We start from the raw sequence: 114444 nt of genomic DNA on the forward strand, positions 1-114444 counted from the left end.
GAGTGCGCCGCCGTCGCCGCGGCCGCCGGCTATCCGTTGCCGGAGCAGGCCCACGCCGGCTTGCGCGCGCTCGCGACCGCCCCCGGGTCGCCCGCCGCCACGTCGATGTACCGCGACCTGAGCAGCGGCTACCCCACCGAGGGTGAGCACCTGCTCGGCGACCTGCTGGACCGGGGCCGCCAGCTCGACGTGCCGACCCCGCTGCTGGAGCTCGCGACGATCAGCCTGCGGGTGTACGAGAACAAGCTCGCCGCGCGATGACTGCCACCGCCCGTCACGGCCTGGCCGCTGCGCCGCCGGAACTGCGGCTGACACAGGAGCTCCTGAACACGACGGCGACGAGCAAACAGTCGCCGGACCAGGATTTCCTGTCCGGCCTGGACAAGGCGCAGGAGTGGCTGGACGAGATCCTGCCGTCCGCGCCCAGGCTCGACGCGGCGGATGTCCTGGCGCTCAGGGAGCTGCGGTCTTCCTTGCAGCGCCTGGTGAAGGGCGAACAAGCGACTCTGGTCGGCTCCGTGGAGATCAGGGTCGACGCCGAGGAGGCGATGGCGACGCCGACCGGCCGTGGGGCGGCCTGGCTGAAGGGGGCGGTTGCGGCGGAGTGTCTGGTCGCCCGCGCGAGGGGCACGTGGTCGCGGCTGAAGCTGTGCCGGAACGAGCGGTGCCCGGTCGCCTTCTACGACTGTTCCCGTAACGGCAGCCGGGTCTGGCATGACGTCTCGACCTGCGGAAACGCCGCCAACGTGCGGGCATTCCGGTCACGGCATCAGACTTTCGGCTGAGGCGGGCCGCGGCGGCCGCGGGCAGGATCATCACCATGAGTCACGGCTGGACGGGCCGACGGGGCCCGCTGGTGGCCGAGTGCGTCGCGCTCGGCCTGCTGTTGGCCGTGGACATCGCGTGGGCGGTGCACGCCGGAGTGCCGACCGGTTTGGTGAGCACGACGGCGTTCGACCTCGTGCCGGGCCAGTCGACGGCGGTGGCCGTGTTGGCGTTGCTGCGCAGGCGTTTCCCGAACCGCGTTTTGCTGCTCGGCTGCGTGGTGGCGGCGCTTTCCCTGGTCGGCACAGGGGCGTTGGTGATCTCGGCGGCGCTGGGCCAGCCACTGCCGGTGCAACTCGGCCTCACGGAGCTGTTGGCGCTGGCGCTGCTCGTCGGCTCGGCCAGCCGGCGGCTGGCGCCGGTGCCGGCCGGGACAGTCGTCGTCGCGGGCGCGGTGGCGATGATCGCGCAGGCGCTGTTCCGTTACGGCCTCGGCGGGCTGCCGGCGGTGCCGGCGGCCGTGGTGTGGGGTGGCGCGGTCGCCATCGGGCTGCTGCTGCGGGACGCGGATTCCCGGCGCCGCAGCGCCTTGACCGAGGTCCGCACCGGCGAACGTCTGCTGCTCGCCCGTGAGCTGCACGATCTGGTGGCGCATCACATCACCGGCGTCGTCGTGCTGGCGCAGGCCGGCCGCCGGGTCGCGCCCGAGCGTGCGGAGGTGTTCGGCGAGATCGAGCAGGCCGGCGCCGACGCGCTGGCCGCGATGCGTCGGCTGGTCGGCATGCTCCGCACGGACGGCGAGCTCGGCGCCGCACCGAGCGGCCTGCTCGACGCCGTGAAGCAAGCGGTGCCGCCGGATGCGACGTTGACCGTCCAAGATGGACTGGACGTGCTCGCCGTGACACCGGAGGCCGCGACCACCGTGCACCGGGTGATCATGGAGTCGGTGACGAACGCGCGCCGGCACGCACCGCAGGCCCGGGAGATCGATGTGGACGTTCGGGTGGACGGCGACTGGCTGGTGGTCGAGGTCGTCAACGACGGCGTGCGGTCCGCGCCGGCGGGCGACCGCGGCTACGGCCTGGTCGGCATGGCGGAGCGAGTGGACGCGCTGGGCGGTAGTGTGCTGGCCGGCGCGGCGCCGGGACAGCGCTGGCGGGTGTCCGCGCGACTGCCACTGGGGAGGACCGTGTGAGCCTGCGGGTCCTGGTCGCCGACGACCAGGCCATGGTGCGGACCGGTTTCCGGCTGATCCTCAACGGGGAGCCGGACATCAAGGTCGTCGGCGAGGCCGCGGACGGCCGGCAGGCCGTGACGCTGGCCCGCCACCTGCGCCCGGACGTCACCCTGATGGACATCAAGATGCCCATGGTCGACGGCATCCAGGCCACCCGGCTGCTGGCCGGCCCGGACGTGCCGAACCCGCTGCGGGTCGTCGTCGTCACCACCTTCGACCTGGACGAGAACGTGCACGCCGCGCTGCGGGCCGGGGCCTGCGGCTTCCTGCTCAAGGACGCCGGGCCCGCGCTGCTGATCGAGGCCGTGCGCGCGGCCGCCAACGGCGAGTCGCTGGTGTCTCCGGCCGTCACCACCCGTCTGCTGGCCCACTTCGCCGGCCCGCGGTCCGAGCGCAAGCCGCTGGAACCGTTGACGGAGCGGGAGTTCGACGTCGTCCGGCTGGTCGCCCGCGGCCGCACCAACGCCGAGATCGCGGAGGAACTGGTGATCTCCCTGTCCACGGTGAAGACGCATCTGGGCGCGGTGCAACGGAAGTTGGCGGCACGCAACCGCACCGAGGTGGCGATCTGGGCGTGGGAAACGGGAGCGGTGCGTTAGGGCGAGACGCCCCGAGTGGGGGATGTCGGATTCCCGGGTGGCCGCCCTGCCGGAGGACGGGCCTCGACCCCAGGGTTGAGACCGACCTCCACCCGGCTTCCATCCGGGAGCCGACGCAACGCCATCCCGGTCGGCGCGACGCTGGACGGCGTCGAAACCGACTTGGGGAGGAAGACGATGTCCACGCCGCAACCCGTCCAGCTGCGCAGGTTCCTGCCGAGCATCGCGCTCAACGCCGTGGTGCCGTTGGTGGTCTACACGCTGGTGCGGCCCTACTTCGCCGACGACGTCACCGCACTGATCATCGCCGGCGCCATCCCGTTGCTGGTGACCATGGTCGGCTTCGTCGTGCGCCGCAAGCTGGACGTCGTCGGCGTCATCTCGGTCGTCGGCTTCGTGGTCGCCGTCGCCGCCCAGCTGTTCACCGGCGGCGGTGACGGCCTGATCGTCAAGGTGCAGGGCGTGATCGTCACCGGCCCGATCGGCGTGCTCTTCCTGTTGTCGGTCCTGATCGGCCGCCCGCTGGTCGGCGTGATCTTCCAGTTCCTGGCCCGCCGCAACCCCGCCCTGCGGGTCCCCACCAAGGGCCGCGCCACCGCGCTCACCCTCGTCTTCGGCGGGATGTTCACGCTGCACGCCGTCGTCGCCGTCGCGCTTGCCCTGACCCTGCCGACCCCGGTGTTCCTGGCCGTCTCCAACCCGATCGGCCTGGGCATCATCGCCGCCGGCCTCGCCACGGTCTTCCTGCTCCGCCGGAAGTGGCACGCGCAGGCGGCCTGACCGTCAGCCCAGCAGTCGCAACCCGCCGACCAGCTTGTCCACGACGTTGCGCGGGCCGACCAGGCTGATCGCGTAGTAGCTCAACTCCTCGGACTTGGCCAGGGTGTCCAGGTAGTCCTGGTACACCCGGCTGGTCTGGGCCGGTTCCGGCATGTCGACGACGTGCACGCCGACCTTGCCGATCGCCTTGGCCCGCACCGATGCGACCTTCTCGCGGTCGGCGGCCAGGATCGAGCAGCCGGTCCACGGCAGGCCGGGGTGGAACTGGCCGACGGCGTCCGCGCCGCCCGGGCCGAGCAGGGTGGGGATGGAGTTGCCGACGGCGGCGGCGAGACAGCCGACGGCGTTGGCGATCAGGCCGGGGTTGAGGTCGCGGTCCACGACCATCACCCACTTGAGCCGGGCCTCCCGGGTGGAGCGGTCGATGCGGATCTCGTCGGGGGCGAACGCGGGCAGCATGCCGGAAGCTCCTCATGGTGTGCGGTAGATGGCCGAGATGCTAGGCGGAGTCACCAGCAGATACCATGAGTGCCGAATTTCGTTCGGCAAAGGGGCTGATTTGGGGATGTTGGACGAACTTGATGAGGCGCTCCTGCTGGCCTTGCAGCACGATGCACGGCAGACCAACCGCGACCTGGCCGCCGCCACCGGGGTGTCGCCGTCGACGTCGTTGGAGCGAGTGCGGGGTCTGCGGGAACGAGGCGTGATCAAGGGCTACCTGGTCGACGTCGACCTGCCCTCGATCGGCCGCGGCGTGCAGGCGCTGATCGCGGTCCGGATCCGGCCGCCGTCGCGCCGGCACATCGAGGCGTTCCGGCAGTGGGTGTCCCGCCTGCCGGAGACGATCGGGGTCTTCGTCGTCTCCGGCAGCGAGGACTTCCTGATCCACGTGGCGGTGCCGGACAACAACAGCCTCTACAGCTTCGTCATCGACCGGCTGACCGAGCGCCCCGAGGTCGCGGACGTGCGCACCAGCGTGGTGTACGAGCACATCCGCAACCCGAGGATCACCCCGGCTGGTGCGAACCCGTCATCAGCGCCCCCAGGTCCTCGGGCCTGATGAACGACGGCGGGGGCGGCGGGCCCCAGTTGAACAGGCCCCGCGCGCCCTCCAGCACCTCCGGCCGCCACAGCGCGTCCTCGACGATGCAGTCCATGTCGGAGTAGTACTCCGAGAAGTTGCCGGCGGGATCCTTGAGGTACCAGAAGAAGTTCGAGCCGGCGTGGTGCCGGCCGAGCCCCCACACGTGCCGCTCGGGGTGCTCCTCCAGCATCGCGGTGGCGCCGCGGCCGACCTCGTCGATGTCGTCGACCTGCCACGAGCTGTGGTGCATGTACGTGACGGGCGCGTTCATCACCAGCACGTTGTGGTGGTCGGTGGAGCAGCGCAGGAACGCGCCCTCGTCCTTGACCTCGTCGCTGAGCCTGAAGCCGAGGCCGTCGGCGAAGAACCGGCGTGTGGTCGGGTAGTCGGTCGAGCCGATCACCACGTGCCCGAGCTTGCGCGGCCGGACCTTGTTCTGCCGCAACACACCCGGCGTGCGCTGACCCACGCGGACGATGTGGCCGGGGGCGTTCGGCGGCGGCGGGATCGTGGGCTCCTGCGCGATCCGCGCGGCGATCCGGACCACGGTGCGGACGCCGGTCGCGGGTTCGACGGCGGTGACGCTGTCGGCGGTTGCCTGCGTGGCGATGTCCATACCGGACAGTCGGGACGACACGGCGCCGAGGTCGTCGGCGTCGTCGGCCCGGACGGCAACCTCGAGCAGCCGCCTGGTCGGCGCTTCCAACACCCGAAGCTGTCGTCCACCGTCCGCAGTGGACAGCCAGCCGTCGTCGGACGGCGTGAGGCCGAATTCCGTGTAGTAGGCGATGGTCGCCGCGACGTCCGGTACGCCGATGGTGATGGCGGCCAGCCCGTGCAGCGCCATCACGCACCACCGGTGAGCGTGTGCCGCATGGTGCCGATGCCCTCGATGTACGTGACGAGTTCCTGACCGGGCTTGAGGAATCGCTGCGGATTGCGGCCCATGCCGACGCCGGAGGGCGTGCCGGTGAAGATGATGTCGCCCGGCAGCAGCGGCGTGATCGCGGACAGCCGGGACACCAGCTCGGCCACCGGGAACACCATGTCGCTGGTGCGGCCCTTCTGCAGCTGCTCGCCGTCGGCGAGGCAGCCCAGCTCCAGGTCGTCCCGGTCGGGCACCTCGTCCGGCGTGACGACGACCGGGCCCAGCGGGCCGAAGCCGGGGTAGGACTTGGCCATGCTGAACTGCGGCGCCGGGCCGGAGCGCTGCAGGATGCGCTCGGACAGGTCCTGGCCGACGGTGAGGCCGGCGACGTGGTCCCAGGCGTCCTCGACGGTGACGTGGTCGGCGCGCCTGCCGATGACCGCCACCAGTTCGACCTCCCAGTCCACGTCGCCGGGCGGCAGCGCGATCTTCCCGGTCGGGCCGGTCAGGCAGGTGACGAACTTGGTGAACACGGTGGGCTGGCCGGGCACGGCGAAGTCGGACTCCTTGGCGTGCTCGACGTAGTTCAGCCCGATGGCGAAGATCTGGCGGGGCCGGGGGACCGGGTTGCCGTAGTCCGCGGGTGACACGGGGGCCGCCTTGCTGTCGTCCAGCGCCGCCGCGAACGCCTTCACCTCGTCCCACTGCTCGTAGGCGAGCTGGATGTCCGGCGAGAACCGACCGTCGCTGGCGTCGGCCAGGTCCACGGCGCGGTCGGGCGCGGTCACGACGGCCGCGCGGCCCTTGATCTCGGCCAGCTTCATGGTGGTGCCTCCCTTGGTCGTGCCACGATTGAAGCAACTTTCGAAAGTTGAGTCAACGTTCGCACTGAGCTAGGGTTTGTGCATGGCGACCACCGGCACCGGGGCGACCCGCACCGACGGCGTGCACGCGCGGCTGCGCGAGGACATCCTCGGCGGCGTGCTGCCGCCCGGGCAGCGGCTGAAGTTCCCCGAGCTCTGCCGGCGCTACGACACGTCGGTCGGCGCCGCCCGCGAGGCGCTGACCCGGCTCGCCTCCGCCGGACTCGTGCGCAGCCAGGCCCACCAGGGCTATGTGGTGACGCCGCTGTCCGTCGAGGATCTTGCCGAGCTGACCGTCGCCCGGGTCGAGGTCGAGTGCCTCGTGCTGCGGATGTCCATCACCGAGGGCGACGTGCGCTGGGAGGCCGACGCCATCGCCGCGCACCACCTGCTGGAGCGGGCGCCGTACCTGGACCCCGACAACCCGGCCCGGTCCACCGCCGAATGGGCCGCCGCGCACGCCGCGTTCCACGAGGCTTTGCTGGCCGGCTGCGGCAACCGCCGGCTTCGCGAGGTGGCCACCGGTCTTCGTGACGAGGCCGAGCTCTACCGACAGTGGTCAATCACGCCGGCGCAGGCCAAGGGGCGGGACGTTGCCGCCGAACACCGCGCCATCCTCGACGCCGCCATCGGCCGGGACGCGGACCTGGCGGTTCGGCTGCTCGGGGAGCACATCTCGCTGACGTCCAAGCTGCTCATCGACTCGGCCGAGGACTGAGCGGCACCGTCGCGTGGGATTGAGCGGCGCCGCCAGGTCGACCGTGACATCGCCCACAGCAAGGCCATGGCGGCCCAACGGGCCGGGAACCTGATCGGTTCCCCGGCGGTCGGTCCGCGGCGTCGTATGTGCGAACGGTGGGCCGGTGGGCACAGCGGATGATCCGGTATTGGGCCCCTACCCACAATGTATGACGGCGTGACAAACCGCACGCATGTGCGAATCCGGGGAAATGTCCTGGTGGGGCCGGTGTATGGGAACGGTTTACCGACTATGTCGCGTTTACATTAATACATGACGTGATGCTGTATACAATTCCGGTCGGCGGACCGCTTTCGCCGCGCATCAATTCGTGCATCGAACGGAAGGCCGATCGGGCACGCGGACTTGACCGGTTCGACGGGTGCGTGCGCAGAATTGGCGTGAATGCGGCACACGTCGCGATGGGGGGTTGGCTGTGGGCGTATTCGATCCGCCGTTCCGTGTCGGCGGTTCACGCGTGGCGGCGATGTGAACGAGTTGGCCCGGAAGCGGTGGGACGAAGTGGACGAGACCGAGGTGCTGATAGCCGGGGCCGGCCCGGTCGGCCTCGCCCTGGCGCTCGACCTCGAGCGGCGTGGGGTGCGCTGTCTCGTGCTCGAACGAGGCGACGGCCAGGTCCTGACCCCGGAGGTCAACCCGATCGGACCGCGCTCGATGGAGCTGTTCCGGCGCTGGGGGGTGGCCGAGAAGATCCGGTGCGCGGAGTTCCCCGGCGCGCGGCCGCCGGACATCGCCTGGGTCACGCAGGTCGGCGGGCACGAGATCCACCGCTTCGAGCGGTTCACGCACGACACGCACACGCCGGAGCCGGAGCAGATCTGCCCGGCGGACTGGCTGCTGCCGGTGCTGCTGACGGCCGTCGGCACGCACCCGGGCGGCGCGATCCTGTTCCGGCACCGGCTCGACGGCTTCACCCAGGACGGCGCCGGCGTCACGGCCCGCGTCAGCAGGCTGGAGACCGGTGACACGATCACCATCCGGGCCGGGTACCTGGTGAGCACGGACGGGCCGTGCTCACTGGTCCGCAGCGCCTGCGGCATCCAGTCCACGCCACGGTTCGAGCCACAACTGCTGCGCAGCATCGTGTTCCGCGCGCCCCGGCTGGCCGAGGGACTGGCCGCCCGCGGGCACCGGCCGGCGCTGACGTACTTCCTGCTGCAACCCGGCGGCTCGCGCTTCCCGTTGCAGGCCATGGACGGCGACGGCACGTTCAAGCTGATCGTCGGCAGCGAGGTCGGCGCGATCGACGCCGTGGCCCTGGTACGGGACGCGATCGCGTTCGACACGCCGACCGAGGTGCTGTCGGACGAGCTGAGCCACGTCCCGCACATGGTGGCCGACCGCTATCGCTGCGGGCGCGTGTTCCTGATGGGCGACTCGGCGCACACGCTGTCACCGCCCGGCGGCTTCGGCCGCAACATCGGCATCGCGGACGCGGCCGACCTGGGCTGGAAGCTCGCCGCCGAGCACGACGGCTGGGCCGGCGCTGGGCTGCTCGACAGCTACGACGCCGAGCGCCGGCCGGTCGCCCTGGAAGGACTGGAGGCGGCGGGAATCGCCTTGCGCTCCAGGGGGACCGACGACCTGTCGAGCCGGTTGCGGGACGACACCCCGGACGGCGTGCTCGCCCGCACCGAGCTCGGGCTGCAGCTGGCGGAGAGCGTCGCGCACTGGGACGTCGACGCCCCCGAAGTCCATTTCGGACACGGCTACCGGTCGCCGTTGATCGTCGGCGACGAGGTGAAGATGACCGCGCCTTGGCGGCCGAGCAGCGATCCCGGCTTTCGCGCCGCGCACGCTTGGCTGCGGCCGGGCGTGTCCACTTTGGACGTCTTCGGGGACGGCTTCGTGTTGCTGTGCTTCGCGCCGCACGAGCGGATCGCCGAGGTGGAGCGGGCGTTCGCGCAGCGCGGCGTGCCGCTGCAGGTCGTGTTGTCCTCGGACGCGCGGGTCGCCGAGCTGTACCGGTGCCCGTACGTGCTGGTCCGCCCGGACGACCACGTCGCCTGGCGCGGGCAGCAGCCGCCCGCGGATCCGTTGCTGCTGGCGGACATGGTTCGCGGCGCTTGTTGAGGGGGTCGGGTCGCCGCCGCCACGACGACCCGACCGGTCTCTGAGGTGTGCCGGCGCGGGCCCCACTGCCCGTGCCGGGTTCTGAGCAGGCGTTTTCGGCCGTCGACCCCCGCGAGCCAGGGAGCGGGACCGACGGGTCGGCAGGGCTCCGGAACCGGTTCCGGAGGTTGTGTGGTGCAGTTAACAACGCGGGCGTCCGGGCGTCAAGAGCAGGGCGTTGACAACGTTCGTAGCCTGAGGTGAGAGCGATCCCACGGCCGGGCCCACCTCCCGGCCGGCGAACCGCGAGCCGCCGGTCCCTGCCCACCGCGCGAAGGGTTCGCCGCACCCATGACACCTGCCCGCTGGCCTGCGTGGCTGTTCGCCGCGCTCGCGGCCGTCATCGTGACCGCCCTGCTGACCGTGCCCGGCGTGGGACACGCCGCGCCCGCCCTGCTCTCCCAGGGGCACAACGCCACCTCGTCGTCCACCGAGAACGCCGCCTTCCCCGCCTCGGCCGCGGTCGACGGCGACGCCGGCACCAGATGGTCGAGCCTCGCCGCCGACCCGCAGTGGCTGGAGGTCGACCTCGGCGGCACACACGCGCTGTCCCAGGTCGTGCTGAACTGGGAAGCCGCCTATGCCAAGGCGTTCCAGATCCAGGTCTCGTCGGACAACGCCAACTGGACCAACCTGACGCCCGTGACCGCGGGCGTTGCCGGCACGCAGACGCTGTCGGTGTCCGGATCCGGCCGGTATGTGCGGATGTACGGCACGCAGCGCGCCACCCAGTGGGGCTACTCGCTGTGGGAGCTCCAGGTCTTCGGCGATGACGCCTCGGCCGCGTGCAACACCACGGTGAACTCGGCCCTGAACCAGCCGGTGCTGGCATCGTCCACACAGGACGCCGGTGCGTTCCCGGCTTCCGCTGCGGTGGACGGGAATCCCGGTACCCGGTGGTCGAGTCTCGCCGCCGACCCACAGTGGATTCGCGTCGACCTGGGCAGCGTGCGCCAGGTCTGCGGTGCCGAACTGGACTGGGAGGCGGCGTACGCGTCGTCGTTCCAACTGCAGATCTCCAGTGACGGCAACAACTGGACCAACCTGACGCAGCCGATGGCCGGCGTCGCCGGCAACCAGACGTTGACCGTCAACGGTTCCGGCCGGTACGTGCGGATGAACGGCACCCAGCGGGCAACCCAGTGGGGCTACTCGTTGTGGGAGTTCGTCATCCACACGGTCGGCGCGCCGCCGACCACCACGACGACAACGCAGCCGCCGCAGGGCGACTGTCCGTGGGTGAAGTCGACCGCGCCGATCGCCGACCGGGTGAACCAGCTGATGGCGGCGATGACCAACGCGCAGAAGGTCGTCGTGCTGCACGGCAACGGCGCCACCGGGCCGTACATCGGGAACACCGACCCGATTCCGGCGCTGTGCGTGCCGGCGATGGGGCTGCAGGACGGGCCGGCCGGCGTCGGCGACAGCCTCGACGGCGTGACCGAGCTGCCGGACCCGACGGCGCTGGCGGCGACGTGGGACGTCAACGCGGCCAAGCAGTACGGGACCGTGATGGGGCAGGAGTTCGCCGGCAAGGGCGCGAACGTCGTGCTCGGCCCGACGATCAACATCGTCCGGGATCCGCGCTGGGGCCGGGACTTCGAGACCTACAGCGAGGACCCGTACCACGCCGGGCAGACGGCCGTCGGCACCGTGCAGGGCATCCAGAGCCAGGGCGTGATGGCGCAGATCAAGCACGCCGCCGCGTACAACGTCGAGGGTGGGGCGTCCCGGGGAACGCCGTCGGACAACGTGATCATCGACGACCGGACCCTGCACGAGATCTACCTGCCGGCGTTCCAGACCGCCCTCACGCAGGGTCAGGCCGCGTCGGTGATGTGCGCGTACAACCAGATCAACGGCACGCCGGCCTGCCAGGACTCGGCCGTCATGAACACCGCGCTCAAGCAGGACACCGGCTGGGGCGGTTTCATCGGCTCCGACTGGGGTTCGGCCACCGGCGGCGCGCCGCAGCTGGCCAACGGCGGGCTGGACATGGAGATGCCCGGCGGCGCGTTCTTCGGGCAGGCGCTGCTCGACGCCGTGAACCAGGGCAAGGTCGGCCAGTCCACTCTGGACGACATGACCCGGCGGGTGCTGACCCAGATGTTCCGGTTCGGGTTGTTCGACCACGGCGCCACCGGCAACACCGGTGCGGTCGTCACCAGCGCCGCGCACACCCAGGTGGCGCAGGACGTCGCCGCGCAGGGATCGGTGCTGTTGAAGAACAACGGCGTGCTGCCGCTGAACGCGTCGTCGCTGAAGTCGATCGCGCTGCTCGGCGGGGACGCCATCGACCCGCAGAACATCGGCGGCGGCAGCGCCAAGGTCAACCCGTCGCCGGCCGCGGTCAACCCGATCAACGGCATCACCAGGCGGGCCGGCAGCGGCGTCAGCGTGCAGTGGGTCGCCGGCGCCGGGGAACACGTTCAGACGCCGGACATTCCCGCCGCCGTCGCGCTGGCGCAGAAGTCGGACGTGGCCGTCGTGTTCGCGTCGTACGGCGAGAGCGAGACCGACGACCTGGCCTCGATCGACCTCCAGTTCTCGCAGAACGACCTGATCAGCGCCGTCGCCGCCGCCAACCCACGGACGATCGTCGTGCTGAACACCGGTTCCGCCGTCACCATGCCGTGGCTGAACAACGTGGCCGGCGTGATCGAGGGCTGGTATCCGGGGCAGGAGAACGGCAACGCCGTCGCCGCTCTGCTGTTCGGCGACGTCAACCCGTCCGGGAAGCTCCCGGTGACGTTCCCCAAGAGCATCGCCGACATGCCCACCGCCAACGTGCAGCAGTTCCCCGGGGCCAACGACCGGATCGAGTACTCCGAGGGCATGAACGTCGGCTACCGGTGGTACGACTCGCGCAACATCACCCCGCTCTTCCCGTTCGGGTTCGGCCTGTCGTACACCACCTTCGGCTTCTCGAACCTGTCCGTTTCCGCGCAGGCCAACGGTTCCGCGACCGTGCGGGCCACCGTCACCAACACCGGCAGCCGGGCCGGCGCCGAGGTGCCCCAGCTCTACATCGGACAGCCGGCGGGCAACGGCGAGCCGCCGCACCAGCTGAAGGGATACCAGAAGATCACCCTGACGCCCGGCCAGAGCCAGACCGTGACGTTCACCCTGACGCCACGGGACCTCGCCCACTGGAACGGCTCCGCGTGGACGACCAACCCCGGTTCCTACGGCGTTTTCGTCGGCGATTCGTCGCGGAACCTGCCCCTCACCGGAACCATCGCCGTGACCACCGGCAGCTGATCCCCGGAGCGGGGCCCGACACCCCCTGCCGTCGAGCCCCGCTCCGACCCCCGCGAGTCACGCTCTCAGGCACACCGAATGTAAGAACGGAGCAGAACTGAGCCGCGGGGCTCAGTTCTGCCGGAAACCTACATTCGGGGTGCCCCAGAGCGTGACTCGCCGGGGGTCAGGCGGAGTCGCGGATTACCAGGGATGTCGGGACTACGTGGGGTTCGGCGGGGAGGGGTGTGTTGTCGAGGAGGTTGTCCAGCAGCATGGTGGCGGCGGCCTCGCCCATCTCCCGGGACGGCTGGCGCACGGTGGTCAGGGCCGGCACGGCGTGGGTGGCCAGGGCGATGTCGTCGAAGCCGATGACGGCGACGTCCTCGGGCACGGAACGGCCGGCCTCGCGGAGGCCGTCCAGGGCGCCGACGGCCATCATGTCGTTCTGTGCGAAAACGGCGTCGAACTCGACGCCGGAGCGGAGCACCTCGCGGATGGCGGCCAGCCCGCTCTCCGGCGTGAAGTCGCCCTCCACGAGGGTCTTCTCGGCCATGACGTCACGGAAGCCCTGCACCCGCTCGACGGTGCAGCCGAACTCGGCCGGCCCGGTGATCATGACGACCCGGTCGCGGCCGATGGAGGCGAGGTGCTGGGCGGCGGAGGCGGCGCCGGCGCGGTTGCTGGTGGCGACGGAGGGGAAGCCGGGGTGGTGGCCACGGTCGTCGATCATGACGACGGGCAGCCCGGACTCGTGCAGCGACTGGATGTAGCTGAGGGTGTCGGGCGGCTCCACGAGCAGCAGCCCGTCGAACGCCTTCGCCGACACGTGCCGGGCGAACTGGGTCATGGAGTCGGCGCCCCGGTTGACGGTGTTCAGCAGCAGGCCGTAGCCCTTGGCCTCCAGCACGTCGGCGACACCCTGCAGCACGTCGCCCATCCACGGCCAGGTCAGCCCCGGCACCAGCATGCCGACGGTGTTGGTACGCCCCTTGGCCAGGCCGACCGCGCCGGCGCTGGGGATGTAGCCGGTGGCGGCGATCACCTCGCGGACCCGGATCGCGGTCGCGGCGTCCACGTCCGACTTGTTGTTCAGCACCCGCGACACGGTCGTCTTGCTCACCCGTGCCCGCCGGGCGACCTCGGCGATCGTGACCCGCATGGGCTCACGTTACCCGGATCCTCGCGCGGGCACCCGCGCGAGGGCGATACCTGTCGTCCTATGTCGACGCGCGGTGGTTGACAGGGCCCGGCGGGCACTTAGTATGGGCACTGAACTAACTAAGGAGGAGACGTTGTGACCGCGCAGCCCACGAAGGCGGACAGGTTCAGCTTCGGCTTGTGGACGGTGGGGTGGCCGGCCAACGACCCGTTCGGCGACCCGACGCGGCCGGCGCTCGACCCGGTCGAGACGGTGCACCGGCTGGCCGAGCTCGGCGCCTGGGGCGTCTCCTTCCACGACGACGACCTGATCCCGTTCGGCTCCGACGACGCCGTGCGCGAGGAGCGGATCACCCGCTTCCGCAAGGCGTTGGACGAGACCGGTCTCGTGGTGCCGATGGCGACCACGAACCTGTTCAAGCACCCCGTCTTCAAGGACGGCGGTTTCACCAGCAACGACCGCTCGGTGCGGCGCTTCGCGCTGCGCAAGGTGTTGCGCAACATCGACCTCGCGGCCGAGCTGGGCGCCAGCACCTACGTGCTGTGGGGCGGCCGTGAGGGGTCGGAGACCGACGCCGCCAAGGACGTGCGGGCGGCGCTGGACCGGTACCGCGAGGCGATGAACGTGCTGACCCAGTACGTCGTCGATCAGGGGTACGGCATCCGCTTCGCCCTGGAGCCGAAGCCGAACGAGCCGCGCGGCGACATCCTGCTGCCGACCATCGGCCACGCCCTCGGCTTCATCTCGACGCTGGAGCACGAGGAGCTGGTCGGTCTCAACCCTGAGGTCGGGCATGAGCAGATGGCCGGGCTGAACTTCGTGCACGGCATCTCGCAGGCGCTGTGGCAGGACAAGCTGTTCCACATCGACCTCAACGGCCAGAAGGGTCCCCGCTACGACCAGGACCTGATCTTCGGCCACGGCGACCTGCTGTCCGCCTTCTTCCTCGTCGACCTGCTGGAGAACGGCGGCTACGACGGGCCGCGGCACTTCGACTACAAGCCGCTGCGCACCGAGGACATCACCGGCGTGTGGGCCAGCGCCGCCGCGAACATGCGCACCTACCTGCTGCTCAAGGAACGCGCCGCGGCCTTCCGCGCCGACCCGGCCGTGCAGGAGGCGCTGGCGAACGCGAAGGTCGCCGAGCTGGCCGAGCCGACGCTGGCCCCCGGCGAGACGGTGGCGCAGCTGCGGGCCGCGGACGCGGACTTCGACGCGGACGCGGTCGGCGCTCGCGGTTACGGCTTCGTGGAGCTGGAGCAGCTGGCCGTCGAGCACGCGTTGGGAGCTCGCTGACATGACGCTCGTCGCCGGGATCGACTCGTCCACCCAGTCCTGCAAGGTGGTCGTGCGGGACGCCGACTCCGGGGCGCTGGTCCGCGAGGGCCGCGCCGCCCACCCGGTCGGCACGGAGGTCGACCCGGCGGCGTGGCAGCAGGCGCTGGACGAGGCGGTCGCGGACGCCGGCGGGCTCGACGACGTCGCCGCGCTCGCCGTCGGCGCCCAACAGCACGGCATGGTGTGCCTGGACGAGTCCGGCGACGTCGTCCGGCCGGCACTGCTGTGGAACGACACCAGGTCGGCAGCCGCCGCGGCCGACCTGGTGTCCGAACTCGGCGGTCCCGAGCCGTGGGTGGACGCGGTCGGCAGCGTGCCGGTCGCGTCGTTCACGATCACCAAACTGCGCTGGCTGGCCGAGCACGAGCCGGCCAACGCCGACCGCACGGCCGCGGTGTGCCTGCCGCACGACTGGCTGACGCAGCGGCTGACCGGCGGCGAGCTCCACACGGATCGCAGTGATGCCAGCGGAACCGGCTACTGGTCGCCGTCGACCGGTGCCTACCGCGAGGATCTGCTCACCCTGGCGTTCGGTCGCACGCTCCGGCTGCCGCGCGTGCTCGAGCCCGCGGCGGCCGCCGGCCAGTTCCGGTCCGGCGCGCTGGTTGCCGCCGGGGCGGGCGACAACGCGGCCGCGGCCCTTGGCGTGCAAGCGGAACCGGGCGATGTCGTGGTGTCGATCGGCACCTCCGGCACGGCGTTCGCGTCCAGCGTCAAGCCGGCCGGCAGCTCGATCGTCAACGGATTCGCCGACGCACAGGGCAGATTCCTGCCCCTGGTGTGCACGCTCAACGCCGCCCGGGTGCTCGACGCCACGGCACGGATGCTGCGCATCGGCGTCGACGAGCTGTCCGAACTCGCCCTGGCCGCGCCCGCGGGCGCCGACGGTCTGGTGCTCGTGCCGTACCTGGAAGGCGAGCGAACCCCGAACCGGCCGGATGCCTCCGGCACCTTGCACGGCCTGAGACTCGACACCGCCACGCCGGCGCACCTCGCCCGTGCCGCCGTGGAGGGCCTGCTGTGCAGCCTCGCCGACGCCGTGGACGCCTTGGTGGAGCTGGGGATTCCGGCGACACGAGTGCTGATCGTCGGCGGCGGGGCCAGATCCGAGGCGGTCCGTCGGATCGCGCCCACGGTTTTCGGTTGCCCCGTAGTGGTTCCCGAACCGAGCGAATTCGTCGCCGACGGCGCCGCCAGGCAGGCTGCATGGGCGTTGCGCGGGCAGATCGACCCTCCACAGTGGAGCGCGCTCACTTCCCGCTGCTACCAGGCGGATCCGGTGCCGTCGGTGCGTGAACGGTACGCGCACGCCCGTGAACTGGTGCTCGACCGTCCACAGTGCTAGATCCTTTTGGGGACTGCTTGACTCCCGTGCGTGAACCGGCCTAGCCTTCCCGGCACTGGCGAGGTCCTTGCCGCCACAAGGCCTTCTTGTCAACGATGACAAGGAGTGATCGACATGGGATTGTCTCGACGCACCTTTCTCGCCTCGGCGCTGGCCGCCGCGGCGAGCACCGGATACTTACCCACCGCGTCCGCGAGTCCGCAGGCCAGCCCGGTCGGCGACGTCGTGGGCAAGATAACCGTTGGCTACCAGGGCTGGTTCGCCTGCATCGGAGACGGCGCGCCGATCAACACCTGGTGGCACTGGAGCCAGAACGCCGGCCAGGCTCCGTCGCCGTCGAACAACAACATCAAGGCGTGGCCGGACATGCGGGAGTTCACCCGCGGCTACCAGACCGCCTACGCCAATCTGAACAACGGAAATCCCGCAACGCTGTTCTCCTCCTACGACCAGCAGACCGTGGACACCCACTTCGCGTGGATGCACCAGTACGGCTGCGACACCGCCGCCCTGCAGCGGTTCAACCCCAACAGCCCCGAAGGGCCCACCCGCGATGCCATGGCCGGCAAGGTGCGGTCGGCGGCCGAGGGGCACGGCGTGAAGTTCTACATCATGTACGACGTCACCGGTTGGTCGACGATGCAGTCGGAGATCAAGGCCGACTGGACCAACAAGATGTCCAAGCACACGGCGTCGTCGGCCTATGCCCGGCAGAACGGCAAACCCGTCGTCTGCATCTGGGGTTTCGGGTTCAGCGACGGCAACCACCCGTGGGACGCCGGCACCTGCCTGGACGTGATCAACTGGTTCAAGGGTCAGGGTTGTTACGTGATCGGCGGCGTGCCAAGGGCATGGCGGGTCGGCGGCGCCGGCACCCGGACCGGGTTCCTCGACACCTACCACGCGTTCAACATGATCTCGCCGTGGATGGTCGGCGCGATCAAGAACGCCGGCGAGTCCGACAACATCTACAACACCATCAACGTCGGCGACCAGGCCGACTGCAACAGCCATGGCATCGACTACCAGCCCTGCGTGCTGCCCGGCGACGTGTCCGAGCGGCAGCGCGCGCACGGCGACTTCATGTGGCGGCAGTTCTACAACATGGTCCGCGTCGGCGCGCAGGGCATCTACATCTCGATGTTCGACGAGTTCGGCGAGGGCAACCAGATCGCCAAGACCGCCCCTGACGGGTCCTGGGTGCCAGCCGGCTCCGGGCTGTGGGCGCTCGACGAGGACGGCACGTGGTGCTCGTCGGACTACTACCTGCGGCTCACCGCCGACGGCGGGCGGATGCTGAAGAAACAGATCGCCCTGACCGCGACCCGGCCGACCAGTCCGGGTTAGCCAGCACCGGCTGATCTGCTCGAAACCGCATTTCGGTGTGTCCGAGAGCGGGACTCGCGGGGGTTGGGGCGGAGGCGGCCTGCGGCCTTCGCTGCTAAACCCCCAAGGCCCGGCACACCCTGTCCACATCCGCGGCGGTGGTGCGCCAGTTGCTGAAGGCGGCGCGGATCGCCGGGACGCCCCGGTAGACCGTGGGCGTCAGGAACGCTTCGCCGCTGCGGGCCAGGTCGTCGAGCACGTCGGCGACCTGGCCCGTGGTCGGGGCGAAGCACACGACGTTCAACCGCACCGGAGCCAGCAACCGCCAGTCCGGGCTGGCGGCCAGCCGGGAACCCATTTCCCGGGCGCAGGCGATGTTGCGTTCGACGATCTCGCGGTAACCCGCACGGCCGTACGCGGCGAGGGCGAACCAGGCGGGCAGGGCGCGGAGCCGGCGGGAGGTCTCGGGCGTGAGGTGCATGGGATCGGGGACGTCGCCGGGGGCGCCGAGGTAGGGCGACTGGTTCTCGAACACCCGGACCTGCAGGTCCTGGCGGCGGGTGAACTGCACGGCGGAGTCGTACGGCACGTTCAGCCACTTGTGCAGGTCGACGCACACGGAGTCGGCCTCCGACCAGCCGTCCAGCAGGCTCGCGCAGGCCGGTGACACGGCCGCGAAGCCACCGAAGGCCGCGTCGACGTGCAGCCAGAACTCGTAGCGGGACTTCAGGTCGGCGACGGCCCGGATGTCGTCGAAGTCGACCGTGTTGACGGTGCCCGCGTTGGCCACCACGATCGCCGGCCCGGCGGCCAGTTCCCGTTCCAGGGCCGACACGTCGACGGCCTCGCGATCCGGCAGAGTGGGCACGGAAACCAGGCGTTTGCGGCCGATTCCCAGCACCGACAGGGACTTGCCGATGCTGGAGTGCGGCGTGCCGGACAGCACGCGAACGGGCCCGGGCAGGCCCTCGTCCGTCACGGAGACGCCGAGCTGCGCGCCGAGCCATTCCCGGCCGATGGCCAGGCCGACCAGGTTCGACATGGTCGCGCCGGTGACGAAGGCGCCGGGCATGTCCAGGCCGAACAGCGATCCCAGCCAGGCCACCGCTTCGCGTTCCAGGGCGACCGCGGAGGAACCGACCGAGCCGTGGGCGTTCTGGTCGAGGGTCGAGGTCAGCCAGTCGCCGGCCAACGCGGCCGGGGTGGCGCCGCCGGTGACGAAGCCCAGGTAGCGGGGGCCCGCGCTGGCCGCGAAGCCGGGTTCCCAGCGCGAGGCGAACGCCGTCATGGCCGAGCGCAGGCCGTCGCCGGACTCGGGCAGCGCAGCGGAAGCGGCGGCGGACGCGGAAACGGCCACCGGACGGTCGTCGAGGCCGGCGAGGATGCGGGCGGCGTAGGTGCGGGTCTCCGCCAGCAGCTCCGGCAGCTCGGCGAGGTCCTCGGCCAGTTTCGCGAACATGGGGCCCAGACTAGGGTGGCGGCATCATGTGGGTGCGAACCGTCGTCGCGGCAGTGGGGATCGCTGCCCTGGTGGCCATCGGCTTGGTGATCGGCCGGGCCACCGGCCCGCAGCCGCCCGTCGCACCGCCGCCAACCCTGCTGCACGCGGACAACGACACCGACGACGGCCCGCCGGTCGCGGGAACCCGGGAGGCGACGGGCCGCAACGGCGGCGCGAGCCTGCACGTGGTGGTCACGCCGGCGAACGGGTGGCTGGGCATCGAGGTGGAGTCGGCGACGGTGCCGAGCGGAACCCGCTGCCGGCTGTTCGCGTACGACCACGCCGGCAAGGGCTACGAGGCCGGCGGCTGGGTGCAGAGCGCGACGCCTGACTTCCCGATCTATGGGGCGGTGCTGCTCGCGCCGGCGGACCTGGCCTCGGTCGCGGTGGTCGACGACCGCGGGGCGAAGGTGGTCAGCGCGGAGATCCCGCCGGCCTGAGGGCTCAGGTCGGGGTCGGGGCACCGTGGGACGTGGTCAACGTCGTGGTCGGCGTGGTGGCGTCCACGGTCGTCGTCACGGTCGACGTGGGGGCCGGGGGAGACGGCGGCGAGGCCGGCTCCACCGGCCGCGAAGTGACCAGCAGCAGCGACAACGTCACCCCGGCCAGCACGACAACCACCCCGGTCACGCCCGCGCCCCAGCGGACCAGCCGGATCCGGCGACCGCGCCGGGCGATGGCCGCGGGCGTGAAGCCCAGCGGCGGCCCGGGCTGGTCACCGGCCCGCGCCAGCAGCGCACGCACCTTCTCGTCGTCGGAGGAGGAGTCCACGGCTCACCTCCCGTCCGGTTCGAGCACGTCGAAGTGTGGTCCGAGCCGACGCCGAAGGGCGGCCACGCCCCGGGCGGCCTGGCTCTTGACGGTGCCGGCGGAGCAGCCGAGGACCTCGGCGGTCTCCTCGACCGACAGATCGTTCCAGTAGCGCAGCACCAGCACGGCCCGCTGCCGTGGCGGCACCGAGGACAAGGCCGCCTGCACGAGGAGGCGCTCCTCGGCGTCACCCGATCCGGTAGGCAGCTCGGGCGGCTCGTGGGTGAGGTGTTCACGCTTGCGCCACAGCCGCCGGTTCTCCGCGAGGAACGTCCGCACCACCACCTTGCGCGCGTAGGCGTCGAGCCCGACCTGTCGCAGCCGGGGCCAGGCCAGGTACAGCTTGGTCATCGCGACCTGTGTGATGTCCTCGGCCCGGTGCCAGTCGCCGCACAGCAGGTACGCCGTCGCCCGCAGGGCATGCGCCCGCGCCGCGAAGTACTCGCTGAAGTCGTCGTCCCTGGCCACCGGAGCCGAGTATGCCATCGAAAACCGCGTGCAACCCGGCGGCGTCCCCACCGCATACCTATCCCCGAACGGGGCGCCGACCGGCGGCGTCCGCCTGCCCACCGGACGACAATTGCGCACAGAACTCATCACAGCCGCCGAGAGGACCCCGCTGGTCGAGCGGCTGGCCCGGCACGCCCTCGCGCCCGCGGGCGTCTACCTGGCGGTCCGCCTCACCGGCGTGGCGATCCTGGGGGTGCTCGCCGCCGTGCACGACCGGTCCCTGCTGGACGTGCTCAAGGCCTGGGACGGCGACTGGTACCTGTCGATCGCCCGCGACGGCTACGCCACCACGGGCTTCGGCAAGGTGGACGCGGCCGGGAACTTCACGCCGGACACCACGCTGGCGTTCTTCCCCGGCTACCCGCTGGTGGTCGGCATGCTCGGCCGGCTGACGGACACCGCGTTACCCCTGGTCGGGGTGGCCGCCAGCCTGATCGCCGGGCTGTTCGCCGCCTACGGCATTGCGCGGTTGCCCGACGACCGCAAAGTGGGCCTGATCACGGTCGCGTTGTTCGCGGCGACGCCGATGGCGGTCACGCTGTCCATGGTGTACTCGGAGGCGCTGTTCAGCGCGCTGGCCGCGTGGACACTGGTCGGCGTCATGGAACGCCGCTGGTGGCTGGCGGCTTCCTGTTGCGCGGCAGCGGGTCTGGTCCGGCCCAGCTCGGGCGTGCTGATCCTGATCGTGATCGTCGCCGTGATCATCTACGGCCGGACGCCGAAGGCGTGGGTCGCGGCGGCCGTCTGTCCGCTCGGGCTGGTCGGGTTCCTCGGCTGGGTCGCGAACCGCACCGGCAGCCTGACCGGCTGGTTCGCGGTGCAGAAGGCCGGCTGGGGCACGGCCTTCGACTTCGGCGCGAACACCTGGGAGTTCGTCCGGTACGTGCTGACCGGCGACACCTCCGTCATGGAGGCGGCGAACATGGTCGTCGTGTTGGGGGCCATCGTGTTGTGCGTGGTCGGGGTGCTGCGCAAACTGCCGTGGCCGCTCATCGCGTACGGGATCGGGTTGGTGGTGATGACCGCCGGGTCGAGCGGCGTGACCTACTCCAAGATGCGGCTGCTGGTCCCGGCGTTCACGCTGCTGATCCCGGTCGCGGTCGGGCTGGCCCGCCGCCGCAACGGCACCGTGCTGGCCGTTCTCATCGCATCGGCGCTGGTCAGCGGCTGGATCGGGGCGTACGCGCTGACCGGCTGGAAGTACGCCATCTGATCGAAAGGGCACCATCTCGCGTCCGGCGTGAACCGGTGCCGGGAACCGTCCGTGTATCCCGCGAACGGCTTCCGGAACGGCCGGAACCGCTTGTCACGCCTGGAGAATCCCGATGATCCGCCCGACTGTCGCGTCCGCCGCCGTTGTCGTGCTGGCTGCGGTCGCGGTGCTGACGGCCGGTTGCTCCACGGTCGTCGCCGGCACGGGCGCCGTCGAGCGCCCCGACCCGAACCAGGTCGCCGGCCTCGCCGTCACCACCGGTGACAGCGGCCCGCGGCCCGGCGTCGCCGACGCCGGCCTGCCCGTCGCCAACTCCGACGGCAGCGCGGTCGACAAGCTCGCCGCGAACGCCGTCGCGGACGTGCAGGCCTTCTGGGAGAAGGAACTTCCGGCCGATTTCGGCAAGGAGTTCGCGCCGGTCAAGGGGCTGGTCTCCTACGATTCGACCGGGCCGGCGCTCAAGGTGTGCAACTCCAGCACCGCCGGCCTGGTCAACGCCTTCTACTGCCAGGCCGACGACTCCGTGTCCTGGGATCGCGGGCAGTTGCTGCCGCGGCTCGACGACTCGTTCGGGCCGATGGCCGTGGTCGCCGTGCTGGCCCACGAACTCGGCCACGCCGTGCAGTTCCGGCTCGGCAGCGTCAACCAGGCCACGCCGACGATCGTCAAGGAGCAGCAGGCCGACTGCTATGCCGGCACGTTCTTCCGAAACGTCGCCGAGGGCCGGTCGCCGCACTTCCAGCTGTCCACCGGGCCCGGCCTGAACCAGATCCTGGCCACGCTGTTCTTCATCCGCGACAGCGCCGGCACCAGCGCGCAGGCCGACGGCGCGCACGGCGACGCGTTCGACCGGGTGACGGCCTTCCAGCTCGGCTTTTCCAACGGCGCCAAGCGATGCGCGCAGATCGACGTGCGCGAGGTGCAGAACCGGATCACCGAGCAGCAGTTCGCCCCGGACGACCGGGACCAGGGCCTGGGCAAGGGAAATCTTCGCGTCAGCGACCAGAGCGCCCTGCGGGACCTGCAGACCACGCTGCGGGCGGCCTTCCCGCGGAGCGACGCGCGGATCGTCGCCGGCCAACAGTCCTGTTCGGATGCCAAGACCACGTCACCGGCGGCGTATTGCCCCGGCACCAACACAATCTCACTCGACCTGACCAACCTGGTGCGGATCGGCACGCCGCCGCGTCAGGGCGCCAAGGGAGGCATCGGTGACTTCGCCGCTTTCGCCGAGATCGCGTCGCGGTTCGCACTCGCCGTCGAACACTCGACCGGCCACACCGTCGACGGTCCGTCGACCGGCCAGCTCACGGCGTGCCTGACCGGCATGTGGGCCGGCACGATCACGCCCGGCCACCAGGGCGCGCTGCAGCTCTCGCCCGGGGACCTGGACGAGGCCGTCGCCGAGATGCTGATGGGTTCGAGCCTGATCGCCGCCGACGTGAACGGCGCCACGGTGCCGTCCGGCTTCGCCCGGGTGCAGGCGTTCCGGGACGGCTTCACCTCGGCCGGCCCGGCGATCTGCGCCAGCAAGTACGGCTCCTGATACCCGTAGGGCATCACAGCGGCGGGAAAGGGTCTTGGACGCCGGTGCCTGACCGGAGCGAAACTCTTGTCAGGCAAAGAAAGGATCCAAGCGATGAAGGTCTTCGTCACCGGCGGCTCCGGCTATGTCGGCGGGCCGACCATCCGGGCCCTGGTGCGGCACGGCCACGAGGTGACCGCACTGGCCCGCAGCGACAACTCCGTCACGGCCGTCGAGGCGGCCGGCGCGACCGCGGTGCGCGGCGCGCTGACGGACACGGATGTGTTGCGGGAGCAGGCTTCCCGCGCCGACGCCGTGATCCACCTCGGCATGGCCGGCGAGCGGACCGCCGAGGTCGACCTCGCCGCCGCCCAGGCGATGCAGGACGGCCTGGCCGACCGCGGCACGTACGTGCACACCGGCGGCACCTGGGTGTTCGGCGACACCGACGGCGTCGCCGACGAGACGCACCCGATGGCCCCGCCGGCGCTGACCGCGTGGCGCCTGGACAACGAGAAGCAGGTGCTGGCCCACGGCGGCCGGCCGGTGATCGTCATGCCGGGATTGGTGTACGGCAACGGCGGCGGCCTGATCGAGGCGTTCTACGTCGACCCGGCGCGCCGGGACGGCGAGCTCGCGCAGATCGGCGACGGCAGCACGCACTGGGCGCTGGTGCACGTCGACGACCTCGCCGAGCTGTACGTGCGGGCGCTGGACGCCAAGCCACGCAGTGTCTACGTCGGCGTGGACGACCAGAACCCGACCATCGCCGAGGTCAGCCGGGCCCTGGCCCACGCGGTCGGCGTGCCGGTCAAGCGGATCGACCTGGCCGAGGCCACCGAGCGGATGGGGCCGATCGCCGAGGCCTTCGCCCTGGACCAGCAGCTGACCAGCGCCAAGGCCCGCCGCGAGCTGGGCTGGGCGCCGCGGCACACCGACGCCGTCGCCGAGCTGGCCCTGTAGCTTCGGTGCGACCCGCGGAAGTTCGTCGACAGCACCCGTGACGACGGCCGGGGAGCCCCCCGGGCAGGACCGGATCCGTGAGGATCAGGCCTGCGCCGGAGGGCTCCCCGTGATCATCCGTCCGGGTCAGTTACGGGAGACCCAGACTCCGTCGTTGCCGAATCCGACGATGTCGGCGCGGCCGTCGCCGTTGACGTCGGCGAGGAATCGGGGGTGCTGGTCGACCCGCCAGCCTTGGTTGTAGCCGAAGTTGTTGACCACGAGCTGTGCCGCGGCGAAGGTTCCGTTCGCCTGGGCCAGCGAGACCCAGACCCCGTCGTTGCCGAATCCGACGATGTCGGCGCGGCCGTCGCCGTTGACGTCGGCCAGGAGCCGGGGGTGTCGGTCGACTCGCCAGCCGCCCGCGTTGAAGCCGAAGTTGTTGAGGACGAGCTGTGCCGGGGCGAAGGTTCCGTTCTGCTGGGCCAGCGAGACCCAGACTCCGTCGTTGCCGAATCCGACGATGTCGGCCCGCCTGTCGCCGTTGACGTCGGCCAGGAATCGGGGGTGTCGGTCGACTCGCCAGCCGCCCGCGTTGAAGCCGAAGTTGTTGAGGACGAGCTGTGCCGGGGCGAAGGTTCCGTTGGCTCGGGCGAGGGAGACCCAGACTCCGTCGTTGCCGAATCCGACGATGTCGGCGCGGCCGTCGCCGTTGACGTCGGCGAGGAATCGGGGGTGCTGGTCGACTCGCCAGCCTTGGTTGTAGCCGAAGTTGTTGACGACGAGTTGTGGGTCGGCGAAGGTGCCGTTGGCTCGGGCGAGGGAGACCCAGACTCCGTCGTTGCCGAATCCGACGATGTCGGCGCGGCCGTCGCCGTTGACGTCGGCGAGGAATCGGGGGTGCTGGTCGACCCGCCAGCCTTGGGCGGTGCCGAAGTTGTTGACGGCGAGCTGCGCCGGGGCGAAGGTTCCGTTGGCTCGGGCCAGGGAGACCCAGACTCCGTCGTTGCCGAATCCGACGATGTCGGCCCGCCTGTCGCCGTTGACGTCGGCGAGGAATCGCGGATGTTGGTCGACTCGCCAGCCTTGGTTGTAGCCGAAGTTGTTGACGACGAGTTGTGGGTCGGCGAAGGTTCCGTTGGCCCGGGCCAGGGAGACCCAGACCCCGGCGTCGCCGAATCCGACGATGTCGGCGCGGCCGTCGCCGTTGACGTCGGCCAGGAATCGGGGATGTTTGTCTACTCGCCAACCGCCGGCGTTGTAGCCGAAGTTCCTGACCACCAACTCCGGCGTGCTCGCGGTCGCCTGCGTCGGCGTCGCGGACGCCGGCGTCGTGATTGGCGCGACAAGCAGCGCGGCGACGGTTGCGGAGACCACGACCGCTGGCGTCATCCTCCGCAGGCTGATCATGGACGACATAGCTACCTTCCCTCCCATGCAAGGATCCTCTCGGGTCGTTCGCAGGTGTTGTCGGTCGTCACGGCGGTGTCGGCCATGGTTGGAATGGCGAGACGGTGAGGGTGGCCACCGATGATGGGCGCGATTCGACACCGCGATCGAAGGGTCGACCTCACCGGTCGTCACTGCTGTTGCGCGCCGACCGAATCGCTGAGATCACCTCACGCCGCGGCCGTGGCACATCCACATCCGCGGTCGACCCCGGCAATCGGTCATGGCGGTCGACGAGTGCGGTGGAAGAGCTCGGCCAGAGATAGTCTGGTCCCGCCGGCTCGGGTCTCATAGGGGGCCACTTGACCGGCTCCCTGCCGGCGTCGTCCCGTTGCGACACGCATCGCGGCGGTGCGGTGGCTCCGTTCCCCTTCTGAGGTGATACTTCCTGTGATGGACGTCGACCTGCGCAAACTGCGGTACTTCGTCGCCGTGGCCGAGGAATTGCACTTCGGGCGGGCGGCGGAGCGGCTGCACATCGCCCAACCGGTGCTGTCGCGGCAGATCCGCGCGCTGGAGGACGAGCTCAAGGTGCAGCTGTTCGCCCGTGACCGCCGCCGCACCGAGCTGACGGCCGCCGGGGAGCAGTTGCTGGCCGACGCCCGGCCGTTGTTGGCCGGCGCCAACGCTTTGCGGCTTCGGGTCGGTCGGGCCGCCCGTGGACAGAACTCCTTCACCGTCGGCTTCATGCCCGGCCTGATCGTGACGGCCGCGGTGCGGGCGTTGTCCGACCGGCATCCCGAGCTGACCGTGAACGTCGTGCGCACCAACTGGGACGACCAGGTCGAGGTCGTGCGCGACGGCCGGGTCGACGTCTCGTACATCCGGCTGCCCGTCGACCAGTCCGGGCTGACGGTGCGGCCGCTGATGTCCGAGCCGCGGGTGGCCGTGCTACCGGCCGATCACCGGCTGGCCGGCAAGGAGACGATCGCCATCGCCGACCTCGCCGACGAGCACCTGCTGCAGAATCCGGACGCGGTTCCGGAGTGGCGGGACATCGCCACCGAGCTGCGGGACGGCACCCGGGTGGCGGTCGGGCACTTCTCGGCCGTGGAGGAGAAGCTGGAGCACGTGGCCACCGGCCGGGGTGTCACCGTGCTACCGCTGTCGACGGCGACGTTCTACACACGGCCGGACATCGTGCACGTGACGGTCCGCGACATCCCGCCCAACCAGGTCTGCCTGGCCTGGGAGGCCGGCCGCCGCAGCCCGCTCATCCGGGAGTTCGCGGCCCTGGCCGAATCGCTCTGAGCAGGTCGTCGTGCACCGGCGTCCCGACCGCCGACATGGCGCCGTCAGGCCGGTCCGGTCGCCTGGTTGATCAGCGTTGTGGCCAGTTCTCGGACGTCGTGGAACGGTTGCGTGTCGTTGAGCGAGGTGGACAGGGCGCGGGCGCCCTCGAACAGCACCGCGAGCTGCCGTCCCAGGGTTTCGGGATCTTGGGCGCCGGCCTCGGCGGCAGTTTTGGTCAGGCGCGCGGTGAACTCCCTCTTGTGTCGCGCGACCAGTGCTGCGGCTTCGGGCATCGTCCCGGCCGCCTCGACGGCGGCGTTGTGCAGTGGGCAGCCGCGCTCGACCTGTGGCGGTGGCGAGTCGGCCGGGAGTTCGGCGAACAGCTCCAGGAGACGCTCGCGTGCGCTGAGATCACTGCGCTCCAGAGCGGCCTCGACGTGCACAGGCCCGTCCGGCTCTGACTCGACACGGTGCAGGTAGGCGCTGACCAGGGCCTCCTTGCTCGGGAAGTGCTGGTAGAGCGTTCGAGTCGACACGTGGGCCACGTCGGTCAGCTTCGCGATACCGGTGGCGTGTATGCCGTCGCGGGCGAACAACTCCACCGCGGCGTGCAGGATGCGTTCCCGCGCACCGCGCCCGCCTCGGGGGGCACGGGCCGTCGCCTCACTCGTTCCCATGCCACAAGTATAGCGATCGGTTTACTTCGGGCGTGGAGCGTGCTACGTTCAGGTAGAACGATCGCTTTACTTCGCGGCGGTCGGGCCCGTGCGGACCGGCGTCCATCGGCCCGGAGATGCGGCCCCGAACGTCTGATGGCGGCCGGCTGATGCGTGTTTCTTCGAATCTGAGAGGTGTTCATGCGAGACGAGAAGGTGCCGGTGTCAGGGGACGACGAGCTGGCTGAACTTGGTGTAGCGGCCGCGGCCGCCGCGATCCGTGACGGCGATATCACGGCCGAGTCGTACTCCGCCGCACTTCTGCGGCGCGCGCGGAAATACTCCGACCTGAACTCCTTCATCACGATAGATGAATCCGCCGTGCTGACCGCGGCCCGGGAAGCGGACAAGGCGCGCGCCGCTGGTTCCAGGGCTCCCTTCCTCGGCGTGCCGATCGGGGTGAAGGACAGCTACGCGACGCGTGGTCTTCGTACGACGCTCGGCGTGGAAACCCTGGGGAGTTTCGTGCCGGCCGACGACGCCGACGTTGTCGCCGCGCTCGAAGATGCCGGTGGGATCGTCTTCGGCAAGAACAACCTCGTTGAAATGTCCTTCGGGCTCGCCGGGGACAACAGCCGCTACGGGCAGGTGAAGAATCCCTACGGCCGCGATCATGTGTCGGGGGGATCGTCGAGTGGCTCCGGAGCGTCTGTCGCTGCTCGGATCGTGCCTGCGGCATTGGGCGGTGACACGGTCGGCTCCATTCGGGTGCCCGCGTCTCTGTGTGGTGTGGTGGGTTTCAAGCCGACCACGGGACGATGGTCGGGTGGTGGCGTCGCGCCGATTTCGCACACGCTCGACACGACCGGCGTCCTGGCGCGCAGCGTCGAGGACTGCGCGCTGATCGATCGGATCGTCACGAAGGACGTGGCCGCTCCTCCTGGTCGTTCCGATCTGAAGGGAGCGAAGTTCGCCTATGCTCCGAGGCAGTACATGGAGTTGATCGACCCCGAGGTGGAAGCGCACTTCAAGAACGCGCTCCGGCGCCTACGGGACGCCGGCGCCGAAGTTGTCGAAATCGACCTCGGTGAGGACTTCTCGCTGATGGCGGATCGGCTGACGTGGAACATCTTCTTCCGTGAGACGATGGAATCGGTCTCGGAGTTTCTTCGCCGAAACGATTTCCCGGTTTCCTTCGATGAGATTTACGACGGGCTCAAGCCGGAGCTCAGGGAAGTGTGGAGCCATCTCGTCCTGCCGAGCGGGCCGGGCTTTGCTTCTCGGGAGACCTACGAGGCGGCGCTGTCCGTCGATCGGCCGGAGCTGCAGCGCCGGCTCGGCGCCGTATTCACGCGCGCCGGCTTCGATGCGCTGCTCTTTCCGACGACGCCCTGCGTCGCCCCGCTGATCGACCATCGGTCGAAGTTCACCGTCGCGGGCGAAGAGGTCAACGACCTGTTTCTCGCGAAGAACACCGTTCCCACCAGCGGAGCCGGCCTGCCGGGCATCAGCATCCCCCTGGCACTGACCGGACACGGCCTGCCCGTCGGAATGGAGCTCGACGGCGCACACGGCCATGACCGGGAACTCCTCGACCTGGCACGCCGAGTGGAGTCCGTTTTCGGCACGTTGCCCGCGCCCGTGTGAAGAACCCGACTGGTGCTGTCCTGGTGGGCGGTGCCGGACCGCTGCGCGGCGCGCCGTTCCCGCGGGTCGCTCAAGCGGTGCCGACGATCGCGCAGCCGATGGCCAGCTCCGTCGCCGGGTCGCAGCCGATCAGCTCCTCGACGAGCTCGTCCCGGATCGCGGCGGTGAACGTGGTCCGCAGGCCCAGGGCGGTCGCGGCCAGCGAGAGCGTCTGGTTCGTGTGGCCGGCGTCGAGCTGCAGCATGCGATAGGCCCGCGGCGAGTCCTGGTCCCGTACGACGCTCGTGTAGAACACGGCCAGGCCGGCGCCGGTGACCCATGGCTGGTCGCCGCAGGCCGCGACCAGTTCCGCGTCGGAGACGGCGTCGCCGACCAGGGCGAGCTCGTGCCGGCGGCTGTCGTAGTGGTAGACGCCGGGCTTGACGCCCTCGACGTCCCGGATGGCCGGGTACAGCTCGGTCGAATTGACGGCACTCACCTGCAGCAGCGCGCCGAGCGCGGTCAGCGGCACCGGGCCGCCGCCGAACTCCCGGTGGTCACGGCGAAGGTGGAGCACGTCGAGCAGATCCCGGTGCTGCCACTGGGCCTGCTCCGCCGACGGCAGCGGAATCCGTTCCGTGTCAGGGAAAGCGCTGAGCGGCTCGGTCGGCTCGTCGGGGGTGGGGAAGCGGGTGCCGCGGGTGGTCCGGGTCGAGTAGTGGTACGCCCGCGCGACCGGACCCCAGCTGCCCCAGGCGTGCAGCACCGCCTGCTCCTGGGCGTCCCGCTGTGAGCCCTCGGCGACCAGGACGTCGTTGGCCAGCAGGGCCTCGACGACGGCCCGGTGCCGCTCCGGCACCGAGTCGCGGTCGCGCCAGCGGATGAACCAGCGCAGCACCTCGTCGGTGTCGGTGCCCAGCACGACCTGCCGGTGGTCCAGGTAGTCGTCCCAGACGACCTGGCCGTCGACGGCGAACACCCCGCCGCACGCGGAGATCCGCAGCCGCATCAGGCCGCGCCGGGCAACACGGCGCCGGTGTCCACAATCTCGTCCATGTCCGTCAGGTTATCGTCGTCTAACCGGGGCGGACCAAATCGGGGCCGCCCGCGACCTGGATCAACTGCCCGTTCGGCCGTACGCGCGGGCCTGGATCCGGTACAGCCGAGCGTACCGGCCGCCGGCGGCCATCAACTCGGCGTGCGAACCGCGTTCGACCAGCCGGCTGCCGTCCAGCACGAGGATCAGGTCGGCCATCCGCACCGTGGCGAACCGGTGTGAGACCAGCACCGTGACGCCCCGGCCGGCGGCGTCGGCGGAGCGGTCGAACAGCGCGTCCTCGGTGGCGGCGTCGAGCGCCGACGTCGGCTCGTCCAGCACGAGCAGCAGCGGGTCGGGGCGCATGAAGCCGCGGGCGAGCGCCACCTTCTGCCACTGGCCGTGCGAGAGGTCGACGCCGTTCTCCCAGGTCACGCCCAGTTGCGTGGTCAGCTCCGGCACCGCGTCGCCCGCACCGGCCCGGCTGACGGCGGTGTGAAGTGCGACAGGATCATCGATGTGCGGCAGGTCTCCGACGCCGATCGACTCGCCGGCGGTGTACTCGAACGGGAAGAAGTCCTGGAAAGCGCCGGAAACGCGGTCCCGCCACCGGGCCGGGTCGATCGTCGCGAGGTCGACGCCGTCCACCAGGATGCGGCCGGTCGTCGGTTGGTAGAGCCGGCAGAGCAGCTTGACGAGCGTGGACTTGCCGGCGCCGTTCTCGCCGACGATGGCGACGGTTGTGCCGGCGGGGAGCGTGACCGTGATGTCGTCGAGGACGTTCCTGTCGGTGCCGGGGTAGCGGAACGAGACGGTGTCGAGGCTGATGCCGTGTCGCAGGGTTCGTGGCGGTTGCCCGGTCGCGCTGTGGGTTTGGGCGACGGCGTAGTCCTCCAGCCAAGCCAGGCGGCGCGAGACGTCGAGCCAGATCGTGCGGAAGAAGTGGGTTTGCTGCACCGTGTTCGCCACGTACTGGGCGAGCCGGCCGCCGGCGGCGAGCACGAGCAGCAGCGTCGTCGGTCGGTGCACGGCCGAGACGATGGCGGCCAGGAAGGCGACGCCGAACAGGGCGTGCGCGCCGGCCTGCCACCAGGCCGTCTGCCAGCGGGCTCTGGACAGCTTGCGATGCCGCTCTCGCCATGCCTGCCGGCGGGTGGTCCTGATCTTGTCCTGGACGCCGAAGACGCGGATCTCCTTGGCCGGGCCGGGAGTCGTGCCGAGCTCGAACATGTGCTTGGCCAGGCGGTCGTGCTGCGCGCCGGCCTCCTCGGCCCGTCGCTCGGCGTCGGCGCGCCAGGTCGAGACCAGCACCGCCGGCACCGCGACGACGCCGAGCAGCCCGAACCAGGGGTTCGCGGCCACCAGCAGGCCGACCGTGATCACCAACCGGGCGAGAGCGCCCAACGTGGAGAAGAGTTGTTGGTACAGCTCGCTCAGCGCCCCGGCGTGGTCGCGGAGCACCGAGATCCGGTCCATGACCTCGGGGCGCTCGTGGTGCTCCATGGTCGTGATCTCGGATTGCAGGCGGGCGACGTGTTCCTCGACGACGATCGCCGCCCGGTCGGCGAAGCGGCGGTTCGCCCGGTCGCTGACGGTGGCGAGCAGCCACCCGCCGATCGCCAGCACGGCCAGGAGCGTGGCGGCCAGTGCGATGTTCGTGGCGAGGAGCGAGAAAGCCAGTGCCAGCAAGGCATCCGGGATCGCGGCTCCGACCGTCGTCAGGAAGGCCACGGCGATCAGCGTCGGGCCGGCGCGGTAGCCGAGTCTCAGGGAACGGACCAGAGAGGGCAGCCAGCCGGGCAGTTCAGTCATTCCGGAACCTCGCCGCCTGCAGGTCGAACATCGTGCGGTACTTGCCGTTCGCGGCCATCAGCTCGTCGTGGGTGCCCAGCTCCGCCACCTTTCCGTTGTCCAGAACACAGATCCGGTCGGCCTGCCGCACGGTGCCGAAGCGGTGCGACACCAGGATCGTCGTGCAGCCCCGGGTCTGTTCCAGGAACCGGGTGAAGGCCTCGGTCTCGCCCTTGATGTCCAGCTGCGCCGTCGGTTCGTCCAGCACGACGATGCCGGCGCCCTGTCTCACCGCGCAGAGCGCGCGGGCCAGCGCGATCCGCTGCCACTGGCCGCCGGAGAGGTCCGTTCCGTCGTCGTATCCCTTGGACAGCACCGTGTCCAGGCCGGTGAATTCCGCCTCGGTGGCGTTGAGCGAGGTTCGTATGTCCTCTTCGGACGCTCCGGTCGGCGCGACGTTGTCCCTGAGCGGCAACTGGTAGCGGATGAAGTCCTGGAACACCGCCGTCACCTTGGAGCGCCAGTGGTCGAGGTCCAGGGTCTTCAGGTCGGCGCCGTCCGCCTCGACCGTGCCGCCGGTCGGGTCGTAGAGCCGGCAGATCAGCTTGACCAGCGTCGTCTTGCCGGCCCCGTTCAGGCCGACCACCGCCAGCGAGGTGCCGGCCGGGATCGTCAGGTCGAGGCCGTCCAGCACGGGCTTGTCGGCGTTGGGATAACTGAACCGGACATTCCGGAACCGCAAGTCCGTGCCCGTGGGCATGCGGGAACCGGTTGGCAGGCCACCGACCTCGGCCATGCTCCTGTCCAGGCGCAGCGCCGCCCGAACCGCCTCGATCGCCGGCGGGAGCGCCCAGTTCAGGCCGCCGAAGGCCAGTGCCGCCGTGCCGATCGCTGCCTGCGCGTAGGTGGCCTTCTGGCCCAGGCCGGTCGTGTCCATCGCCAGCGTCCAGAAGACCACGCCGTTCGCCGCCGTCAGCAGCGCGAGGGTCCAGCCGACGCCGCGTTGCCGCAGTTTCGTCGCCTGCCAGCGCAGGTCGACCAGCTTCCGTCTGTTGTGGACGAACTGCCGGACCGTCCAGTCGCTCAGGCCGAACAGCCGGATCTCCTTGCCCGCCGGCGGATCCACCGCCAGCCGGTACGTGTATTCCGCGCGCCGCTGGGCGTACTGGACTTCTTCGGTGTCTCGGTGCCAGACGCCGGCATCCTTGAGCAGCCAGTGCGTCGCCAGCCAGGCGACGGCCAGCGTCGCGCCGGCCCACCAGTGGTACGTCGCCAGCAGGATCGCCTGGCCCGCGCCCGCCAGCGCCTCCACCAGGCTGCCCGCGATCATGCCCATCGACAGCGCCAGCGGCGGCCCCGAGATGCCCAGGTCGAAGTCGCGGGCCACCGCCAGCTCGCCCGCCAGCGCCGTCGATTCCAGGTGCGCGATGCCCGCCGGTCCCGTCGCCGCCGTGATCAGCCGGTCCTGCAGGCGGGACGACAGGTGATCGCCCAGGTTCGTGCCGACCTGGGCGTGCAGAGGGGCAAGGATCTGCATCAGCAGGAACACCGTTGCCAGCCCGATCAGCGGTGTTGTCGGCTCTGTCGCGCTGATCAGCGCGCCGGTCGTGTACGCGAACGCCGCCGGCAGAATCGCCTGCGCCAGCAGCAGAATCCACCACGCCGCCGCCAGTCCGCGGTGCGCGCGCCACAGCGCCCGAATGAAGTCCCCCACGAGGCCGGGCATTCAACACCCGTAACCCAACGCCGCGCAACCGAATTCCGGCGAGTCACGCTCTGGGGCACACCGAATGCCGGTTTCAGGCAGAACTGAGCCCCGAGGCTCAGTTCTGCCTGATTCCTACATTCGGGGTGCCTGAGAGCGTGACTCGCGGGGGTCTACCGGCTCAGGGAGGGGACGGTTCGGAGCGAGGTGGCGTGGGTCTGGTACCAGACTTGGAACTCCCGCAGGACCGCCAGGTCCAGGTGCCAGGAGGACACCGCGGGAGCCGGCACGGCGGCGAGCAGGCGGGTGCGGTCGAAGGTCTTGGCGCCGGTGAGGTACGAGCGGAAGAAGTCGATCTTGCGATCGAATTCGCGGTCGGCGGGGGCGAAGCCGGCGTCGGAATAGGTGTAGTGCGGCCGGGGCAGGCCGGCGACGTCGAACATGAGGTCCAGGCCGTCGCCGAGGCGGATGCCGGTGGGATGGGTCAGGTGGAACACGCCGGCATGGCCGGAGCGGCTGAGGGAGACGGCGTCGGCGGCGACAAGGTCGACGGGAGCGAGGTCGACGGGCGTGGCGCGGTCGGCCCGAAGGCGGAGCGGCCGGGTCCGCACGGCGGGATCGCCGAGCATGGACAGCATCCGCTCGACCTGCACGAGCTGGCGGTGAATGCCGTACATGCCGGAATGGCCGCCGACCAGGGCATGGGTGACGCTGTGCCCGATGACGATGCCGGGCCGCAGAATTCGCTTCACCAAGCCGTCGGCCGCCAGGACCACCCACTCGGCGGCGATCTTGCTTTCCTCGTAACGGTTGTTGTGCAGCGGATCGGTGACCGCCCGCTCACGCACCGTCCCATAGCGACGGCCGGCGACGTAGGCGGTGCTGAAGTGGTTGAAGGACAGGCATCCGAGCGTGGTCGCCAGGTCGACGGCGTGCCGCGTGCCGAGCACATTGGTGCGCTGCAAACCTTCCCAGTGCCGTTCCTCGTACCGCTGGTCGGCGGCGCAGTGCCAGAACTCGGTCGCGCCGGCGGGAAAACGGGCGGGATCGACGCCGCAGAGCGGGAGATCGACGTCGGCCGCGACAGCGACGCAGCGGTGCCGGATGTCGGCGTCGAACGCCTCGCCGTGACCGAACGCGCGCGCGGCGGCGCCGAGAGCGGCGGTCAACCGGGTCGAAGCGTCGGAACGGCCGGGGCGGACGAGGCACGCGACGTCGGCGTCGGTGCGGCGCAGCAGCTCCAGCACGAGCGCGGAACCGACCAGGCCGGTTGCTCCGGTGACGACGTGCACGAAATTCCTCTTCCCTAACCCGCGGCGGTCCTTTCGATGCTAGCCAGCGGACGGGGCCGGATCAGCGCACGTTCGGGCCGACTTGCCCCTACAAAGGTGCCTTGTCCAGCCGGAACGTGTGCGCTCCGCCACAGTGTGGCCGGGCGTAGGCTGGCGCCATGGCAGTCGTGAAGATCAACGCGGTCGAGGTGCCCGATGGCCAGGGCGAGGAACTGGAGAAGCGGTTCGCGGCCCGCGCCGGCGCGGTCGACTCCGAGCCCGGCTTCCTGGGCTTCGAGCTGCTCCGCCCGGTGGCCGGCGACAACCGCTACTTCGTCTACACCCGATGGGAGTCCGACGAGGCCTACCAGGCGTGGGCCGCGAAGGCCTTCGGCAACCACGGCGGCGGCCGGCCCGTGGGGACCGGCGCCAACCTGCTGGAGTTCGAGGTCGTGATCAGCGCGGGGCCGAAGCAGGCCTGACGATCGAGGTGTACGCCCGCGCCAGCGCGGCCGCCGGATCGTCCGGCAGCCGCGCGGCGCGCCAGGCGATGTAGCCGTCCGGACGCACCAGCAGCGCGCCGTCCTCGTCGATCTCCCTGGCCCGCAGCCAATCCCCGTACGCGTCGCGCAGTCCCTCCACCCCGATCCTGGTCACGGTGACGGGCAGCGACGCGGCCGCCTCCACCCAGGTCGTGCCGGAAATGCCGGTGAGCAGGGTGAACCGGCCCTTGCCGACGAGGTCCAGTGTGGACAGTCGGTGGCCGTCCGGGCCGACCAGCCACGCGTGCGGCACCCGTGCGCCGGGCCGGGTCGTCGCCTGGTGGTACAGCTCCTTGTCGGCGCGGAACACCTCTTCCGGCGAACCGTCCGGGATCACCGCCGACGACACGTAGCGCTGGTTCATCTCCACGCCGTGCGCGTTGAACTCGTAGTTCTTCAGCTCGATCGCCTCGGTCATCCGGGCCCGCCGCGCCGCCCCGTCCGCGTCGGGCGCGTCCAACGCCTTCATGCCGAGCGTGATCGCCTCGTCGTCGCCGCCGCCCGCGATGCCCAGCGTCTCGAAGATCGGCAGGAACTGGTCGCGGCTGAGGTTGGCCCGGTCCACGATCTGCCGGCCGACCGGGGCCCGCTCGGCGGTGTAGCTGTCCAGCAGCGCCGGGTCCGCGTCGCCGCGCAGCACCATGGCCAGCTTCCAGGCCAGGTTGTACGAGTCCTGAATGGACGTGTTGGAGCCGAGGCCGTTCGACGGCGGGTGCCGGTGCACGGCGTCGCCGGCGCAGAACACCCGGCCCGCCGAGTACTCCGTGGCATAGCTGTGGTTGACCGTCCACAGTGATGTCGAACTGATCGTCACGTCCAGCTCGGGATCGCCGACCAGGTCCCGCACGATCGCGGTGGCCGCCGCGTCGTCGACCTCCGGCGGCGCCTGGTTGATGTCGTACCCCCACGTGAGCAGCCACTGGTGCCACGGCCGCACGCACCGCACGAGGCCCATGCCGATGCCGCCCATCTCCGCGCCCGGCCGCATCACCCAGTACAGAATGCTCGGCCGGTGCGCGACGTACCGGCTCAGGTCGGCGTCGAAGACGATGTTCATGCTGCCGGCCTTGCCGGTACGACCGGCGACCGGCAGACCGATCTGCTCGGCGACCAGGCTGCGACCGCCGTCCGCGCCGATCAGGTAGCGGGCGCGGATCGTCTGCGTCTCCCCGCGCACCCGGTCCAGCACGGTCGCGGTGACGCCGTCGGAATCCTGTTGCAGGGACAGGAACTCCGTGTCGAAGCGGATCTTCGCGCCGCGCTCGGCCGCCCGGCCGACCAGAATCGGCTCCAGGTAGTTCTGCGGCAGGTCGATCATGCCGCACGGGCTCGCCGCGCCGTACTCGGTGGCGGAGGCGTCGCCGGTGCCCCAGGTGCGGATGCGGCCGATCTCCTTGCCGGCCAAGGATGTGCACAGCACCGTGTCGCCCATCAGGTGCTGCGGCGTGCCCTGCGCCTCGGCCTCGGCCTGGATGCCGAGGTCCCGCAGGACCTCCATGGTGCGCTGGTTGGTGATGTGCGCCCGTGGTGTGTTCGCCACCCAGCCGTACTTGGTGACGAGCGTGGTCCGCACGCCGTACGTGGCCAGCAGCAGCGCGGCCGACCCGCCGGCGGGCCCGCTGCCGACGACCAGGACATCTGTGTCGTGGGTCATCGCCAGAGTATTGCCGGGTCAGACCCGGTCCGCCTGCACGGAATGCGCGCCGCGCTGCACGTTCTGGCCGTTCGCCCGGACCGCGCCCGGAGTCGTGCCCAGCCGTGACCGCATCACCCGGGTCAGGTGCTCCTGGTGGCTGAATCCGCACCGCACCGCGATGTCCGCGATCGGCAACGTGCTCGTGCGCAACATCCGTTGGGCGTGCCGGAGCCGCAGGCCGACGAGGTAGCGGTGGGGCGTGTCGCCGGTGCTGGCCTTGAACTGGCGTACGAACTGACTGACGCTCAGCGCCGCCGCGTCCGCGAGATCGGTCAGTGGCAACGGTTCGGCGATGCGGGCCTCGATCAGCTCGCGGACCGCCGCGAGCTGGCGCTCGGTCAGGCCGACGACCGGCGTGGGCTGTCGCCGACGGGCCAGGTGGCTGGCCAGCAACGCGGTCAGGTGATCGACGTACGTGATGGCCGACGGCTCCCAGTCGCGCAGCACCCCGTCCAGCGCGAGCACCAACTGCTCCACCAGCGGGTCGACCGCGCCGACCTCCTCGGCCAGTTCGACCTTCTCGCCGAACGCCTCGTCGGCGAGGTAGACGTGCACGGTGTTCAGGCTGCCGCCCAGTTCGACGGTCAGATCGTGCCCGGCGGGATGCATGAACAGGCCGCCCGCCGGCACCGTGCGCGGGCGGTTGCGGCCGCGGCTCACTTGTACCGGCCCGTCCAGGTGCAGGATCACGGTGCTGGTCCGCGCCGCGTCGAAGCTGGCGCGGTAGGCGCGTTCCGCCTGCGTGGAGACGAAGATCCGGTGCCAGCCCAGGCCGGCGCTGGACCGCCTCGGCCGCACCCACGGCTGGCGGAGGATGCCGTTGGTGTCACGAAGGCCGAGTTCGCGCACGTCGAGCAGTGTACGCGGGTGGTAGTTGAACTTGCAACTACCTGGCGAGGTTGTCGATGATCAGGTTGACGGTGAAGTCGAACCGGTCGTGGCCGGTGCCGGCGGTCAGTTCGGCGGCGTGACGCCGGGTGTTCGGGAAGCGGTCGGCCGGCAGGGCGCTGAACCGGCTGACGAGTTCGTCCCGACCGAGGACCCAGGCGTCGTCGCGATGGTGTTGTCGTTGCTGGACGAGCGAGCGTTCCAGGGCGTAGGCGCTGACGTAGAGGCTGAGCGCGTCGATCGCCCAGGCGGCGGTCTGCGGTTCGATGCCGCCGGCCAGCAGGATCGCCAGGATGCCCTCGCTGACCCGCAGCGTTTCGAGGTGGGTGGGGACCATGGCCAGCGCGGCGCGGGAGACGCCCGGGTATCTCAGGTACTGGTCGCGGATCTGGGCGTACACGTCGAGGATCTGCTGCCGCCACGCGGCCGGGTCGGGTTCGGGCAACTCGATCTCGGCGCAGAGCCGGCCGATCAGCAGATCGTCGAGATCGTCCTTGTTGACGATGTGCGCGTACAGCGAGGACGGCCCGGTGTCGAGCACGGCCGCCACCCGGCGGATCGTCAGCGCGTCGTAGCCCTCGGCCGCGATAACCTGCAGCGCGGCGTCGGTGATCCGATCAGCGGTGATCGGCATCTTGCGCGGCGCGATCGGTGCGGAGGCGGCGGGAGCCGGTGCGTGGCGGGACGCGCGGCGTTGTCCGGGGTCGGCGGGCATGGTGACCACCCTACCTTGACACGAACTAAGTTCGTCTTCTAGAACTTAGTTCGTGAATATCGAACTTAGTTCGTCGGAGACGGCCCGTGCCGCTCCGCTCCCGCTCGGCCGCGCCTGGCTGGTCCTGGTGGTCGTCGTCATCGCCGACCTCATGGACCTCGTCGACACCAGCGTCGCCAACCTCGCCGGCCCCGCGATCCGCGCCGACCTCGGCGGCGGGCCGATGACCCTGCAGTGGGTGCTGTCCGCCTACACCGCGGCCTTCGCCCTCGGCCTGATCACCTCCGGCCGGCTCGGCGACCTGCTCGGCCGCCGCCGGCTGTTCCTGCTCGGCATGGCCGGCTTCACGGCTGCGTCGCTGGCCTGCGGCCTCGCGCCCGGCGCCGGCTTCCTGATCGTCGCCCGCCTGTTCCAGGGCCTGTTCGGAGCGGTGATGATCCCGCAGGGCATGGCCCTGGTGAAGATCGTTTTCCCGCCGGAGCACCTGCGCAGGGCACTGATGCCGTTCGGCCCGATCATGGGGCTGGCCATGGTGGCCGGGCCGATCCTCGCCGGCTGGCTGCTGCACCTGGACCTGTTCGGCAGCCAGTGGCGGTCGATCTTCCTGATCAACGTGCCGACCGGCCTGCTGGCCGCCGCCCTCGGCTGGCGCGTTCTGCCGCGGCACAGCGGCGAGGACAGCGGCGCCCGCCTGGACCTGCTCGGCGTTGGCCTGCTCACCGCCGGTTCGGCGCTCCTGATCGTGCCGCTCATCCAGGGACGCGACCTCGGCTGGCCGTCGTGGACGTACGCGATGATCGCCGGCGGGCTGGTGGCCTTCGGCCTGTTCGTCGTGTCGGAACGCCGCAGCAGCCACCCGGTGATCACCCGGTCGCTGTTCGGCAAGCGCAGCTTCATCGTCGGCCTGCTGATCACCGGCGGCTTCTACGCCTCGCTCAGCGCGTTCGTCCTGGCCGTCAACCTGCTGCTCCAGTCGGGCCTGGGCTGGACACCGCTGGACACCGGCTTCGCGCTGATCCCTTGGGCGGCGGGCACCGCGGTCGCCACGCTGCTGTCCGGTGCGGTGCTCGCCGCAAGGCTAGGGCGGGCCAACCTGCATCTGGGACTGGCCATCGCCGTCGTCGGTCTGCTCGCGCTCTGGTGGTCCACCGCGCACTGGGGTGCGGCCGTCACCGTGTGGCAGTTGGCGCCGGCCCTGTTCCTGACCGGCGCCGGCTCCGGGCTGCTGTTCATCCCGCTGTTCGACTTCATCCTCGGCGACGCCACCACCGAAGAAGTCGGCACCGGCGCGGGTGTGCTCAACGCCGCCCAGCAGTTCGCCGGTGCCGTCGGCGTCGCCGCCCTCGGCACCGTGTTCTTCGCCCGCGTCGGGCAGCCCTCGACGTCGTCCTACTTCGCCGCCGCCGACCTGGTGTTCGCCATCTGCGCCGGCGTCTTCGTCCTGGCGTTGCTCCTGGTCGGGCTCCTGCCCAAGCACTCCCAGCACTAGCTGGTCGGCTGCGGCCGTGATACTGGCGCCATGAGGATGCCGGGGACGGTCGGGGTGGTCGGGGTCGGGCGCATGGGCACGCCGTTGATCGCCCGGCTGGTCGCGTCCGGACATGACGTCGTGGCCACCGACATCCGGCCCTCTCGGCGGCCGGCTGCCGAGGAGGCCGGTGCCCGGTGGGTCTCGGAGCTGGATTCCTGTGACGTCCTGCTGACCGTCCTGCCGGGGAACGCCGAGCTGGCGGAGTACTCCCCGGTGGACTGTCGCATGTGGATCGACTTGACCAGTGGATCGGTTGAGACCGGCCAGAAGTTGGCTCGGCAACACGATGTGACGTACCTCGACGCGCCGATGGGCGGCGGGGTGTCGGCGATGCGGGAGGGCACCGTCACGCTCTATGTCGGCGGGCCCGGCGAAGCACTGGAGGCCGCCACGCCGCTGCTGCGGTCGTTCGCCTCGACCATCCACCACGTCGGTGATCACGGGGCCGGCTATCTGGCCAAGCTGCTGATCAACCTCCAGTGGTTCGGGCACGCCGCGTTGGCCACCGAGGCGTTGCTCCTGGCCCGGCGGCACGGTGTGCCGCCGGGCCGGATGCGTTCCCTGTTGCTCGGCAGCGCCGGCGACAGCGCCTTCGTGCAACGCCATCTGCCGGCGCTGTTGGACGGTGACTACCTTCGCGACTTCGGCCTGGACCGGTGCCTCGAGGAGTTGGAGTCCGTCGAGCGCAGCGCCGCCGTGGCCGGCACGCCCCACCGGCTCAGCTCGCTCGTGGCGGAGCTGCACCGCTCGGCGTTGGAGCGGTTCGGGCCGGAGGACGGGGAGTTGCTGGTCCCGGCGCTGCTGGAGGAGCAGGCGGGATTTCGCTTGTCGGGCAAGGACTAGCGGGTCTCGTCAGGCGACCGTCAGGCCGCCGTCGACCGGCAGCACGCTGCCCGTCACGTAACTTGCCCGGATCAGGTAAGCCACCGCGTCCGCTACCTCCTCGGGACGGCCGGCGCGCTTGATCGGCATGCCTTCGGCCATCGCCGCGAACTGCTGCTGCCGCTGGTCGGCCGGGATGAACGACCACCAGTCGGTGTCGATCGCGCCCGGCGAGACGGCGTTGACCCGGACCGGCGCCAGCTCGGCGGCCAACGGCGACACGACCCGTTCGATCGCGCCGTTGACCGCCGCGAGCGTGCTCAGCCCCGGTGCGCCGGCGCGGGCGCTGGCAGCCGACAGCATCGTCACCGACTCCGTGACCAAGGCCGCCTTGATCGCGTACAGGTACGCGAAGAGCTTTCCTTCGAACGCCGCCCGGACGTCCTGCATCGACTTCTCCCGCAGCGGCCCCAGGCCGACCGCGCCGGGGCTGAAGTTGAGCACCAGGTGCTCGAACTCGCCCGTCCGCTCGAAGAACGCCGCGACGTCCGGCTCCGACGTCGCATCCAGCCGTTCCGCCACCGCCACCCGGTCCTTGACCGCTGCCAGCCGCTCCGGATCGCGGCCCGTGACCGTCACCTCCGCCCCGTCCGCGGTCAGCCGCTCCGCGACCGCCAGGCCGATTCCGCTGGTTCCGCCCAGCACCACAACGCGCATGTCGCCTCATTTCGATACGGTCCGTCTCGATACTAAAGCGAGACGTCGCGTCTTGTAAACTCGCCGCCGTGACTGGGGACCGGCGACCGGGACGGCCGCGCAGCGAGGCCACCAGGCGGGCGATCCTGGCCGCCGCCATCGACGAGCTCACCGAGCGCGGCTACTCGCAGCTGTCCGTCGAGGGCATCGCCGCCCGCGCCGGCGCCGGCAAGCAGACGATCTACCGGTGGTGGCCGTCCAAGGCCGATGTCGTGCTGGACGCGATGCTGGAGGAGGCCGCCAGCCGGATCACCGTGCCCGACGAGGGATCGCTCGACGCCGACCTCAACGCCTTCCTCGCCGCCACCTTCCGCCAGCGCGGGCAGCGCCCCGTGCTCGTCGGCCTGATGGCCGAGGCCCTGCTCGACCCGACCTTCGCCGCCCAGTTCCGCGACCGCTTCCTCTTCGGCCGCCGCGACGTTCTCCGCTCCGTGCTGCGGCGGGCCGCCGAGCGCGGCGAGATCGCTCCCGACGTCGACCCGGAGATGTTGCTGGACATCGTGTTCGGCGTGCTCTGGTACCGGCTGCTGCTCGACCACGCCCCGCTCGACGACGAGGCCGGCCGCCAGCTGGCCACGCTGGTCGTCCGCGCCGCCCGATAATCCGGTTGTGCCGGATTGCTACGTTCGGCCCATGCTGACCGGGAAGCTTGTGCGGCTGCGGGCGCTCGAACCGTCCGACGCGGAGGCGATCCAGCGCTGGAACGAGGATCCGGCCGTGCTGCAGTGGATGATCAACGACTATCCCGAGTCACTGCCGCAGATCGCCAAGCGCCTGGGCGAGGACCGGCCCCGTAACAGCTACGACAAGCTCATCCTCGCCATCGAGACCCTCGCCGACCGGACGCCCATCGGCGTCATCGCCCTCACCGACGCCGAGCCCGAGAACGGCCGCGCCGAACTCGACGTGTACGTCGGCGAGGCCGCCTACCGCAACGGCGGCTACGGCACCGACGCCATCCGCGTCATCTGCCGCTACGGCTTCGACCAGATGCGCCTGCACGGCATCTCCCTCTGGGTCGTCCCCGAGAACGAAGCCGCCCGCCACGTCTACAAGAAGCTCGGCTTCGTCGAGGAGGGCCGCGAACGCGAGCGCTTCCGCCGCGACGGCAAGTGGTACGACCTCATCGTCATGAGCATGCTCGAAGGCGAACTCGTCGACGAGTGATCGTCACTGCTCGGAGCGGGCGAGGATCATGGGGAAGGCGCGGGCGAACGACGCGAGGCTCTTGAAGGGCTCGCCCGTGAGGACGCGTTCGGCGATGGTGAACGGCATGGCGGTGTGTCCCTTGATCACGACAACCGGATTCGGGGACTGGTCGTGCGTGGACCAGGAGCCGCCGTAGGCCTCGATGAGGACCTCGCCGGTGTAGGCGCCGACGAGCTTCCACCAGAGGTCGAGGCGAGCCTCGGAGAGGGGACCGTCGGTCAGCAGTTCGGCGCAGACGGAGTCGAGAATGCCGAGGCTGTCGACGGTGAAGTCGAGCCGGCGGGAGAACTTGTCGGCGACGAGGGCGACGCACTGCTCGGCGACATGGCGGAAGTTCGGGGACACGGGGGGATGGTGCCATGGGAAGGCATGCCACGTAGGGGTTTGTGGTTGTTTGATGGCGGTCGGGACCACCGCGATCTGTGACATTATCGGGTTCCATGACGACGCGTATCGACGTGAAGCGCCTTCCGCGGGACGTCGTGGAACTCATCGACGCTGGCGAGGACCTGGTCATCACCAGGAACGGCGAGACGATCGCCACGATCGCCACGGTCGTCAGGACCAACGGGGCCTTCGACGTCGGGCCGGGCACGGACGACACCTACGACGTCACGGTCGTCGCCACCACGATGAAGCTGTCGCCTGCGGCCAGGACGGCGCTGTCGGAACAACTCGGCCCGGACTACATCGTGCTGGACATGCATTCGGCCCCGACGACGGCGGACGTGGTGCTGGTGCCGCCGGCCAGCCCGCAGCTGATCGGGGCCCTGCGCGAGACGTACCCGAAGGCGCGCATCGTGGTCGCCGAGATCGAGGACCCGGTGCTGGGGATCCGGTACGAGGGCCCGGTCCGGCGCCTGATCGACGCCGGCGCCGAGACCTACCTCGCCTCGACCACGATCCACCGCCTGGCAACGCAATTGGACCACGTCGTCACGCAGCAGCGGCAGCAGCTCGCGGCCGGCGGCCCCGCACAACTGGAAATCGAGGCCTGACCGTCCGGAAAGGACGGTCAGGCGTACAGGTCGGCCCAGGTCGGCACGTGCGGGGTGACGAGCAGCTGCATGCCGGCCTCGGCGGGCAGGCGGTTGCCCTTGCGGGCGTTGCAGCTGCGGGCGCTGCCGCCGCAGCAGGCGACGGTGTTGAGCCAGCTGGTCCGGGCGCCGCCGCGCGACAGGGGCACGACGTGGTCGATGGTGTCGGCGGGGCGGCCGCAGTAGGCGCAGCGGTGGCCGTCGCGCTGCAACACGCCACGTCGGGTCCAACGCGGCGGGCGGCTGTAGCGCCACTTCATCACGACGTAGCGGACGAGCCGCACGACCCGGGGCAGCGGGTAGTGCCCGAACATCGTGTCGGCGTCGGCCTCGTGGATCTCGGCGACGTTGCGTACGAGCATTCGGACGGCGTGCGGCACCGACACGGTCTGCAGCGGCTCCAAGCTCGCGTTGAGCACCAGTACGCCCATGACCTGCCACCTCCTCTCGTGCGCACAATCTTCTAAGCGCGCAAGAAGGGCGTCAATCGGTATATCGGGTCAGTCCACAGAGGACAGTGCGCCGAACACGGCCCGGATCCGCGGCAGGTGCTCGCGGCCCCGCCGGGTTCCGATGTGGATGGTGTTGACCACGGGCTGCGCCGGCCGGTGCAGCACGGCCAGCCGGCCGGCGGCGAGGTGTTCCTCCACCAGGTAGTGCGGCGCGATGGTCAGCCCGGCCCCGGCCAGCACGGCGGCGACCACGGCCCGGAAGTCGTTGACGACCAGCGCGGGCGTCGGCGGCCGAATGGCCCAGCACTCCCGGAAGTACCGCCGCGCCATCGGCATCTCCTCGGAGTAGCCGACGAACCGCCGCTCCTGCCCGGGCTCGTACGGCTCGTCGCCGGCCCGCCCGACCAGCAGGAACCGCTCCTCCAGCAGTTGCACGAGATACATCCGCCGGGTCGGAACGCCCTCGATCTTGGTCAGCAGCGCCACGTCGATCTCGTCGCGCAGCACGGCCTGCACGAGGTCGGGCGACAGCCCGACCCGGCACCGCACGGTCAGCCCCTCGGCCAGCAGCGGCGGCATCCGGGTGACGACGAAGCGTTCCAGCAGGTCGACGGGGGCGCCGACGAACACCGGCCCGGCCCCGGACAGGGTCGCGGAGCGCAGGCCGTCCAGCGCCCCCTCCAGGGCGTCGATGTGCTCGGCGACCTCGGCGGCCAGGCTGTGGCCGGCCTCGGTCGGCGTGATGCCGCGGCCGGCCCGCCGGAACAGCGGCCGGCCGACGGACTCCTCGATGGCCTTGAGGTGGTGCGACACCGCGGGCTGCGACAGCCGCAGCGCCTCGGCCGCCCGGGCGACCCCGCCGGTCCGGTACACGCTCAGGAACGACCGCAGGGCAACCAGTTCGGGACGGTTCGACACCCGTCCTAGCTTATTTGACCCCGGCCAGCGCGAAGAACTCCTGGCGCGACCGCGCGTCGGAGCGCAGCGTGCCGAGCAGGGTGGAGGTGACGGTGTTCGACCCGACGGCCCGCACGCCGCGCAGCGTCATGCAGGTGTGCTCGGCCTCGATCACGACACCGACGCCCTTGGGGGTGAGCTGGGTGCACAGCCAGTCGGCGATCTGCTTGGTCAGCCGCTCCTGCACCTGCGGCCGGCTGGCGAAGTGCTCGACGACACGGGCCAGTTTGGACAGTCCCAGGATGCGGGCGTCCGGCAGGTAGCCGACGTGCGCGACGCCGACGAACGGCAGCAGGTGGTGCTCGCACACCGACCGCACCGGGATGCTGCGGGCCAGCACCAGTTCGTCGTAGCCTTCGTCGTTGGGAAAAGTGGTCAGGTCGAACGGCCGCGGCGTGAACAGCTCGGCGTACGCCCGCGCCATCCGGCCCGGCGTGGCGCGCAGGCTCTCGGTGTCGGTGTCCACGCCCAGCGCGCGCAGCAGCTCGCCGGCGGCGCGCTCGGCGGCCTCGAGGTCGACACCGGCGGCGGGCTCGTGGACCACCCGTAACGCGTGCATGCGGCCTCCTCCGTTCCAGTTTCGCCAATAGATGTTGGTCTTATCGACGTCGCAGGTCAAGAAGTGTGGTTGCGGACACGGTCGTAGGCGATATTCTGGGCAGGGTGAGCACCGATCGGGCGATCAGCGCCGTGGCCGCCCTCGACGACGGCCTGCGCCGCGGCATGTTCGACTTCATCCGCGCCGCCGGCCATCCCGTGACCAGGGACGAGGCGGCCGCGGCGGTCGGCATCTCCCGCAAGCTCGCCGCGTTCCACCTGGACAAGCTGGTCGACGCCGGCCTGCTGCGAGCCCACTACGAGGGCGCCGGCCGGGTCGGCCGGGCCCCCAAGGTGTACGAGCCGTCGGACGTCGACGTCCAGGTCAGCATCCCGGCCCGGCAGTACAACCTGCTCGCCGACATTCTCGTCGACGCCGTGCTGACCGACGACCCGCGCGGCGCGGCTGAGACGATCGCCACTGATCGCGGCCGGACCGTCGGGGCGGCGGAGCGCGAGGGGGAGCGGCCGGGGCGGCTCGGCACCGAGCGGGCGCTGACCATGACCTGTCGGCTGCTCGCGCGGCACGGCTTCGAGCCGCTGCGGGACACCCCCACGACCGTCCGGATGCGGGACTGCCCGTTCCACCCGCTGGCGGCGAAGGCCCGCGACCTGGTGTGTGGCATCAACCGGGCGTTCCTGGAGGGCGTGATCGACGGCCTGGAGGCGCGGACGGTGGAGGCGGTGCTGGCCCCGGGCGGCGCCGGCGACTGCTGCGTCGAGCTGCGGCCCCGGCACGAGGACTAGGAAACGCCGCGGTCCCGGCCTTCCCAGTGCCGGGACCGCAGCACCCGCTTGAGGATCTTGCCGGCCCCCGAGACCGGCAACTCCTCGACGAATTCCACCGATCGGGGCGTCTTGTAGCCGGCGATGTGCTCCCGGCAGTGGTCACGCAGCTCGTCGGCGGTCGGCGAGTGGCCGTCCACCAGCACGACGACGGCGTGCACCCGTTCGCCCCACTGCTCGTCCGGCACGCCGATCACCGCGCACGAGGCGACCGCCGGGTGCTTGGCCAGCGCGTTCTCCACCTCGGCCGAGTACACGTTCTCGCCGCCGGAGACGATCATGTCCTTGAGCCGGTCGACGACGTACACGTAGCCGTTCTCGTCCATGTAGCCGCCGTCGCCGGTGTGCATCCAGCCGCCACGCAGCGCGCTCGCCGTCTCCTCGGGCCGGTTCCAGTAGCCCAGCATCACGTTGTCGCCGCGGACCACGATCTCGCCGACGGTGCCGCGCGGCACCTCGTGGTCCTGGTCGTCCACGACCATCACCTCGACGTGCGGCGCGGCCTGCCCGGCCGAGCGGCGCAGGCGGGCGTTGTGGTGCGCCTCCGGGCTGAGCAGCGTCGCGACCGGCGCCAGCTCGGTCATGCCGTACGCCTGCGTGAACTCGGTGGTGGGCAGGCGCTCGGCCGCGCGGTCGAGGAGGGCCTCCGAGATCGGCGACGCGCCGTAGACCAGGTGGCGCAGGCTGGACAGGTCATGCTCGGCGGCCTCCGGTGAGTCGACCAGCAGCTGGATCATCGTCGGGACGAGCAGGACGTCGGTGACGCGGTGCCGCTCGATCGCCTCGGCGACGCCCTTGGGGGTGAAGGAAGGCACCATCACGTGCGTGCCGCCGACCACGTTGCGGGCCGACCAGGCGGCGCCGTCGGCGAGGTGGAACATCGGCGCGGCGTGCAGGTAGCGGCCGCCCGGCGACATGAACCCGCCGGCGGCGGCGCTGCCCAGCGCCGACACGAGGATGTTGTCGTGGCTGAGCATCACGCCCTTGGGCCGGCCGGTGGTGCCGCCCGTGTAGAAGATGCCGGCCAGCGAGTCGCCGCCGCGGCGCGCGTCCGGCGCCGGCTCGTGCGTGTCGATCAGGTAGTCGACGACCTCCGCGCCGCCGATGACCGTTCGCAGGCACGGCGCCTCCTCCCGCAGCTGCGGCACCAGCGGCGCGAACGTCTCGTCGACGTAGAGGACTCGGGTGTCGGAATCCTGCAGCGAGTAGGCGATTTCGCTTGCGGCCCAACGGGTGTTGACCGGGGTGACGACGGCGTCCGCCCACGGCACGGCCAGCAGCAACTCGTGGTAGACGTCCGAGTTCAGGGCCAGCAGGCCGACCCGGTCACCGGGGCCGATGCCCAGGTCCCCGAGCGCGGCGGCCAGGCGGGCCACCCGGTCGGCGCTCTCCGCCCAGGTCCGCACCCGGTCGCCGAAGATCGTCGCCGGCAGGTCCGGGGTCTGCCGCACCGCGCGGTGCACGCACTGGGTGAGCTCCATGCCCGACCTCCCTCCGCATCGCGATTCACTTTATAGCCGATTACGCACGTCGAACGCGATGTCCAAGGCCCGATGGACCGACGTGTGGTTCACTATTGACCATGGCCACCCGCCCGCGCGACCGCCGCAAGCAGGTACTCGCGGCGGCGGCGCGGCTGTTCTGGCAACACGGCTTCCACCGCGTCGGCATGAGCGACATCGCCGCCGAGGTGGGTATCGGGGCGAGCGCGCTGTACCGGCACTTCCGCGGCAAGGAGGACCTGCTCGCGGCCGTCATCGACGAGAGCCTGGACTGGCTGGAGGACGCCATGGCCGCCGCGCCGGCGGACGTCGACGGCACGATCGCCGCCGTGTCCGAGGTGGTGCTGGCCCGGCGCGAGTTCGGCGTTCTGTGGGACCGAGAGGGTTCGCACCTGTCGCCGGAGCAGCGGCGAGCCGTGCGCCGGCGGCTGCGGGCCGCCGTGGAACGGGTCGCCCGTCCGATCGCGGACCAGGGGCTGATGCGGGCCCGTGCCGTCACGGCTGTGCTGGCCAGCGTCTCGTATCACCGGTACGAGATCACCGCCGAGCAGCTGCGCCGGATCGCCGAGGCGCTGGTCACCGTGGAACTTCCCGGTGTGGCAACGGAAGCCGCCACTGCCGGCAAGGATCCGCAGACTCCGGTGTCGCGGCGGGAGGCCGTCCTGGTCGCCGCCGCGCGGCTGTTCGCCGAGCGCGGGTTCGCGTCCGTGAGCCTCGCGGACGTCGGCGCCGCTGCCGGCATCGCCGCGCCCAGCGTCTACAACCACTTCGCCAGCAAGCATGATCTGCTGATCGCCGCGCTGAACCGGGGCACGGAGTCGATCTGGCTTTCGCTGCACCACGTGCTGCGCACCGCCGACGGGCCCGCCGATGCCCTGGACCGGGCCATCGACGGCTATCTGTCCTTCGCCACGGACAATCCCGACCTGATCCGGCTGCTGCTCGCCGAGGTGTTGAACGTGCCGGAGGAGTCGCAGGAGACGCTGGCCCGGACGCGGCGCGAGTACGCCGCGGAGTTCGTCGCGCTCCTGCAGCGGGTCCGGCCCGGGATCGCCGCCGATTCCGCGTGGGCCATCGTGCTCGGCACGTTCGGCGTGATCAACGCGATGACCCAGGTTCCCTACCTGCGCGGCCGTCCCGAGATCCGGATCTTCGCCCACGCCCTGCTGTGGTCGGTGTGAGCAACGTGACGATCAGGCAGGTGTCGGTCACGCCCACGACGCTCCCGATGCGGGCCTTGGCCCGCAACGGAATCGTTCAGAGCGGGAGGACCTCCACCTCGGGTCCGGTCCACTGTGGAGGGACGACGGCGAGGACGTCCGCCATCGCCGCGCCCCAGAGGCTGCCGGCCCGGTCGCGGCCGACGGGGACCAGGGCGTCGTCCGTGCGGACGGCCGGCACGAGGCGGGTTTCGCGGTCACGAGCGGCGATGCGGCCGCGGAGGCGGCCGGTGAGCGGGGCCTTCGGGGAGCGCCCGGCGAGGCCGTTCAGCAGCGGGGCGAGCAGGGTGTGACCGGCGGCGAGGGCGGCGAAGGGGTTGCCCGGGAGGCCGACCACGTGCCGGCCGTCGGGCAGGGTGGCGAGGAGTTGCGGGTGCCCCGGCCGGCAGGCGACGCCGTCGACCAGGATGTCCGCCTTCTGCGCACCGAGGACCGGGCGCAGGTGGTCGGCCGGCCCCGTCGAGGTGGAGCCGCAGACCGCGACCACGTCGACGTCGTCGCAGGCCAGCGCCTCAGACAGCGCGCCGGCCCGGTCGGCGGCGAACTGCGTGTCGACGAGCTCGCCGCCCGCGGCGGTGATCAGGCCGGGGAGCAGCGGGCCGATGGCGTCGCGGACCTGGCCGAGGGTGGGGAGCCCGGTGGTCAGGAGTTCGTCGCCGCTGACCACCACGCGGACGCGGGGCCGGCGGTGTACCCGGAGGTTGTCGTAGCCCACGCTCGCGGCGAGCCCGAGCACCGCCGGCGTGACGACCGTGCCCGCCTGGAGAATCCGCCGGCCGCGCGGAACGTCCTCGCCGCGGCGGCGGATGTGGTTCTTGGCGGGCAGAACGCCGGACACGGTCCGCCCGGGTGATTCGGCGTCGTGGGTTCCCGGTGCGCCGTCCACGATGGACAGCTCAACCGGAAGGACCGCTTCCGTGCCAACGGGAACGGGCGCGCCGGTGGCGATTTCGAAGGCTTGGCCGGGTTCGAGCGCCGCAGCGGAGGAGCACGGGCCGGCGAGGCGGCGACCGACGATCGTCCACGGGCCGGGGCCTCGGACGGCGTAGCCGTCCATGGCGCTGGTGTCGCACAGCGGGAGCGGCACCAGCGCGGGCAGGTGTTCGGTGAGGGCGAGGCCCAGGGCCTCGTGCAGGGTGACCGTGATCGTCTCCAGCGGCTCGGCCGCGTCCCGCGCGGCCTGCCTGGCTTCCGCCCAGCCCGTGGTCATGCTATACAACTTATCACATACTGTATGCAATCGGCAGGATGTGGTGGACGGCCGCGAGAACCGGGGTGCACAGGGGTCGAAATCACCCCCGGCGGGCGGGTGGCATGAACGGCGGCACGACGGACGGACGGGCTCGACCTGAGCGGACGGTGAGACCGATGGCAACCGAGGTGAGCGACTTCTACGGCCGGCGGTACCGGATCGGCGAGAGCGATCAGGAGCTGCTGGGGCACTCCAGGAACTGGGTGCTGGCGGCGGCCTGCGCGGCGATGCTGGTCGCCGGGGCCGGGCAGTACGGGTTCGGGCTGATCGTGGGCGGGGGCAACTACTGGCTGCTGGCCATCTGGGTGGCGACGCAGGCGGTGGCGGTGTTCCCGCTGGCGTTGCTGCGAGAGCGGCTGCACGTCCGGCCGACGCCGGCGATGATCGTGGGCGCGATCCTCTCCGCGGTGGGCGATCTGTTCGCGGGCCCGTGGTCGGCGGTGCTGGGCGGCCTGGGGGCGGCGATCGTCTACGGCACGTGCTTCGGCGTCGTGGCCAAGTGGTTCCCGGAGCGGCGGACGTGCCTGGGCCTGGTCAGCGGATCGTTCGCGGCGGGGGCGGTGTTGTTCGCGACCCCGTTGCCGATCATCGCGGTGGTGGTGATCACGGCCTGCGGCATCGTGCTGCGGGAGCCGCCGGCGGACTGGTGGCCGCAGAGCCCGGACCCGCGGAAATGGGCGCTGGACAAGACGATGAACCTCAGCCTGCGGCACAGCCGGCCGGCGATCCGCCGGTACACGCCGGGTGAGCTGCTGCGCTGCCCGACCTCGGCGGTGATGTACGTGCTGGTGGCCTGCGCGGCGGCGGCGTGGCTGTTCGACGTCGCATACATGGCCGCCTTCGTGACGTCCAGCGGGTGGGGGTACGCCTTCGCGGCCGTCGCCGTCTGCCTGCTGACGGTGGCGAGCGGCGTGGCCCGCTGGGCGACGGGCTGGGCCGGGGAGCAGTTCGGCGTCGGCAAGGTGGTCCGGGCCGCCCTGGCGCTGGGCGCTCTCGGCCAGCTGCTGCTGATCGTCGCCGGCCAGAACCAGTCCGGTGTCCTGCTGGCGTTCGCGGCGCTGCTGGTCGGCACCACCGCGGGCTGCTGCTACGCACTGCTGCCCGCTCTGGTGGAGGCGCACTTCGGTGACCAGGCGGGCCTGCTGAACTTCGGTCTGGTCTACAGCGCCAAGGCGGTCGGCGGCATCGTCGGCATCGGCCTGGCCGCCTCGATGGTCGCGACGTACGGCTACGCGGCCGGCTTCCTGCTCGCGGCCGGCCTGGGCGTGACGGGCGCGATCGCGGGCGGCCTGCTGCGCCAACCCGGCGTGCCCCGGCTGCTGGTGCCGGTCTGATGGGCCGCGTCACCGCACGGCGGCGAGTGGTCCGCGTCGTGGACGGCCGGGTGAGCGCCCGGCCGGACACGCTCGCCGCCGAGGAACCGCTGGAGATCCGGGTCGGCGGCCAGCCGCTGTCGGTCACCATGCGCACGCCCGGCCACGATTTCGACCTGGCGGCGGGTTTTCTGGTCTCCGAGGGAGTGATCGGCAAGGCCGGCGAGCTCAGCGCGATCCGGTACTGCGCCGGCGCGACCGTCGACGGCGGCAACACCTACAACGTGCTGGACGTCGGACTCGCGCCCGGGGTCCCGCCGCCGGATCCGTCGGTGGAACGCAACTTCTACACCACCTCCTCGTGCGGGCTGTGCGGCAAGGCGAGCCTCGACGCCGTGCGGGCGACCAGCCGCTGGTCCGTCGAGTACGACGAGCTCACGGTCGACATCGACACCATCACGACGATGCCGGACACGCTGCGCACGGCCCAGCTAGTGTTCGATCGAACGGGTGGTCTGCACGCTGCGGGACTGTTCACCCGGGACGGTCGGCTGCTGTGCCTGCGCGAGGACGTCGGCCGGCACAACGCCGTGGACAAGGTGATCGGCTGGGCCCTGCGCGACGACCGGCTGCCGCTGAGCGGAACTGTGCTCATGGTCAGCGGCCGAGCATCCTTCGAGTTGGTGCAGAAGGCCGTGATGGCCGGAATTCCGGTGCTGGCCGCGGTGTCGGCGCCGTCGTCGCTGGCGGTCGAACTGGCCGCGGAGATGGGGCTGACGCTGATCGGTTTCCTGCGCGGCAGCTCGATGAACGTCTACACCGGAGGCCGGCGGCTGGGTCTCTGATCACGCGGTGGCGATTACGCTGGACGGATGTTCAAGCCGGCACAGCTGGAGAGCTTCCTGGCCGTCGCGCAGACGCTCAGCTTCACCCAGGCCGCCGACCAGCTCGGCGTCCGGCAGTCGACGATCAGCCAGCACGTGCGGCAGCTGGAGGCGCTCGTCGGCAAGCAGCTGTTCCTGCGGGACACGCACACCGTCGAGCTGACCCCGGACGGCGAGGCGATGGTCGGCTTCGCCCGCACGATCATCGACGCCGGCCGCGAGGCGATCAGCTTCTTCGCCGGGCCGCAGCTGCACGGGCGGCTGCGGTTCGGTGCGTCGGAGGACTTCGTCGCCACGTACCTGACCGACGTGCTGCGCGACTTCCGGCGGCGCCATCCCGGCGTCGAGCTGGAGCTGACCGTGGGGCTGAGCGGCGAACTGCACCGCAAGTTGGAAGCTCGCCAACTGGATCTCGTTTTCGGCAAACGGCAACTGGGCGCGGCCCACGGGCAGCTGGTGTGGCGGGACCGGCTGGTGTGGATGGGCACCGAGACCACCAGGATCGATCCCGGGGCGCCCGTTCCGCTGATCCTCTATCCGGAACCCAGCGTCAGCCGGGCGCAGGCGCTGGAAACCCTGCAGTGGCACGGCCGGCAATTTCGCATCGCCTGCACGAGCACCAGCCTGAGCGGGCTGCGCGCCGCCGTGCTCGCCGGGCTCGGCGTGACCGCCCACACCCGCAGCCTGATCCCGCCCGACCTGGTGGAACTCGGTCCGCAGCACGGACTTCCGGCGCTGGGCGAGGTCGAGTTCGTGCTGTCGCCGCCGCCCCGGCTGCGCACCGAGACCGCCCGGGCCCTCGGCGCCGCGATCATCGCCGACGCCAACAGGCTGCGCCGTGCGCGCTAGAATGGACCACCACGCTCGGATCCGAGGGGAGTGCCCTCCACATGGGTAGGCGGCGCGCCACGGTCGACCAGGTGCTGGCCGAGCTGCGTCGCCGTGACTTCCTGCACGCGGACGTTCGTGTTGTCTGCCAACGGCTGTCGCGTGACCGGGGCCGCCCGCTGCACCTGATCCCGCTGCCGCTGCGGACCTCGATCAGCGGCGCCTGGCTGGGCATGCCCGACGCCGACTACATCGTGTACCAATCGGTGGGTTCCAGCCCGCTGCACCAGATCCACGTCATCTGGCACGAGATCGGCCACATGCTGCTGCCCGGTCACGCCCGCACCTGCGACGTCGACCCGGCCACGCGGGACGTGCTGATGAAGGTGCTGAACGCGCTGGTGCCGAATCTCAGCCCGGCGGTGCTCAAGCGCATCCTCGGCCGGGGCGGCTTCACCGACGGCCAGGAGGTCGAGGCCGAGGTGTTCGCCGGCGCGGCGGTGCGGGCGCTGGGCGAGCTGGCGCCGACCTCGGGGCACCGCAACCTGACCGAGGCCGAGGCGCAGATCGTGGACGCGCTGGCCCGAGAACTGCGCGTCTGACCGTGCTGACCACCGCCCTCGTGGTGACGGTTCTGGTCGCCGCCGTCGCGTTGATGACCCGGCTGCGGATGCTCGTGCGCGTCACCGTCGACCGGCGGCCGGGGCACGTGCTGGCGCTGGGCTTCGCGTCGTGGTTCCTGGCCGTGCCGCTGGAGATCGACTCCATCGCGGTGGCCGTGGACCGGTGGGCCGGGTGGGCGCTGGCGTGGCCGCTGCTGCACGTGATCGCCTGCGCCGGCGGCTTCTTCACGCAGACGTTCTTCTGGCTGGCCACTTCCGACCGTACGGATCCGGCGCAGCGGGACCGGGTGGCATCGATGGTCCGGCGATCGGCGTTCCTGGGCGTGTCGGCGCTGGCCGTCGGCCTGATCCTGTTCGCCACCCGACCCCGTGACGTGGACTTCGCCAGCGGCGCCGCCGGGCGCATGATGACGCCCGGCCCGGTGCATCCCGTGGCGGCGCTGACGTACCTGGTCATCGTGAGCTACTTCGCTTACACCATCGCGAGTTTCACCTCCGCGTCGTGGCGGTGGGCGGCCAAGGCCGACCTGCCGTGGCTGCGGCGGGGGCTGCGCGTCCACACCGTCGGCTGTGTGTTCGGGCTCGTGTTCTGCGTGCACGTGATCGGCTACCAGCTGGCCGAGGCGTGCGGGATCGTTCCGCCGTGGCGGGAGTTGGAGGCCGACGGCGCGCTGGTCGCGCTGAGCCTGCTGCCGGCGTTCGTCGGCGTGACCGCGCCCGCGTGGGGGCCGCGGCTGGAGGGGCTGGCCCGTGCGGCGCGGCACTACCGGCACCGGCGGCGGCTGTATCCGCTGTGGGTGCGGCTGAGCGGCTCCGTCGTGACGCTCGATCCGCCGAAAACCGAGTGGCACGACCGGTTGCGGCTGCGGCCGGGCCAGCAGCACGCCCTGGTGTACCGGCGGGTGATCGAGCTGTGGGACGGGCTGCTCGCCCTGCATCCCACCATGTCCGGCAGCACCGGGCTGGACGGGCCCGATCTTGCCGGGGACATCGACTGGTGGCTGGAGGTCGCGCGGGCCGCGCGGTCCCGCCCGATCGACGACGTGTTGGCCGAGCACCAAGGACAGTCGTGACTGATGAGCTCGATGCCGCCGGCATCCTCGATCCCCACCTGCGCGCGTGTTACCTGCGCTGCAAGCGTTTGCTGGCCGAGCACGACCGGTCGTACTACTTCGCCTCGTTGCTGTTGCCGCCGGCGAAGCGGCCGCACGTGCAGGCGATCTACGGCTTCGCCCGGCATGCCGACGAGATGGTCGACGGCACGGACACCGCCGGGTTCGGTCCGTGGCGGGACCGGATCGTGGCCGACCTGAAGGCCGGCGACACCTCGGACGACATCGGCCGGGCGCTGCTGCACACCATGCGGACCTGGGACATTCCCGTCCACCTGGTCGAGGCCTTCCTCGACGCCATGGCCTCGGATCTGGTTGTCGCGTCGTACGAGACGTACGCGGATCTCGAGGTCTACATGCACGGCGCCGCCGGCACCCTCGCCCTGGAGATCGCTCCCGTGCTCGGCGCGCGCTCCGCCGAGGCAACCGAGGCCATGCGCCTCATGGGCATCGCCTTCCAGCTCACCAACATCCTCCGCGACGTCGGCGACGACCTCCGCCGCGGCCGCGTCTACCTCCCCGCCGAGGACCTCCGTCGCTTCGGCGTCACCGAGCTCAGGCCCGGCCCCGAGTTCCGGGAGCTCATCACGTTCGAGATCGCCCGTGCCCGGGAGCTCTACCGCCGGGCCCGCGCCGGTGTTCCGCTGCTGCACCGCACCGGTCGCCAGACCGCCCTGGCCGGCATGCAGCTGTACGGCGGCATCCTCGGGGCGATCGAACGCGCCGACTACGACGTGCTCAGCCGGCGCGTCGGCGTCGGCGCCGGCCGGCAGTTGGCGATCGCCCTGCCGGCGTATCTGCGGTCCTTGGCCGCCCGGATCGGGTAGCCGGACCCGCCCCGGGGTCCTATTGCCGACCCGATTCACGGTCGGTGCGGCGTAACTCCATCACCTGCTCCAGCAGCACCTTCGCCGCCTCCGCGAGCTGGCCGGAGTCCTGTTCCAGCAGCATGGCCCGCAGGGCGAAGGCCAGCACACCCTTGTCCCGCCATTCGGCCAATCGCATGAGGTCGCGGTGGATGCCGGCGACCTTCTCGGCGGCCTGCGGGGTGGTGGGGGTGAGGAAGTACACCGGGTCGAGGTCGAAGAAGGTGGCGAGACCCTGCACGACGTTGACGGTGGGGTTGTCCCGCTCGCCGTTGCGGAGCATGCCGAGGTACGAGCCGGTGACCTTCACACCCAGCTCGCCCAGCGCGGCGGCCACCTCGGTGTTGCGGTACTCGGGCCCGTCGGGACCATTGGGCCGCACGGCGTCGAAGGCGGCGTTGAGCTTGTCCCGGAAGCTCAGCATGGCGTCCCCCACTCCGCTCAACTGAAGTCGACCCACGGGGGTCGACGGACCCAAGAGTAGTTGACACGGTCAGTGGCTGCCATAGACTGGGCGGGCGGCGGTCAACTGGTTTTGTCACCGGGAGACGTCCGAGGGGTGGATTGGTTGAGTCGAATGTGACCACGCGCCTGACGAGGGGCGGGCGGTGCGGTCCAGGGGAGAGATGCGACTCGACCGCCCGTGCGGTTCCTGCTCGGCTTCGGGGGAGGATCGAGCAGGAACCTCACGGCTGCGGTGCACCCATCGACTACGACACCTGTCCGGCCAGCCGGTCCGAAGCGGCGGCGAGGAAGCGGTCGCGATCGTCGACGGTGATGTGCAGGTGGCGGACGCCGGCGAGGCGCGGGTCGTCGACCGGGGAGATGTGCACGGCGAGGTTGGCGTCGCCGTAGGCGAACAGGGCGGTGTCGCCGTCGATCTTGAGGCCGGAGCGGAGAAGACCGGGCCGGGCGACGGGCGAGAACGACGTGATGGCGGCCAAGGGGATGGTGAGCTCGGTGAAGACGCTGTCCCGCAACACAAGCGTGTCGGGGCCGAGCACATGCGGGCGGGTGGTCAGGGAGGCCAACAGCCCGAGGACCCAGAGCAGGGCGTAGACGTGCAGGGCCAGCAGCAGCACGGGCCACAAGGTGCCGGGCAGGATGAAGGCCAGCACGAGCTCGACGACGCAACCCTCCACAATGGTCAGAACGACCAGCACCCAGACGATGGGGCGGAACCCCCGGCCGTAGCCGAAGCCGGGGGAATACCGGCGGAACAGCCACGCGAGCAGGCAGCGGATCATGCCATGTCCTCCTGCCAGTACGAGAACATGAGCCGCAGGCACCGAACCTGGGCGGGGGCCATGCCGGCGCTGACGGCAGCCAGCAGCATCTCGGGATCGGCGTCGACGGTCGGCAGGTCCGGCGGCAGCAGGGCGGCGACGGCGGGCCCGAACTCACGGGCGCGAGCGGCCAGCTCGTCGACGGCGGGGTCGGCGGGGGAGACGTCGACCAGCCGCTCGAAGTCGGCCTGAGCGTCCAGCATCCGTTTCCGCAGGGCGAAATCGGCCTGCACCGAGTGGTACAGGTCGAGGCGGCCGGTCAGCGACTCGATGAGCTCGGCGGCCAGGCTTTCCCGCTCCCGCGCGGGATGATCGGTCAGGGTGTCGAGGACGGCGAGGAGCGCGGGCGACCGCAGGTCGCCGTCGGCGGCGAGCAGGTCGGCGATGGCGGCTCGCTGACGGGTGATCCGGTCCTGCTGCGCGGCCAGGTCGGCGTCGATCTCCCGAACGATCTCCACCAGGTCGCGCCCGCGGTCGTCGGACAGCGCGTCGGCGACCTCCTCCAGCGACAGCCCCAGCTCGACCAGCCGCCGGGTTCGCAGCAGCAGCACCAGATCCCGCAGCTCGTAGCTGCGATATCCGTTCTCCCGCCGCCGCGGCTCCGGCAGCAGCCCGATGCGGTGGTAGTGCCGCACGGTTCGCGTCGACACCCCGGCCAGCCCGGCTAGTTCCCCGATCCGCATGCACCAAGGAAACACCTTGACGCTGCGACAAGGTCAAGGCTCTCCGGCACGCGCCGAACGTCGCCACCCGGCAGCGGGCGTGAAGGCGAGCGGCGATCCGGGACGGACACCGGATCGCCGCTCGGCGTCGGTCACCCGGTGAGCAGTTCCCGGGCCAGCAGAGCGGTTTCGCCCGGGGTGCGGCCGACGGCGATGCCGGCGGCCTCCAGGGCGGCCTTCTTCGCCTCGGCGGTGCCGGACGAGCCGGAGACGATGGCGCCGGCGTGCCCCATGGTCTTGCCCTCGGGCGCGGTGAAGCCGGCGACGTAGCCGACGACGGGCTTGGTGACGTGCTCCTGGACGAAGGCGGCGGCGCGCTCCTCGGCGTCGCCGCCGATCTCGCCGATCATGACGATGAGCTCGGTCTCCGGATCGTCCTGGAACGCCCGCAGGGCGTCGATGTGGGTGGTGCCGACGATCGGGTCGCCGCCGATGCCGACGGCGGTGGAGCAGCCGAAGTCCCGCAGCTCGTGCATCAGCTGGTACGTCAGCGTGCCCGACTTGGAGACGACGCCGACCCGGCCGGGCTTGGTGATGTCGGCGGGGATGATGCCGGCGTTGCACTTGCCCGGACTGATCACGCCGGGGCAGTTGGGGCCGATGATCCGGGTGGCGCTGCCGACGGAATGCGCCCAGAACGCGGCGGTGTCGTGCACCGGGATGCCCTCGGTGATCACGACGGCCAGCCCGATGGCGGCGTCCACCGCCTCGATCACGGCGGCCCGGGCGAAGGCCGGCGGTACGAAGAGGACGGACACGTCGGCGCCGGTCTCGGCCATCGCCTCGGCCACGGTGCCGAACACCGGCAGCGACTTGCCCTCGACGTCGAGCCGCTGCCCGGCCTTGCGGGCGTTGACGCCGCCGACGATGTTGGTGCCGGCGCGCAGCATGCGGGCGGTGTGCTTGCTGCCCTCGGCGCCGGTCATGCCCTGCACCACGACCCGGCTGCCCTCGTCGATGAAGATCGCCATGTCACGCTCCCTGCGCCGCGAGCCGGGCGGCGGTCCGCGCCGCGTCGTCCATCGTCTCCACCATCGTCACCAGCGGATGCCCGGCCTCGACCAGGATCTGCCGGCCTCGCTTGACGTTGTTGCCGTCCAGCCGCACCACCAGCGGCTTGGTCGCGCGATCCCCGAGCATGCCCAGCGCCCGCAGGATGCCGTCGGCGACGGCGTCGCACGCGGTGATGCCGCCGAACACGTTCACGAAAACCGATTTCACCCCGGGGTCGCCGAGGACGATCTCCAATCCGTCGGCCATCACCTGCGCGGACGCGCCGCCGCCGATGTCGAGGAAGTTGGCCGGCCCCGGCCCACCGGCCTGAGCGACGACGTCCAAAGTGGACATCACCAGCCCGGCGCCGTTGCCGATCACGCCGACGTCGCCGGTCAGCTTGACGTAGTTGAGCCCCTTGTCGTGCGCGGCCCGCTCCAGCGGATCGGCGGCCGCGGCGCCGAACGGCCGGTTGGCGTGCCGGAACGAGGCGTTGCCGTCCAGGGTGACCTTGCCGTCCAGCGCGATGATCTCGCCGGACTCGGTGCGCACCAACGGGTTCACCTCGACCAGCGTGCAGTCCTCCGCCACGAACACGTCCCACAGCTTGACGATCACGTCCGCCGCCTCGGCCGGCAGCCCGGCCGCCACGGCGATGTCGGCCGCCCGGCCGAGATCCATGTCCCGGATCGGTTGCCGGACCAGGGCCTCCGGTCGGGTGGCGGCCACCTCCTCGATGTCCATGCCGCCCTCGGCGGAGGCCATCGCCAGCCAGGTGCGGTTGGCCCGGTCCAGCAGGAACGAGAAGTAGTACTCGTCGGCGATCTTGGACGCGGCGGTCACCAGCACCTTGTGCACGGTGTGCCCCTTGATGTCCATGCCGAGGATGGCCTCGGCGGCGGCCCGCGCCTCCGCGGGCGTCGCGGCCAGCTTGACACCGCCGGCCTTGCCCCGGCCGCCGGTCTTGACCTGCGCCTTAACCACGACCGGCCCGCCGATGTCGACGGCGGCGGCGTGCGCTCCCGCGGCGGTGGTGGTCACCTCGCCCGGCGGCACCGGGACGCCGTGGCGGGCGAACAGATCCCTGGCCTCGTGCTCGAACAGATCCAACGTGCGGCCCTCCTGGAGAACTCGCGCGGGTGGGGTCCCTGCCGGCCGGGCGCTGGGATCTTCCGCCAAGTGGACTTTCGCTTGGGCGGGACTTTCCCCTGGGCGCCAAGATCGCGAAATCTTCTCGACTTTCTCTGGACACCGGGCCGGAACAGGCGTAAGCATATGCCTACTCCATATCGTATGCAATCTACAGTGCAGCGGAGCCGGCGAGGAGTTGACCAGCATGGTGGGAACAGAACCCGTGGTAGACAGCCAGACGGCGAACGGATCCGCCCCCGCGCCCCAGATGATCTCCGGTGGCCATCTCGTCGCGAAGGCGCTCAAGGCCGAGGGTGTCGACACGATATTCACCCTGTGTGGCGGGCACATCATCGACATCTACGACGGCTGCGTCGACGAGGGCATCAAGGTCGTCGACGTCCGCCACGAGCAGGTCGCCGCGCACGCCGCCGACGGATACGCCCGCGTCACGGGCACGCCGGGCTGTGCTGTGGTCACCGCCGGCCCTGGCACCACGAACGCGGTCACCGGTGTGGCCAACGCCTTCCGCGCGGAGAGCCCGATGCTGCTGATCGGCGGCCAGGGTGCGCTGACGCAGCACAAGATGGGCTCACTGCAGGACCTGCCGCACGTCGACATGATGAACCCGATCACCAAGTTCGCGGCCACCGTGCCGGACACCGCCCGCGCGGCCGACATGGTGTCGATGGCGTTCCGGGAGTCCCTCAACGGCGCGCCCGGCCCGTCGTACCTGGAGATTCCGCGCGACGTGCTGGACAACAAGGTGCCGGTGGAGAAGGCCCGCGTCCCGCAGGCCGGCCGGTACCGGGCCTCCACCCGGCAGGCCGGCGACCCGGCCGCCGTGGAGAAGCTCGCGGACCTGTTGGTGCACGCCAAAAAGCCGGCGATCCTGCTCGGCAGCCAGGTCTGGACCACGCGGGGCACCAACTCGGCCGTCGAACTGGTGCGCACGCTGAACATCCCGGCCTTCATGAACGGTGCCGGCCGCGGCACGCTGCCGCCCGGCGACCCGCACCACCTCCAGCTGTCGCGCCGCTACGCCTTCGACAACGCCGACGTGATCGTCATCGTCGGCACCCCGTTCGACTTCCGGATGGGTTACGGGCGAAGGCTTTCCGCCAAGGCGACGGTGGTGCAGATCGACCTGGACTACCGTACCGTCGGCAAGAACCGGGACATCGACCTCGGCATCGTCGGAGACGCCGACCTGATCCTTTCTTCGGTCACCGCCGCCGCCTCGGGCCGTGTCGACAACGGCGCCACCGGCCGCAAGCCGTGGCTGGAGGAGCTGCACAAGGTCGAGGACCAGGCGTGGCAGAAGCGGTTGCCGCAGCTGCACTCCGACGCCAACCCGATCCACCCGTACCGGCTGATGCACGAGATCAACCAGTTCATCACCGAGGACTCCATCTACGTCGGCGACGGCGGCGACATCGTGACCTTCTCCGGGCAGGTGTTGCAGCCGAAGTCGCCGGGCCACTGGATGGACCCGGGTCCGCTGGGCACGCTCGGCGTCGGCATCTCGTTCGTGATGGCGGCCAAGCTCGCCCGCCCGGACTCCGAGGTCGTGGCGCTGTTCGGCGACGGTGCGTTCTCCATGACCGGCTGGGACTTCGAGACCCTGGTCCGCTTCAACCTGCCGTTCGTCGGCATCGTCGGCAACAACTCGTCGATGAACCAGATCCGCTACGGCCAGGCCCAGAAGTACGGCCTGGCCAGGGAACGCGTCGGCAACACGCTGGGCGACGTCCGCTACGGCGAGTTCGCCAAGATGCTCGGCGGCTACGGCGAGGAGGTGCGCGACCCGGCCGACATCGGCCCGGCGCTGCTGCGCGCCCGCGAGTCCGGCCTGCCGTCGCTGATCAACGTCTGGGTCGACCCGGACGCGTACGCCCCCGGAACCATGAACCAGACCATGTACAAGTGAGTCGGCCAGAGTCCTGATTGGAGCGGTCGTCATGGGCAAGGCACTGGAGGGCGTGCGCGTCCTCGACATGACCCACGTGCAGTCCGGTCCGTCGTCCACCCAGCTGCTGGCCTGGCTGGGCGCGGACGTGATCAAGCTGGAGACGCCGGGCCGCGGCGACATCACCCGCGGCCAGCTGCGGGACATCCCGGACGTGGACAGTCTCTACTTCACGATGCTCAACTCCAACAAGCGCAGCATCACGCTGAACATGAAGAGCGACGAGGGCCGCGAGATCTTCACCCGGCTGGTGTCCGATGTGGACATCCTGGTGGAGAACTTCGGGCCGGGCGTGATCGACCGGTTCGGCTTCTCCTGGGGCCGGCTGTCCGAGATCAACCCGCGGCTGATCTACGCCTCCATCAAGGGCTTCGGCCCCGGCCGGTACGCCGACTTCAAGGCGTACGAGGTGATCGCGCAGGCGATGGGCGGCTCGATGAGCACGACCGGCTTCGAGGAGGGGCCGCCCACCGCGACCGGCGCGCAGATCGGCGACTCCGGCACCGGCATCCACCTGGTGGCCGCGATCCTGGCGGCGCTGTACCAGCGGACGAACTCCGGGCGCGGGCAGCGGGTGCAGGTGGCCATGCAGGACGCGGTGCTCAACCTGTGCCGGGTCAAGCTGCGCGACCAGCAGCGCCTCGCCCACGGGCCGCTCGGGGAGTACCCGAACGAGAGCTTCGGCGACGAGGTTCCCCGCTCCGGCAACGCTTCCGGCGGCGGCCAGCCGGGTTGGGCGGTGCGCTGCGCGCCCGGCGGCCCCAACGACTACATCTACGTGATCATCCAGCCGCCCGGCTGGCGGCCGATCACCGAGCTGATCGGCAAGCCGGAGCTGGCCGACGACCCGCAGTGGGCCACGCCGGAGGCGCGACTGTCCAAGCTGGACAAGGTGTTCGCGATGATCGAGGACTGGACGAGCGGCCTGACCAAGTGGGAGGTCATGGAGCAGCTCAACGCGGCCAACGTGCCGTGCGGCCCGATCCTGTCCACCAAGGAGCTCATCGAGGACGAGACGCTGGCCGAGCTGGGCTCCGTCGTCGAGGTGCCGCACCCGGGGCGCGGCGCGTACAAGACGGTCGGCTGCCCGCTGAAGCTGTCCGACTCGCCGGTGGAGATCACCCGCTCGCCGCTGCTGGGCGAGCACAACGCGGAAGTGCTCGGCGAACTGGGCTACGGCCCCGACCAGCTGGAGCGGCTGCGCGCCGCCGGCGTCATCTGAGGGAGCACGATGGTCAACTACGACCGCGAGGCGGTCCAGCGGGTGCTCGCGCAGGTCGCGGCGGAGGGCCGCGACTCGCTGACCGCGCCGGAAGGCAAGATCGTCTGCGACGCGTACGGCATCACCACGCCCGACGAGGGCGTGTCCACCTCCTCCGAGGAGGCGGTGGAGCTGGCCGAGCGGATGGGCTTCCCGGTGGTGCTGAAGATCGTGTCACCGGACATCCTGCACAAGACCGAGGCCGGCGGCGTGCTGGTGGGTATGAAGGACGCCGCCCAGGTGGCGCACGGCTACCGCACGATCACGGCCAACGCCAAGATCTACAATCCGAACGCCAGGATCGTCGGCGTGCAGGTGCAGCAGATGCTGCCCGCCGGCCAGGAGGTCATCGTCGGCGCCACCACCGACAAGACCTTCGGCAAGATCGTGGCGTTCGGTCTCGGCGGCGTGCTCGTCGAGGTGCTCAAGGACGTCACGTTCCGGCTGGCGCCGACCGATCGCCAGCAGGCGCTGTCCATGATCGACGGCATCGCCGCGGCCGAGATCCTGCGCGGCGTGCGCGGGGCCGAGCCGGCCGACCGGGACGCGATCGCCGACCTCATCACGCGGGTGTCCGACCTGGTGACCGACTTCCCGCAACTGTCCGAAGTGGACCTGAACCCGGTGCTGGCCACGCCGACCGGGGCGACCGCGGTGGACGTGCGGGTGCTGGTCGACCAGAACGCCGCCGACGAGCCGACCCGGTTCTCCCAGCAGGAGATCCTGGCCGCGATGAGCCGGATCATGAAGCCGGCCGCGGTGGCGGTGATCGGGGCGTCGGCCGAGGACGGCAAGATCGGCAACTCGGTGATGAAGAACCTGGTCAACGGCGGCTACCAGGGGGAGATCCACCCGATCAACCCGAAGGCCGCCGAGATCCTGGAGCGCAAGGCCTTCGCCAGCATCGGCGACGTGCCGGGCGACGTGGACGTGGCGGTCTTCGCCATCCCGGCGAAGTTCGTGCCGCAGGCGCTCAAGGAGGCCGGCGAGAAGGGCGTCGCCGGCGCGATTTTGATCCCCTCCGGCTTCGGCGAGACCGGCAACCACGAGCTGCAGGACGAGGTCGTGAGGATCGCTCGCGAGCACAACGTGCGCATTCTCGGGCCGAACATCTACGGCTACTACTACACGCCGGAGCACCTGTCGGCGACCTTCTGCACCCCGTACGACGTGCAGGGCGGGGTGGCGCTGTCCTCGCAGAGCGGCGGCATCGGCATGGCCATCCTCGGCTTCAGCCGCTCGGCGCAGATGGGGGTGTCGGCGATCGTCGGCGTCGGCAACAAGGCCGACATCGACGAGGACGACCTGCTGACGTTCTTCGAGCACGACGACAACACCAAGCTGATCGCCATGCACCTGGAGGACCTCAAGGACGGCCGGGCCTTCGCCGAGACGGCCAAACGGGTCTCGAAGACCAAGCCGGTGGTGGTGCTCAAGGCCGGTCGCACCGCGCAGGGCGCGAAGGCGGCCAGCTCGCACACGGGCGCGCTGGCCGGCAACGACAAGGTCTACGACGACATCCTCAAGCAGAGCGGCGTCATCCGGGCGCCGGGCCTGAACGACATGCTGGAGTACGCCCGCGGCGTGCCGCTGCTGCCGACCCCCAAGGGCGAGAACGTCGTGATCATCACCGGCGCCGGCGGCTCGGGCGTGCTGCTGTCGGACGCCTGCGTGGACAACGGCCTGTCGTTGATGGCCATCCCGGAAGATCTGGACAAGGCGTTCCGGGAATACATCCCGCCGTTCGGCGCGGCGGGCAACCCGGTCGACATCACCGGCGGCGAGCCGCCGTCGACCTACCGCAACACCATCGCGCTCGGCCTGGCCGACGAGCGGGTGCACGCGTTGATCCTGGGCTACTGGCACACCATCGTCACGCCGCCCATGGTCTTCGCCGAGCTCGTCGTCGACGTCGTCGAGCAGTACCGGGAACACGGCATCCACAAGCCGGTCGTGGCGTCGCTGTCGGGCGACGTCGAGGTCGAGCAGGCCGCCGAGTTCCTGTACCGGCACGGGATCGTCGCCTACCCGTACACCACGGAGAAGCCGGTCGCCGTGCTCGGCGCGAAGTACCGCTGGGCTCGCGAAGCGGGACTTCTGGAGGGCTGACTTTCGGCCGGATAGGAGGCATGATGCCGGTCCAGACCTAGCCGCTTTCACTCGTGATCAATAGACGCCTTCGGAGGGACACACAGGGGAACTGGGGACTCGCACGCACGAAAGAGGCTCTGATGACCACAAGTTCCACCAGTTACAGGGAGTTGACTGACGACAACGGCAGGGTCTACCGGATCGGCGAGAGTCCCCGGGACATCATGGGGCGTTCCCGAGCCTGGATGGTCTGGCTGCCATGGGTCGCGATGATCGCGGTGAGCGTCTACGAGTACGGCTGGGGTGCCGTCGTCAAGACGCTGCAACAGAAGAACGGTTGGACGCTGACCGAGGTGTTCTGGTTGGCGACGGTGTGGGCGGTCTTCCAGGCCGCCATCGCGTTCCCCGCGGGACGGTTACGGGAGCGCAACGTGGTGTCGGCCCGTTCGGCAATGTTGTTGGGCGCGGTGTTGTCGGGCGTCGGCTATTTCACCATCGCTTACAGTGGCAGCCTCGGGCTGGCCTTCGCCGGCTACTCGGTCTGCGGCGGCATCGGCGCGGGCCTGGTGTACGCCACCTGCATCAACATGGTCGGCAAGTGGTACCCGGAGAAGCGCGGCGCGCGGACCGGGTTCGTCAACGGTGGCTTCGCCTACGGGGCGGTGCCGTTCATCTACATCTTCAGCGCCGTGCTCACCCCGGGGAGCACCACCGCCATCCTGTCGGTGATCGGCCTGTACATGCTGATCGTGGTGGCCGCCTGCGGCCTGATGTTCCGGGACCCGCCGAAGAACTGGTGGCCCGAGCACATCGACCCGAAGGAATGGGCCCGCAACACCAAAACCAACAGGAGCCTGGCCAAGAACCCGCCCGCGGTGCGCCAGTACACGCCGATGGAGGCCATCCGCACCGGCATGCTGCCACTGATGTGGGTCACGCTGGTCATCATCGGCGGCGTGTCGTTGTTCGGGATCAACTTCCAGGTGCAGTTCGCGACGGCCAGCCACTTCGGGCCGTTCGTGGCGGCGTCGTCGGCCGGCATTCTGTCCATTGTGAACGGTACAGGGCGGGCGCTGGTCGGCTGGCTGTCCGACCACATCGGACGTCGGCAGACGCTCACCGTGGTGCTGCTGATCGCGGGCGTGGCCCAGTTCGGCCTCGTCTACTCCGGCAACACGGAGAACATCGCGCTGTTCATGATTTTCGCGTTCCTGGTCGGCTTCGGCAGCGGTGCGTTCTATCCGCTGTTCGCGGCCCTGGTGCCGGACTACTTCGGTGAGAACTACAACGCCACCAACTACGGCCTGGTGTACAGCGCCAAGCTCGTGGGCGGTGTCGGCGGCGGCGGTCTCGGCGCCATGGTGGTCACCGCGTGGGGTTACACCGGCGCGTACATCCTGGCCGGCTGCATCGCGCTTGTCGCGGCCGGGCTCACTCTGTTCCTGCACCAGCCGGGACGACCGAAGACCAAGACCACGGTGTCGGCCGCGGCCTCGGGCTTCGGCGCCCCAACCACCGCCTAGCTGCTCTTGCTCCGAGCATTCTCGTTGAGGTAGGCCAGTCGGGTCCGTTCCGTGTGCACGGTCATGATCCGGCTGGCCTCCTCGCTGTCGCCGGCGGCGATGGCTTCGATCAGCTGTTCGTGCTCGGCCCAGGCGTCTTCCCCCCGGGGCTGCGCGATCGGGGTGTAGTACCAGCGCACCCTGCGGTCCACCAAGCCGATCAGCTCGGCCAGCACCGCGTTGCCGGAGAGCTTGGTGATGAAGGCGTGCAGATTGGCGTTGGCCTCGACCAGCCGGTGCACGTCGAGGTCGGCCAGCGCCTTGACGCCGTCCTCCTGGAGGTCCCGTAGCAGGTCGACGTCCGCCGGAGTGGCGCGGCCGGCCGCCAACTTCGCGGAGTGCGTCTCCAGCACGCTCCGCACGCTGAGCAGCTGGTCGGCCTCCTCCTCGGTCGGCGTGTGCACGAATGCGCCCTGGGCCGGGCGCAGATCCACCCAGCCCTCGGTCTGAAGCCGTTGCAGCGCCTCACGAACGGGCTGGCGGCTGACCCCCAGGTACTCCGCCAGCTCGATCTCGACGAGGTGCTGTCCCGGCTGGAGGGTGCGGTTGACGATCAACTCGATGAGCGCCTCGTAGACGGCCTGCCGCAGCGGGGCGGGGCGCTCCACCTTGCGACCGGCCGAGCCGCCGAGCGTGCCGCGGGCCGCCCGGCGTCGGTTGACCGCTCCGCCGGGGAACGGTGTCGCGGGCTCGCTCACCAGGTGCCTCCTCGAACAAGGGGATCGGTGCTTAAAGGTTACAGAATTTCGTATGCAAAAGACACTCCACGTGGGGCTTGTCACCTTGCGTGCCCATACTACCCCAAATCGTGCACACAGGGCAATCGACTTGCTACGGGACGTAACACCCACGCGGGTCTACCGTCGAACGTCCGCAGATCGCATACTGTATTCAATCTCCGCCGACACCTGAGGTGAGCCATGAAAGTCGCTGTTCTCGGCGCCGGGGCCATCGGCGCCTATGTGGGGGCGGCCCTGCACAGGGCCGGTGTCGACGTCCATCTCATCGCGCGCGGCGCGCACCTGGCGGCCATGCGCCGCGACGGCGTGCGGGTGCTCAGCCCGCGCGGCGACTTCACCGCCCGTCCGCCGGCCACTGACGACCCGGGCGAGGTCGGCGAGGCCGACTTCGTCTTCCTCGGCCTGAAAGCCAACTCGTACGCGTCGTGCGGCAAGCTGCTCGCGCCGCTGCTCGGCCCCGACACGGCCGTCGTCGCCGCGCAGAACGGCATCCCGTGGTGGTACTTCCACGGCCTGGCCGGGCATCCGCTGGAGGGGCAGCGGATCGAGGCGGTCGACCCCGGCGGCGCCGTCAGCGAGGTGCTCGACGTGCGCCGCGCGATCGGCTGCGTCGTCTACTGCTCAACGGAGATCGAGGAGCCGGGCGTGATCCGGCACCTGGAGGGCACGCGGTTCTCCATCGGCGAGCCCGACGGCACGATCTCGCGGCGTTGCCGGGACCTGTCCGCGGCGATGATCGCCGGCGGGCTGAAGTGCCCGGTCGAGGCGCGGCTGCGCGACGACATCTGGATCAAGCTCATGGGCAACGTGGCGTTCAATCCGCTCAGCGCGCTGACCGGCGCCACCATGGCGGAGATCTGCGCGCACGACGACACCAGGGCGGTCGTCGCGGCGATGATGGCCGAGACCGTCGCCATCGCGCGGGCGGCCGGCGCGGAGCCGTCGGTGTCCATCGAGAAGCGCATCGACGGGGCGCGCCGGGTCGGCCACCACAAGACCTCGATGCTGCAGGACCTCGAGGCCGGAAAGGCCCTGGAAACCGACGCGATCATCGGCGCGGTGGTGGAGCTGGCCGACCTCACCGGCGTGCCCGCGCCCACCCTGCGCAACGTCTACGCGGCGGTGGACCTGCTTGCCCTGAATCGTGCTAGGCGAATATCGTAGATCGCATACAGTCTGCACAAGAAGGTGGACTGGAGACACGGGAGGCGTGATGGGCCGGAGGAAGCGGGAACCCTACGTCCGACTCACCCAGCCGCTTGTCCGCGACGCGGGCATACTGCGGCCGGCGAGCTGGGACGAGGCCCTGGACCGGGCCGCGGAGGGCTTCCGGCGCAACATCGCCGCCGGCGGCGCGAACGCGTTCGGCATGTTCTCGTGCGCGCGGGCCACCAACGAGATGAACTACGTGGCGCAGAAGTTCGCCCGCGCGGTCATCGGCACCAACAACGTCGACTCCTGCAACCGCACCTGCCATGCCCCCAGCGTCGCGGGCCTGGCCAAGGTGTTCGGCAGCGGCGGCGGCACGTCCTCCTACCAGGAGATCGAGGACGCCGACCTGATCGTGCTGTGGGGCTCCAACGCCCGCGAGGCGCACCCGATCTTCTTCCAGCACGTGCTCAAGGCCGTGCACAGGGGCGCGAAGCTCTACGTCGTCGACCCGCGGCTGACCAGCACGGCCAAGTGGGCGCACAGGTGGCTGCGGCTCAACGTGGGCACGGACATCCCGCTGGCCAGCGCCATCGCCCGCGAGATCATCCACTCCGGCCTGGCCAACCGGTCGTTCATCGAGCGCGGCACCGAGGGCTTCGAGGAGTACGCCGCGTCGGTGGAGGAGTGGACGCTGCCGGTGGCGGAGCTGGAAACCGGTGTGCCGGCCGAGCTGATCCGGGAGCTGGCCCACGCCTACGCGCGGGCCGACCGGGCGCAGATGTCGTGGACGCTGGGCATCACCGAGCACCACAACGGCACCGACAACGTGCTGTCGCTGATCAACCTGTCGCTGCTGACCGGACAGGTCGGCCGCTACGGGGCCGGGCTGAACCCGTTGCGCGGCCAGAACAACGTGCAGGGCGGCGGGGACATGGGCGCGATCCCGGACCGGCTGCCCGGCTTCCAGGACATCGAGGACGCGTCCGTGCGCGAGGTCTTCGACGCCGCGTGGGGCGCGCAGATCCCGCCGTACAAGGGCTGGAACCTCACGCAGATGCTGGAGGCGATGGAACGCGGCGACATGACGACCGTGTACATCATCGGCGAGAATCCCGTGCAGTCCGAGGCGGACTGCGAGCACACGGTCAAGCGTCTGTCCAATCTGGATCACGTGGTGGTGCAGGACATCTTCCTCACCAAGACCGCCCAGCTGGCGCACGTCGTGCTGCCGGCGTCGGCCGCGTGGTGCGAGACGGACGGCACGTTCACCAACAGCGAGCGTCGGGTGCAGCGGGTGCGCAAGGCGGTCGACGCGCCCGACGGCGCGCGCGACGACATCGAACTGCTCTGCGAGCTGGCGCGGCGCCTGGGTCACGACTGGCACTACGACAGCGCGGAGCAGGTGTGGGACGAGATGCGGTCGCTGTCCCCCATGCACCGGGGGATGAGCTACGCCCGGCTGGCCGACCTCGGGGGCATCCAGTGGCCCTGCCCGGACGAGGACAGCCTGGAGCCGACGTACCTGCACGCCCGGTTGTGGGAGACCGACCCGGTGAAACGGGGTCGGCCGGCGCCGTTCTCGGTGCTGCGGCACAGCCCGCCGGTGGACGAGCTCAGCCCGGAGTTCCCGCTCCGGCTGACCACCGGACGGCGACTGGACTCCTACAACACGGGCGTGCAGTCGGGCGGCTTCTCGTCCCCGCTGCGTCGCGGCGAGACCCTGGACCTGTGTCCCCAGGACGCCTCCGACCTCGGCGTCGTCGAGGACGAGCTGGTGCAGGTCTCGTCGCGGCGCGGCGCCATCGTCGCGCCGGTGCGCATCGACGAGGGGCTGCGGCCGGGGCTGGCCTTCATGACGTTCCACTTCCCGGACGAGGTCGACACCAACGTGATCACCATCGAGGCCACCGACCCGGTCGCCGGCACCGCCGAGTACAAGGCGGCCGCGATCCGGGTCGACAAGCTCGGGTCCGACAAGCTGGTGAACCACTGATGGATCTGCGATTTCTGGAGGCAGCACCGTCCACAGTGGAACAGGACGCGATCGACGCCGCGTTGGACGGCACCGATTGCGGCCGGGACCAACTGCTGCCGGCGCTGCACGCGGCCAACGACGCCGTGGGGTGGATCAGCGAGGGCGCGTTGAACCACATCTGCCGGCGGCTGTCCGTGCCGCCCGCGGAGGCCTACGGCGTGGCCACCTTCTACTCGCTGTTCGCGATGGAGGAGCGGCCGCGCAAGGTCGTGCACGTCTGCGTGGACCTGGCCTGCAAGGTCAACGGCGCCGAGGCGCTGGCGGCCGCGCAGACCGACTACGTGGTTCGCAGCCCGTGCCTGGGGGTCTGCGAACGCGCGCCGGCGGCGCTGGCCGTCGAGGCGGGTGTCGGATCCGAGTACCTGATGCCGGAGCTTCCGCTGCCGCAGAAGGGAGACCCGTCGCTGCGGCTGCTGCGGCGGGTCGGCGTGGTGGATCCGTCCAGCCTCGACGACTATCGCGCCGCCGGCGGATATGCGGCGCTGCGCAACGCCTTCCTGCTCGGGCCGCAGGACGTGATCCGTGAGGTCACCGAGGCCAAGCTGATGGGCCGTGGCGGGGCGGCGTTCCCGACCGGCCGCAAGTGGGCGGCGACCGCCGGGCAGCCGGAGCGGCCGCACTACCTGGTGTGCAACGCCGACGAGAGCGAACCGGGCACGTTCAAGGACCGCGTGCTGATGGAGGGCGACCCGTTCGCGGTGATCGAGGCGATGACCGTCGCCGCGTACGCGACCGGGTGCACCCGTGGGTATCTGTACATCCGCGGTGAGTACCCACAGGCGTTCACCCGCTTGCAGAACGCCATCGACGTGGCGCGGGAGCGTGGCTTCCTCGGCACGAACATCATGGGGCAGCCGGGGTTCGAGTTCGACATCGAGATCCGGCGCGGCGCGGGGGCGTACATCTGCGGCGAGGAGACCGCGATCTTCAACTCCATCGAGGGCTTCCGCGGCGAACCCCGCAGCAAGCCGCCGTTCCCGGTGGAGAAGGGCCTGTTCGGCAAGCCGACCGTGGTCAACAACGTGGAGACGCTGGCCAACGTGCTGCTCATCCTCACCGAGGGTGGCCAGGCGTACCAGAAGATCGGCACCGCGCAGTCCACCGGCTCCAAGCTGTTCTGCGTCTCGGGAACCGTGCCTCGGCCCGGTGTCTACGAGGTGGCGTTCGGCACCACGCTGCGGGAACTGCTCGACCTTGCCGGCGGCGTCGAGGACCTGCGGGCGGTGCTGCTCGGCGGCGCGGCCGGCGGGTTCGTCCGGCCCGACGAGATCGACCTGCCGCTGACCATGGAGGACGCTCGCGCCGCCGGCACCACCCTCGGCTCCGGCGTCGTGCTCGTCCTGGACGGCACCGTCGATGTCGGCGGATTCCTCTTGCGGATAGCCGAGTTCTTCCGGGACGAGTCGTGCGGGCAGTGCGTGCCGTGCCGGATCGGCACCGTGCGCCAGGAGGAGGCGCTGCACCGGATCGTTCGGCGGGAAGGCGATTCCCAGGACCTGGTGCTGCTGCGGGACGTCGGCCGCGTGATGCGGGACTCGTCCATCTGCGGTCTCGGGCAGACCGCCTGGAACGCCATCGAATCCGCCATCGACCGACTCGGGGTGCAGCTGTGACCGTTGTCGACATCGGACTACCCCGCCGGCTGGTGGAGTTCACCTTGGACGGTGAGCAGGTCGCCGTGCCCGAGGGGTCCACGATCCTCAGTGCCTGCAAGGACATGCCCACGCTCTGCTACGGCGACACCCTAGAACCGGCCAACGCGTGCCGCGTGTGCATGGTCGAGGTCGAGGGCTCCCGCACGCTCGTGCCGTCCTGCTCGCGCAAGGTCGAGCCCGGCATGGTTGTGCGCACGGACACCGAGCGGACCCGGCACAGCCGGCGCATGGTGCTCGAACTTCTGGGCTCCGCAACCGATCTGTCCACCACTCCGCAGGTGGCGGAGTGGATGGCCGAGGTCGGGGCCGACCCCACGCGCTTCGGCCCCGACGCCGCCACCGTCGCCCAGCCCGCGCACGTGGACAACGCGCTCTACGTGCGGGACTACTCCAAGTGCATCCTGTGCTACAAGTGCGTCGACGCCTGCGGCGACCAGTGGCAGAACACCTTCGCCATCGCCGTCGCCGGCCGGGGCTTCGACTCCCGCATCTCCACGGAGTTCTCCGCCCCGCTACCGGACAGTGCCTGCGTGTACTGCGGCAACTGCATCGAGGTCTGCCCCACCGGCGCCCTCAGCTTCCGCCGTGAGTACGACAAGCGGGCCGAGGGCACCTGGGACGAGTCCAAGCAGACCGCCACCACCACCGTCTGCACCTTCTGCGGCGTCGGCTGCAACCTCACCCTTCACGTGCAGGACAACGAGATCGTGAAGGTCACCTCGCCGCACGACAGCTCGGTGACCCACGGCAACCTCTGCATCAAGGGGCGCTTCGGCTGGCAGCACGTGCAGAACACCTAGGCCAGGGCCAGCTGCGGCTTGCTGCGGCGCCAGGCGATCACCAGGAACGCGATCAGCCCGGCGAACGGCAGCGAACAGACGACCCAGCTCAGTGCGAGCGGCGGACCGGGCTGGGCCAGCACCTGGAGGTTCGACAGCGTGCCTTCGCCGTGCCCCTGCGGGCCGTCGATGGCGAAGGTGAACTTCCAGGTGCCCTGCACCTGGAGGGCGAACACGTCCAGGCCCCACACGTCCCGCTTGCGCGGGTGGCGCGCGAGCGGGATGGGGTAGGTGTGCGAGCCGGACGGCCCGGTGCGGACGAAGGTGCCGGACTTGCCGTCGATGCCGCCGTCGGGGATGAACGTGAAGTCCAGCGACTGCATGGCCCGCAGCGGCCAGGTGGAGAAGCCGACGGTGAGGCCGTAGGGGCCGACCTGCACCCGTTCGGTGTGCACGATGTTGACCGGCTCGTACGCCATCGCCGGCGTGGCGGTGCCGACCGACAGCGCCAGAACCGCCAGCACGACAAGGAGACGCCTGATCACGCCGCCACCTTCTCCCTGATTCGCAGCATCGCGCCGAACCGGGCGCCGAGATAGCCACCCAGCAGCCCGAACAGCCCGCCGGCGATGGTGGTGGCGATGAGGGTCAGCGCGGTCACCGGTGGGGCGAAGCCGAGCCAGTCCCGTTGCAGGACGAACGTGAGCCCGAGGACCAGGCCCGCGATGCCGCCGGCCAGCGCGGGGCCGCGCTTGAGCAGCAGTTCGATCGCGGCGGCGGCGACGAGGCCGGCCAACGGTATGCCGGCCGGGATGAGCGACGGCTCGCCGCCGAGACCGTCCCGCAGCGGCAGGCCGACGGCGGCGGCGTAGGTCTCGGTGGCCCAGGGCGTGAACACCCACAGGATCGCTTGCATGGCCAGCAGAGCGGCGGCGGTGCCCAACGCGGCGCCGGGGCGGCCGATGGCGACCCGGGTGACCACGAGCATCAGGACGATGATCAGCACAGTGGCGGCCACGATGGTGTCGAACGGCAGCGGAACGCCCTGGAACGCGTTGGCGGTGATCGGGAAGAAGGTCATCAGCACCGGCACGCTGATCGCCATCGCGATCCGGCCCCAGCGTTGCTCGCGCGCCGCGGCGGCGATGATCACGGCGCCGATCATGGTGATGGAGTTGGTGGTGAACAGGGCCACGTGCGGCGGCGAGTTCAGCACCGCGTCGAAGCCGTACACCGTGTGCCACCACAGGTCGATCAAGCCGTACAACAGGAAGGCGGCGGCGCCGAGCCCGGCCACGAGATAGCCGAGCGGCGCGGTGAACGTGCCGCCGAACACCCGAACCGGCACGCCGCCGTCACTCGGGTCGGGCGTCTCGCCACGACGCTGCGCGGCTGTCACGGCGAGCACGACGACCAGGCTGGCGATGCCGGCGATGGCGGCGCCCGCGTAGATGAACAGGTGCGGCAACGTGAAGAACGTGTCCGGCCCGACGTCGATGTGCCACTGCACGTCCCATGACGCGCCGATCATCGATATTCCCGTGCCCAACAACACAAATCCGGCCCCGATCGGCCTCATTTCCTCCCCCTCATCCGGTCACCGTCACCGGCGACACGTGTTCGTCCACTCCGGACTGGTCCCGAACGGTGGTGATGATCTCCCACTGACCCGGCGTCATCAGCGGCAGCCCGGCCACCCGGTACTTGTCGACATCCGTTGCCACGGCGGGAACCTGGCCCGACGCGTAGCCGGTCGTCGGCATCACCGCCTGCACCGTGACCGTCGCCCCGGCCGACGGCGTGACGTCCAGCTCCACGGTCCCGGTGCCCGCCAGCCGAGCCTGCACGGAGTGCTTTCCTTGCTTGGCAACGGATGCCGGGCCGACATGGATCGTCAGCGGGATCGTCTCGACGCGGTAGTTCCGTTCCACCTGAATCCAGGCCTGATAGTCGCCGGGCAGCGGGAACGTGTACGTGAAGGCCACGTCCGGCCCGTACGCCGCAACGGTTTCGTCCGGCGCGCTGTCCCCGTTCACCGGCATCAGCCCGCCCATCGACCCGGCGGCCATCGCCATGCCGGTCATGTCGCCGCCCATCGAGTGCGCGTGCACCCACACGGGCGCGGCCTGCGCGCCACCCGGGCCGAGCGGCCCCACAGCGATCATGTGACCGAGCATTCCCAGCCAGGGCTGGAGATCCGCCGCATCGCCGACGTGCGCGTCGATCGTGCCCGGCTGCCCGGCGGTGAACTCCGGCACGGTCACGTGCACGTCGGTCGTAGCTTGCGGGGTGTCGGTCGACGGCCCGCTGGCGTCGATGCCGGTCGCGGACCGCACCAGCTGCACACCGCCGCCGATGCGCGCGAGCTCCGCCGACACGGCGTAGTGGCCGGCGACCGGAGCCGTCAGCGGGAACTGGAACACGCCCGGGGCCACGCGAATCGGGTGCAGGTGCCACAGCTGCCCGGACGGCCCGATGACGATCAGGTGCATCAGCGCGCTGTCGTGCACCATCAGGTCGTCCACCGGCCGACCGGTGGCGCCGTCGGTGAGAGTCAGGGTCACGGTCGACTTCCCTTGCGTGGCAAGCGAAGTCGGCGACAGCGACAGATTCGCCGGCTGCCGGGAGTAGTCACTGGTCAAGGGCTGGGCCAGCGCGTACGGGTCGGTGGTGTTCACGCCGTCGGCGTCCACCTGCGCGCCGGGCTGCGGCGGCAACGGCAGCGTCGTCGACAGCACCGCACCGGTGATCGCCACCGCGACGCCGGCGATCGCGCCGCCGACCGGGATCATCGCCCACCAGCCGCGGCGAGCCCGGGTGGCGACGACGATCGCCACCAGCAGGCAGCCGCCGGCCACGAGAAAGCCCAGGTAGACGGCCTTTTCCGGCGGGCTGACCGGCTGCTCGGACACCACGAACGGGATGCGGGCCACCCGCTGCCCGTCGTCGATCGCCAGCTCCCAGCGCCCGGCGGCGTCCACCTGCAGCTCGCCGCCGTAGGAACCGGGCCGGGCGCCGAGGGCGACGGCGGTCCCCTCGGACGTGCCCGGACCGGTGATCGACAGCCGCAGCGTTCCCGCCGGTGAACCGGCATGCGTGAGCAGGTCGACGTGCAGCGGGCCGGGCACGCCCGTGACCCGCCGCAGCGTGACGGTCAGCTCGCGGTCGCCGAGCGTCTGCGCGACGTGCACGTCGCCGCCCGCGGACGAGGTGTCCGCGTACGCCGGCGCGGCCAGCAGCAGTCCGAGCAGCAGGGCGAGAACGGTGGCTTTCATCGTGGGCAACGCTAGGGAGCGAAAGGCCCCACGGTAACCACGGTCGCGAGGGATCATTGTCCCCCGAGGGAGGGACTCGGCGTCAGGGGCGGGTGTCGCATGATCGGTGGCGGGCCGACCAGGGGAGGGACGATGCAGGTGACCGTGCGCGGCACGCTCGCGCGCCAGTCGCTGCTGGTCAGTGCGTTGTGCGTGGCCACGGACGTGAGCCTGGTGTTCTTCGCGGACTGTGTGCCCGGCAGCATCGAGCAGATCGTCACGCTGCTCGCGATCATCGCCGTCGACCTGTGGCTGGCCGGCCCGGCCCGGCTGTCCGGCTTCGTCGCCGTCGCGCACGGGCTGGTCAAGATCCTGGCCGTGCTGGCGATCGGGCCGTCCGCGGCCGGCAACACCGCCGGCCTGATGATCGCCGGCTACCGGGCGGGCGCCTGGCTGCGCGGCTGGCCGGCGTGGTTCACCATGGCCGCCACGACCACCTGTGTCGGGCTGGCCCGGGTGTTCGCCAACGGGTTCCACAACTGGGCGCTGATTCCGATCACCATGGCCGAGTTCGGGCTGCTGCCCTGGCTGGTCGGCCGCTACACCACCACCCGTCGCGCCTACCTGGCCGAGCTGGAGCAGCGGGCCGAGCAGGAACGCCGCGACGCGAAGGATGCCGTGGCCAAGGCGGTCGTGGAGGAACGCGCGGCCATCGCCCGCGACCTGCACGACGTCATCGCCCACCACGTCAGCGCGATCAACGTGCACGCCGGCGCGGCCCGGCTGATCATGGCCGGCGACCGGCAGGACGCCAAGCTCGGCGCGTCCGTGACGGCGGTGGAGAGCGCCGCCCGCTCGGCCATGGTCGAGCTCCGGCACCTGCTCGACCTGCTGCACGGCGACCGCGCCGCCAGCGCCCGCCAGCCCGGCCTGGACAACATCGACGAGTTGTTCGACGGCGTGCGGGCGGCCGGCCTGCAGGCCGAGCTCGTGGTCGCCGGCCACCCGCGTGACCTGCCGGAATCCCTGGACATCGCGCTCTACCGGATCGCTCAGGAGATGCTCACGAACGCACTGCGCCACGGCGACGGCACCGAGGTCGCCGTGCACCTCGACTACGGCGAGACCTCACTCGTGCTGTCCGCCAGCAACCCGATGCCGGCCAACGCCCGGCATTCCGACGGGCAGCAGCGGGGCCTGGCCGGCATCGCCAACCGGGTCACGCTGTTCAACGGCGTCGCCAGCAGCGGCCCCTCGGCCGACGGCCGGACGTGGCGCACCGCGGTGGTGTTCCCGCTGTGACCGAGCTTGCGAGGGAACCAATCGGCACTGCGACCGTGGTCGCGGACCTTCGTGCTCCGAGCGTTAGCGAGGAAGGTCCGTGACCGAGCTTGCGACGGAACCAATCAGCACTGCGATCGTGGTCGCGGACCTTCGTGCTCCGAGCGCTAGAGAGGAAGGTCCGTGACCCTGGACGTGCTGCTGGCCGACGACCACGCGATGTTCCGCTCCGGGATGCGCGCGATCCTCGACACCCAGGACGAGTTCCGGTGCGTGGCCGAGGTCGGCGACGGCAGCGCGGCCGTCGCCGAGACGCAGCGGCTGCGGCCGGACGTGGCCGTCCTCGACGTGCGGATGCCGAAGATGGACGGGCTCGCCGCGACGGAGGCGATCCTCGCCGCGCCGGGCAACCGCACCAAGGTCATCGTGCTCACCACGTACGACCACGACGAGTACGTGTACCGGGCCCTGCACGCCGGGGCCAGCGGTTTCCTGCTCAAAAGCCTGCCGCCGGAGGAGCTGATCACCGCCGTGCGGGTGGCCGCCCGCGGCGACGCGCTGATCGACCCGTCGGTCACGCAGCGGCTGATCACCCGGTTCGCCACGGCCGTCGCGCCGCCGGTTGAGCCGCGCGAGCTGGGCCAGCTGACGCCCCGTGAGCGGGAAGTGCTGCTGCTGGTCGCGGCGGCCGACAGCAACGCGGAGATCGCCGCCAAGCTGCACGTCGGCGAGGAGACCGTGAAGACGCACGTCTCGCGGATCCTGGCCAAGCTGGGGCTTCGGGACCGGGTGCACGCCGTCGTCTACGCACACCTGAATGGGCTTGTGCGGGGCGAATAGCCTGGGGAGATGCGACCTGAACCTGGGCAGGTTATGCACTTCTCCGAGGATCCGACCATCACCGTCTTCGAGCCGCACGTCGCCGTGACGGCCAAATACCGCGAGGCCTACGTCTGGGCCGTGGACTTCGAGCGGGCGCCCGACTACTGGTTCCCACGGCAGTGCCCGCGAGCGATGGCGTGGGCGCAGGAGTCCACAACGGAGGACGACCGCTCGCGCATCATCGGCGACGAGGACCGTGTGCACGCCGTCGAGTACGGCTGGCTGGAGGCGATGCGGACCGTCGAGCTGTACGCGTACCGGCTGCCGGCCGCCGACTTCGAGCCGTTCGGCGACTACTGCCACGTGTCGACCCGCACCGTCCGCCCGCTCGGCCCGGCCGAGCGCGTCGGCGACCTGTTCGCGCTGCACGCGGCGGCCGACATCCAGCTCCGGGTGCTGCCGAACCTGTGGCCGTTCTGGGAGCGGGTGACCGCCAGCTCGCTCGGCTTCAGCGGCATCAGGCTGGCCAATGCCTGCCCGCGCGGGCAAGCAGACCCGGTTTTCCAGTCAGAAACCGGATGCATCCGGTCGACATGACGGCTCGGAATGAACACCATCGCTAGCATCGCCGGACAGCCCGGCCGTGTTAGTTGAGGAGGCGTCCGATGCGCCGCGTGGTGTTCCTGGTGCAGCCGCAGGTGTACCTGCTCGACCTCGCGGGACCGGCCGAGGTGTTCCACACCGCGCGCGACTACGGCCTGCCCTACGAACTGTCCTATGTGGCCGACGAGCCCGAGATCGTCACCGCCGAGCTGCTGCCCGTGCGGACCTCGACGACGTGGCCCACGTTGTCCCCCAACGACATCGTCATCGTCCCGGGGCGACAGTGCGCCACTCTCGAGGACATCAGCCCCAGCGAACGCGCCCTGGCGATGCTGCGCTCGCACCACCGCCAGGGCGGCATGGTCGTCAGCGTCTGCGCCGCCACCGAGGCGCTCGGCCGGGCCGGGCTGCTCGACGGACGGCGCTGCGCGACCCACCACCAGCTCCAGGACGAGCTCGCCGCGCGGTACCCGGCGGCGGAGGTCGTGCGGGACGTCCTGTACACAGTGGACGGAAATCTGGCCACGTCCGCCGGGATCGCCAGCGGCATCGACCTGTGCCTGCACCTGATCGCCACCTGGCACGGTCCGACCATGGCCGGCCGGATCGCCCGGGCCCTGGTCGTCTACGCCCGCCGCAACGGCACCGACGAGCAGGTCAGCGCCCTGTTGCGGCACCGCAGCCACCTGTCCGACCTGGTCCACCGGCTGCAGGACGTGATCGACGAGCGGTACACGGAACCGCTGCGGCTGGCCGAGCTCAGCCGCAAGTTCGGCTGCAGCGAGCGCACCATCACCCGGCGGTTCCGCGACGCCACGGGCCTGACGCCGCTGCGCTACCAGCAGGCGTTGCGGCTGGAGCGGGCCGAGCACCTGATCGCCAGCGGGACCACGGTCGAGGGCGCGGCGCGGGCGGTCGGCTTCTCCGACTCCCGGACGCTGCGGGCCCTGCGCGCCGCGGCCAGGACCGCCGCCGGCGTCTGAGTCAGGAGGCCAGGGCGAGGCCGTTGAGCACCAGCTCCTCGCCCTGGACCGTGAAGGCGTCGTCGGAGGCCAGGAACAGCACCGCCTCGGCGACCTCATCCGGGGGCGTGGAGGCGTCGGCTGTCACGTAGTTGACCCGGAGCCAGCGCGGTTCGAGCAGACCGGTCGGCGGGTGGGCGGAAGCGCGGCCGTAGAGGATGACGGCGCCGTTGTCCCGGAGGTGGGGCAGCGCGGCGTGGACCGTGTGGGCGTGGGCCGGGGCGAAGACGATGTCGAGGCCGCCGAATCGGGCGGCGGCTTCGGCGAGGGCTGCCTCGATGTCGTCGGTGGTTTCCACGCGTGCGCCCGCGCGGCGCAGCACCGTGGCCACGGCGGCTGCGCTCCCGCTCTCCGCAACCAAGGCGGTCTTGCCGGCCAGCTTCATCGCTCCCGGTCCTCCATCTGAGTATCAGATCGGAACTCAGAGTACACTGGTCGGGTGGACGACAGCACCGGGTACAGCGCCGAGAACTGTTCGATCGCGCGCACGCTGCAGATCGTGGGCGAGCGGTGGTCGCTGCTGATCCTGCGCGAGGCGTTCTACGGCAACCGGCGGTTCGAGCAGTTCCAGCGGCGCATCGGCGTCGCCCGCAACCTGCTCGCCACCCGCCTGGCGACGCTGGTCGAGCACGGCATCCTCGACCGGCAGAGCTACCAGGAGCCCGGCCAGCGGTCCCGTCACGAGTACCGGCTCACCGCCAAGGGCAAGGAGCTGTACCCGATCCTGGTCGCCCTGCTCGACTGGGGCGACCGCCACGCCGCCGATCCCGAGGGCCCCGCCCTGCTGCTGCACCACCGCGACTGCGGCGCTCCCGTGCACGCCGAGCTCCGCTGCGACGCCGGGCACGGCCACCTCGTCCCTCGCGACGTCACCGCCACTCCCGGCCCCGGCGCCCGCCTACTGCCCTCGGCCTAGCAACGCCTCGATGATCTTTCGTGCCGGCTGGACCAGCACGGCGCCGGTTGCGATGAGCACGCCGATCGCCACCAGGCTGATCACGTTCGACACGTCGATGGCGTGCGCGAGGTCGGTGGCGGAGTAGAGCACCCATGCCCGAATCAGGGCCGACGCCACCATGATCACGCCGTACGACGCGGTGATCAGCCGCTGCCAGAACCGGTAGCGCGGCACCTCCGCCCAGGCGTGGGCGAACGCCCGCTCGCGCTTCGGGTCGCCGAAGGTGGCCAGAGTGGCCGTCGCGGCGTGGCTGAACGGGACCCGGTGCAGCAGTGTGACCAGGCAGAACACCCCGCCGATGAGGAAGTACGCCGGCTCTCGCAGCGCGGCGACCAGCGGGCTCTGCGTCACCGCCGACAGCACGATCGTCACCGCCAGCTCGCACAGCACCAACAGCCCGATCATGTCGAGCCGTCCGCGGCGGACGGTGAACAGGACCGCCACGGCCCCGACTGCGATGGCCGGGGCGGTGAGCGCCCAGAACACGTCGATGCCGAACGCGCGCAGCAGGTAGTAGAGCCCGAACGACAGGGCGAGTTCCAGCAGCGTGGACAACAACCCGCTGCTGGCCCGCGGCTTCTGTGGGGTGTCTCCGGCCCGCGCGGCCGGTCCACCCTCCGCTCGCGGTTTCCGCATCCCCGCTCCTTGGTCTGTGCCGTACTAGTCCAGTACAGACTAGCAATCGGCGGTGGTGACCGTCTGCCGTCCGTGACGACGCGCGTGCACGGGGTCGCGGTCGCGAGGGCGGGCGTGTCCCGCTGAAAGTTGGCTCTCGCCGTGGAGGTATCGACTGTCTATATTCATCGGACGTCTGTCCGATGGAGGTCTGATGCGGTTCGCCATCGTTGTCGCCGCACACCTGGTAGCAGCCGCTACCGCCACGGGTGTGGCCGGTTATACCTCGGATGTTCTGCACGTTTCGCCCGATGGGCGGGGCAGCCTGTGCACCGCCCAGGCGCCCTGCGCTCTGACCACCGCACGGGACCGGGTCCGTCAGGAGCAAGGAGATGTCGTCGTCGAACTGAGCGGCGGCACCTACCGGCTCACCAGCGCCTTCACCTTGGGCCCGCAGGATTCTGGCCGACCCGGGCACAGCGTCGTCTACCGGGCGGCCGCCGGCCAGCACCCGGTGTTCAGCGGCGCGACCAGGGTCACCGGCTTCACCAAGGTCGACGCCGCGAAGAACATCTACCGCGCCAAGGTGCCCAAGGGCAGCGAGAGCCGGGACCTGTTCGTCGACGGCACGAGGGCGCAGCGGACCCGCAGCGCCGTCAACCCGCCGGGTTTCTCCACCACCGCAACGGGTTTCACCACTGCTGACGGCTCGTACGCCGACTGGACGAACCAGAGCCAGGTCGAGGTCGTCAACGACAACGCCTGGAAGCAGATGCGCTGCCCGTTGGCGTCGATCACCCGCAACGCGAGCGGCGGCTCCGACCTCATGGTCGACCCGGGCTGCTGGAACAACAACCACAGCAACGTCCCCAACCCCGGCTTCCCGTTCAACGGCGCCGGCCTGCCCACGCTGAACGGCATCAGCTGGATCGAGAACGCGTACCAGCTGCTCGGCACGCCCGGCCAGTTCTACCTCGACGGCGCCGCCGGCTACCTCTACTACGTGCCGCGCCCGGGCCAGAACCTGGCCAAGGCGGACGTCGAACTCCCGACCACGCAGGAGTTGGTGGACGTCAGCGGCACGCCCGGCCACCTCGCGCCGCTCAACGACAGCGACTGGCGGGCCACGTACACCGGCAGTTGGGGTTACCAGAACGGCCGGCCGCTGGGCGATCTCGGCGGCGACGTGCACTACACCAGCACCGACGGGGACTCCTTCAGCTACACCTTCACCGGCACCGGCATCCAGGTGCTGTCGGAGACCAACTCCGACGAGGGCACGATCGACGTCTACGTGGACGGCGCCAAGACGCAGACGGTCACCGCTGCCACGTCGGAACGCCTTGCCCAGCAGGCGATCGTGAGCGTCACCGGCCTGGCCAAGGGGCAGCACACGCTCAAGCTGGTCAAGACCGGCGGCCAGTACATGCTCGTCGACGGCGTCACGGTGATTCCCGACGTCGTGAATCCCGTGCACGACATCACCTTCTCCGGCATCACGTTCGCCTACACGACCTGGAACGCACCCACCGCCGAGGGGTACGTCGACAACCAGGCGGGCGTGCTGTGGGATCCGACCACGCGCTCGCCGATCCGCATTCCCGCCGCCGTGCAGGTGCACCGCGGGCAGCGGATCACCTTCTCCGACGACACGATCCGCAATCTGGGCACCAGCGGCATCGATCTCGCCGACCAGACCCAGGATTCCACGGTCTACCGTTCCACCGTCACGGACACGTCCGGCATCGGCGTCGCCGTGGGCGAGGTCGACGACTACTACCAGACCCAGACCGCGCTGATGACCAGCGGAAACACCGTCTCCGACAATACGATCCAGTTCGTCGGGCAGGAGTTCGCCGACGCCGTCGGCGTTCTTGTCGGGCACAGCCGCAACACCACCCTGTCGCACAACGACATCGGCTACACGCCGTACTCCGGCGTTTCCATCGGCTGGGGTTGGGGCTGGGCGTCGAGCTGCGATCTGCAGGCCAAGCAGGGCCTTCCGCAGCCGTGTGCGCATGGCAGCACCTACACCGGCGGCAATCACGTCGTCGGCAATCACGTGCACAGCGTGATGGGTGAGCTCAATGACGGCGGCCCCATCTACACGCTCGGCGGCCAGGCGTCGCAGTCCGAGTTCACCGGCAACGTGCTCGGCGAATGCATCAACGGCTGCAACGCCATTTACCACGACGAGGGAAGTTCCCTCTGGTACACCCACGACAACGTGGTGAAGTCGATCGGCGGCTCCCTGTGGCTGAATCTGTGGACGCCGACCATTCACGACGACACCATTCAGAACGACTTCACCGACACCGACCACTACAACAACAACGGCACCGACATCACGTTCCAGCCGTCCACCGTGGTGCCCGACGGCAACTGGCCGCCGGCGGCGCAGGCGATCATCGACGCCGCCGGCCCGGACACCCCCAAGCCCGCTCTGGTCGACGACGATGACCTGCGCATCGCCTACCACGGCAGCTGGTCGTCGAGCGGCTCGCGGAACTACGGCGATCTGGACAACGGCGTCCACTACAGCCAGCAGGACGGCGCGTCGGCGACGATCACCTTCCAGGGCACCGGGATCAGCTTCCTCACCGAGACCAACTCGGACGAGGGCAAGATCGGCGTGACGCTGGACGGCACGGCCGAGCCGGCGGTCGACGCCAACACGGCCCAGCGGGGCGCGCAGCAGAAGGTGTTCACGGTCAAGGGATTGCCGTCCGGCTCGCACACCCTGACGGTGAGCAAGATCGACGGAACCTATTTCCTGGTTGACGGATTCGAGTTGATCGGCTGAGGACCGGCCGCCGGGTCGCACGCGCGGCCCGGCGGCCTTCCTCTTTCCTCAGCGGATCAGGCTCAGGTCCACCGCGTTGGCCATGGCCTGCATGCCGGTGGCGTTCGGGTGCAGGTGGTCGCCGGAGTCGTAGGCGGGATTCAGGCTGTGCGGGTTGGCCGGATCGGCCATGGCCCGGTCGAAGTCGACGACGCCGTCGAAGGCTCCGCCGGTCCGCACCCAGTCGTTGACGGCCTGGCGCATGGCCTCGCGGTCGGTCGGCTCGTTGTCGGGCATGATCGTGCCGCCGATGATCCGCACGCCCGCCCGGTGCGCTTGGGCGATGAGCTGCTGGTAACCGCCGATCAGGTCCGCGGCGGTGAGCGGGCCGCCGGCGGTGTTCACGCCGGCGTGCAGGTCGTTGATGCCCTCCAACAGGATCACGGTCGAGACGCCGGCCTGGCCGAGGGCGTCGTGGCCGAAGCGCTTGAGGGCGCTGATGCCCTGCCAGATGTTCGGCACGTCGGTGAGCACGCGGTTGCCGCCGAGACCGGCGTCCACGACGCCCCGCGGCGTGCCGGCGGCGGCCAGGCGGCGGGCGAGGTCGTCGGGCCAGCGCTGGTAGGCGCCGGTGGGGGTGTTGTAGCCGTCGGTGATGGAGTCCCCGAACGCCACCACGGTACTGCGCGCGACCGACGGCACGAGGTCCACATCGGACAGATAGAACCAGGAAGTCCTTGCCGCGATGTAGTTCCCGTCGCCGTCGTCCCGGCTGTGGTCGCCGGGCAGGGACAGGAAGGTCGTGTCGAAGGCGTCCGAGTGCCAGGTGGCGGAGCTGGTCGCCTTCGGCAGGAACACGCTGACCAGCAGGTTCTGGCCGGCGCCGACGGACATCGGGATCGGGTCGCTGACCGCCTCCGCGCCGGCGGCGATGGTCAGCGTCCGCGACCGCGAGAAGGTGACGGTGTGGTGGCTGCCGGCCACCGCGGTCGCCACGCCGCTCTGCACGGCGACGTCGACGGCGCCGACCGCCAGCGGCGTGGTGCCGCGGAGGTTGGACAGGGTGATCCGGGGCGAGGTGCCGGCGATGCTGCTGTGCACCACCATCCGGATCGTCTGGTTGGCGAAGTTGGGGCCACCGATGGTCATGCTCGGGCCCCAGGTGGCCAGTCGGTGGGCGGCATCCGTGGCGGCGGAGGCCGGGGTCGCGCAGGTCGCCAGCGTCGCCGCGACCGCGATGGCCGCGAGCAGGGGTCTTCTCGTCACGGGCTGCTCCACTCGACACGTCCTTGTGCGGAGTGCAGACGATACCCGCAGACATCGGATCTCAGGAGGGTCTGAGCGGGAGAATCTGAGCCCAGAGCGCCTAGTCATCGGAGGACCCCGGCGAGTCACGCTCTCAGGCACCCCGAAATGTACGAACGGAGCAGAACTGAGCCCCGAGGCTCAGTTCTGCCCGAAACCGACATTCGGTGTGCCTGAGAGCGGGACTCGCGGGGGTCAGGCCGGGGTGTTCAGGAGCTGGGTGATCTTGGTGTCGGCGGCGGCGCTGGCCTCGGCGACCGTGGCCCGGCCGTTGTAGATGGACTGCAGCATGTCCTGGATCACGTTGGCGTTGTCCACGGCGGACCAGCGCGTGGACAACGGCGTGAACCAGCTCTTGCCGGCGGCGGTCAGCTCGACCGCCGTCACACCGCTGACAAAAGTGGACAGGCCGGTGCTGTTCGGCACCAGACCGCTCTGGCCGAGCAATCCCTCGTACTGGGTCCCGGTCAGCAGGCGGATCCACTCGGCGGCCAGATCGGCCTGCCGGCTGGCCTTGGGCACGACGAGATTGGAGCCGCCGAGGAACACCGGCATCGGCCCGTTCGCCCCCGGCATCGGGAACACGCCGAGCTGCTCGCCCAGGGTCGGGTACTTCTTGGCCACGGCGCTCGCCGTCACGCCCTGGTCGATGATCATCGCCGCCCGGCCGCTGCCGAGGGCGTCCACGTCGCTGGTCTCGTCCTTGTCCGCGGGCGCGCGAGAGACCTTCGCCACGAACTCGGCCCAGTTGCGCAACCCGGCCTGCGACTTCGGCGACGACAGGGTGCCGGCCCACTTCCCGTTCTGCTGCGTGGCGATGGTGCCGCCGGCGTCGAGCACGAAGGGCAGGGCGGCGTACTGATAGCGACCGGGGAAGTACAGCGCGGAGAAGTCCGTGGCCTTGTTGGCGGCCATCAGCTTCGCGGCGTCCGCCTCCAGCTGGGCCAGAGTGGTCGGCGGGTCGCCGAGCCCCGCCTGCTGCCACAGATCCTTGCGGTAGATGACGACGCGGTCCCCGCCGTAGTACGGGACGCCGTAGAGCCTGCCCTGGTAGCTGCCGGCATCCCGCAGACCGGTGAGCCACGTGTCGGAGTTCTCGAAGTCCTGCTTGGTCAGGTCGGTGAGCTTGCCGGTGCTGGCGTAGGCCAGCACGTCGCTGTTGCCCATCTCCATCACGTCCGGCGGCGTCGCGGCGGCCATGCCGGCCTGCCAGCGCGCGTCCCGCCCGGGCCACTCCAGCGTGGTCAGCTTCACTTGCACGTTCGGGTGCAGGGTGTGGAACTGCTGGTTCAGCTCGGAGATGACGTTGTCCGGCGCGCTCTCCTTCATCAGCCACACCGACAGCGTGGTACTCGGCCCCGGCTGCGCGTTCGGCGGCGCTGCTGCACATGCGGTGGTGAGCAGGGTCAGCGCCAGGGTGGTCAGGCCGAACGCGCGCACATGTCTCATATGATCATCCCCCCGCCGGGACCGCGGTTGCGTGACGACGACAGTGAAGACGGTTTCGCACCGTGTCAATGCCTCCATTCGCGCGGGGCTGGGTATTGTCTACGGCGTTCTGCCGTGGTGGCCCCAACCGCGTGGCGCGCGTGGCTGGTTACATGGGCGGCGGGCAGCAGTCGCGGCGCCGTGGAGCGCGCGAAACCGTGAACGAGGAGATGGCGTGACCGTCGATGGCCGGGTAGTCGCGGGCCGTTACCGCTTGGGCCGACGGATCGGCAGCGGCGCGATGGGCGTCGTGTGGCAGGCGCACGACGAACTTCTGTACCGCACCGTGGCGGTCAAGCAGCTGTTGCTGCAGCCGGGGCAGACCGAGGCGGACGCCGAGGAGGCACGCCGCCGCGCGATGCGTGAGGGCCGCATCGCCGCGCGACTTCAGCATCCCAACGCGGTCGCGGTGTTCGACGTCGTGGACGAGGGCGACGGCATGCCGTGGCTGGTGATGGAGTACGTGCCGTCCCGCAGCCTGTCCGCGGTGCTGGAGGAGCAGGGCACGCTGCCGCCGCAGGAGGCGGCCCGCATCGGCATGCACGTGGCCTCAGCGCTGGCCGCCGCGCACGCCGCCGGCATCGTGCACCGGGATGTCAAGCCCGGCAACGTGTTGCTCGGCGACGACGGCACCGTGAAGATCACCGACTTCGGCATCTCGCGGGCCCAGGGCGACTCGACGGTGACGGCCACCGGCATGCTCGCCGGCACGCCGGCGTATCTCGCGCCGGAGATCGCCAAGGGCCACGACCCGACCCCGTCCTCGGACGTTTTCTCCCTTGGCGCAACGCTTTACGCCGCGGTGGAGGGCGTTCCGCCGTTCGGTCTCAGCGACAACCCGTTGGCACTGCTGCACAAGGTGGCGTCCGGCCAGATCGAGCCGCCGCGCCAGGCGGGGCCGCTCACCCAGCCGCTGCTGTCGCTGCTGTCGTCGGAGCCGACCGAGCGCGTGACGATGGTGCGCTGCCGGGACGCGCTGGGTGCGGTGGCCGCGGGCCAGCCGGCGCCGCCGATGCCGATCCCGCAGCAGGCGCACATGCCGACCGTGGCGACCAACGCGCAGCGGCCGGCGCCGATGGCGACGCGGGTGGAACAGCGTCCGGTCGGCGGCCCGTCGCGGTCCACCTCGACCACGGCGCTGCCGCCCGTTCGGCCGAAGGGCCAGCAGCAGTCGGGCGGCATGAATCGCGGGGCCCTGATCGGCATCGTCGCGGCGGTTGTCGTCGCGGTGATCGTCGGCGTGATCGTGGTCAGCAACCAGATGACCGGCAACCGGCCGGACAACCAGGGCGGCGGCGGCAACGCGCAGGCCGGCGGCAGCACGTCGACCACGACGAACGCGCCCGCGGTGACGTCCATCTCGCGCCAGCCCGTCACGTCGTCGCCGGACGAGAGCGTGCAGCAGCAGACGATCACCGACTTCTACGCGCAGCTGCCCAACAACGCGCAGAACGCGGCCGCCGCCTACCTCAGCCCGGACTTCATCGGCGGCGCGGACTCGTTCGTCAGCCAGATGAGCGGGCTGAAGTCGGTGACGCTGGACAACATCCGGCCCGGCGACTTCTTCTTCCAGGCCGACGAGCACCTGGTGAGCAAGGACGGCACGAAGACCGTGCAGCCGGTCGGCATCGGGCTGAAGTGGGCCGGGAGCCAGCTCTACATCAACAAGGTGCAGAACCTGGGCGCGGCGAAGCCGGAGAGCTGATCCCGGCCCGGTCGCCTCAGGCCGGCAGCACGGATTCGACGGCCGCGACCAGCCCGGCGTCCTCGGGCTCGGTCCGCGGCCGGAACCGGCCGACCACCTTGCCGCCCGGCGCGACCAGGAACTTCTCGAAGTTCCACTGCACGTCGCCGGCGGCGCCCTCGGCGTCCGCGGTCTGGGTGAGCTCGGTGTAGAGCGGGTGCCGGTCCTCCCCGTTGACCTCGACCTTGGCCATCATCGGGAACGTCACGCCGTACGTGGTGGAGCAGAAGGTCTGGATCTCCTCGGCGCTGCCGGGCTCCTGGCCCATGAACTGGTTGCACGGGATGCCGACGACGCTGAAGCCGCGGTCGGCGTAGCGCTCGTGCAGCCGCTCCAGGCCGGCGTACTGCGGGGTCAGGCCGCAGCGGGACGCCACGTTCACCACGAGTAGCGCCTTGTCACCGAGCGCGCCCAGGGTGGTCGGCTCGCCGCCGAGTGTGGTCAGCTGAAGATCCAGGATGCTCATGGTTCGAGCCTAGACGGAGGCGTTGCGTGACCGAGTTGCACGAGCTGTCGGCGCTGGAGCAGGCCGCTGCGGTCCGGGCCCGCGAGGTGAGCCCCGTCGAGCTGGTCGACCACCACCTGGATCGGATCGAGCGGCTGGACAGCCTGCTGTTCGCCTTCGTGACGATGACCGCCGAGCAGGCCCGGGCGCAGGCCAAGGAGGCCGAGCAGGCAGTGCTCAGCACGCCTGACGAGCTGCCGCCGCTGCACGGCGTGCCGACGGCGATCAAGGATCTGACCATCACCCGGGACGCCCCGACGGCGTTCGGCTCCCGGGCCCTGCTGGGCTTCCAGTCGCCGGTGAACGCCCACGCCGTGACGGCGCTGCGGCGCGCCGGCCTGATCAGCCTGGGCAAGACCGCCACCCCGGAATTCGGGCTCACCGCCCACTCGGAGACGGACTTCGGCGTCGAGACGCGGACGCCGTGGAACGTCCGGTACTCGGCCGGCGGCTCCAGCGGCGGGGCGGGCGCGGCGGTCGCCGGCGGGTTCGTGCCGATCGCGCAGGGCAGCGACGGCGGCGGCTCGATCCGCATCCCCGCCAGCGTGTGCGGCCTGGTCGGGCTGAAGCCGTCCTGGGGGCGGGTCTCCGACGGGCCGACGCCGCCGGACGCGACGCGGCTGTCCGTGCGCGGCGTGCTGACCCGCACCGTGCGCGACTCCGCCGCCGGCCTGGACGCCCTCGTCGCGTACAAGCCGGGCAGCCTGGTGCCCATCGCCGGGCCGGACGGGTCGTTCCTGGCGCAGGCCGACCGGGAGCCGGGGCGGCTGCGGATCGGCCGGTTCACCGCCGCGCCGAGCGGGGTCGACGTGGATCCGGAGTGCGTGCGGGCCGTGGACGTGGCGACCGAGCTGCTGGTCGGCGCCGGGCATGTCGTCGAGGAGATCGAGCCGCCGGCCGGGCCCGCCCTCACGGACGCGTTCCTGAAGGTGTGGGCCCTGCTGGCGGCGGCCGCGCCCGTGCCGGCGGACAAGGAGCTCCTGCTGCGGCCCGTGACGCGGATGCTGCGCGAGCGGGGCGCCGGGATCGGCGGCGCGGAGGCGCTGGGCCTGCTGGCGGCGTTGCAGGGGGCGGCCCGGCCGATCATCGACCGGACGGCGGAGTACGACGTCGTCCTCTGTCCCACGCTCGCGATGCCGCCCCGGCCGGCCGGCTGGTTCACCGAGGCCGACGACCCGGTGGAGGAGTTCGAGCGGACCATGCGGTTCGTGGCGTTCACGCCGGTGCAGAACGTGACCGGCCAGCCGGCGGTGTCGCTGCCGGTGCACTGGACCGCCGACGGGCTGCCGGTGGGCGTCATGCTGGTCGGGCGGCCGGCCGACGAGGCGACGCTGATCTCGCTGAGCGCCCAGCTGGAGGCCGCCAGCGGCTGGGTGCACCAACGGCCGGAGCTGCCCCCCCGCGAGTCACGCTGTGGGGCACACCGAAATGTAAGAACCGAGCAGAACTGAGACTCGAGGCTCACTTCGGCCCGAAACCTACATTCGGTATGCCTGAGAGCGTGACTCGCGGGGGTGTTATCAGCGGGTTGTCACTGTGCGGGCGGCGGGGCGCCGGGGGTAGGGGCGGCCGGCGGGTGGGCGCTGGGGGTTGGGGCGGTTCGCGGAGCGCATCTCGGGACTCAACTTCGGGCGTATTCGGACGTGTCCCAGGCCTCGGTGAGGGCCTGGGTGAACAGCTCGGTCGGCTGCGCGCCGGACACCCCGTAGCGCATGTCGATCACGAAGAACGGGACGCCGTTGGCGCCGAGGCGGGCGGCGGCCCGAGCGTCCTCGTCGACCTCGGCGGCGTACCGGTCCGACTCCAGCACGGACCGCACCTCGTCGGCGTCCAGGCCGACCTCGACGGCCAGGGCGATCAGGGAGTCGTGGGAGAAGACGGAGAGCTTCTCGGTGAAGTGGGCCCGGAACAGGCGCTCCACCATGGCGTCCTGCCGCCCGTGCGAGCGGGCCAGGTGCACGACCCGGTGCGCGTCGGCGGTGTTGCCGATGTGCAGGCCGTCCATGTGGTACTCGAGGCCGTCGCCGGCGGCGGTCTGCTCCAGCCGGGCCTCCATCTGCGCGGCCTCGTCGACGCTCATGCCGTACTTGCGGGACAGCATCTCCACGGTCGGCTCGGTGTGGCCGGCGGGGTACGACGGGTCGAGCTGGAAGGAGTGGTGCACGACCTCGATCCGGTCGCGGTGCTCGAACGCGGCCAGGGCCCGCTCGAACCGCCGCTTGCCCACGTAGCACCACGGGCAGACGATGTCGGACCAGATGTCGACGCGCACCACAACTCCTCCACCTCGAAAGACCTCTAGGTAGAGCGACGCAATCCGAGCGCGTTTTGTTCCAGGGCGGCCAGCTCGCCGATCACCTTGCGCCGGCCTTTGCGCCAGTCGCCGGCGGGGTCGTCGCTGACCTGGGCCAGCGATCGCAGCGGCAGCCGGGTCAGGGCGCGCAGGGCCAGCAGGTCCTCGCCGCCGTCCAGCCGCCCGAGCCGCCGGACCGCCCCGGCGGAGCGCGCGTAGCGGATGCGCAGCGGCAGCCAGATGGCCAGCGCGACCAGCACCGGTCCGATCACGAGCGCGAACGGAACCCAGAACGCCAGGCTTTCGGCGGTGTCGATCTCTCCGTTGCCGGCGTTCACGAGCGTGGCGCCGGCGTTGGTGCCGGCGCCGAGCGCGTCGGCGAGCTGCCCGCCGACGAACGGCACCTTGCCGGCGCTGGCGGCCGCGTCGCGGAACGTGTCCCGCAGGCCGCTGCCGGCGTTGACGAGCCCGTCACCCGGCGCCCGTAATCGGCGGACGGTGTCGTGGACCTGGACCCCCAGCCAGATCCAGCCGCCGATCCACCCGAGCGCGACGACGTCGGCGAGCACCTGACGCAGGAACCGGCCCGGCCGGTCCGCGTACCACTTCACCTTTCCCTCCCGGCAACATCAACTTGTTGGCGACACGGAAGTCTGTTCCCTGGCCGTGGTGCTGGTGTTCTCGGGTGTGGTCGTCGGCTCGGTGGTGACCGCGGTGGTGGTGGTCGTCGTCGTTGGCGGCTCGGTCGTCGTCTCGGTTGTTGTCGTCGTCGACGTCGTGGTTTCAGGCGTCGACGACGTGGTGTTGCGGGCGGTCGACGTGGTGGTCGCCCGCACCGGCGCGATCTGCTCCGGCGCATGGTTCGTCGTCGTCATCGACGGGGGAGCGGCCGGGGTGTGCGAGTCGGCCGGTGGCGGGCCCGTGCGGAACAGGAACAGCATCACGCCGACGACCGCCGCCAACGCGAAAGCGCCGACGGCCATCGGGGCGCGTCGGCGGTGCTGCGGGGGACCGGGGTGCATCGGCACGGTCGTCTGCACGAGCGGGGAGCCGCTGAGGGCCGTGAAGATCTCGTCGGGGCCGGGTCGGCCGGCGGGATCCTTGTCGAGCAACCGGGTCAGCAGCGGGGTGAGCCAGCCGGCCCGGGTGGGCGCCGGCGGCGGATCCATCAGCACGGAGGTCATGGTGGCCAACGGATCGGTCCGGTCGAACGGCACGATTCCTTCTACAGCAGCGTAGATCGTCACGCCGAGGGACCAGAAGTCCGACTCGGGGCCGCATTCCAGCCCCTGCACCCGCTCCGGCGCCATGTAGGCGGGGGCGCCGACCAGCGTGCCGGCCGCGGTGAGCGTGCTGTCGCCCTCGGCGCTGGCGATGCCGAAGTCGGCCAGGTACGCGTGCCCGGCGGAGTCGAGCAGCACGTTGCCGGGCTTGACGTCCCGGTGCAGCACGCCGCTGTCGTGCGCCGCCCGCAGTGCGGCGAGGAGGTCCAGGCCGATTTCCGCGGCGCGGTCCGGCGACATCGGGCCGTCCTCGGCGATCACGTCGGCCAGCGTCCGCGAGTCCACGTGCTGCATGACGATCCACTGCCGGTCGTCGTGCTCGACGACGTCGTAGACGGTGACCACGTTCGGGTGCACGATCCGGGCGGCGGCGCGGGCCTCCCGCAGCACGCGTTCACCCTGTCCGGTGACTTCCTTGACGGCCACGTCCCGGCCCAGCAGCAGGTCCCTGGCCAGCCACACGGTGCCCATGCCGCCCGCGCCCAGCGTCCTGACCAGCACATATCTACCGGCCACTGGCGGCGGCGTCGAAGCTTCGCTAGGACTCACCCTGACCAGGTACCCGCGTTCACCGAGGGGCAATCGGGGTGTCATTGACTGCCCGAGTTGCCGATGCGTAAGTTCGGCGAACTAACTAAACCCGATGGAGGTCGACGTGGCCGCGGACCCGACACCGGCGGACAGATTCAGCTTCGGCCTGTGGACGGTCGGCTGGCGCGCCAACGACCCGTTCGGCGAGCCGACCCGGCCGGCACTGGACCCCGTCGAGTCGGTCCACCGGCTGGCCGAGCTCGGCGCGTGGGGCGTGTCCTTCCACGACGACGACCTGATCCCGTTCGGCTCCGACGACGCCGTGCGCGAGGAGCGGGTGAAGCGTTTCCGCAAGGCCGTCGACGAGGCCGGCCTGGTGGTGCCGATGGCGACCACGAACCTGTTCACCCATCCGGTGTTCAAGGACGGCGGTTTCACCAGCAACGACCGGTCGGTGCGGCGTTTCGCGCTGCGCAAGGTGTTGCGGAACGTGGATCTGGCGGCGGAGCTCGGCGCGTCGACGTATGTGCTGTGGGGCGGCCGTGAGGGGTCGGAGACCGACGCCGCCAAGGATGTCCGCGCGGCGCTGGACCGCTACCGCGAGGCGATGAACATCCTCACCCAGTACGTCGTCGATCAGGGCTACCGCCTGCGGTTCGCGATCGAGCCCAAGCCGAACGAACCGCGCGGCGACATCCTGCTGCCGACCATCGGCCACGCCCTCGGCTTCATCTCGACGCTGGAGCACGAGGAGCTGGTCGGCGTGAACCCCGAGGTCGGGCACGAGCAGATGGCCGGGCTGAACTTCGTGCACGGCATCTCGCAGGCGCTGTGGCAGGACAAGCTGTTCCACATCGACCTCAACGGCCAGCGCGGTCCCCGCTACGACCAGGACCTGATCTTCGGCCACGGCGACCTGCTGTCCGCGTTCTTCCTGGTGGACCTGTTGGAACAGGCCGGATACGGCGGCCCGCGGCACTTCGACTACAAGCCGCTGCGCACCGAGGACGTCACCGGCGTGTGGGCCAGCGCGGCCGCGAACATGCGGACCTACCTGCTGCTCAAGGAGCGTGCGGCGGCGTTCCGCGCCGATCCAGAGGTGGGCGAGGCGCTGCGGGCGGCCAAGGTGGACGAGATCCTGCTGCCGACGCTGTCCCGCCGCGAGACGGTGGCCCAGCTGCGGGCGTCCGATCCGGACTTCGACCCCGACGCGGTAGGGGCCAGGGGGTACGGCTTCGTGCGGCTGTCGCAGCTCGCGCTGGAGCATCTGGTGGGCGCGCGGCGGTCGTGATCGGCCACGCCTGGCCGCAACCCCTGTTTTTCCGATGGAATCCCGGCTGTCGGACCGTCAAGATCAAAGTCGCGATTTCTTCACGGGGTGGTCATTCCCGGTCGCGTGATAATGCCAAACGGTGACGCCCGTTTACTTCGTCGATCGCCGCCGAATTGGCCGGTGGAGCGCGACAACGCGGGCGGGCGCGCCGTCAGGCCCGGGCACTGGGCCATCCGCCGGGCCGATGGATCACCCGACCACCCTGATCCGTGGGCCGATGGGGGCCGGTTGCTCAACAAAACTTCACCGGCCCGCAATCATCGTGCTTACATCATCGACAGTGGTGTAGGAGCCCCTGCGCCACTCACCCTAGGTGGCATCGGGGGGTGCCGCATGGTCACGACTGATCAAGGTCAGATCGTCGGCATTTTCAGGACCGTTAGGGCAGGCCTTCGGTATCCTTCACCGCCTGATGGCGGTCGCCCTGATAAGCAGTGGGTCACAGCCAGGCGCGAGAGGGAAGGCGGTCTGCCCTGAACCCGGATCGGAGGCTCGTCTCCGCCGGCGCGGCCCCGGACTTGTCCACTCAGGACAACACCGGCGTCCCCGCGGTCGGCCGGGTCCTGCTGGGCAGGACCGACGAGCTGGCACAGCTGGAATCCAAGGCCGACCTCGCGGTCGCCGGGCACGGCCAGGCGGTGCTGCTGCGCGGGCCGTCCGGAATCGGCAAGACACAGCTGTTGCGCACCGCCGAGCAGCGCTTTGCCGCACGGGGCATGCGAGTGCTGCGGGCCGACTGCGCCGAGGTGAGCAGCGGTTCCGGTTACGCCGGCGTGCGGGCGCTGTTCGAGGGCATCGATCAGGCCATGGTTCACGGCCCTGCCCGCTGGGCTCGTGCCGCGCTGACTCCCGCCGCCGACGGCGACGTGCCCAGCGGCGGTTACGCGGTTCTGCACGGCCTCTACTGGCTTGTAGTTGGTCTGTCCAGCGAGCAACCGCTGGCGCTGATCGTCGACGACGCGCACTGGTGCGACAACTCCACCTTGCGCTGGTTGGACTTCCTGTTGCGGCGCGCGGACAGCCTCCGGTTGCTGGTGGTGGTCGCGCAGCGCAGCGGCATCGAGGGCGGCGAGCTGCTGACCCAGCTGACCACGCACGAATGCTGCACGACGCTGGAGGTGCGGCCGCTCGGCGCGGACGACGTCGTCGACCTGATCGCCGCCGGCCTGGACGAGGTGCCGGCGCCCTCGTTCGCCGCGCGCTGCAACGACGTCAGCGGCGGCAATCCGCTGCTGCTCTACCGGCTTCTGGGTGAGCTGCGGCGCAACGGCGTGCAGCCGGACGCGCAGAGCGCGGAGCTGGTGCAGGAGATGGGCCGGAACGTGCTGGCCGCGTCCGTCGTCGCCGCGCTGGCCAAACAGCCCGAGTACGTCACCGAAGTCGCCCGCGCGGCCGCGCTCGTCGGCACCGGGCGACCGCACCTGGTGGCCGCGCTGTGCCGGGTGCCGGTTCGCTCCGTGATCACCGCGCTGCACCTGCTCGTCCGCTGCGACGTGCTCGACGCCGACCGCCACGACTTCGTCCACGACCAGGTCCGAACCACCATCCTGGCCGGCATCTCCGAGGAGGAACTGCACGCCACCAGGGCGCGGGCGGCGCGGCTGCTCAGCGACGAGGGCGAGCCGGCCGAGACCGTCGCCGGCCATCTGCTGCTGACGCCGGTGGACGAGCCGTGGATGCCGCCGGTGCTGCGCGACGCCGCCACGAGCGCCAACCGGCGCGGCTCCGCCGAGGCGGCGATCGGCTACTTGCAGCGAGCGTTAGGATCCAAATGGTTGGACGTCGACACCCGCACCAGGTTGCAGATCGACCTGGCCGGCCTGCTCGCGCAGGTCGACCCGGCGAGCGCGCTGCCCACCCTGCGTGAGGTGCTGGGGCGGGTGTCGGACCCACGGGAGCGCACGACCGTCGCCGCACTGTTCGCCCGCGCCGCACAGCCGGTGTATTCCTCGCAGGAGGCGGTGGAACTGCTCGTCGAGGTGATCGACCAACTGGATGCCGCGATCGGGCCGAACCCCGGTCCCGCGGACCAGGAACTGCGCATGCTCGCCGAGGGCACGCTGCTGATGTCCGCAACCGACGAATGCTCGACACTGCCGCTGGCCACCGCGCGGGCCCGGATGTTGCCCGACCCGCCCGGCCACACCGGCGCGGAGATGCTGACCCTGTCGCTGATGGCGATGCTGTCCGCGTTCGAGGGCGGTTCGGTGGAAACCGTGTTGCGCCGCGCCCGTACGGTGATGGAGACACCGGACGTCCCGATGGACGGCCTGACGCTGCTGAGCGCCTCGCTGGCGTTCGAGATGGCCGGCGACATCGACTCGGCGCTGGCCGGGCTGGAGCGCACGCTGGCCGAGACGCGGCGGCGGGCCGAGCCGGTGATGCACGTGATGGCGCTGGGTTTCCGGGCCGTGCTGCAGCGCCGGCGCGGCGAACTGGCCGAGGCCGCCGCCGACGCGCAGACCGCGGCCGACGTCGCCGGCCAGGAACTGCCGGGCCTGCTGCTGACGTTGCCTCAGATCGCGCAGGCCGGCGTGTTCGCCGACCTCGGCCAGCCCGACCGGGCGATGGAGCTGCTCGACCAGGTGGTTCGGCCGCGGTACGAGGAATTCGGCTGGGAGTGGTACAACTACGCGCTCGTCCGGGCCAAGGTGATGCGGCAGCTCGGTGACGCGGCGGGCGCGCTGGAGATGCTGCGGCGCTGCGAGCGCAGCATCGACGACGCCGGCATCACCAATCCGATGTACGTGCTGTGGTGGCCGGAGGCCGTGGACATCCTCGTCGAGCTGGGCCGGCGCGAGGAGGCGGCGGCGCTGGTCGCCCGGATGAGCGAGGACGTGCGGCGGCAGTGGCCGATTCCCAAGGCGGACGGGTTGATCGCGCTCGTCACCGGGCTCGTCGCCGAGGACCCCAAGGACGCGGTGGCGCCGCTGACCGCGGCGGTCGAGCGGCTGGAGGGCTGCGGCGCGGTGCCGGACCGGATCCGCGCCGGGCACCGGCTCGGCCAGGCGCTGCTGCGCGCGGGTGACGTCAAGCAGGCGCGGCAGGTGCTGCGCGCGACCATGGACGTGGCCACCCGCAGCGGCGAGCGCGCCGAGCTGGCCGAGGTCGGCAAGCTCGTGGTGGAGGCGGGCGGCCGGGTGCGCAAGCACATCGACTCGCCGATGGACGCGCTGACCGGCAGCGAGCGGAGGGTGATCGCGATGGCCGCCGAGGGGCTGAGCAACCGGGCCATCGCCGAGACGCTGTTCGTCGCGCTGCGCACCGTCGAGGTCCACCTCACGAGCTCGTACCGCAAACTCGGGGTGTCCGGCCGTGCGGAGCTCACCGCGATGCTGCGAGCCGAGCGGTAAGCCGGCGGTCATGATGTCCGGCGCCCCTGCCTTCGCGGACACCCTCGTCGATCGCCAGATCGAGGTTGCCCTGCTGCGGGCGGTGTTGGCGGGAGCGTCCGACGGGCGGTCCGCGGTCGTCACCGTCGAGGGCCCGCCGGGCATCGGCCGGACGGCTCTGGCCGGCTGCGCCGACGCGATGGCCGCCGACGCGGGCATGCGGGTGGTGCACGCGACCGGCTCGCCCAGCGAGGCGGAGACGCCGCTGGGCGTGGTGGCGCAGCTGATGGCCCCGCTGCTGCCGCCTGACAGTCCACAGTGGAATCGGCTGCGCAACGGGGCCGGCCCGGCCGCGCTGGGCCAGCTGATCCGGGAGTTCCTCGCCCCCGCGCGGCAACGGCCGCTGCTGGCGATCGTCGATGACGCGCAGTGGGCCGACCCCGAGTCGTTGCGCTGGCTGCAGGGCGTTGCACGGCGGATGACCGGCACGCGGCTGGTGCTGCTGCTGACCGTGCGCAGCGGCGCCGATCTCGCCGAGACCGCCATCGCCGCGACTCATCAGCTGCGGCTCGCGCCGCTCGATCCGGCGTCGGTGCGGGCGGTGCTGGACCGGGAATTCCCCGACGGCGTAGGGGAAACCTTCGCGGAGGTGGCCGCCGAGGCCACCCGTGGCAACCCGGCCGTGCTCCGGGCCGTGCTCGGACGGCTGAGCGCGCAACGGGTTCTGCCCAGCGACAAGGCCGTTCCCCAGCTGCGCGAGGCCGTCGCGGAGGCGACCAGCGACCTCGTGTCCCGCACGATCGACGGCCTGCCGGGCGAACTCGTGCTGCTGCTGCGGGCCATCGCGATCTGCGGCGGCATCCTGGACTTCGACCTCGTCTGCACGGTCGCCGGCCTGCACTCGTTGTCCGCGCCGCGGGCTCGCGCGCTGCTGCACAACGCCGGCCTGATCACCAGCGGCGGCCGTCCGCTGCTGGCGGCGTGGGTGTCGGCCGACCGGCTGCTGGCCGGAATGCCGGTGGCGCAACGTGAATCGATGCACGCGCACGCCGCGCGGCTCGGCCACCTCAGCGCCGCCCCGGACACCGGCGTGGCGAAGATCCTGTTGGGTACCAAGGCAATCGGCGAGCCGTGGGCGGTGGATGTGCTGCGCCGCGCCGCCGCCTGGCACAACCTGGCCGGCGACACCGCGTCCGCGACCAAGCTGCTCTCCCGGGCCACGCGGGAGACCGGGGATCCGTTGGCGCACGCCAAGGTGCTGCTGGAGCTGGGCGAGATCGAGCTGCTGGAGAGCGCGGAGGCGGCCGACCGGCACCTCGGCCAGGTCGTCGTCGCCGACGGCGGTCCGGAGATCGGGCCGCTGCGGGTGCGCGCCGCCGACCTGCTGTTCGCCCGCGGCGCCGGCATGCTGGTGCGGCGGCTGACCGCCGACGCGTATCGCAGCCACGGAGCGGATCCGGAGTCCATGGACCAACTCGTGGCGCTGCACTGGCTGGCCGAGGACGACGCCTCGAAGCCGATCAGCCTGGACGCGCCGGCGACGCTCGCGGAGGAGCCGGAGAACCCGGCGCAGGCCGGCGTCGCGGCCTGGCACCTGGCCATGGCCGGCCGCAACATCGAGCTGTGCAAGGTGTTGGCGCGCAAGGCGATCGCCGCCGACGGGCCGGTCGGTGTGCGCACCTGCGCGGCGTGGGCGCTGGCCGTGGCCGACGAGGTGGACGAGGCCGGCGCCGCGCTGCGGGCACTGCTGGGAAACCTGCGGCTACCCACCGACCGCGCGCTCGCGGCGTACGCCTGGAGCTCCTACGCGGATCTCTTCGCCCGCAACTTCGACCTCGACGCCGCCGAGCGGGCGCTGGCCACCGCGCTGGAGCTGCTGCCGCTGGAGTGCTGGCACCCGCGCGTGTCGCCGAGCCTGGTCGCCGCGCAGGTGCTGTTGTCGCTGGCCCGCGGCGAACTCGATGCGGCGCAACGGATCGCGCGTGATCACCCGGCGCCGACCGGGCTGCCGGACGGCATGACGTGGCCGCACCTGCTGTACGCGCACGGCCAGCTGCGGCTGGCCAGCGGCGACCACGGCGAGGCCGCCGCCATGATGCTGGAGTGCGGCCGGCAGCTGCAGGCCAAGACCGCGGACAACCCGGCGCTGCTGTCGTGGCGGGCTCCCGCGGTGATCGCGTTGCGTGCGCTCGGGCGTACCGAGCAGGCGGAGAACCTGTTGGCAGCCGAGTACCGGCTGGCCAAGGCGTGGGGAGCCCCGAGCGTGGTGGCCCGCGTCGAGCAGCTGAGGAGGGACTGACCACCGTGCTGTGCGAACGGGAGACCGAGTTCGGCCTGGTGGCCGAGGCGTTGCAGGCGGCCGCCGACGGCCACGGCTCGCTGATGGTGATCACCGGTCCACTCGGCATCGGCAAGACCGCGCTGCTCGGTGGCCTGCCCAGTCTCGCCGGCCTGCAGGGCGCGCGGGTGATGCGCGCCAACGGGGCCTTGCTGGAACAGGACTTCGCGTTCGGCCTCGTGCGCCAGCTGCTGGAACCCGTGCTCGCGAGCGTCGACCAGCGGCAGCGCGACGAGTGGCTGGCCGGCGCGGCCGAACCCGCCCGGCTGGTGTTCGACGACCTCGCCGGCCCGGACGAGACCCAGGAGTGGGAGCACCTGCGCTGGGACGACGGCCGGCCTGACGGCGGTGTCCGGCACACCGTGCTGCACGGCCTGCTCATGCTGCTCACCGCGATCAGCCTGCAGCGGCCGGTCCTGGTGGTCGTGGACGACCTGCAGTGGGCCGACCAGCCGTCGCTGCGCTGGCTGGGGTACCTGGCCAAGCGGCTGGGCGGGGTGCGGGCGACCGTCGTCGTCACGGTTCGGGAGGGCGACCCGCTGTCCGAGCGGCCGCTGGTGCGGGCCGTCACCGACGGGGCCCGCCGCACGCTGCGCCCCGGACCGCTGTCCCTGGCCAGCACCCGGCTGATGGTCGCCGAGGAGTTCGGCGAGCCCGGCGAGGAGGAGTTCGTCCAGGCCTGCCACGAGGTTTCCGACGGCAACCCGATGTTCCTGATGTCGGTGCTGCTGGGCATGGCCGTCTCCGGCTACCGGCCGATCGCCGCCGACGCGCCGATCGCCCGCTCGCTGCTGCCGTCCCAGCTGCGCGAGCGGCTCACCTCCTGCCTGAGCAGCCAGCCCGCCGGCATCCAGTCGTTCGTCAAGGCGATGGCCGTGCTCGGCGAACAGGCCGACGCCGAGCTGCTGGGGCAGCTGTCCGAGCTGGACCCGATCGGCTGCGTCGAGGCGGCCCGGGTGCTGGACCGGATGGGGCTGCTCGCCTGCACCACGCCCGTGCCGAAGTTCCTGCACATGGCCGTTCAGGATGCCGTCGAGCAGCTGATGAGCGCCGACGACGCCGAGCGGCTGCACCGGCGGGCCGCGGCGCTGCTGCACGCCGGCGGCTACCCCGCCGAGCAGGTGGCCGCGCACCTGTTGGTGATCAGCGCGGATCAGGACGACTGGACCATTCTGGTGCTCCGAGCGGCCGCCGACACCGCCTTGTCACGTGGCGCTCCCGAAGTGGCAACCCGCTATTTGCGGCGCGCTTTGCTCGATTGTTCATCAGATGGCTCCGATCGCGCCATGCTGCTCGTCGAACTGGCCACCGCGGAATGCTGGTTCGATCCGGCCGCGGCCGTGCGACACATTTCCCAGGCCGTTCCGCTACTTAGTTCGACGCGCGAACGAGCCCTCGCGGTCTCGCGTATCGCACCGCCATTGCTGGGCGTCGCTTCCTCGCCCGTGCTGGACGTGATCGCGCAGGTCGCGGCCGAGCTCGGCGACCCGGACAAGCTCGCCGGCACCGACCGTGAGCTGGCCCTTTCCCTGGAGGCGCGGCTGCGCTGCACCCAGGCCGACAACCCGGCGCGGCTGGCGATGGCCGTGGAAAGGCTGCGTGAGCTGGGGGATCACCCGTCGCTGGACACCCGCGGCGAGCGCGAGCTGGCCGCCGTCCTGGTGCACGCCGGCACGCTCAGCGGCGGCCTGCCCGCGGCTCAGGCCGTGCCGCTGGCCCGGCGCATCGTCGAGCACGAGCCCGCGGTGGCCAGCCACGCGCACGCGGCCGTGCCGCTGGTGGTCACCACGCTGGTCGCCGGCGACTGCGACGACGTCGCCGGACCGTGGCTCGACCTGGCCCTGCGGCAGGCCCGCCGGCAGAACGCCGTCGTGCCCCAGGCGATCATCACCACCCACCAGTCCATGATCCTCATGCGCGCCCGCATGCTGTCCCAGGCCCGCGGCGCGGCCGCCGAGGGGCTCGCGCTGGCCGACGCCGACTGGCTGCGGACCGTCTCCGCGCCGACCAAGGCGCTGGCCATGGTGGCCATCGAGACCGACTCCGTCGACCTGGCCGAGCGGCTGCTGGCCAAGTGCACCGAGCACGGCGAGGCGCTGCCCAGCCTGTGGCCGCTGCACATGGTCCGGGCCTGGCTCGCCGCTCGCGACGGGCGGCTCGGGCAGGCCCTGAACCACCTCTACGACCTGGGCCGGCGCACCGAGCGCATCGGCTGGCGCAACCCGGCCATCGTGCCGTGGCGCAGCTGGGCCGCCGGCCTGCACCACCAGCTCGGCGAGCAGGCCGACGCCGTCGAACTCGTCCGTACCGAGCACGAGATGGCCCGGGAATGGGGTTCGGCCACGGCGATGGGCCGGGCGCTGCGGGTGTGGGGCACCATCACCGAGGGGCCCAAGGGCACGCAACTTCTTCGCGACGCAATTACAACGTTGGACAACAGCGCGCACCAGCTCGAACTGGCCCGCGCGCAGGCCGCCCTCGGCGCCCGTCTCGGTGGCGCTGAGGGCGACGTGTACCTGAGGCAGGCCGGCGCCGTGGAGTCCACCCCCTGGCTACCCGTACGGTCCACCGCCCCCACCCGTACCACCGCCACTCGGACCCAGCTGACCAAGACCGAACGCAAGGTCGCGATGCTCGCCGCGGCCGGCCGAACCAACGGGGAGATAGCCGATGAGCTGGGAGTTTCCTCACGGGCGGTGGAGAAGCACCTCACCAACTCCTACCGCAAGCTGGCCGTGCCCGGCCGGGCCGGGCTCGTCGCGGCCATGCTCGCGCAGGCCGACTGACATCGTTGTCAGACCGGGTGCGGGGGACCGAACCGCACCTACCGCACCCCTGCCGCACCACCGAACCAAGAGAGTTCGGCGACCACAGTGTTAGTGCCCACTAGTGCCCACGCCGTAGACGTCGGCGACAAGGCCTTCATACGATCGTTCCGTACTCGAAAGACGGCTTATCCGCCTTGTCATCAACGTCAAGACAACCGGGGGTCCTCGTGTCCGAGTCCTACAGTCGGCCACTGAGCGTGGTCACCGAACTCGCCGACCGGCGAATGGTTGCCGACCAGTCCGACGACCTTTTCCGATCGCTTTTCGAGCGGTCCGGAGTTTGCATCGCCGCCCTCGATCCCGCGTATCGGGTGCTGGAGGCGAACGCCGACCTGTTCCACCTGCTCGACCGGTCCGCCCCCGAGGTGACCGGCCGCGAGTTCACCGACCTGCTGCACCCCGGGGTCCGCGCCGGCCTGCGCCGCCAGTTCGCCAAGCTGGCCGAGGGCAAGCGCGGCCGCTTCACCGAGCACGTCGTCGCGATGCGCCCCGACGGCACCGTCGTCGCCGGCAACCTCACCGCGGTCGCCGTGCGGGCCAACAACCGGGTCGCCGCCAGCATCCTGATCCTGATCACGCCGAGCAACCCGGCCAAGTCCGGCCGCGTCGTCGTCGACCAGAGCAAGGTCCTCACCGACGTGGACGCCCGCATCCTCGAGGGTGTCGCCGCCGGCGTCTCCACCGTGCAGATGGCCTCGCAGCTGTACCTGAGCCGGCAGGGCGTCGAGTACCACGTGAGCGCCATGCTGCGGAAGCTCAAGGCCCCCAACCGGCCCGCCCTGGTGTCCAAGGCCTACGCGCTGGGCATCCTCAGCGTCGCCACCTGGCCGCCGCGCGTGCTCCCGGACTACGTGAAGTGATCACGCCTCGCGACCACGACCTGTTCGCGGCCGCGACGCGTGCGTTCGACCGGCTCGACCCGGTGATCGGCCGCTACGGCCGGCCGGGACGGGCGCTGGACGTGCGAATCGCCAACAGCCTGCCCCGAAGGCTTCAGGTGATCCGGATGCGTGACCAGCACTACCGTGACGCGCTCGCGGGACTGGGTGTCCCGGTGTGGGACTCCTACGACGAGGACGCGGTGCAGCTGGTGTGCACCGAGGACGACCGGCCGGTCGGCAGCCTGCGGCTGACCGCGAACACCGAGCACGGCGGGGACCTGCACGATGATTTCGACGGCGTGGAGTCCATTGTGGAGCCCGGGCGGTTCGCGGTGGTCGGGCGGGCGCTGGTGGTGCCGGAGCTTCGATCCTGTGGGGTGTTGACGGCCGTGGTGCACGCGGCGTGCCGATGGTGGCTTCGGCACGGCGGGAGCACCCGGCTGGTGGTGACCTGCCTGTCGGCGACGGTGCCGACGGCGGTTGCCTTCGGCGGGCGGGTGCTCACCGAACCGTTGCCGCTGGGGCCTCGCAAGGTTCCCGTGGTGCTGGTCGAGGTGGACGCCCGGCGGGCCGTGGACAACGGCTGTCGGTGGCTGGGCCAGCACGGGTGGTCGGTGGCGTGAGGCGGGTCCTGACGCCGACGGGCCACCCGGCCTGGCTGGCGACCAGCTACGCGGACGTGCGGCTGGTGCTGTCCGATCCCCGGTTCGGCAAGGCGCCGCTGACCGCCGGGACCGCCACCACCCGGTCCGGGCGGTTGCTGCCCGGACTGCTGTTCACCACCGATCCGCCCGAGCACACCCGCATTCGTGACCAGCTGCTGGCGGCGATGCGCCTGTGCCCCAGCGGTTTGCTGCGGGACCGCCTTGTTGCCGAGGCGGATTCGTTGCTCGGGGCGGTTTCGGGTGACCTCGTCGGTTCGTACGCCGCGCCGCTGGCCATGTGGACCATCGGCACCTGGCTGGGCATTCCGGTCGAGGGTTACTCGCGTTGCGCCGAGTGGTCGTCCATCGTGCTGTCCCTGAACCGCTTTCCCGGCGCTGTCGTCGAGGATGCGCAGTGCGCTTTGATCGACTACCTGGCCGGCTTGGCCGCTTCTCGGGTGTCGTCGCCGTCGTCGGACCTGCTGACCGCCTTGACCGTGACGGCATCCGAGCCGGCCCCGTTGGCCGCGACCGTGCTGGCCACCGGGTACGAGACCCTGGTCGCCGGCATCGCCAACGCCGCCCTGACGTTGCTCACCGAGGGCCCTGGTTTCGCTGCTTGGCCCACCTCCCGAGTCGATGTCCGCCGCCTCGTCGACGAACTCCTCCGCTTCGCGCCGCTCGGCGGCACCATGCGTTCCCGGTGCGCCTTGGAGGACGTTCCGGTCGGTTCCGTGGTCGTGGGCAAGGGCGAAGTCGTGCTCGCCGCCACCGGCCCCGCCAACCGCGACCCCGTTCGCTTCGCCGACGCCGACAAGTTCTGCCCGGCGCGCAAGGACAACCGGCACATGGCTTTCGGTGTGGGGGAGCGGTTCTGCGCCGGCTCCCAGCTGGCGGTGATGGTGTTGACCGTCGCCCTGGAACGCATCGCCCTGCGGTATCCGGCGACCCGGCTGGCGGTCGACCCTTCGGAGCTGGTCGTCCTCCCCGGCGCGGCGGAACCCCGGCCGGAAACCCTGCCCGTGCACTGGCGTTGACTCCGGGGTCAGCGGCGGACGGCGAGGATCTGGTGGACACTCATCTTGTCGTCGGCGAAGGCGAGGGCGTTGTCGGCGAGTTGGAGACGCCAGATGCGAGCCCGGGAGGCGCCGACGCGGGTGACGACGTCGTCCCAGTTGAGGTCGAGGGCATGCCGCCAGGCGTCGATGGTGCGGACGTAGTGCTCCCGCATGGACATGACGTCCTTGATCTCCAGGCCGGCGTCGCGGAGCTGGCCGAGGGTGTGCTCGACGGGCCGGGTGGCCATGGCGGGCGTGAGGTACGAGCCGGTGAACATGCCGCCGCCGGAGGTCTGCTGCATCAGCAACTGCCCGCCGGGCCGCAGCAGTCGGCGCAAGGTGGCGCAGTAGGACGGGTAGTCGTGGGCGCTGACGTGTTCCCCGGTCTCGATGGAGGCGACGGCGTCGAAGGGCTCGCCATCGATGTCACGAGGGTCGACCCGTTGCACGGTGACGGAGTCCGAGAGACCCCGCTCGGCGGCGCGGGCCCGGACGAACTCGCACTGGGTGGCGGAGACGGTGACACCGGTGGCGGCGACACCGTGGTTCTCGGCGGCGTGCAGCACGAGGGAGCCCCAGCCGCACCCGACGTCGAGCAACCGCATTCCCTTGGCCAGTCCCAGTTTCCGGCACACGAGGTCGAGCTTGTCGTGCTGGGCGTCGGACAGGTGGTACTCGGGGCCGTCGGACGTCCAGTACCCGCAGGAACGGGCCATCGTGTCGTCCAAGATGGACGGCGGAAAGTCCACTGTCGGTTGCGAGGCGTCGACGGGCGCCCGCCGGCCGCCGATGCCGGTCCGGGCGAGCAACCCGATCAACCGGGGCCAGTGCGCGGGCCGCGGCGGGCCCTGCGCGCGGACGTGCGCGACGAGCTCCCGGCAGTGCCGCAGCCCGACGGCGAAGTCCCCGTCGATGTCGAGATGACCGGTCACATACGCCGTGACCAGCCCGGACCGCCCCGGCCGCAGCAGCAGCTGCCGCACGGCGCGCGGCGACCGCAGCACGGCCACCGGCCCCTCCGGCGTGCCGGCCCGGCTGCCGTCCCACGCCCGCATGCCGATCGGGAAGCGCAGGCCGTACACGGTCTCGATCGCCGTCACGACCTGCACGGCGACTCCCGGATTCGGCATCGGCTGCTCCAGGCTCGGGGGCGCAACAGTGGTCCTATCGCACGACACCCCGGGAACGTGACGTGTAACCCTTTCGGGCTCAACCGCGCTAATCCCCGTGTGCCGGCGGCCTCGCCGGCCGTCGACGTCGACGGGAGTGACCAATGAGTGGTGCGGGCAAGGGGATCCGAAGACTCGTCGCGGCGGGAACGACCGTGGTTCTCGCGGGCCTCGGCCTGGCCGCACCGGCCTCGGCCGCCACCGCCGGCGGCTACAACGCCTTCGTCACGGACAGCCGGCAGAACCTGGTGTACGTGATCGACACCGCCACCAACGCCATCACCGCGACCGTGCCGGTCGGCACGAACCCGCACGGCCTGGCGGTGCTCCCGGACGGCAGCCGGGTTTACGTCGCCGACCACGGCAGCGCCGCGGTCTCGGTGATCGACTCCGCCACCTCGACGGTGACCGCGACCATCCCGGTCTCCGGCGCCCCGAACTTCGTCACCAGCGCGCCCGACGGCCGCCACGTGTACGTCAGCAACGACGGCACCAACTCGCTGAACGTGATCGACACCGCCTCGAACACCGTGACCGCGACCATCCAGGTCGGCTCGGTCGCCTCCGGCGTCGCGGTGATCACCCCCGACGGCAAGGCCGTGTTCGTGGCCAGCACCAACGCCGGCACCGTGTACAAGATCGACACGGCGTCCAACACGGTCACCTCTACGATCGCCACGCCGCACCCGAGCGCCCTGGCGGTCTCGCCGGACGGCAGTGAGCTGGCGGTGGTCAACGCCGTCGAGAACACGGTGACCACGTTCGCCACCGCGACCGGCGCGCAGACCACGGCCACCCCGATCGCCGGCAGCCCGCAGGAGTTGGCTTACACGCAGGGCGTGCTGTACGTGACCGCCGCCGACGGCACCGTGTCGGTGCTCGACCATGGCGCCGTCACGCACACGATCCCGGTGTCCACGCGCGTGCTCGGCGGCATCGCGGCCACCCCGGACGGCGCTTCGCTGTACGTGGGCAACTACTTCGGCACCGGCGTGAGCGTGCTGAGCACGGCCAGCAACGCCGTCAGCGCCGTGGTTCCGACGCCGGACGGCAGCCAGCCGTACGAGGTCGCGATCGGCCAGCGCAGCGCCGACCTCGCGGTGAAGCTGACCGCCAGCCCGGCCGGCCTGCTCGTGCACGAGGTGACGTTCACCGCCACCGTCACGAACAAGGGCCCCGGCTCGGCCAGTGGCGCGACGGTGAAGTTCAGCTACGCCAACGGCTTCGTCTCGCCGTACGCGCCCGGCTGCACCGTGGACGCCGGCGTCCGCACCGCGACCTGCCAGTTCGGCGCCCTCGCCAACGGCGCGGCGGCCAGCAAGTCGCTGCGGCTGACCGTCGGCCTGCTGACGATCTCCGGGTCGATGGCGGTGACCGCCACGCGGACCGCCAGCATGCCCACGGATGGCAACGCCGCCAACGACAGCGGCACCGTCAGGTGCTCGGCGCTGACCTCGCTCCTGGTCAGCTGCTAGGAGACGAGCGCGGCGATGCCGTGATCGATCAACGCGGTGGCCGCCGGGCTGATCGGACCGTCCGCACGCCACGCCAGCGCGAGTTTGCCCCGCAGGGCCGGGCTGGCGACGGTGATCGGATGCAGTCCGGGCCCGGCGGCCATCGACGTCGGCACGAACGCGACGCCGAGGCCGCGCCGGGCCAGCTGCATCACCATGGTCGGATCGTTGGCCTCGAAGGCGATCCGAGGCGTGAAGCCGGCCAGCGCGCACGCTTCGTCCACACAGGACCGGATGCCGGTTCCCGGCGGCATGCTGATCAGCTCGCGGTCGCGGAACGCCTTGATCGGCAACGATTCCTTGCCGGCGAACGGATCGTCGTGGCCGACCACCGCGACCATCCGCTCGTCCACGAAGATCTTCAGCGCCACGCCCGGGTAGGACGTCGACGAGCTGAGCGCGATCACCGCCAGATCGAGGGCGCCGGCGCGGACCGCGTCCACCAGCCGGTCGGAGTTGTCCTGTGACAACGTGATCTCGATGGCCGGGTGCGCGCGGTGGAAGCCGTCGATCATGTCCGCGATCGCCACCGCCGGGCAGGACGTGATCGTGCCGATCGCCACCCGCCCGCGCACCAGCCCCGTCAGCTCGTCCACCGCCTGCTTCGACCCCGCGACCGCGCCCAGCGCCGCGCGGGCGAACGGCAGCACCGCCGCGCCCGCCTCGGTCAGCGTCACCGTGCGGCCGGACCGGTCCAGCAGCGGCAGGCCCAGCTCCTTCTCCAGCTGTCTGATCTGTGCGCTCACGCCCGGCTGCGCCACGTGCAGGCGCTCCGCCGCCCGGGTGAAGTTGGCGTCCTCGGCCACCGCCACGAAGTACTCAAGCTGGCGAAGTTCCATAACTGGCGATTCTAGCTACCAGCTCAACTAGTTCTTGGACTTCTTGTTCGCGACCGCGCAGGCTTGAGCCATGACAAACGCACAGACCCCGGAAGACCTGTCCCGCCTGTTCGTCGAACGGGCCAACGCCCGCGACGCCGACGGCCTCGCCGCCCTGTACGAGGAGGACGCCGTGCTGGCGTTTCCGCCCGGGCAGCAGACCGTCGGCCGCGCCGCCATCCGTGAGCTCATGGTCCAGCTCGTCTCGACCGGCGCCACCTTCACCGAGGAGGAGACCCTGCCGACCGTGTACCAGGGCGACAACCTGGCCCTGACCTCCACCGTGCCGTCCGACAACACCGGCGGCCGCGTGCAGCTCGTTCGCCGTCAGGCCGACGGCTCCTGGCTGCGCGTCATCGACCGCCCCGAAACGCGTGCCGCCCGGTGACCCGCCACTCGGTGTCGTAGCGAAGCAGCCAGAGCTCCGTCAACCGCGCGCTGACGGGGGTCGCCATCGTCGCGATGTCCGCGGCTTCCTCCTCGGCGACCCCCATCGCCAGCGTCAGGTGCGCCGGCGGCGTCGGTCCGAACCGCCCGCCGTACGGCACCACTTCCGGCCAGTGACCGCGGATCTTGGCCGTCAACGGCCCCAGCGCATCCGCGGTCAGCGCGACGAAACCCGGCTCTCGGACCACTCGGTCCAGCACCACGTCCACCGGCTCGATGTCGTCGGCGACCGCCGCCAGTTCGGCCGGCGCGACGTCGGTGAAGGGGTAGAGCATCGTCACGTGGCCGGTGTCGCCCGGGCGCACCACGTCGGGGTACCTGGCCGCGACCCGGGCGAGCAGGGGAGCGGCGGTGGGCACGGGGATGATCAGGGCGGACTGACCGGGCTGGGGCACCGGCACATTATCCGTGGCGCCCGGCCGGCCGCTGAAGGCCCGGCCTCCGTCATCCCCGGGTGGCGTCCATTTCCCGGGCCAGCACCTTCGCCGCCTTGGTCAGCAGCGGCACGACCTCGTCCACCGCGATCATGCCCATCCGGGTTTCCGGCCCGCTGATGGAGATCGCCGCGTTGGACGGCGCACCGGGCACCGCCACCGCGAGGCAGCGCACGCCGATCTCCTGCTCGCCGTCGTCGACCGCGTAGCCCTGCTCGCGGATGGCCTTCAGCTCGGTGCGCATGGCGTCGACGGTGGTGATCGACCGCTCGGTCTGCGGCTTCATCTTGGCCCGCGCCAGCACCTGCTCGACGGTGTCGTCGGGCAGCTGCGCCAGGATCGCCTTGCCGACGGCGGTGCAGTGGGCGTCGACCCGCCGCCCGACCTCGGTGAACATGCGCATGGAGTGCCGGGACGGGGCCTGCGCCACGTAGACGACCTGGTCGCCGTCCAGCACGGCCATGTTCGACGTCTCGCCGGTGACCTCGGTGAGCTCGGCCAGGTAGGGCCGGGCCCACGCGCCGAGGGTGCGGCTGGCGGTCTCGCCGAGGCGGATCAGCCGCGGGCCCAGGGCGTACCGCCTGGACGGCTGTTGCCGCACGTAGCCGCCGCCGACCAGGGTGCGCATGATGCGGTGGATGGTCGGCAGCGGCAGCCCCGAGCTGGCCGCGAGCTGGCTGAGCGCGACCTCGCCGCCGGCCTCGGCCATCAGCTCCAACAGCTCGAAGGTGCGCTCGACCGACTGCACCCCACCGTTGCTCGTCATGCGATCAGGGTCTCCCTGTACTTGGCTGGACCCCAAGGGTAGCGTGGCTGCCGTCGGTTCTGGAAGAAAAACTCCACGATGAGGAAAACAGTGCCTGAGATCCTGACCCCGGAAGCGGTGGATTTCATCACCGACCTCAACCGGACGTTCGCCCCCCGTCGCGACGAGCTGATCGCCGCTCGGGCCGCCAAGCGCGGCCGGAAGCTGGACTTCCTGCCGGAGACGGCGCACATCCGTGACGCGCAGTGGCAGGTCGCCGCGGCCCCGCCCGCGCTGCGGGACCGGCGGGTGGAGATCACCGGGCCGACCGAGCGCAAGATGGCGATCAACGCGCTCAACTCCGGGGCCAAGGTGTGGCTGGCCGACCTGGAGGACGCCAACACCCCGCACTGGCACAACGTGATCTCCGGCCAGGAGAACCTGTACGACGCCGTGCGCGGCACCATCGTGCACACCTCGCCCGAGGGCAAGCACTACGCGCTGCGCTCCGACGTCCGGCCCGCGACCATCGTGATGCGCCCCCGCGGCTGGCACCTGGACGAGCGGCACGTCGACGTCGACGGCCGGCCCGCCGTCGGCGCGCTGGTCGACTTCGGCCTGTACTTCTTCCACAACGTCCGCGAGCTGCTCGCCCGCGGCAGCGGCCCGTACTTCTACCTGCCGAAGATGGAGAGCCACCTCGAGGCCCGGCTGTGGAACGACGTCTTCACGCACGCGCAGGCCGCGCTGGACATTCCGCACGGCACCATCCGCGCCACCGTGCTGATCGAGACCGTGCCGGCCGCGTTCGAGATGGAGGAGATCCTCTACGAGCTGCGTGATCACGCCTCCGGCCTGAACGCCGGCCGCTGGGACTACCTGTTCAGCCTGATCAAGACCTTCCGGGACGCCGGCGAGGAGTTCGTGCTGCCGGACCGCAACACCGTCACCATGACCGCCCCGTTCATGCGGGCCTACACCGAGCTGCTCGTGCGGACCTGCCACAAGCGCGGCGCTTTCGCCATGGGCGGCATGGCCGCGTTCATCCCGAACCGCCGCGACCCCGAGGTCACCGCCGCCGCGCTGGAGAAGGTGCGGGCCGACAAGAGCCGTGAGGCCAACGACGGCTTCGACGGCTCGTGGGTCGCCCACCCCGACCTGGTTCCCGTGTGCCAGCAGGTTTTCGACGATGTGCTCGGCAAGCGTCCCAACCAGTTGGACAAGCTGCGCCCCGAGGTGCGGGTCACCGCCGACCAGCTGTTGGACGTCAAGTCGACGCCCGGCGAGGCCACCTTCGCCGGCGTCCAGTCCGCCGTCGACGTCGGCGTTCGATACATCCAGTCCTGGCTTTCCGGCAACGGCGCCGCCGCCATCCACAACCTGATGGAGGACGCCGCCACCGCCGAGATCTCACGCTCGCAGCTGTGGCAGTGGGTGCACAACGGCACCGTGTTGTCCGATGGTCAGGTCGTCACCGCCGACCTCGTCCGCCAGGTCCTCGCCGACGTCAAGGGTTCCTTGTCCGGTGACCACCTCGACGACGCCTGTGCCCTGTTCGAACAGGTCGCCCTCGATGACGACTTCGTGGACTTCCTGACGCTGCCGGCCTACGACAAGATCGACTGATGGATCTCGACAAGCTCGTGTCCGAGTTGGACAGTCAGCTGTCCGATGTGGATGCCGTGCGTGAGCGCCTCTATCCGGGTTCGGCCGGCGCCCGTCAGCCCGTGCACACCGTGTACGTGCCGGCGGACGCCGTCGTGCCGGATTTGGTGGACTCGTGGGGCAAACGCGCCCTTGCCGCCCTGGACGAATTCGCCCCCGACGCCGGTGCCCTGACCGACGCCACCGGCGTCGACGCCGTCCCCGTGCACGATCGGGTTCGTTCGAAGCTCGCCCGTGAGCCCATCGAGGATCTTCGTATCGACTTCGAGGACGGCTACGGTTCCCCCGACGACGCCACCGAGGACCGCCATGTGGTTGCCGCCGCCGAGGTTCTGGAGGCCGCCGCCACCCCGTTTTCCGGCGTCCGCATCAAGGGTTTCGAGCCTTCCGGCCGTCGCCGCGGCGTCCGCACCCTCGCTCTGCTGTTGGACGCCTTGAATCCCCTGCCTCCCAACTTCGTCATCACCCTGCCCAAGGTCACGTCGGTGGAGCAGGTCGAGTCCATGGTCTGGCTCTGCACCCAGTTGGAGCGTTTCGATCATGAACTCCGCTTCGAGCTCCAGATCGAGACCACCCAGGCCGTGCTCGGCCCGGACGGCGCCGCCACCGTGGCCCGCATGATCCATGCCTCCGACCGCCGCTGCGTTGGTTTGCACTACGGCACCTACGACTACAGCGCCGCCTGCGGCGTCACCGCTGCCCACCAGTCCATGGAGCATCCCGTCGCCGACCACGCCAAGAACGTCATGCTCCTGGCCGCCGCCGGCACCGGCGTCACCGTCTCCGACGGCTCCACCAACATTCTTCCCGTGGGCGGTTCGGATGCCGTTCACGCCGGTTGGCGCCTGCACACCCGCCTCGTCACCCGCTCCCTGTCGCACGCCCTCTACCAGGGCTGGGACCTGCACCCCCATCAGCTCCCCACCCGCTTCCTCGCCACTTTCTCCTTCTACCGCAACGCCTTCCCCCAGGCCGCCGCCC

At 70.8% G+C, this 114444-nt stretch carries 103 protein-coding genes (2 of these 103 cut by a window edge); 59 read left to right on the top strand and 44 right to left on the bottom strand.

The window, feature by feature from the left end; translation table 11 throughout:
- The 5 genes from BJ998_RS30750 to BJ998_RS30770 all read left to right on the top strand — a co-directional run.
- Window positions 1-261: the 3' portion of a ketopantoate reductase family protein gene (locus BJ998_RS30750; protein ID WP_184866821.1), read on the top strand. It extends 660 nt beyond the left edge of the window; 261 of the gene's 921 nt are visible here — the last part of the coding sequence; the start codon falls outside the window, past its left edge; its stop codon occupies window positions 259-261.
- The gene (locus tag BJ998_RS30755; protein WP_184866822.1) at window positions 258-785 is read left to right on the top strand and encodes a CGNR zinc finger domain-containing protein; all 528 of its coding nucleotides are present in this window, start codon (window positions 258-260) and stop codon (window positions 783-785) included. The genes BJ998_RS30750 and BJ998_RS30755 overlap by 4 nt, the downstream gene beginning before the upstream one ends.
- Before the next feature lie 35 nt (window positions 786-820).
- Window positions 821-1960, top strand: a complete 1140-nt coding sequence (locus BJ998_RS30760) for a sensor histidine kinase (RefSeq protein ID WP_184866823.1) — start codon at window positions 821-823, stop codon at window positions 1958-1960.
- The gene (locus BJ998_RS30765; protein ID WP_184866824.1) at window positions 1957-2601 is read left to right on the top strand and encodes a response regulator; all 645 of its coding nucleotides are present in this window, start codon (window positions 1957-1959) and stop codon (window positions 2599-2601) included. Before BJ998_RS30760 ends, BJ998_RS30765 begins: the two co-directional genes overlap by 4 nt.
- 177 nt (window positions 2602-2778) lie before the next feature.
- Entirely contained in the window at window positions 2779-3381 is a 603-nt protein-coding gene (locus BJ998_RS30770) for a VC0807 family protein (RefSeq protein WP_184866825.1), read from the top strand.
- A gap of 3 nt (window positions 3382-3384) precedes the next feature.
- Here BJ998_RS30770 and BJ998_RS30775 read toward each other — a convergent pair whose 3' ends face one another.
- Window positions 3385-3840 (bottom strand): DUF2000 domain-containing protein, encoded by a 456-nt coding sequence (locus BJ998_RS30775; RefSeq protein ID WP_184866826.1) that lies wholly within the window; start codon window positions 3838-3840, stop codon window positions 3385-3387.
- Window positions 3841-3946: 106 nt separating this feature from the next.
- Between BJ998_RS30775 and BJ998_RS30780 the strand changes: the two genes are divergently transcribed.
- The gene (locus BJ998_RS30780; RefSeq protein ID WP_184866827.1) at window positions 3947-4441 is read left to right on the top strand and encodes an Lrp/AsnC family transcriptional regulator; all 495 of its coding nucleotides are present in this window, start codon (window positions 3947-3949) and stop codon (window positions 4439-4441) included.
- Here the strand turns inward: BJ998_RS30780 and BJ998_RS30785 are convergent.
- A complete protein-coding gene (locus tag BJ998_RS30785) occupies window positions 4389-5312 on the bottom strand; it encodes a VOC family protein (protein ID WP_184866828.1) in 924 nt (307 codons plus the stop codon). The genes BJ998_RS30780 and BJ998_RS30785 overlap by 53 nt on opposite strands.
- Window positions 5312-6157, bottom strand: a complete 846-nt coding sequence (locus BJ998_RS30790) for a fumarylacetoacetate hydrolase family protein (RefSeq protein ID WP_184866829.1) — start codon at window positions 6155-6157, stop codon at window positions 5312-5314. The genes BJ998_RS30785 and BJ998_RS30790 overlap by 1 nt, the downstream gene beginning before the upstream one ends.
- A gap of 82 nt (window positions 6158-6239) precedes the next feature.
- On the opposite strand from BJ998_RS30790, the gene BJ998_RS30795 reads away from it, so the two are divergent.
- The 3 genes from BJ998_RS30795 (at window position 6240) to BJ998_RS30805 (ending at window position 12329) form a co-directional block, all read left to right on the top strand.
- Complete coding sequence (locus BJ998_RS30795; RefSeq protein ID WP_184866830.1) at window positions 6240-6914, top strand: GntR family transcriptional regulator; 675 nt, start codon at window positions 6240-6242, stop codon at window positions 6912-6914.
- A 543-nt stretch (window positions 6915-7457) separates the two neighbouring features.
- Entirely contained in the window at window positions 7458-9029 is a 1572-nt protein-coding gene (locus BJ998_RS30800; protein WP_312890409.1) for an FAD-dependent monooxygenase, read from the top strand.
- A 330-nt stretch (window positions 9030-9359) separates the two neighbouring features.
- A complete protein-coding gene (locus BJ998_RS30805; protein ID WP_184866832.1) occupies window positions 9360-12329 on the top strand; it encodes a glycoside hydrolase family 3 C-terminal domain-containing protein in 2970 nt (989 codons plus the stop codon).
- A gap of 166 nt (window positions 12330-12495) precedes the next feature.
- On the opposite strand, the gene BJ998_RS30810 is transcribed toward BJ998_RS30805, so the two are convergent.
- Window positions 12496-13470 carry a LacI family DNA-binding transcriptional regulator gene (locus BJ998_RS30810; RefSeq protein WP_184866833.1) on the bottom strand — a complete coding sequence of 325 codons (975 nt, stop codon included), beginning with the start codon at window positions 13468-13470 and terminating at the stop codon, window positions 12496-12498.
- Between the two features lie 135 nt (window positions 13471-13605).
- On the opposite strand from BJ998_RS30810, the gene xylA (BJ998_RS30815) reads away from it, so the two are divergent.
- The 3 genes from xylA (BJ998_RS30815) (at window position 13606) to BJ998_RS30825 (ending at window position 17500) form a co-directional block, all read left to right on the top strand.
- Window positions 13606-14766 carry a xylose isomerase gene (gene xylA, locus BJ998_RS30815; RefSeq protein WP_184866834.1) on the top strand — a complete coding sequence of 387 codons (1161 nt, stop codon included), beginning with the start codon at window positions 13606-13608 and terminating at the stop codon, window positions 14764-14766.
- 1 nt (window position 14767) lies between these two features.
- Window positions 14768-16153: a xylulokinase gene (gene xylB / locus BJ998_RS30820; RefSeq protein WP_184866835.1), complete on the top strand. Its 1386-nt coding sequence runs from the start codon at window positions 14768-14770 to the stop codon at window positions 16151-16153.
- A gap of 114 nt (window positions 16154-16267) precedes the next feature.
- Window positions 16268-17500: a glycoside hydrolase family 99 protein gene (locus BJ998_RS30825; protein ID WP_184866836.1), complete on the top strand. Its 1233-nt coding sequence runs from the start codon at window positions 16268-16270 to the stop codon at window positions 17498-17500.
- A gap of 94 nt (window positions 17501-17594) precedes the next feature.
- Here the strand turns inward: BJ998_RS30825 and BJ998_RS30830 are convergent, their stop codons facing one another.
- Window positions 17595-18938, bottom strand: coding sequence for a pyridoxal phosphate-dependent decarboxylase family protein (locus BJ998_RS30830; protein WP_184866837.1), 1344 nt, complete (start codon window positions 18936-18938; stop codon window positions 17595-17597).
- 26 nt (window positions 18939-18964) lie between these two features.
- On the opposite strand from BJ998_RS30830, the gene BJ998_RS30835 reads away from it, so the two are divergent.
- Window positions 18965-19420 (top strand): hypothetical protein, encoded by a 456-nt coding sequence (locus tag BJ998_RS30835; protein ID WP_184866838.1) that lies wholly within the window; start codon window positions 18965-18967, stop codon window positions 19418-19420.
- A 4-nt stretch (window positions 19421-19424) separates the two neighbouring features.
- Here BJ998_RS30835 and BJ998_RS30840 read toward each other — a convergent pair whose 3' ends face one another.
- Together BJ998_RS30840 and BJ998_RS30845 are read right to left on the bottom strand one after the other, a co-directional pair.
- Entirely contained in the window at window positions 19425-19751 is a 327-nt protein-coding gene (locus tag BJ998_RS30840; protein WP_184866839.1) for a hypothetical protein, read from the bottom strand.
- A 3-nt stretch (window positions 19752-19754) separates the two neighbouring features.
- Window positions 19755-20258, bottom strand: coding sequence for a SigE family RNA polymerase sigma factor (locus tag BJ998_RS30845; RefSeq protein ID WP_376775940.1), 504 nt, complete (start codon window positions 20256-20258; stop codon window positions 19755-19757).
- Between the two features lie 112 nt (window positions 20259-20370).
- Between BJ998_RS30845 and BJ998_RS30850 the strand changes: the two genes are divergently transcribed.
- The 3 genes from BJ998_RS30850 (at window position 20371) to BJ998_RS30860 (ending at window position 24001) form a co-directional block, all read left to right on the top strand.
- A complete protein-coding gene (locus BJ998_RS30850) occupies window positions 20371-21513 on the top strand; it encodes a putative hexosyltransferase (protein ID WP_246488692.1) in 1143 nt (380 codons plus the stop codon).
- Window positions 21514-21625: 112 nt separating this feature from the next.
- Entirely contained in the window at window positions 21626-23059 is a 1434-nt protein-coding gene (locus tag BJ998_RS30855) for a neutral zinc metallopeptidase (protein WP_184866841.1), read from the top strand.
- 93 nt (window positions 23060-23152) lie between these two features.
- Window positions 23153-24001, top strand: a complete 849-nt coding sequence (locus BJ998_RS30860) for an NAD-dependent epimerase/dehydratase family protein (protein ID WP_184866842.1) — start codon at window positions 23153-23155, stop codon at window positions 23999-24001.
- Window positions 24002-24127: 126 nt separating this feature from the next.
- Here the strand turns inward: BJ998_RS30860 and BJ998_RS30865 are convergent, their stop codons facing one another.
- Window positions 24128-25372: an FG-GAP repeat domain-containing protein gene (locus tag BJ998_RS30865; protein WP_184866843.1), complete on the bottom strand. Its 1245-nt coding sequence runs from the start codon at window positions 25370-25372 to the stop codon at window positions 24128-24130.
- A gap of 450 nt (window positions 25373-25822) precedes the next feature.
- Here BJ998_RS30865 and BJ998_RS30870 point away from each other — a divergent pair, with 450 nt between their 5' ends.
- Window positions 25823-26680 (top strand): LysR family transcriptional regulator, encoded by an 858-nt coding sequence (locus tag BJ998_RS30870; RefSeq protein ID WP_184866844.1) that lies wholly within the window; start codon window positions 25823-25825, stop codon window positions 26678-26680.
- A 44-nt stretch (window positions 26681-26724) separates the two neighbouring features.
- Here the strand turns inward: BJ998_RS30870 and BJ998_RS30875 are convergent, their stop codons facing one another.
- Window positions 26725-27339 carry a TetR/AcrR family transcriptional regulator gene (locus BJ998_RS30875; RefSeq protein ID WP_184866845.1) on the bottom strand — a complete coding sequence of 205 codons (615 nt, stop codon included), beginning with the start codon at window positions 27337-27339 and terminating at the stop codon, window positions 26725-26727.
- Between the two features lie 180 nt (window positions 27340-27519).
- Here BJ998_RS30875 and BJ998_RS30880 point away from each other — a divergent pair, with 180 nt between their 5' ends.
- On the top strand, window positions 27520-28965 hold the full coding sequence (locus BJ998_RS30880) for an amidase family protein (protein WP_184866846.1): 1446 nt from the start codon (window positions 27520-27522) through the stop codon (window positions 28963-28965).
- Window positions 28966-29035: 70 nt separating this feature from the next.
- On the opposite strand, the gene BJ998_RS30885 is transcribed toward BJ998_RS30880, so the two are convergent.
- The 4 genes from BJ998_RS30885 to BJ998_RS30900 all read right to left on the bottom strand — a co-directional run bounded on the left by BJ998_RS30885 (window position 29036) and on the right by BJ998_RS30900 (window position 34768).
- The gene (locus BJ998_RS30885) at window positions 29036-29953 is read right to left on the bottom strand and encodes a SagB/ThcOx family dehydrogenase (protein WP_221338179.1); all 918 of its coding nucleotides are present in this window, start codon (window positions 29951-29953) and stop codon (window positions 29036-29038) included.
- A 108-nt stretch (window positions 29954-30061) separates the two neighbouring features.
- Window positions 30062-31792 carry an ABC transporter ATP-binding protein gene (locus BJ998_RS30890; protein WP_184866847.1) on the bottom strand — a complete coding sequence of 577 codons (1731 nt, stop codon included), beginning with the start codon at window positions 31790-31792 and terminating at the stop codon, window positions 30062-30064.
- On the bottom strand, window positions 31785-33485 hold the full coding sequence (locus tag BJ998_RS49270; protein WP_221338180.1) for an ABC transporter ATP-binding protein: 1701 nt from the start codon (window positions 33483-33485) through the stop codon (window positions 31785-31787). The genes BJ998_RS30890 and BJ998_RS49270 overlap by 8 nt, the downstream gene beginning before the upstream one ends.
- Before the next feature lie 164 nt (window positions 33486-33649).
- On the bottom strand, window positions 33650-34768 hold the full coding sequence (locus BJ998_RS30900; RefSeq protein ID WP_184866849.1) for an SDR family oxidoreductase: 1119 nt from the start codon (window positions 34766-34768) through the stop codon (window positions 33650-33652).
- Window positions 34769-34926: 158 nt separating this feature from the next.
- Between BJ998_RS30900 and BJ998_RS30905 the strand changes: the two genes are divergently transcribed.
- Window positions 34927-35229, top strand: a complete 303-nt coding sequence (locus tag BJ998_RS30905; RefSeq protein ID WP_184866850.1) for an antibiotic biosynthesis monooxygenase family protein — start codon at window positions 34927-34929, stop codon at window positions 35227-35229.
- On the opposite strand, the gene BJ998_RS30910 is transcribed toward BJ998_RS30905, so the two are convergent.
- The 3 genes from BJ998_RS30910 to BJ998_RS30920 are packed head-to-tail and all read right to left on the bottom strand — an operon-like array spanning window position 35204 to window position 38588.
- The gene (locus tag BJ998_RS30910; RefSeq protein WP_184866851.1) at window positions 35204-36943 is read right to left on the bottom strand and encodes an FAD-dependent oxidoreductase; all 1740 of its coding nucleotides are present in this window, start codon (window positions 36941-36943) and stop codon (window positions 35204-35206) included. The genes BJ998_RS30905 and BJ998_RS30910 overlap by 26 nt on opposite strands.
- A gap of 18 nt (window positions 36944-36961) precedes the next feature.
- Entirely contained in the window at window positions 36962-37834 is an 873-nt protein-coding gene (locus BJ998_RS30915; protein ID WP_184866852.1) for an AraC family transcriptional regulator, read from the bottom strand.
- Between the two features lie 37 nt (window positions 37835-37871).
- Complete coding sequence (locus BJ998_RS30920; protein WP_184866853.1) at window positions 37872-38588, bottom strand: TetR/AcrR family transcriptional regulator; 717 nt, start codon at window positions 38586-38588, stop codon at window positions 37872-37874.
- A 52-nt stretch (window positions 38589-38640) separates the two neighbouring features.
- On the opposite strand from BJ998_RS30920, the gene BJ998_RS30925 reads away from it, so the two are divergent.
- Window positions 38641-40077: an MFS transporter gene (locus BJ998_RS30925; protein WP_312890410.1), complete on the top strand. Its 1437-nt coding sequence runs from the start codon at window positions 38641-38643 to the stop codon at window positions 40075-40077.
- Window positions 40078-40107: 30 nt separating this feature from the next.
- Window positions 40108-40962, top strand: coding sequence for an NAD(P)-dependent oxidoreductase (locus BJ998_RS30930; protein WP_184866854.1), 855 nt, complete (start codon window positions 40108-40110; stop codon window positions 40960-40962).
- A gap of 9 nt (window positions 40963-40971) precedes the next feature.
- Here the strand turns inward: BJ998_RS30930 and BJ998_RS30935 are convergent, their stop codons facing one another.
- On the bottom strand, window positions 40972-41658 hold the full coding sequence (locus BJ998_RS30935) for an SDR family oxidoreductase (RefSeq protein WP_184866855.1): 687 nt from the start codon (window positions 41656-41658) through the stop codon (window positions 40972-40974).
- Window positions 41659-41726: 68 nt separating this feature from the next.
- Here BJ998_RS30935 and BJ998_RS30940 point away from each other — a divergent pair, with 68 nt between their 5' ends.
- Together BJ998_RS30940 and BJ998_RS30945 are read left to right on the top strand one after the other, a co-directional pair.
- Window positions 41727-42299, top strand: coding sequence for a TetR/AcrR family transcriptional regulator (locus BJ998_RS30940; RefSeq protein WP_221338181.1), 573 nt, complete (start codon window positions 41727-41729; stop codon window positions 42297-42299).
- Between the two features lie 31 nt (window positions 42300-42330).
- The gene (locus tag BJ998_RS30945) at window positions 42331-42864 is read left to right on the top strand and encodes a GNAT family N-acetyltransferase (RefSeq protein WP_184866856.1); all 534 of its coding nucleotides are present in this window, start codon (window positions 42331-42333) and stop codon (window positions 42862-42864) included.
- Between the two features lie 3 nt (window positions 42865-42867).
- Here BJ998_RS30945 and BJ998_RS30950 read toward each other — a convergent pair whose 3' ends face one another.
- The gene (locus BJ998_RS30950) at window positions 42868-43251 is read right to left on the bottom strand and encodes a hypothetical protein (RefSeq protein WP_184866857.1); all 384 of its coding nucleotides are present in this window, start codon (window positions 43249-43251) and stop codon (window positions 42868-42870) included.
- 95 nt (window positions 43252-43346) lie between these two features.
- Here BJ998_RS30950 and BJ998_RS30955 point away from each other — a divergent pair, with 95 nt between their 5' ends.
- A complete protein-coding gene (locus BJ998_RS30955) occupies window positions 43347-43904 on the top strand; it encodes a hypothetical protein (RefSeq protein ID WP_184866858.1) in 558 nt (185 codons plus the stop codon).
- 17 nt (window positions 43905-43921) lie between these two features.
- Here BJ998_RS30955 and BJ998_RS30960 read toward each other — a convergent pair whose 3' ends face one another.
- From BJ998_RS30960 to folE, 3 genes are all read right to left on the bottom strand, one after another.
- Window positions 43922-44374, bottom strand: coding sequence for an HNH endonuclease (locus tag BJ998_RS30960; RefSeq protein WP_184866859.1), 453 nt, complete (start codon window positions 44372-44374; stop codon window positions 43922-43924).
- A 69-nt stretch (window positions 44375-44443) separates the two neighbouring features.
- Entirely contained in the window at window positions 44444-45313 is an 870-nt protein-coding gene (locus BJ998_RS30965) for a LysR family transcriptional regulator (protein WP_184866860.1), read from the bottom strand.
- Window positions 45314-45323: 10 nt separating this feature from the next.
- Window positions 45324-45911, bottom strand: a complete 588-nt coding sequence (gene folE / locus BJ998_RS30970; protein ID WP_184866861.1) for a GTP cyclohydrolase I FolE — start codon at window positions 45909-45911, stop codon at window positions 45324-45326.
- A 104-nt stretch (window positions 45912-46015) separates the two neighbouring features.
- Between folE and BJ998_RS30975 the strand changes: the two genes are divergently transcribed.
- Window positions 46016-46696 carry a helix-turn-helix transcriptional regulator gene (locus BJ998_RS30975; protein ID WP_184866862.1) on the top strand — a complete coding sequence of 227 codons (681 nt, stop codon included), beginning with the start codon at window positions 46016-46018 and terminating at the stop codon, window positions 46694-46696.
- On the opposite strand, the gene BJ998_RS30980 is transcribed toward BJ998_RS30975, so the two are convergent.
- Window positions 46693-48216, bottom strand: coding sequence for a long-chain-fatty-acid--CoA ligase (locus tag BJ998_RS30980; RefSeq protein ID WP_184866863.1), 1524 nt, complete (start codon window positions 48214-48216; stop codon window positions 46693-46695). The two genes, BJ998_RS30975 and BJ998_RS30980, sit on opposite strands and share 4 nt — an antisense overlap.
- A gap of 101 nt (window positions 48217-48317) precedes the next feature.
- Here BJ998_RS30980 and BJ998_RS30985 point away from each other — a divergent pair, with 101 nt between their 5' ends.
- Window positions 48318-49418 carry a TetR/AcrR family transcriptional regulator gene (locus BJ998_RS30985; RefSeq protein ID WP_184866864.1) on the top strand — a complete coding sequence of 367 codons (1101 nt, stop codon included), beginning with the start codon at window positions 48318-48320 and terminating at the stop codon, window positions 49416-49418.
- A gap of 76 nt (window positions 49419-49494) precedes the next feature.
- Here BJ998_RS30985 and BJ998_RS30990 read toward each other — a convergent pair whose 3' ends face one another.
- A complete protein-coding gene (locus tag BJ998_RS30990; protein WP_184866865.1) occupies window positions 49495-50667 on the bottom strand; it encodes a molybdopterin molybdotransferase MoeA in 1173 nt (390 codons plus the stop codon).
- Between the two features lie 158 nt (window positions 50668-50825).
- Between BJ998_RS30990 and BJ998_RS30995 the strand changes: the two genes are divergently transcribed.
- The 6 genes from BJ998_RS30995 to BJ998_RS31020 are packed head-to-tail and all read left to right on the top strand — an operon-like array spanning window position 50826 to window position 56296.
- On the top strand, window positions 50826-52043 hold the full coding sequence (locus BJ998_RS30995; RefSeq protein WP_184866866.1) for an MFS transporter: 1218 nt from the start codon (window positions 50826-50828) through the stop codon (window positions 52041-52043).
- Window positions 52043-52867, top strand: a complete 825-nt coding sequence (gene fdhD, locus BJ998_RS31000) for a formate dehydrogenase accessory sulfurtransferase FdhD (protein ID WP_184866867.1) — start codon at window positions 52043-52045, stop codon at window positions 52865-52867. Before BJ998_RS30995 ends, fdhD begins: the two co-directional genes overlap by 1 nt.
- A 27-nt stretch (window positions 52868-52894) precedes the next feature.
- Window positions 52895-53755, top strand: a complete 861-nt coding sequence (locus BJ998_RS31005; RefSeq protein WP_184866868.1) for a LysR substrate-binding domain-containing protein — start codon at window positions 52895-52897, stop codon at window positions 53753-53755.
- A 41-nt stretch (window positions 53756-53796) separates the two neighbouring features.
- Window positions 53797-54336 carry a hypothetical protein gene (locus tag BJ998_RS31010; RefSeq protein WP_184866869.1) on the top strand — a complete coding sequence of 180 codons (540 nt, stop codon included), beginning with the start codon at window positions 53797-53799 and terminating at the stop codon, window positions 54334-54336.
- 2 nt (window positions 54337-54338) lie between these two features.
- Window positions 54339-55430 (top strand): MAB_1171c family putative transporter, encoded by a 1092-nt coding sequence (locus tag BJ998_RS31015; RefSeq protein ID WP_184866870.1) that lies wholly within the window; start codon window positions 54339-54341, stop codon window positions 55428-55430.
- Window positions 55427-56296, top strand: coding sequence for a phytoene/squalene synthase family protein (locus tag BJ998_RS31020; protein ID WP_184866871.1), 870 nt, complete (start codon window positions 55427-55429; stop codon window positions 56294-56296). Before BJ998_RS31015 ends, BJ998_RS31020 begins: the two co-directional genes overlap by 4 nt.
- A gap of 19 nt (window positions 56297-56315) precedes the next feature.
- Here BJ998_RS31020 and BJ998_RS31025 read toward each other — a convergent pair whose 3' ends face one another.
- The 5 genes from BJ998_RS31025 to sucC all read right to left on the bottom strand — a co-directional run bounded on the left by BJ998_RS31025 (window position 56316) and on the right by sucC (window position 60674).
- On the bottom strand, window positions 56316-56759 hold the full coding sequence (locus BJ998_RS31025; protein ID WP_184866872.1) for an XRE family transcriptional regulator: 444 nt from the start codon (window positions 56757-56759) through the stop codon (window positions 56316-56318).
- Between the two features lie 286 nt (window positions 56760-57045).
- Window positions 57046-57582 (bottom strand): hypothetical protein, encoded by a 537-nt coding sequence (locus tag BJ998_RS31030; protein WP_184866873.1) that lies wholly within the window; start codon window positions 57580-57582, stop codon window positions 57046-57048.
- The gene (locus tag BJ998_RS31035) at window positions 57579-58304 is read right to left on the bottom strand and encodes a MerR family transcriptional regulator (protein WP_184866874.1); all 726 of its coding nucleotides are present in this window, start codon (window positions 58302-58304) and stop codon (window positions 57579-57581) included. The genes BJ998_RS31030 and BJ998_RS31035 overlap by 4 nt, the downstream gene beginning before the upstream one ends.
- 131 nt (window positions 58305-58435) lie before the next feature.
- Window positions 58436-59314, bottom strand: a complete 879-nt coding sequence (gene sucD, locus BJ998_RS31040; RefSeq protein ID WP_184866875.1) for a succinate--CoA ligase subunit alpha — start codon at window positions 59312-59314, stop codon at window positions 58436-58438.
- 1 nt (window position 59315) lies between these two features.
- Window positions 59316-60674 (bottom strand): ADP-forming succinate--CoA ligase subunit beta, encoded by a 1359-nt coding sequence (sucC, locus tag BJ998_RS31045; protein ID WP_312890411.1) that lies wholly within the window; start codon window positions 60672-60674, stop codon window positions 59316-59318.
- Here sucC and BJ998_RS31050 point away from each other — a divergent pair.
- The 4 genes from BJ998_RS31050 to BJ998_RS31065 all read left to right on the top strand — a co-directional run bounded on the left by BJ998_RS31050 (window position 60673) and on the right by BJ998_RS31065 (window position 67311).
- Window positions 60673-62397 carry a thiamine pyrophosphate-binding protein gene (locus BJ998_RS31050; protein WP_221338182.1) on the top strand — a complete coding sequence of 575 codons (1725 nt, stop codon included), beginning with the start codon at window positions 60673-60675 and terminating at the stop codon, window positions 62395-62397. The genes sucC and BJ998_RS31050 overlap by 2 nt on opposite strands.
- Window positions 62398-62428: 31 nt before the next feature.
- Entirely contained in the window at window positions 62429-63658 is a 1230-nt protein-coding gene (gene frc, locus BJ998_RS31055; RefSeq protein WP_184866877.1) for a formyl-CoA transferase, read from the top strand.
- Between the two features lie 9 nt (window positions 63659-63667).
- Window positions 63668-65806, top strand: a complete 2139-nt coding sequence (locus BJ998_RS31060) for an acetate--CoA ligase family protein (RefSeq protein WP_184866878.1) — start codon at window positions 63668-63670, stop codon at window positions 65804-65806.
- 122 nt (window positions 65807-65928) lie between these two features.
- Window positions 65929-67311, top strand: a complete 1383-nt coding sequence (locus tag BJ998_RS31065; RefSeq protein ID WP_184866879.1) for an OFA family MFS transporter — start codon at window positions 65929-65931, stop codon at window positions 67309-67311.
- Here BJ998_RS31065 and BJ998_RS31070 read toward each other — a convergent pair.
- A complete protein-coding gene (locus tag BJ998_RS31070; protein WP_184866880.1) occupies window positions 67308-68048 on the bottom strand; it encodes a GntR family transcriptional regulator in 741 nt (246 codons plus the stop codon). The genes BJ998_RS31065 and BJ998_RS31070 overlap by 4 nt on opposite strands.
- Window positions 68049-68270: 222 nt before the next feature.
- Here BJ998_RS31070 and BJ998_RS31075 point away from each other — a divergent pair, with 222 nt between their 5' ends.
- From BJ998_RS31075 to BJ998_RS31090, 4 genes are read left to right on the top strand one after another with little or no spacing between them, the layout of a single operon-like run.
- The gene (locus BJ998_RS31075; RefSeq protein WP_184866881.1) at window positions 68271-69254 is read left to right on the top strand and encodes a 2-dehydropantoate 2-reductase; all 984 of its coding nucleotides are present in this window, start codon (window positions 68271-68273) and stop codon (window positions 69252-69254) included.
- 49 nt (window positions 69255-69303) lie between these two features.
- Window positions 69304-71235: a molybdopterin oxidoreductase family protein gene (locus BJ998_RS31080; protein ID WP_184866882.1), complete on the top strand. Its 1932-nt coding sequence runs from the start codon at window positions 69304-69306 to the stop codon at window positions 71233-71235.
- Complete coding sequence (locus BJ998_RS31085; protein ID WP_184866883.1) at window positions 71235-72890, top strand: NADH-ubiquinone oxidoreductase-F iron-sulfur binding region domain-containing protein; 1656 nt, start codon at window positions 71235-71237, stop codon at window positions 72888-72890. The genes BJ998_RS31080 and BJ998_RS31085 overlap by 1 nt, the downstream gene beginning before the upstream one ends.
- Window positions 72887-73732, top strand: coding sequence for a 2Fe-2S iron-sulfur cluster-binding protein (locus BJ998_RS31090; RefSeq protein WP_184866884.1), 846 nt, complete (start codon window positions 72887-72889; stop codon window positions 73730-73732). The genes BJ998_RS31085 and BJ998_RS31090 overlap by 4 nt, the downstream gene beginning before the upstream one ends.
- Here the strand turns inward: BJ998_RS31090 and BJ998_RS31095 are convergent.
- Genes BJ998_RS31095 through BJ998_RS31105 form a run of 3 tightly spaced genes read right to left on the bottom strand, consistent with a single transcriptional unit; the run spans window position 73729 to window position 76986 of the window.
- Window positions 73729-74256, bottom strand: coding sequence for a hypothetical protein (locus BJ998_RS31095; protein WP_184866885.1), 528 nt, complete (start codon window positions 74254-74256; stop codon window positions 73729-73731). The two genes, BJ998_RS31090 and BJ998_RS31095, sit on opposite strands and share 4 nt — an antisense overlap.
- Window positions 74253-75290 (bottom strand): hypothetical protein, encoded by a 1038-nt coding sequence (locus tag BJ998_RS31100; protein ID WP_184866886.1) that lies wholly within the window; start codon window positions 75288-75290, stop codon window positions 74253-74255. The genes BJ998_RS31095 and BJ998_RS31100 overlap by 4 nt, the downstream gene beginning before the upstream one ends.
- 10 nt (window positions 75291-75300) lie before the next feature.
- A complete protein-coding gene (locus BJ998_RS31105) occupies window positions 75301-76986 on the bottom strand; it encodes a DUF8832 domain-containing protein (RefSeq protein WP_246488694.1) in 1686 nt (561 codons plus the stop codon).
- Between the two features lie 132 nt (window positions 76987-77118).
- On the opposite strand from BJ998_RS31105, the gene BJ998_RS31110 reads away from it, so the two are divergent.
- The 4 genes from BJ998_RS31110 (at window position 77119) to BJ998_RS31125 (ending at window position 80654) form a co-directional block, all read left to right on the top strand.
- Window positions 77119-78267 (top strand): sensor histidine kinase, encoded by a 1149-nt coding sequence (locus BJ998_RS31110; RefSeq protein WP_184866887.1) that lies wholly within the window; start codon window positions 77119-77121, stop codon window positions 78265-78267.
- A 162-nt stretch (window positions 78268-78429) separates the two neighbouring features.
- Entirely contained in the window at window positions 78430-79086 is a 657-nt protein-coding gene (locus BJ998_RS31115; protein ID WP_184866888.1) for a response regulator, read from the top strand.
- 9 nt (window positions 79087-79095) lie between these two features.
- The gene (locus tag BJ998_RS31120) at window positions 79096-79665 is read left to right on the top strand and encodes a DUF6886 family protein (RefSeq protein ID WP_184866889.1); all 570 of its coding nucleotides are present in this window, start codon (window positions 79096-79098) and stop codon (window positions 79663-79665) included.
- A gap of 68 nt (window positions 79666-79733) precedes the next feature.
- Entirely contained in the window at window positions 79734-80654 is a 921-nt protein-coding gene (locus BJ998_RS31125) for a GlxA family transcriptional regulator (RefSeq protein WP_184866890.1), read from the top strand.
- A gap of 1 nt (window position 80655) precedes the next feature.
- Here the strand turns inward: BJ998_RS31125 and BJ998_RS31130 are convergent, their stop codons facing one another.
- A complete protein-coding gene (locus BJ998_RS31130) occupies window positions 80656-81078 on the bottom strand; it encodes a Rossmann-fold NAD(P)-binding domain-containing protein (RefSeq protein WP_184866891.1) in 423 nt (140 codons plus the stop codon).
- Window positions 81079-81132: 54 nt separating this feature from the next.
- On the opposite strand from BJ998_RS31130, the gene BJ998_RS31135 reads away from it, so the two are divergent.
- Window positions 81133-81609, top strand: a complete 477-nt coding sequence (locus tag BJ998_RS31135) for a winged helix-turn-helix transcriptional regulator (RefSeq protein ID WP_184866892.1) — start codon at window positions 81133-81135, stop codon at window positions 81607-81609.
- On the opposite strand, the gene BJ998_RS31140 is transcribed toward BJ998_RS31135, so the two are convergent.
- Window positions 81592-82287 carry a VC0807 family protein gene (locus tag BJ998_RS31140; RefSeq protein ID WP_184866893.1) on the bottom strand — a complete coding sequence of 232 codons (696 nt, stop codon included), beginning with the start codon at window positions 82285-82287 and terminating at the stop codon, window positions 81592-81594. The genes BJ998_RS31135 and BJ998_RS31140 overlap by 18 nt on opposite strands.
- Window positions 82288-82480: 193 nt before the next feature.
- Here BJ998_RS31140 and BJ998_RS31145 point away from each other — a divergent pair, with 193 nt between their 5' ends.
- Window positions 82481-85069, top strand: a complete 2589-nt coding sequence (locus tag BJ998_RS31145; RefSeq protein ID WP_184866894.1) for a right-handed parallel beta-helix repeat-containing protein — start codon at window positions 82481-82483, stop codon at window positions 85067-85069.
- A 48-nt stretch (window positions 85070-85117) separates the two neighbouring features.
- On the opposite strand, the gene BJ998_RS31150 is transcribed toward BJ998_RS31145, so the two are convergent.
- The gene (locus BJ998_RS31150) at window positions 85118-86314 is read right to left on the bottom strand and encodes an SGNH/GDSL hydrolase family protein (RefSeq protein WP_221338183.1); all 1197 of its coding nucleotides are present in this window, start codon (window positions 86312-86314) and stop codon (window positions 85118-85120) included.
- Window positions 86315-86548: 234 nt separating this feature from the next.
- Window positions 86549-87802 (bottom strand): extracellular solute-binding protein, encoded by a 1254-nt coding sequence (locus tag BJ998_RS31155; protein WP_184866896.1) that lies wholly within the window; start codon window positions 87800-87802, stop codon window positions 86549-86551.
- A 214-nt stretch (window positions 87803-88016) separates the two neighbouring features.
- On the opposite strand from BJ998_RS31155, the gene BJ998_RS31160 reads away from it, so the two are divergent.
- Window positions 88017-89546 carry a serine/threonine-protein kinase gene (locus BJ998_RS31160; protein WP_184866897.1) on the top strand — a complete coding sequence of 510 codons (1530 nt, stop codon included), beginning with the start codon at window positions 88017-88019 and terminating at the stop codon, window positions 89544-89546.
- A 16-nt stretch (window positions 89547-89562) separates the two neighbouring features.
- Here the strand turns inward: BJ998_RS31160 and BJ998_RS31165 are convergent, their stop codons facing one another.
- Complete coding sequence (locus tag BJ998_RS31165; RefSeq protein WP_184866898.1) at window positions 89563-90051, bottom strand: glutathione peroxidase; 489 nt, start codon at window positions 90049-90051, stop codon at window positions 89563-89565.
- 26 nt (window positions 90052-90077) lie between these two features.
- Here BJ998_RS31165 and BJ998_RS31170 point away from each other — a divergent pair, with 26 nt between their 5' ends.
- Window positions 90078-91541 carry an amidase gene (locus tag BJ998_RS31170; RefSeq protein ID WP_184866899.1) on the top strand — a complete coding sequence of 488 codons (1464 nt, stop codon included), beginning with the start codon at window positions 90078-90080 and terminating at the stop codon, window positions 91539-91541.
- Between the two features lie 170 nt (window positions 91542-91711).
- Here the strand turns inward: BJ998_RS31170 and BJ998_RS31175 are convergent, their stop codons facing one another.
- From BJ998_RS31175 to BJ998_RS31185, 3 genes are read right to left on the bottom strand one after another with little or no spacing between them, the layout of a single operon-like run.
- The gene (locus tag BJ998_RS31175) at window positions 91712-92362 is read right to left on the bottom strand and encodes a DsbA family oxidoreductase (RefSeq protein ID WP_184866900.1); all 651 of its coding nucleotides are present in this window, start codon (window positions 92360-92362) and stop codon (window positions 91712-91714) included.
- A gap of 26 nt (window positions 92363-92388) precedes the next feature.
- Window positions 92389-92994 (bottom strand): hypothetical protein, encoded by a 606-nt coding sequence (locus tag BJ998_RS31180; RefSeq protein WP_184866901.1) that lies wholly within the window; start codon window positions 92992-92994, stop codon window positions 92389-92391.
- 18 nt (window positions 92995-93012) lie between these two features.
- Window positions 93013-94182, bottom strand: a complete 1170-nt coding sequence (locus BJ998_RS31185) for a serine/threonine-protein kinase (RefSeq protein ID WP_221338184.1) — start codon at window positions 94180-94182, stop codon at window positions 93013-93015.
- Window positions 94183-94309: 127 nt separating this feature from the next.
- Here BJ998_RS31185 and xylA (BJ998_RS31190) point away from each other — a divergent pair, with 127 nt between their 5' ends.
- The 7 genes from xylA (BJ998_RS31190) (at window position 94310) to BJ998_RS48720 (ending at window position 106590) form a co-directional block, all read left to right on the top strand.
- Window positions 94310-95488, top strand: a complete 1179-nt coding sequence (gene xylA, locus BJ998_RS31190) for a xylose isomerase (protein ID WP_184866903.1) — start codon at window positions 94310-94312, stop codon at window positions 95486-95488.
- Between the two features lie 560 nt (window positions 95489-96048).
- Window positions 96049-98883, top strand: coding sequence for an ATP-binding protein (locus BJ998_RS31195; protein WP_184866904.1), 2835 nt, complete (start codon window positions 96049-96051; stop codon window positions 98881-98883).
- Window positions 98884-98893: 10 nt separating this feature from the next.
- A complete protein-coding gene (locus tag BJ998_RS31200; RefSeq protein WP_184866905.1) occupies window positions 98894-101161 on the top strand; it encodes an AAA family ATPase in 2268 nt (755 codons plus the stop codon).
- 5 nt (window positions 101162-101166) lie between these two features.
- Window positions 101167-103986, top strand: coding sequence for a helix-turn-helix transcriptional regulator (locus tag BJ998_RS31205; RefSeq protein WP_184866906.1), 2820 nt, complete (start codon window positions 101167-101169; stop codon window positions 103984-103986).
- A gap of 209 nt (window positions 103987-104195) precedes the next feature.
- The gene (locus tag BJ998_RS31210) at window positions 104196-104888 is read left to right on the top strand and encodes a LuxR C-terminal-related transcriptional regulator (protein ID WP_312890413.1); all 693 of its coding nucleotides are present in this window, start codon (window positions 104196-104198) and stop codon (window positions 104886-104888) included.
- Window positions 104885-105532 (top strand): GNAT family N-acetyltransferase, encoded by a 648-nt coding sequence (locus BJ998_RS31215; RefSeq protein WP_184866907.1) that lies wholly within the window; start codon window positions 104885-104887, stop codon window positions 105530-105532. Before BJ998_RS31210 ends, BJ998_RS31215 begins: the two co-directional genes overlap by 4 nt.
- The gene (locus tag BJ998_RS48720; RefSeq protein WP_184866908.1) at window positions 105529-106590 is read left to right on the top strand and encodes a cytochrome P450; all 1062 of its coding nucleotides are present in this window, start codon (window positions 105529-105531) and stop codon (window positions 106588-106590) included. Before BJ998_RS31215 ends, BJ998_RS48720 begins: the two co-directional genes overlap by 4 nt.
- Window positions 106591-106598: 8 nt before the next feature.
- Here BJ998_RS48720 and BJ998_RS31225 read toward each other — a convergent pair whose 3' ends face one another.
- Entirely contained in the window at window positions 106599-107741 is a 1143-nt protein-coding gene (locus tag BJ998_RS31225) for an SAM-dependent methyltransferase (RefSeq protein ID WP_184866909.1), read from the bottom strand.
- A gap of 143 nt (window positions 107742-107884) precedes the next feature.
- Between BJ998_RS31225 and BJ998_RS31230 the strand changes: the two genes are divergently transcribed.
- The gene (locus tag BJ998_RS31230; RefSeq protein WP_184866910.1) at window positions 107885-109255 is read left to right on the top strand and encodes a DUF11 domain-containing protein; all 1371 of its coding nucleotides are present in this window, start codon (window positions 107885-107887) and stop codon (window positions 109253-109255) included.
- On the opposite strand, the gene BJ998_RS31235 is transcribed toward BJ998_RS31230, so the two are convergent.
- Window positions 109252-110133: a LysR family transcriptional regulator gene (locus BJ998_RS31235; protein ID WP_184866911.1), complete on the bottom strand. Its 882-nt coding sequence runs from the start codon at window positions 110131-110133 to the stop codon at window positions 109252-109254. The genes BJ998_RS31230 and BJ998_RS31235 overlap by 4 nt on opposite strands.
- Window positions 110134-110203: 70 nt before the next feature.
- On the opposite strand from BJ998_RS31235, the gene BJ998_RS31240 reads away from it, so the two are divergent.
- Entirely contained in the window at window positions 110204-110560 is a 357-nt protein-coding gene (locus tag BJ998_RS31240; protein ID WP_184866912.1) for a YybH family protein, read from the top strand.
- Here the strand turns inward: BJ998_RS31240 and BJ998_RS31245 are convergent.
- Together BJ998_RS31245 and BJ998_RS31250 are read right to left on the bottom strand one after the other, a co-directional pair.
- Complete coding sequence (locus BJ998_RS31245; protein ID WP_184866913.1) at window positions 110526-111014, bottom strand: 2'-5' RNA ligase family protein; 489 nt, start codon at window positions 111012-111014, stop codon at window positions 110526-110528. The genes BJ998_RS31240 and BJ998_RS31245 overlap by 35 nt on opposite strands.
- Window positions 111015-111063: 49 nt before the next feature.
- The gene (locus tag BJ998_RS31250; RefSeq protein ID WP_184866914.1) at window positions 111064-111819 is read right to left on the bottom strand and encodes an IclR family transcriptional regulator; all 756 of its coding nucleotides are present in this window, start codon (window positions 111817-111819) and stop codon (window positions 111064-111066) included.
- Window positions 111820-111909: 90 nt separating this feature from the next.
- Here BJ998_RS31250 and aceB point away from each other — a divergent pair, with 90 nt between their 5' ends.
- Together aceB and BJ998_RS31260 are read left to right on the top strand one after the other, a co-directional pair.
- The gene (gene aceB / locus BJ998_RS31255) at window positions 111910-113424 is read left to right on the top strand and encodes a malate synthase A (protein ID WP_312890414.1); all 1515 of its coding nucleotides are present in this window, start codon (window positions 111910-111912) and stop codon (window positions 113422-113424) included.
- Window positions 113424-114444: the 5' portion of a DUF6986 family protein gene (locus BJ998_RS31260; RefSeq protein ID WP_184866916.1), read on the top strand. The gene runs 185 nt beyond the window's last position; only the first 1021 of its 1206 coding nucleotides appear in the window; it begins with the start codon at window positions 113424-113426; the stop codon falls past the right edge of the window. The genes aceB and BJ998_RS31260 overlap by 1 nt, the downstream gene beginning before the upstream one ends.

It is taken from the genome of Kutzneria kofuensis, assembly GCF_014203355.1.
Taxonomy (GTDB): Bacteria; Actinomycetota; Actinomycetes; order Mycobacteriales; family Pseudonocardiaceae; genus Kutzneria; species Kutzneria kofuensis.

Bases quoted from the DNA above. Each gene is read 5' to 3' on its own strand.
- BJ998_RS31085 (WP_184866883.1), top strand. From the start codon at position 71,235: ATGGATCTGCGATTTCTGGAGGCAGCACCGTCCACAGTGGAACAGGAC.
- BJ998_RS31155 (WP_184866896.1), bottom strand. From the start codon at position 87,802: ATGAGACATGTGCGCGCGTTCGGCCTGACCACCCTGGCGCTGACCCTG.
- BJ998_RS31065 (WP_184866879.1), top strand. From the start codon at position 65,929: ATGACCACAAGTTCCACCAGTTACAGGGAGTTGACTGACGACAACGGC.
- BJ998_RS30780 (WP_184866827.1), top strand. From the start codon at position 3,947: ATGTTGGACGAACTTGATGAGGCGCTCCTGCTGGCCTTGCAGCACGAT.
- BJ998_RS31100 (WP_184866886.1), bottom strand. From the start codon at position 75,290: ATGAGGCCGATCGGGGCCGGATTTGTGTTGTTGGGCACGGGAATATCG.
- BJ998_RS31030 (WP_184866873.1), bottom strand. From the start codon at position 57,582: ATGATCCGCTGCCTGCTCGCGTGGCTGTTCCGCCGGTATTCCCCCGGC.
- sucC (WP_312890411.1), bottom strand. From the start codon at position 60,674: ATGCTGGTCAACTCCTCGCCGGCTCCGCTGCACTGTAGATTGCATACG.
- BJ998_RS30855 (WP_184866841.1), top strand. From the start codon at position 21,626: ATGATCCGCCCGACTGTCGCGTCCGCCGCCGTTGTCGTGCTGGCTGCG.
- BJ998_RS31165 (WP_184866898.1), bottom strand. From the start codon at position 90,051: ATGAGCATCCTGGATCTTCAGCTGACCACACTCGGCGGCGAGCCGACC.
- BJ998_RS30985 (WP_184866864.1), top strand. From the start codon at position 48,318: ATGGCCACCCGCCCGCGCGACCGCCGCAAGCAGGTACTCGCGGCGGCG.
- BJ998_RS30865 (WP_184866843.1), bottom strand. From the start codon at position 25,372: ATGACGCCAGCGGTCGTGGTCTCCGCAACCGTCGCCGCGCTGCTTGTC.
- BJ998_RS30945 (WP_184866856.1), top strand. From the start codon at position 42,331: ATGCTGACCGGGAAGCTTGTGCGGCTGCGGGCGCTCGAACCGTCCGAC.
- BJ998_RS30810 (WP_184866833.1), bottom strand. From the start codon at position 13,470: ATGCGGGTCACGATCGCCGAGGTCGCCCGGCGGGCACGGGTGAGCAAG.
- BJ998_RS31035 (WP_184866874.1), bottom strand. From the start codon at position 58,304: ATGCGGATCGGGGAACTAGCCGGGCTGGCCGGGGTGTCGACGCGAACC.
- BJ998_RS30770 (WP_184866825.1), top strand. From the start codon at position 2,779: ATGTCCACGCCGCAACCCGTCCAGCTGCGCAGGTTCCTGCCGAGCATC.
- BJ998_RS30920 (WP_184866853.1), bottom strand. From the start codon at position 38,588: ATGCCCGCCGACCCCGGACAACGCCGCGCGTCCCGCCACGCACCGGCT.
- BJ998_RS30930 (WP_184866854.1), top strand. From the start codon at position 40,108: ATGAGGATGCCGGGGACGGTCGGGGTGGTCGGGGTCGGGCGCATGGGC.
- BJ998_RS31140 (WP_184866893.1), bottom strand. From the start codon at position 82,287: ATGCGGAAACCGCGAGCGGAGGGTGGACCGGCCGCGCGGGCCGGAGAC.
- BJ998_RS30905 (WP_184866850.1), top strand. From the start codon at position 34,927: ATGGCAGTCGTGAAGATCAACGCGGTCGAGGTGCCCGATGGCCAGGGC.
- frc (WP_184866877.1), top strand. From the start codon at position 62,429: ATGGGCAAGGCACTGGAGGGCGTGCGCGTCCTCGACATGACCCACGTG.
- BJ998_RS30990 (WP_184866865.1), bottom strand. From the start codon at position 50,667: ATGACCACGGGCTGGGCGGAAGCCAGGCAGGCCGCGCGGGACGCGGCC.
- BJ998_RS30835 (WP_184866838.1), top strand. From the start codon at position 18,965: ATGTGGGTGCGAACCGTCGTCGCGGCAGTGGGGATCGCTGCCCTGGTG.
- BJ998_RS30875 (WP_184866845.1), bottom strand. From the start codon at position 27,339: ATGGGAACGAGTGAGGCGACGGCCCGTGCCCCCCGAGGCGGGCGCGGT.
- BJ998_RS30935 (WP_184866855.1), bottom strand. From the start codon at position 41,658: ATGCGCGTTGTGGTGCTGGGCGGAACCAGCGGAATCGGCCTGGCGGTC.
- BJ998_RS31080 (WP_184866882.1), top strand. From the start codon at position 69,304: ATGGGCCGGAGGAAGCGGGAACCCTACGTCCGACTCACCCAGCCGCTT.
- BJ998_RS30870 (WP_184866844.1), top strand. From the start codon at position 25,823: ATGGACGTCGACCTGCGCAAACTGCGGTACTTCGTCGCCGTGGCCGAG.
- BJ998_RS30860 (WP_184866842.1), top strand. From the start codon at position 23,153: ATGAAGGTCTTCGTCACCGGCGGCTCCGGCTATGTCGGCGGGCCGACC.
- BJ998_RS31250 (WP_184866914.1), bottom strand. From the start codon at position 111,819: ATGACGAGCAACGGTGGGGTGCAGTCGGTCGAGCGCACCTTCGAGCTG.
- folE (WP_184866861.1), bottom strand. From the start codon at position 45,911: ATGCACGCGTTACGGGTGGTCCACGAGCCCGCCGCCGGTGTCGACCTC.
- BJ998_RS30790 (WP_184866829.1), bottom strand. From the start codon at position 6,157: ATGAAGCTGGCCGAGATCAAGGGCCGCGCGGCCGTCGTGACCGCGCCC.
- BJ998_RS31105 (WP_246488694.1), bottom strand. From the start codon at position 76,986: ATGAAAGCCACCGTTCTCGCCCTGCTGCTCGGACTGCTGCTGGCCGCG.
- BJ998_RS30995 (WP_184866866.1), top strand. From the start codon at position 50,826: ATGGCAACCGAGGTGAGCGACTTCTACGGCCGGCGGTACCGGATCGGC.
- BJ998_RS30910 (WP_184866851.1), bottom strand. From the start codon at position 36,943: ATGACCCACGACACAGATGTCCTGGTCGTCGGCAGCGGGCCCGCCGGC.
- BJ998_RS31120 (WP_184866889.1), top strand. From the start codon at position 79,096: ATGCGACCTGAACCTGGGCAGGTTATGCACTTCTCCGAGGATCCGACC.
- BJ998_RS30830 (WP_184866837.1), bottom strand. From the start codon at position 18,938: ATGTTCGCGAAACTGGCCGAGGACCTCGCCGAGCTGCCGGAGCTGCTG.
- xylA (WP_184866903.1), top strand. From the start codon at position 94,310: ATGGAGGTCGACGTGGCCGCGGACCCGACACCGGCGGACAGATTCAGC.
- BJ998_RS31025 (WP_184866872.1), bottom strand. From the start codon at position 56,759: ATGCTGAGCTTCCGGGACAAGCTCAACGCCGCCTTCGACGCCGTGCGG.
- BJ998_RS31225 (WP_184866909.1), bottom strand. From the start codon at position 107,741: ATGCCGAATCCGGGAGTCGCCGTGCAGGTCGTGACGGCGATCGAGACC.
- BJ998_RS30955 (WP_184866858.1), top strand. From the start codon at position 43,347: ATGACGACGCGTATCGACGTGAAGCGCCTTCCGCGGGACGTCGTGGAA.
- BJ998_RS31145 (WP_184866894.1), top strand. From the start codon at position 82,481: ATGCGGTTCGCCATCGTTGTCGCCGCACACCTGGTAGCAGCCGCTACC.
- BJ998_RS31200 (WP_184866905.1), top strand. From the start codon at position 98,894: ATGATGTCCGGCGCCCCTGCCTTCGCGGACACCCTCGTCGATCGCCAG.
- BJ998_RS30825 (WP_184866836.1), top strand. From the start codon at position 16,268: ATGGGATTGTCTCGACGCACCTTTCTCGCCTCGGCGCTGGCCGCCGCG.
- BJ998_RS31130 (WP_184866891.1), bottom strand. From the start codon at position 81,078: ATGAAGCTGGCCGGCAAGACCGCCTTGGTTGCGGAGAGCGGGAGCGCA.
- BJ998_RS30805 (WP_184866832.1), top strand. From the start codon at position 9,360: ATGACACCTGCCCGCTGGCCTGCGTGGCTGTTCGCCGCGCTCGCGGCC.
- xylB (WP_184866835.1), top strand. From the start codon at position 14,768: ATGACGCTCGTCGCCGGGATCGACTCGTCCACCCAGTCCTGCAAGGTG.
- BJ998_RS31110 (WP_184866887.1), top strand. From the start codon at position 77,119: ATGCAGGTGACCGTGCGCGGCACGCTCGCGCGCCAGTCGCTGCTGGTC.
- BJ998_RS30795 (WP_184866830.1), top strand. From the start codon at position 6,240: ATGGCGACCACCGGCACCGGGGCGACCCGCACCGACGGCGTGCACGCG.
- BJ998_RS31230 (WP_184866910.1), top strand. From the start codon at position 107,885: ATGAGTGGTGCGGGCAAGGGGATCCGAAGACTCGTCGCGGCGGGAACG.
- BJ998_RS31005 (WP_184866868.1), top strand. From the start codon at position 52,895: ATGTTCAAGCCGGCACAGCTGGAGAGCTTCCTGGCCGTCGCGCAGACG.
- BJ998_RS30885 (WP_221338179.1), bottom strand. From the start codon at position 29,953: ATGCGGCTGCGGATCTCCGCGTGCGGCGGGGTGTTCGCCGTCGACGGC.
- BJ998_RS31060 (WP_184866878.1), top strand. From the start codon at position 63,668: ATGGTCAACTACGACCGCGAGGCGGTCCAGCGGGTGCTCGCGCAGGTC.
- BJ998_RS31240 (WP_184866912.1), top strand. From the start codon at position 110,204: ATGACAAACGCACAGACCCCGGAAGACCTGTCCCGCCTGTTCGTCGAA.
- BJ998_RS31010 (WP_184866869.1), top strand. From the start codon at position 53,797: ATGGGTAGGCGGCGCGCCACGGTCGACCAGGTGCTGGCCGAGCTGCGT.
- fdhD (WP_184866867.1), top strand. From the start codon at position 52,043: ATGGGCCGCGTCACCGCACGGCGGCGAGTGGTCCGCGTCGTGGACGGC.
- BJ998_RS30980 (WP_184866863.1), bottom strand. From the start codon at position 48,216: ATGGAGCTCACCCAGTGCGTGCACCGCGCGGTGCGGCAGACCCCGGAC.
- BJ998_RS30880 (WP_184866846.1), top strand. From the start codon at position 27,520: ATGCGAGACGAGAAGGTGCCGGTGTCAGGGGACGACGAGCTGGCTGAA.
- BJ998_RS30755 (WP_184866822.1), top strand. From the start codon at position 258: ATGACTGCCACCGCCCGTCACGGCCTGGCCGCTGCGCCGCCGGAACTG.
- BJ998_RS30785 (WP_184866828.1), bottom strand. From the start codon at position 5,312: ATGGCGCTGCACGGGCTGGCCGCCATCACCATCGGCGTACCGGACGTC.
- BJ998_RS30890 (WP_184866847.1), bottom strand. From the start codon at position 31,792: ATGACTGAACTGCCCGGCTGGCTGCCCTCTCTGGTCCGTTCCCTGAGA.
- BJ998_RS31125 (WP_184866890.1), top strand. From the start codon at position 79,734: ATGCGCCGCGTGGTGTTCCTGGTGCAGCCGCAGGTGTACCTGCTCGAC.
- BJ998_RS30760 (WP_184866823.1), top strand. From the start codon at position 821: ATGAGTCACGGCTGGACGGGCCGACGGGGCCCGCTGGTGGCCGAGTGC.
- BJ998_RS31235 (WP_184866911.1), bottom strand. From the start codon at position 110,133: ATGGAACTTCGCCAGCTTGAGTACTTCGTGGCGGTGGCCGAGGACGCC.
- BJ998_RS30960 (WP_184866859.1), bottom strand. From the start codon at position 44,374: ATGGGCGTACTGGTGCTCAACGCGAGCTTGGAGCCGCTGCAGACCGTG.
- sucD (WP_184866875.1), bottom strand. From the start codon at position 59,314: ATGGCGATCTTCATCGACGAGGGCAGCCGGGTCGTGGTGCAGGGCATG.
- BJ998_RS30775 (WP_184866826.1), bottom strand. From the start codon at position 3,840: ATGCTGCCCGCGTTCGCCCCCGACGAGATCCGCATCGACCGCTCCACC.
- BJ998_RS31050 (WP_221338182.1), top strand. From the start codon at position 60,673: ATGGTGGGAACAGAACCCGTGGTAGACAGCCAGACGGCGAACGGATCC.
- BJ998_RS31075 (WP_184866881.1), top strand. From the start codon at position 68,271: ATGAAAGTCGCTGTTCTCGGCGCCGGGGCCATCGGCGCCTATGTGGGG.